At 40.8% G+C, this 115,343-nt stretch carries 96 protein-coding genes, 2 tRNA genes and 1 CRISPR repeat array (2 of these 99 cut by a window edge); of the genes, 60 read left to right on the top strand and 38 right to left on the bottom strand.

Going from position 1 to position 115,343, the window contains the following annotated elements:
- The 3 genes from metG to lptC all read left to right on the top strand — a co-directional run.
- Window positions 1–357, top strand: partial view of a methionine--tRNA ligase gene (gene metG, locus AACU33_RS31375; protein WP_096594195.1) — the 3' portion only. It extends 1,245 nt beyond the left edge of the window; 357 of the gene's 1,602 nt are visible here — the last part of the coding sequence; its start codon lies off the left edge, out of view; its stop codon occupies window positions 355–357.
- Between the two features lie 166 nt (window positions 358–523).
- The gene (locus AACU33_RS31370; RefSeq protein WP_096594194.1) at window positions 524–1,153 is read left to right on the top strand and encodes a LabA-like NYN domain-containing protein; all 630 of its coding nucleotides are present in this window, start codon (window positions 524–526) and stop codon (window positions 1,151–1,153) included.
- On the top strand, window positions 1,153–2,415 hold the full coding sequence (gene lptC, locus AACU33_RS31365; protein ID WP_096594193.1) for an LPS export ABC transporter periplasmic protein LptC: 1,263 nt from the start codon (window positions 1,153–1,155) through the stop codon (window positions 2,413–2,415). Before AACU33_RS31370 ends, lptC begins: the two co-directional genes overlap by 1 nt.
- Before the next feature lie 273 nt (window positions 2,416–2,688).
- Here the strand turns inward: lptC and AACU33_RS31360 are convergent, their stop codons facing one another.
- The 12 genes from AACU33_RS31360 to AACU33_RS31305 all read right to left on the bottom strand — a co-directional run bounded on the left by AACU33_RS31360 (window position 2,689) and on the right by AACU33_RS31305 (window position 14,960).
- Complete coding sequence (locus AACU33_RS31360) at window positions 2,689–4,011, bottom strand: D-alanyl-D-alanine carboxypeptidase (RefSeq protein WP_096594192.1); 1,323 nt, start codon at window positions 4,009–4,011, stop codon at window positions 2,689–2,691.
- 603 nt (window positions 4,012–4,614) lie between these two features.
- Window positions 4,615–5,835 (bottom strand): sensor histidine kinase, encoded by a 1,221-nt coding sequence (locus tag AACU33_RS31355; protein WP_096594191.1) that lies wholly within the window; start codon window positions 5,833–5,835, stop codon window positions 4,615–4,617.
- A 200-nt stretch (window positions 5,836–6,035) separates the two neighbouring features.
- Entirely contained in the window at window positions 6,036–7,571 is a 1,536-nt protein-coding gene (locus AACU33_RS31350) for a peptidoglycan-binding domain-containing protein (protein WP_096594190.1), read from the bottom strand.
- Window positions 7,572–7,938: 367 nt separating this feature from the next.
- On the bottom strand, window positions 7,939–8,487 hold the full coding sequence (locus tag AACU33_RS31345; protein ID WP_096594188.1) for an SH3 domain-containing protein: 549 nt from the start codon (window positions 8,485–8,487) through the stop codon (window positions 7,939–7,941).
- A 159-nt stretch (window positions 8,488–8,646) separates the two neighbouring features.
- Window positions 8,647–10,158 carry an AAA family ATPase gene (locus AACU33_RS31340; RefSeq protein ID WP_096594187.1) on the bottom strand — a complete coding sequence of 504 codons (1,512 nt, stop codon included), beginning with the start codon at window positions 10,156–10,158 and terminating at the stop codon, window positions 8,647–8,649.
- A 631-nt stretch (window positions 10,159–10,789) separates the two neighbouring features.
- On the bottom strand, window positions 10,790–11,296 hold the full coding sequence (locus tag AACU33_RS31335) for a YceD family protein (RefSeq protein ID WP_096594186.1): 507 nt from the start codon (window positions 11,294–11,296) through the stop codon (window positions 10,790–10,792).
- Window positions 11,297–11,425: 129 nt separating this feature from the next.
- The gene (locus tag AACU33_RS31330) at window positions 11,426–11,941 is read right to left on the bottom strand and encodes a R3H domain-containing nucleic acid-binding protein (RefSeq protein ID WP_096594185.1); all 516 of its coding nucleotides are present in this window, start codon (window positions 11,939–11,941) and stop codon (window positions 11,426–11,428) included.
- Window positions 11,942–11,943: 2 nt separating this feature from the next.
- Window positions 11,944–13,089: a membrane protein insertase YidC gene (yidC, locus tag AACU33_RS31325; RefSeq protein WP_096594184.1), complete on the bottom strand. Its 1,146-nt coding sequence runs from the start codon at window positions 13,087–13,089 to the stop codon at window positions 11,944–11,946.
- A 235-nt stretch (window positions 13,090–13,324) separates the two neighbouring features.
- The gene (locus tag AACU33_RS31320; RefSeq protein WP_096594183.1) at window positions 13,325–13,714 is read right to left on the bottom strand and encodes a PH domain-containing protein; all 390 of its coding nucleotides are present in this window, start codon (window positions 13,712–13,714) and stop codon (window positions 13,325–13,327) included.
- Entirely contained in the window at window positions 13,701–14,123 is a 423-nt protein-coding gene (rnpA, locus tag AACU33_RS31315; RefSeq protein ID WP_096594182.1) for a ribonuclease P protein component, read from the bottom strand. Before rnpA ends, AACU33_RS31320 begins: the two co-directional genes overlap by 14 nt.
- 25 nt (window positions 14,124–14,148) lie before the next feature.
- The gene (rpmH, locus tag AACU33_RS31310; protein ID WP_015139827.1) at window positions 14,149–14,283 is read right to left on the bottom strand and encodes a 50S ribosomal protein L34; all 135 of its coding nucleotides are present in this window, start codon (window positions 14,281–14,283) and stop codon (window positions 14,149–14,151) included.
- 164 nt (window positions 14,284–14,447) lie between these two features.
- On the bottom strand, window positions 14,448–14,960 hold the full coding sequence (locus AACU33_RS31305; protein ID WP_096594181.1) for a DUF2808 domain-containing protein: 513 nt from the start codon (window positions 14,958–14,960) through the stop codon (window positions 14,448–14,450).
- Window positions 14,961–15,796: 836 nt separating this feature from the next.
- Between AACU33_RS31305 and AACU33_RS31300 the strand changes: the two genes are divergently transcribed.
- The 5 genes from AACU33_RS31300 to AACU33_RS37670 all read left to right on the top strand — a co-directional run bounded on the left by AACU33_RS31300 (window position 15,797) and on the right by AACU33_RS37670 (window position 19,464).
- The gene (locus AACU33_RS31300; RefSeq protein WP_096594179.1) at window positions 15,797–16,969 is read left to right on the top strand and encodes a Re/Si-specific NAD(P)(+) transhydrogenase subunit alpha; all 1,173 of its coding nucleotides are present in this window, start codon (window positions 15,797–15,799) and stop codon (window positions 16,967–16,969) included.
- 88 nt (window positions 16,970–17,057) lie between these two features.
- Window positions 17,058–17,351 carry an NAD(P) transhydrogenase subunit alpha gene (locus tag AACU33_RS31295; RefSeq protein WP_096594178.1) on the top strand — a complete coding sequence of 98 codons (294 nt, stop codon included), beginning with the start codon at window positions 17,058–17,060 and terminating at the stop codon, window positions 17,349–17,351.
- Entirely contained in the window at window positions 17,348–18,751 is a 1,404-nt protein-coding gene (locus tag AACU33_RS31290; protein ID WP_096594177.1) for an NAD(P)(+) transhydrogenase (Re/Si-specific) subunit beta, read from the top strand. Before AACU33_RS31295 ends, AACU33_RS31290 begins: the two co-directional genes overlap by 4 nt.
- A gap of 224 nt (window positions 18,752–18,975) precedes the next feature.
- Window positions 18,976–19,200 carry a hypothetical protein gene (locus AACU33_RS31285; protein ID WP_096594176.1) on the top strand — a complete coding sequence of 75 codons (225 nt, stop codon included), beginning with the start codon at window positions 18,976–18,978 and terminating at the stop codon, window positions 19,198–19,200.
- Between the two features lie 27 nt (window positions 19,201–19,227).
- Window positions 19,228–19,464, top strand: a complete 237-nt coding sequence (locus AACU33_RS37670; protein ID WP_445291775.1) for a DUF4351 domain-containing protein — start codon at window positions 19,228–19,230, stop codon at window positions 19,462–19,464.
- A 27-nt stretch (window positions 19,465–19,491) separates the two neighbouring features.
- Here AACU33_RS37670 and AACU33_RS31275 read toward each other — a convergent pair whose 3' ends face one another.
- From AACU33_RS31275 to petN, 3 genes are all read right to left on the bottom strand, one after another.
- Window positions 19,492–22,641 carry a GAF domain-containing sensor histidine kinase gene (locus tag AACU33_RS31275; RefSeq protein ID WP_096594175.1) on the bottom strand — a complete coding sequence of 1,050 codons (3,150 nt, stop codon included), beginning with the start codon at window positions 22,639–22,641 and terminating at the stop codon, window positions 19,492–19,494.
- Between the two features lie 269 nt (window positions 22,642–22,910).
- Entirely contained in the window at window positions 22,911–23,072 is a 162-nt protein-coding gene (locus AACU33_RS31270) for a hypothetical protein (protein ID WP_096594174.1), read from the bottom strand.
- Between the two features lie 7 nt (window positions 23,073–23,079).
- Window positions 23,080–23,169: a cytochrome b6-f complex subunit PetN gene (gene petN / locus AACU33_RS31265; RefSeq protein WP_010998401.1), complete on the bottom strand. Its 90-nt coding sequence runs from the start codon at window positions 23,167–23,169 to the stop codon at window positions 23,080–23,082.
- A 259-nt stretch (window positions 23,170–23,428) separates the two neighbouring features.
- On the opposite strand from petN, the gene AACU33_RS31260 reads away from it, so the two are divergent.
- The gene (locus tag AACU33_RS31260; RefSeq protein WP_096594173.1) at window positions 23,429–24,085 is read left to right on the top strand and encodes a YqiA/YcfP family alpha/beta fold hydrolase; all 657 of its coding nucleotides are present in this window, start codon (window positions 23,429–23,431) and stop codon (window positions 24,083–24,085) included.
- 91 nt (window positions 24,086–24,176) lie between these two features.
- Window positions 24,177–25,325 (top strand): histidinol-phosphate transaminase, encoded by a 1,149-nt coding sequence (locus AACU33_RS31255; RefSeq protein WP_096594172.1) that lies wholly within the window; start codon window positions 24,177–24,179, stop codon window positions 25,323–25,325.
- A 12-nt stretch (window positions 25,326–25,337) separates the two neighbouring features.
- On the opposite strand, the gene AACU33_RS31250 is transcribed toward AACU33_RS31255, so the two are convergent.
- Window positions 25,338–25,892, bottom strand: coding sequence for a hypothetical protein (locus AACU33_RS31250; protein WP_096594171.1), 555 nt, complete (start codon window positions 25,890–25,892; stop codon window positions 25,338–25,340).
- 1,045 nt (window positions 25,893–26,937) lie between these two features.
- On the bottom strand, window positions 26,938–27,552 hold the full coding sequence (locus AACU33_RS31245; protein WP_096595449.1) for a GNAT family N-acetyltransferase: 615 nt from the start codon (window positions 27,550–27,552) through the stop codon (window positions 26,938–26,940).
- Between the two features lie 1,200 nt (window positions 27,553–28,752).
- Here AACU33_RS31245 and AACU33_RS31240 point away from each other — a divergent pair.
- The 7 genes from AACU33_RS31240 (at window position 28,753) to AACU33_RS31210 (ending at window position 40,452) form a co-directional block, all read left to right on the top strand.
- Window positions 28,753–32,286 (top strand): response regulator, encoded by a 3,534-nt coding sequence (locus tag AACU33_RS31240; RefSeq protein WP_096594170.1) that lies wholly within the window; start codon window positions 28,753–28,755, stop codon window positions 32,284–32,286.
- Between the two features lie 74 nt (window positions 32,287–32,360).
- Entirely contained in the window at window positions 32,361–33,398 is a 1,038-nt protein-coding gene (locus tag AACU33_RS31235; protein ID WP_096594169.1) for a hypothetical protein, read from the top strand.
- 57 nt (window positions 33,399–33,455) lie between these two features.
- Window positions 33,456–33,526: transfer RNA gene (locus AACU33_RS31230), tRNA-Gly, on the top strand.
- A gap of 164 nt (window positions 33,527–33,690) precedes the next feature.
- Window positions 33,691–34,896, top strand: a complete 1,206-nt coding sequence (locus AACU33_RS31225; protein ID WP_339376398.1) for an Arm DNA-binding domain-containing protein — start codon at window positions 33,691–33,693, stop codon at window positions 34,894–34,896.
- A gap of 274 nt (window positions 34,897–35,170) precedes the next feature.
- Window positions 35,171–35,848, top strand: a complete 678-nt coding sequence (locus AACU33_RS31220; protein WP_339376397.1) for a hypothetical protein — start codon at window positions 35,171–35,173, stop codon at window positions 35,846–35,848.
- A 565-nt stretch (window positions 35,849–36,413) separates the two neighbouring features.
- Window positions 36,414–38,924: an AAA family ATPase gene (locus tag AACU33_RS31215; RefSeq protein ID WP_096594167.1), complete on the top strand. Its 2,511-nt coding sequence runs from the start codon at window positions 36,414–36,416 to the stop codon at window positions 38,922–38,924.
- Between the two features lie 457 nt (window positions 38,925–39,381).
- A complete protein-coding gene (locus tag AACU33_RS31210) occupies window positions 39,382–40,452 on the top strand; it encodes a hypothetical protein (protein ID WP_339376396.1) in 1,071 nt (356 codons plus the stop codon).
- A 120-nt stretch (window positions 40,453–40,572) separates the two neighbouring features.
- Here the strand turns inward: AACU33_RS31210 and AACU33_RS31205 are convergent, their stop codons facing one another.
- Window positions 40,573–41,769, bottom strand: coding sequence for a helix-turn-helix transcriptional regulator (locus AACU33_RS31205; RefSeq protein WP_096594165.1), 1,197 nt, complete (start codon window positions 41,767–41,769; stop codon window positions 40,573–40,575).
- A gap of 219 nt (window positions 41,770–41,988) precedes the next feature.
- Between AACU33_RS31205 and csx18 the strand changes: the two genes are divergently transcribed.
- The 12 genes from csx18 (at window position 41,989) to AACU33_RS31145 (ending at window position 66,544) form a co-directional block, all read left to right on the top strand.
- Window positions 41,989–42,273 carry a CRISPR-associated protein Csx18 gene (gene csx18 / locus AACU33_RS31200; RefSeq protein WP_096594164.1) on the top strand — a complete coding sequence of 95 codons (285 nt, stop codon included), beginning with the start codon at window positions 41,989–41,991 and terminating at the stop codon, window positions 42,271–42,273.
- A 5-nt stretch (window positions 42,274–42,278) separates the two neighbouring features.
- Window positions 42,279–43,271: a CRISPR-associated endonuclease Cas1 gene (gene cas1, locus AACU33_RS31195; protein ID WP_096594163.1), complete on the top strand. Its 993-nt coding sequence runs from the start codon at window positions 42,279–42,281 to the stop codon at window positions 43,269–43,271.
- A 5-nt stretch (window positions 43,272–43,276) separates the two neighbouring features.
- Window positions 43,277–43,555: a CRISPR-associated endonuclease Cas2 gene (gene cas2 / locus AACU33_RS31190; RefSeq protein ID WP_096594162.1), complete on the top strand. Its 279-nt coding sequence runs from the start codon at window positions 43,277–43,279 to the stop codon at window positions 43,553–43,555.
- A 185-nt stretch (window positions 43,556–43,740) separates the two neighbouring features.
- Window positions 43,741–45,338: direct repeats of the CRISPR family, unit length 36 nt; unit sequence GTCTCTACTCGCTAGAGAAATTAATTGAATGGAAAC.
- 275 nt (window positions 45,339–45,613) lie between these two features.
- The gene (gene cas10 / locus AACU33_RS31185) at window positions 45,614–48,613 is read left to right on the top strand and encodes a type III-B CRISPR-associated protein Cas10/Cmr2 (RefSeq protein ID WP_339376395.1); all 3,000 of its coding nucleotides are present in this window, start codon (window positions 45,614–45,616) and stop codon (window positions 48,611–48,613) included.
- 13 nt (window positions 48,614–48,626) lie between these two features.
- Window positions 48,627–49,766 (top strand): type III-B CRISPR module-associated Cmr3 family protein, encoded by a 1,140-nt coding sequence (locus AACU33_RS31180; protein ID WP_096594160.1) that lies wholly within the window; start codon window positions 48,627–48,629, stop codon window positions 49,764–49,766.
- A gap of 55 nt (window positions 49,767–49,821) precedes the next feature.
- Window positions 49,822–50,703: a type III-B CRISPR module RAMP protein Cmr4 gene (gene cmr4 / locus AACU33_RS31175; protein ID WP_096594159.1), complete on the top strand. Its 882-nt coding sequence runs from the start codon at window positions 49,822–49,824 to the stop codon at window positions 50,701–50,703.
- A gap of 11 nt (window positions 50,704–50,714) precedes the next feature.
- Window positions 50,715–51,212: a hypothetical protein gene (locus AACU33_RS31170; protein WP_096594158.1), complete on the top strand. Its 498-nt coding sequence runs from the start codon at window positions 50,715–50,717 to the stop codon at window positions 51,210–51,212.
- Entirely contained in the window at window positions 51,212–52,921 is a 1,710-nt protein-coding gene (locus AACU33_RS31165; RefSeq protein WP_096594157.1) for an RAMP superfamily CRISPR-associated protein, read from the top strand. Before AACU33_RS31170 ends, AACU33_RS31165 begins: the two co-directional genes overlap by 1 nt.
- Before the next feature lie 75 nt (window positions 52,922–52,996).
- Complete coding sequence (locus AACU33_RS31160) at window positions 52,997–54,550, top strand: hypothetical protein (protein WP_096594156.1); 1,554 nt, start codon at window positions 52,997–52,999, stop codon at window positions 54,548–54,550.
- Window positions 54,551–55,173: 623 nt separating this feature from the next.
- Window positions 55,174–59,301: a chromosome partitioning protein ParA gene (locus AACU33_RS31155; protein WP_339376394.1), complete on the top strand. Its 4,128-nt coding sequence runs from the start codon at window positions 55,174–55,176 to the stop codon at window positions 59,299–59,301.
- A 110-nt stretch (window positions 59,302–59,411) separates the two neighbouring features.
- Window positions 59,412–60,227: a hypothetical protein gene (locus AACU33_RS31150; protein ID WP_339376393.1), complete on the top strand. Its 816-nt coding sequence runs from the start codon at window positions 59,412–59,414 to the stop codon at window positions 60,225–60,227.
- Complete coding sequence (locus AACU33_RS31145) at window positions 60,224–66,544, top strand: DEAD/DEAH box helicase (RefSeq protein WP_096594154.1); 6,321 nt, start codon at window positions 60,224–60,226, stop codon at window positions 66,542–66,544. The genes AACU33_RS31150 and AACU33_RS31145 overlap by 4 nt, the downstream gene beginning before the upstream one ends.
- A gap of 19 nt (window positions 66,545–66,563) precedes the next feature.
- On the opposite strand, the gene AACU33_RS31140 is transcribed toward AACU33_RS31145, so the two are convergent.
- The 5 genes from AACU33_RS31140 to AACU33_RS31120 all read right to left on the bottom strand — a co-directional run bounded on the left by AACU33_RS31140 (window position 66,564) and on the right by AACU33_RS31120 (window position 68,858).
- Window positions 66,564–66,980 (bottom strand): HNH endonuclease, encoded by a 417-nt coding sequence (locus tag AACU33_RS31140; RefSeq protein WP_096594153.1) that lies wholly within the window; start codon window positions 66,978–66,980, stop codon window positions 66,564–66,566.
- Window positions 66,981–67,063: 83 nt separating this feature from the next.
- The gene (locus tag AACU33_RS31135; protein ID WP_096594152.1) at window positions 67,064–67,684 is read right to left on the bottom strand and encodes a hypothetical protein; all 621 of its coding nucleotides are present in this window, start codon (window positions 67,682–67,684) and stop codon (window positions 67,064–67,066) included.
- Between the two features lie 44 nt (window positions 67,685–67,728).
- Window positions 67,729–67,929, bottom strand: coding sequence for a hypothetical protein (locus tag AACU33_RS31130; RefSeq protein ID WP_096594151.1), 201 nt, complete (start codon window positions 67,927–67,929; stop codon window positions 67,729–67,731).
- 105 nt (window positions 67,930–68,034) lie between these two features.
- Entirely contained in the window at window positions 68,035–68,343 is a 309-nt protein-coding gene (locus AACU33_RS31125; RefSeq protein WP_096594150.1) for a hypothetical protein, read from the bottom strand.
- Window positions 68,340–68,858 carry a hypothetical protein gene (locus tag AACU33_RS31120; RefSeq protein ID WP_096594149.1) on the bottom strand — a complete coding sequence of 173 codons (519 nt, stop codon included), beginning with the start codon at window positions 68,856–68,858 and terminating at the stop codon, window positions 68,340–68,342. Before AACU33_RS31120 ends, AACU33_RS31125 begins: the two co-directional genes overlap by 4 nt.
- A gap of 172 nt (window positions 68,859–69,030) precedes the next feature.
- Between AACU33_RS31120 and AACU33_RS31115 the strand changes: the two genes are divergently transcribed.
- The 7 genes from AACU33_RS31115 to AACU33_RS31085 all read left to right on the top strand — a co-directional run bounded on the left by AACU33_RS31115 (window position 69,031) and on the right by AACU33_RS31085 (window position 78,144).
- Window positions 69,031–69,207, top strand: a complete 177-nt coding sequence (locus AACU33_RS31115; RefSeq protein WP_096594148.1) for a ribbon-helix-helix domain-containing protein — start codon at window positions 69,031–69,033, stop codon at window positions 69,205–69,207.
- Between the two features lie 720 nt (window positions 69,208–69,927).
- Window positions 69,928–71,088, top strand: coding sequence for a trypsin-like serine peptidase (locus AACU33_RS31110; RefSeq protein ID WP_096594147.1), 1,161 nt, complete (start codon window positions 69,928–69,930; stop codon window positions 71,086–71,088).
- Between the two features lie 88 nt (window positions 71,089–71,176).
- The gene (locus tag AACU33_RS31105; protein WP_096594146.1) at window positions 71,177–71,581 is read left to right on the top strand and encodes a hypothetical protein; all 405 of its coding nucleotides are present in this window, start codon (window positions 71,177–71,179) and stop codon (window positions 71,579–71,581) included.
- Window positions 71,582–71,585: 4 nt separating this feature from the next.
- Window positions 71,586–73,472: a VMAP-C domain-containing protein gene (locus AACU33_RS31100; protein WP_096594145.1), complete on the top strand. Its 1,887-nt coding sequence runs from the start codon at window positions 71,586–71,588 to the stop codon at window positions 73,470–73,472.
- Between the two features lie 14 nt (window positions 73,473–73,486).
- Window positions 73,487–74,593 carry a MoxR family ATPase gene (locus tag AACU33_RS31095; RefSeq protein ID WP_096594144.1) on the top strand — a complete coding sequence of 369 codons (1,107 nt, stop codon included), beginning with the start codon at window positions 73,487–73,489 and terminating at the stop codon, window positions 74,591–74,593.
- 12 nt (window positions 74,594–74,605) lie between these two features.
- Window positions 74,606–74,728, top strand: a complete 123-nt coding sequence (locus AACU33_RS31090; RefSeq protein ID WP_339376392.1) for a hypothetical protein — start codon at window positions 74,606–74,608, stop codon at window positions 74,726–74,728.
- The gene (locus AACU33_RS31085; RefSeq protein WP_339376391.1) at window positions 74,725–78,144 is read left to right on the top strand and encodes an SAV_2336 N-terminal domain-related protein; all 3,420 of its coding nucleotides are present in this window, start codon (window positions 74,725–74,727) and stop codon (window positions 78,142–78,144) included. The genes AACU33_RS31090 and AACU33_RS31085 overlap by 4 nt, the downstream gene beginning before the upstream one ends.
- A gap of 969 nt (window positions 78,145–79,113) precedes the next feature.
- Here AACU33_RS31085 and AACU33_RS31080 read toward each other — a convergent pair.
- The 3 genes from AACU33_RS31080 to AACU33_RS31070 all read right to left on the bottom strand — a co-directional run bounded on the left by AACU33_RS31080 (window position 79,114) and on the right by AACU33_RS31070 (window position 83,442).
- Window positions 79,114–80,442, bottom strand: coding sequence for an ATP-binding protein (locus tag AACU33_RS31080; RefSeq protein WP_096594143.1), 1,329 nt, complete (start codon window positions 80,440–80,442; stop codon window positions 79,114–79,116).
- A 214-nt stretch (window positions 80,443–80,656) separates the two neighbouring features.
- Window positions 80,657–81,976 carry a tellurite resistance TerB C-terminal domain-containing protein gene (locus AACU33_RS31075; RefSeq protein WP_339376390.1) on the bottom strand — a complete coding sequence of 440 codons (1,320 nt, stop codon included), beginning with the start codon at window positions 81,974–81,976 and terminating at the stop codon, window positions 80,657–80,659.
- A gap of 101 nt (window positions 81,977–82,077) precedes the next feature.
- A complete protein-coding gene (locus AACU33_RS31070; protein WP_096594141.1) occupies window positions 82,078–83,442 on the bottom strand; it encodes a DUF815 domain-containing protein in 1,365 nt (454 codons plus the stop codon).
- 87 nt (window positions 83,443–83,529) lie between these two features.
- Between AACU33_RS31070 and AACU33_RS31065 the strand changes: the two genes are divergently transcribed.
- From AACU33_RS31065 to AACU33_RS31030, 8 genes are all read left to right on the top strand, one after another.
- On the top strand, window positions 83,530–83,850 hold the full coding sequence (locus AACU33_RS31065) for a TMEM14 family protein (protein ID WP_096594140.1): 321 nt from the start codon (window positions 83,530–83,532) through the stop codon (window positions 83,848–83,850).
- 618 nt (window positions 83,851–84,468) lie between these two features.
- Window positions 84,469–85,608, top strand: a complete 1,140-nt coding sequence (gene gshA, locus AACU33_RS31060) for a glutamate--cysteine ligase (protein ID WP_096594139.1) — start codon at window positions 84,469–84,471, stop codon at window positions 85,606–85,608.
- A 469-nt stretch (window positions 85,609–86,077) separates the two neighbouring features.
- The gene (locus tag AACU33_RS31055) at window positions 86,078–86,539 is read left to right on the top strand and encodes a tRNA (cytidine(34)-2'-O)-methyltransferase (protein ID WP_096594138.1); all 462 of its coding nucleotides are present in this window, start codon (window positions 86,078–86,080) and stop codon (window positions 86,537–86,539) included.
- A gap of 809 nt (window positions 86,540–87,348) precedes the next feature.
- Window positions 87,349–89,634 (top strand): peptidoglycan DD-metalloendopeptidase family protein, encoded by a 2,286-nt coding sequence (locus AACU33_RS31050; protein ID WP_096594137.1) that lies wholly within the window; start codon window positions 87,349–87,351, stop codon window positions 89,632–89,634.
- Between the two features lie 168 nt (window positions 89,635–89,802).
- Window positions 89,803–89,876 (top strand) — tRNA-Met (locus AACU33_RS31045).
- Window positions 89,877–90,049: 173 nt separating this feature from the next.
- Window positions 90,050–90,493 carry a D-aminoacyl-tRNA deacylase gene (gene dtd, locus AACU33_RS31040; protein WP_096594136.1) on the top strand — a complete coding sequence of 148 codons (444 nt, stop codon included), beginning with the start codon at window positions 90,050–90,052 and terminating at the stop codon, window positions 90,491–90,493.
- Window positions 90,494–90,608: 115 nt separating this feature from the next.
- The gene (psb28, locus tag AACU33_RS31035; RefSeq protein ID WP_096594135.1) at window positions 90,609–90,944 is read left to right on the top strand and encodes a photosystem II reaction center protein Psb28; all 336 of its coding nucleotides are present in this window, start codon (window positions 90,609–90,611) and stop codon (window positions 90,942–90,944) included.
- 67 nt (window positions 90,945–91,011) lie between these two features.
- Window positions 91,012–91,515 carry a MogA/MoaB family molybdenum cofactor biosynthesis protein gene (locus AACU33_RS31030; protein WP_096594134.1) on the top strand — a complete coding sequence of 168 codons (504 nt, stop codon included), beginning with the start codon at window positions 91,012–91,014 and terminating at the stop codon, window positions 91,513–91,515.
- 125 nt (window positions 91,516–91,640) lie between these two features.
- Here AACU33_RS31030 and mraY read toward each other — a convergent pair whose 3' ends face one another.
- Window positions 91,641–92,738, bottom strand: a complete 1,098-nt coding sequence (mraY, locus tag AACU33_RS31025) for a phospho-N-acetylmuramoyl-pentapeptide-transferase (protein WP_096594133.1) — start codon at window positions 92,736–92,738, stop codon at window positions 91,641–91,643.
- A gap of 80 nt (window positions 92,739–92,818) precedes the next feature.
- Window positions 92,819–93,058, bottom strand: a complete 240-nt coding sequence (locus AACU33_RS31020) for a DUF3134 domain-containing protein (RefSeq protein ID WP_096594132.1) — start codon at window positions 93,056–93,058, stop codon at window positions 92,819–92,821.
- A 243-nt stretch (window positions 93,059–93,301) separates the two neighbouring features.
- Between AACU33_RS31020 and AACU33_RS31015 the strand changes: the two genes are divergently transcribed.
- The 5 genes from AACU33_RS31015 to mdh all read left to right on the top strand — a co-directional run bounded on the left by AACU33_RS31015 (window position 93,302) and on the right by mdh (window position 96,905).
- On the top strand, window positions 93,302–93,886 hold the full coding sequence (locus AACU33_RS31015; RefSeq protein ID WP_096594131.1) for a PAP/fibrillin family protein: 585 nt from the start codon (window positions 93,302–93,304) through the stop codon (window positions 93,884–93,886).
- Between the two features lie 323 nt (window positions 93,887–94,209).
- Window positions 94,210–94,422: a photosystem I reaction center subunit IV gene (locus AACU33_RS31010; RefSeq protein ID WP_096594130.1), complete on the top strand. Its 213-nt coding sequence runs from the start codon at window positions 94,210–94,212 to the stop codon at window positions 94,420–94,422.
- Between the two features lie 153 nt (window positions 94,423–94,575).
- Window positions 94,576–95,418 carry a DNA-formamidopyrimidine glycosylase gene (locus tag AACU33_RS31005; RefSeq protein ID WP_096594129.1) on the top strand — a complete coding sequence of 281 codons (843 nt, stop codon included), beginning with the start codon at window positions 94,576–94,578 and terminating at the stop codon, window positions 95,416–95,418.
- A gap of 110 nt (window positions 95,419–95,528) precedes the next feature.
- Window positions 95,529–95,744, top strand: coding sequence for an NAD(P)H-quinone oxidoreductase subunit O (locus AACU33_RS31000; protein WP_096594128.1), 216 nt, complete (start codon window positions 95,529–95,531; stop codon window positions 95,742–95,744).
- 180 nt (window positions 95,745–95,924) lie between these two features.
- Window positions 95,925–96,905 (top strand): malate dehydrogenase, encoded by a 981-nt coding sequence (gene mdh, locus AACU33_RS30995; RefSeq protein ID WP_096594127.1) that lies wholly within the window; start codon window positions 95,925–95,927, stop codon window positions 96,903–96,905.
- 190 nt (window positions 96,906–97,095) lie between these two features.
- Here the strand turns inward: mdh and AACU33_RS30990 are convergent, their stop codons facing one another.
- The gene (locus AACU33_RS30990) at window positions 97,096–97,479 is read right to left on the bottom strand and encodes a translation initiation factor (RefSeq protein ID WP_096594126.1); all 384 of its coding nucleotides are present in this window, start codon (window positions 97,477–97,479) and stop codon (window positions 97,096–97,098) included.
- Window positions 97,480–97,572: 93 nt separating this feature from the next.
- A complete protein-coding gene (locus AACU33_RS30985; RefSeq protein ID WP_096594125.1) occupies window positions 97,573–98,064 on the bottom strand; it encodes a hypothetical protein in 492 nt (163 codons plus the stop codon).
- Window positions 98,065–98,522: 458 nt separating this feature from the next.
- Between AACU33_RS30985 and AACU33_RS30980 the strand changes: the two genes are divergently transcribed.
- From AACU33_RS30980 to AACU33_RS30960, 5 genes are all read left to right on the top strand, one after another.
- Window positions 98,523–99,200: a hypothetical protein gene (locus tag AACU33_RS30980; protein WP_096594124.1), complete on the top strand. Its 678-nt coding sequence runs from the start codon at window positions 98,523–98,525 to the stop codon at window positions 99,198–99,200.
- A 64-nt stretch (window positions 99,201–99,264) separates the two neighbouring features.
- Window positions 99,265–101,130, top strand: coding sequence for a P-loop NTPase fold protein (locus AACU33_RS30975; protein WP_096594123.1), 1,866 nt, complete (start codon window positions 99,265–99,267; stop codon window positions 101,128–101,130).
- Window positions 101,130–102,650, top strand: a complete 1,521-nt coding sequence (locus AACU33_RS30970) for a DUF1802 family protein (protein WP_096594122.1) — start codon at window positions 101,130–101,132, stop codon at window positions 102,648–102,650. The genes AACU33_RS30975 and AACU33_RS30970 overlap by 1 nt, the downstream gene beginning before the upstream one ends.
- Before the next feature lie 31 nt (window positions 102,651–102,681).
- A complete protein-coding gene (locus tag AACU33_RS30965) occupies window positions 102,682–102,825 on the top strand; it encodes a hypothetical protein (RefSeq protein ID WP_339376389.1) in 144 nt (47 codons plus the stop codon).
- A 195-nt stretch (window positions 102,826–103,020) separates the two neighbouring features.
- The gene (locus tag AACU33_RS30960) at window positions 103,021–103,836 is read left to right on the top strand and encodes a hypothetical protein (RefSeq protein WP_096594121.1); all 816 of its coding nucleotides are present in this window, start codon (window positions 103,021–103,023) and stop codon (window positions 103,834–103,836) included.
- Window positions 103,837–104,056: 220 nt separating this feature from the next.
- Here the strand turns inward: AACU33_RS30960 and AACU33_RS30955 are convergent, their stop codons facing one another.
- The 3 genes from AACU33_RS30955 to AACU33_RS30945 all read right to left on the bottom strand — a co-directional run bounded on the left by AACU33_RS30955 (window position 104,057) and on the right by AACU33_RS30945 (window position 106,214).
- Window positions 104,057–105,643, bottom strand: a complete 1,587-nt coding sequence (locus tag AACU33_RS30955) for a glucose-6-phosphate isomerase (protein ID WP_096594120.1) — start codon at window positions 105,641–105,643, stop codon at window positions 104,057–104,059.
- A 105-nt stretch (window positions 105,644–105,748) separates the two neighbouring features.
- Window positions 105,749–106,006 (bottom strand): cytotoxic translational repressor of toxin-antitoxin stability system, encoded by a 258-nt coding sequence (locus tag AACU33_RS30950; protein WP_096594119.1) that lies wholly within the window; start codon window positions 106,004–106,006, stop codon window positions 105,749–105,751.
- A gap of 10 nt (window positions 106,007–106,016) precedes the next feature.
- The gene (locus tag AACU33_RS30945) at window positions 106,017–106,214 is read right to left on the bottom strand and encodes a hypothetical protein (protein WP_096594118.1); all 198 of its coding nucleotides are present in this window, start codon (window positions 106,212–106,214) and stop codon (window positions 106,017–106,019) included.
- Between the two features lie 299 nt (window positions 106,215–106,513).
- On the opposite strand from AACU33_RS30945, the gene AACU33_RS30940 reads away from it, so the two are divergent.
- Window positions 106,514–107,650, top strand: coding sequence for a branched-chain amino acid ABC transporter permease (locus AACU33_RS30940; protein ID WP_096594117.1), 1,137 nt, complete (start codon window positions 106,514–106,516; stop codon window positions 107,648–107,650).
- Window positions 107,640–108,422, top strand: a complete 783-nt coding sequence (locus AACU33_RS30935) for an ABC transporter ATP-binding protein (protein ID WP_096594116.1) — start codon at window positions 107,640–107,642, stop codon at window positions 108,420–108,422. The genes AACU33_RS30940 and AACU33_RS30935 overlap by 11 nt, the downstream gene beginning before the upstream one ends.
- A 95-nt stretch (window positions 108,423–108,517) precedes the next feature.
- Here the strand turns inward: AACU33_RS30935 and AACU33_RS30930 are convergent, their stop codons facing one another.
- The 3 genes from AACU33_RS30930 to AACU33_RS30920 all read right to left on the bottom strand — a co-directional run bounded on the left by AACU33_RS30930 (window position 108,518) and on the right by AACU33_RS30920 (window position 109,935).
- Entirely contained in the window at window positions 108,518–108,697 is a 180-nt protein-coding gene (locus tag AACU33_RS30930) for a hypothetical protein (protein WP_096594115.1), read from the bottom strand.
- The gene (locus tag AACU33_RS30925; RefSeq protein ID WP_096594114.1) at window positions 108,675–109,244 is read right to left on the bottom strand and encodes a DUF2087 domain-containing protein; all 570 of its coding nucleotides are present in this window, start codon (window positions 109,242–109,244) and stop codon (window positions 108,675–108,677) included. Before AACU33_RS30925 ends, AACU33_RS30930 begins: the two co-directional genes overlap by 23 nt.
- Window positions 109,245–109,329: 85 nt before the next feature.
- A complete protein-coding gene (locus tag AACU33_RS30920) occupies window positions 109,330–109,935 on the bottom strand; it encodes a DUF2087 domain-containing protein (RefSeq protein WP_096594113.1) in 606 nt (201 codons plus the stop codon).
- A 173-nt stretch (window positions 109,936–110,108) separates the two neighbouring features.
- On the opposite strand from AACU33_RS30920, the gene AACU33_RS30915 reads away from it, so the two are divergent.
- Window positions 110,109–110,327 (top strand): helix-turn-helix domain-containing protein, encoded by a 219-nt coding sequence (locus AACU33_RS30915; RefSeq protein ID WP_096594112.1) that lies wholly within the window; start codon window positions 110,109–110,111, stop codon window positions 110,325–110,327.
- Window positions 110,328–110,832: 505 nt separating this feature from the next.
- Here the strand turns inward: AACU33_RS30915 and AACU33_RS30910 are convergent.
- Window positions 110,833–112,119: a glutamyl-tRNA reductase gene (locus AACU33_RS30910; protein WP_096594111.1), complete on the bottom strand. Its 1,287-nt coding sequence runs from the start codon at window positions 112,117–112,119 to the stop codon at window positions 110,833–110,835.
- 357 nt (window positions 112,120–112,476) lie between these two features.
- Window positions 112,477–113,514: a class II fructose-bisphosphatase gene (glpX, locus tag AACU33_RS30905; protein WP_096594110.1), complete on the bottom strand. Its 1,038-nt coding sequence runs from the start codon at window positions 113,512–113,514 to the stop codon at window positions 112,477–112,479.
- A 380-nt stretch (window positions 113,515–113,894) separates the two neighbouring features.
- On the opposite strand from glpX, the gene AACU33_RS30900 reads away from it, so the two are divergent.
- The 3 genes from AACU33_RS30900 to tadA form a co-directional block, all read left to right on the top strand.
- Window positions 113,895–114,467, top strand: coding sequence for a DUF981 family protein (locus AACU33_RS30900; RefSeq protein ID WP_096594109.1), 573 nt, complete (start codon window positions 113,895–113,897; stop codon window positions 114,465–114,467).
- A 37-nt stretch (window positions 114,468–114,504) separates the two neighbouring features.
- Window positions 114,505–114,819 carry a glutaredoxin 3 gene (gene grxC / locus AACU33_RS30895; protein WP_096594108.1) on the top strand — a complete coding sequence of 105 codons (315 nt, stop codon included), beginning with the start codon at window positions 114,505–114,507 and terminating at the stop codon, window positions 114,817–114,819.
- 91 nt (window positions 114,820–114,910) lie between these two features.
- Window positions 114,911–115,343, top strand: the 5' portion of a protein-coding gene (gene tadA / locus AACU33_RS30890) for a tRNA adenosine(34) deaminase TadA (RefSeq protein ID WP_096594107.1). It continues 53 nt past the right edge of the window; the window shows 433 of its 486 coding nt (coding positions 1–433); its start codon is at window positions 114,911–114,913; its stop codon lies off the right edge, out of view.

Genomic DNA, 115,343 nt, shown 5'->3' with positions numbered 1-115,343 from the left:
TTTAATCGAGCCTGCGAGGCTATCCTGTTGCTGGCGCAAGCTTGCAATAAGTTTATTGATGAACAAGCCCCTTGGTCATTATATAAGCAAGGACAGCAAGAAGCATTGGAAAAAGTGCTGTATGCAGTTCTAGAATCAGTTAGACTAGCAGCTTATCTGCTATCCCCAGTGATTCCGAATATCAGTAGCGATATTTATCAGCAATTGGGCTTCGGAATTGACTTTAACGATCCTATAGAAAGCGCAATTGCTGCACCTTTCGATATTCATGCAACCTGGGGGATACTATCCGATAAACAAAAGTTGGGTACACCCCAACCAATTTTTAAGCGTATAGAACCCCCAAAAAACGACTAGACTAGTACTTTCAATTTTTGATTTTGCTTAATTTCTAATTCTGTCAAAACAAAGATCGGGGCTGTATTGATTAGCCCCGGTAGATTTTCATAAAACGCTCTAATGCATGAAAAAAGTAAAAATTTGTATCAGATATTACAAGGATAAAAACTGAGGTATGACATCAATGTTAAACAATTTAGAAAATGATTCGATATTTACGCCGGAACAAGTTTTAGAGAATCGGGGTCGTGTAGCTATATTTATTGATGGCTCAAATCTATTTTATGCCGCACTGCAACTAGGAATCGAAATTGATTACACTAAGTTATTGTGTCGATTAACTGGCGGATCTAGACTATTACGCGCTTTTTTCTACACTGGTGTAGATCGGACAAACGAAAAACAACAAGGATTCTTGCTGTGGATGCGTCGCAATGGCTACAGAGTTATTGCTAAAGATTTAGTCCAGCTACCAGATGGTTCAAAAAAAGCGAATCTGGATGTAGAAATAGCAGTAGATATGATGGCTTTAGTAGATTCCTATGATACAGCAGTTTTAGTGAGTGGCGATGGGGATTTAGCTTACGCAGTCAACTCAGTTAGCTATCGCGGTGTGCGGGTAGAAGTAGTGAGTTTACGTTCAATGACTAGCGATAGCTTAATTAATGTAAGCGATCGCTATATTGATTTAGAAGCCATTAAAGAAGATATCCAAAAAACCCCTCGCCAAAGCTATCCCTACCGTCCTTTATCCGGTATGGGCTTTTTGGACGACCCCAGAGATACTGATGGACATCTAGAAATTCAAGATTAATGAAGCAGGACGCAGACAAGAATCAAGGTAGAAGAGGTTCAAGAAATCTGGGGGGAAATAAAAAATATTCCCCCCAATTCTTTTTATGGCAATTTATTAGCGTTTCACCAATTAAGATAAATTGGTTTTGCCTACCTCTAACATTTTTTTTATTAGTTGGATTAGTTGCTTGTAACGGTAAATCGCCTAACGATCGCGCCAGTAATTCAGGTCAATCTGGACAAAATACAGATAGCAATCTGACTTTTTATGGTGTGGCTTTTGAACAGTTTGATGAAGTAGGGCGACCGATTTGGAAAGTTAATGCCAAAGAGGCAAAATATACCAAAGAAAAACAAATCGGTCAGGCTGAAAACCCTTATGGTGAATTATATCAAGATGGACAAGTAGTCTACCAAGTTAAGGCAGAACGAGCAGATATTGAAGAGAATGGCAAGCAGCTATTTCTCAAAGGTAAGATAGTTGCTACCGATCCTCGTAATGGCACTGTATTGCGAGGTAATGAATTAGAATGGCGTCCCAAAGAAGATTTATTGATTGTTCGTAACCAGTTAAACGGAACTCATAAACAACTACAAGCAGTGGCGCAAGAAGCGCGAGTTAAAACCAGAGAACAGCGCATAGACTTTTCTGGAGGAGTAGTAGCAAATTCTCAAGATCCACAATTACAAATGCGAACCGAGCATTTAATTTGGCATATTAAAGAAGAAAAATTAATTGGCGATCGCCCCGTACAAATTGACCGCTATAAAAATAATCAAATTACCGATCGTGGTCGAGGAAATACTACGGAAGTTAATCTGAAAACTAAGATTGCTACTGTCACAAAAAATGCCCAGCTAGAATTATTAGATCCGCCTATGCAGATAACTAGTAACTCTATGACCTGGAACATGAATGCAGAAACTGTCACGACAAATTCACCGGTGCGTGTCTTGCATAAGGCTGAAAATGTGACAGTAACTGCTAATCAAGGTGAAATGAAGATACCGCAAAAAACAGTTTATTTAACAGGCAATGTCAATGCTATTGGTCAACGTCGCCAATCTCTCAAATCGCGAACATTAACTTGGTATTTAGACAATAAATTAGTGGAAGCACAGGGTAATGTAGTGTATCGGCAAGTCGATCCACCATTAAATTTTACTGGGGAAACAGCCGTTGGTAATCTGCAAACAGAAAATATTGTCGTCAAAGGTGGCAATACTGGCGGTAGGGTAGTTACAGAGATTATTCCTCAGGAAAAAGTCAAGGGTCAATAGTCACGTCGCTTATCCTGCAAAGACGCTACGCGAACCCTCCGAATTCAAAATTCGTTTTGAAAAGTTGAGCCAGTGCGTTGGACGGGTTTCCCGGCTTAAAGCAACTGGCGTTGCTCAACGGGGGGAACCCCCGCACACAACTTTTCGCAAAATTCAAAATTAAACATCCCCATAAGTAAATTTAGGCAAATCAATCCTTTTGTTTTTCAGTCATTGGGTATTGGGTATTCGGCATTGCTTATGAGTTTCCTACCAATGACAAATGACAAACAACTAACTTTGGAACATAACTTGATTACGATTGGCTGCACCTAGTTCAGGTAATGTATTGATTGTAGAGTGGGGTGTCAGAGCAGCAGGAACCTCCGGAGCTAATTGCAACTTTTGTACCAGACGTTGCAACAGTTGGTCTTGTCCAGCACGGAAGCCTGAGACATTTGGGCCGCGGTTAATGATCGCAAACCAGACCAAACCGCGATCGCGTGTTGGCATAACACCAGCTAAAGCACTAACATCCCTAAGAGTGCCAGTTTTCATCACAGTACCAACAGGTATATGTCTGGAGTGCAGTGTCCCCCGGTGATCGAACCCAGACATGGGAAACAGATCGGCTAAAGTCAGACTGTGAGCACCTGCTTCCTGTTGCATTGCCATAAACATCGCACAAACAGCTCTAGGAGAAATGCGATTTTCTGGGCCCAGTCCAGAACCATTAATTAACTGAATTTCTGCATCTGGAACTCTTGCCAACTTAGCAGCAGTTGATTGGACTACAGTATATCCCCCTACTGATTCTGCCAACATTTCTGCGATGTCGTTATTGCTATAAACATTCATCTCTTTGATGATTTGTTTCAAAGGCAAAGACAAGTGACGAATTAGCACGGCTCTTTGAGGATTTGCCTGCGCTTCAACTTTCACAGCACCTGCGATCGCTACTTTCGGCTTGGGCGTGCCCTTAGGCATAATCGAGTATATGTAATTCTCCGAACGAGTCCAAAGAGCAGAATTCAAAGATTGCTTAAATAACTGACCTGCCATCAGCGGATTACGTTGGAAATTCATGGCAAAAGAGCCAGTAATTACCAAATTGCCTTTGACTTGCTTGATCCCCATGCGGTTGAGAGTATTACCAAGCGTAATTGCTTCCTCCCAAACCATCATCGGATCGCCACCACCAGTAATCACCAAATCGCCTTGCAATACACCATTCACTATTGGCCCTGTGGCGCTAATCAAAGTCTCAAATTGATGATCTGGGCCCCAAGTTTTGAAAGCAACTAGTGAAGTAGCCACTTTAGTTAAAGAAGCAGCTGGTAGAGGCGTTGTTCCTTGGTGATTAGCCATCAGCATAGGCCCGGACTGCATCCAAATTCCCTGGCTATCTGTCAAATTTTGGGCGATCAGTTTCGATTGTATTAGCCCCTTGAGATAGTCTTGGACTGTATTAGCGCTAGCTGGATTAGGATCAGGGGCAATAACCAAGCCAGGGCTACTTTGCCAAGCCAATGCGTCTAAGGCATCTAACGGCTTGATCTGTAACCCAGCCATTTCCAGCCAAAGCGTCACCAAACCTGAACTCAATAATTCCAGCATTCTTGATTCCTCTATTAGGTTGTATGAAGTTGTTTACTGTGGCTAATATACAAGCTTTTTTATGCCGATCAGCACGGAGCCATAATAACTGGTGTTTTTCCCATGTGGAAGTAGGCTAGATAACATACATAATGTGTATCTTTTTAATCAGTCAGTAAAGTAGCAAATTGTAGAAGCGATTGTCTAGATCGAGTTTTTCCAAAAGCAACAGGGTAATGTATATATGATTTGAGACTATAAGCAGATTCAGCAAAAAGTATAGCTTTCAAAGTAGACAAAGTTTCAATGTCTATAGTATATATAAATAAATTTTTAGGATATCAATCTGTAATAACTATTTTTCAAATAGGTATGGCCTGAAGTGGCACAATAATAGGATTTTTACTTAGGTGCATCCCAATTATCATAAATGCCTATAGGCTCTCAGTTTTCAAATTACTATAACTAGAAATTTAAATATTATTATTAGTTAGATAAATTTTGGTATGATTGATTATTTACAAAAGGTATAATCTTCTATTTTTTAATTCCTTGTGACTTTTTAGAGATAAAATTTCATAGATATGCATAATTAATTGTCAAGAGCTTGTTTGTTATTGAACCTTAGCTTGTGATATCTGCTTTATCATCTTCATAAGCGATCGCATCTAATGGCAAAATTACTGTAAATGTCGAGCCTTGTCCTGGTTGTGAAACTAATTTGATTTCACCTCGCATTAACTCGACTAAACGAGACACAATTGCTAATCCCAATCCTGTACCATCAGCACCAGGCGATCGATCGCTAACTGCACGAACATAAGGTTTAAAAATTTCTGTTTGAGCATCTAAAGGAATGCCAATACCACTATCCTGAACCGAGATAGCCCATAGCTGTTGAGATATTTGCCAACACTTTAAATTAATGCTGCCAGATTCCGTATAGCGAATCGCATTGCTGAGTAGATTAGTAATAATTTGCTGAACTCGAAGCGGATCGATAATCGCTCGATCGGGAGCGCGTTCGCAATCTACACTTAAAGTTAACTCTTTAGCACGCGCTAAAGGTTCAACAATTTCCAAAACTGAGTTAATTAACCCACGGATATCAGATAAAGTGGGCTGTAATTTCATCTTGCCAGCATCGTAACGGGAAATTTCTAGAGTATCGTTAATTAACCGCAGAATCAGCCTCCCACTTCTCAGAACTCGTTCGATAGATTCGAGATTTGCTGGTGAATCCTTGAGTTCCGATTCTTGTTGACGATGCTGGCGTAGAAATAAATCTGCGTAACCAATGATTGAAGTTAAAGGCGTTTTCAGTTCATGCGCTAACTGAGACATACTATCTTTACTAGCGCGAATTAAACGAGTTAGCTCTTGGTTAGTCAACCGCAATTGATTTTGGAGTTGTTTAAGCTCTTGTAACCGTCCATAAGTATAGCTGCTAAAGCAACGGGCGATCGCTTCATCAATTACTGTATCAATCAAACGTACAGCCCGCAGCATCTCTACAGGTGATGCCTGGATTGGATCGTTTTCTAAAAGAGAAAAAATTACAAATCGTAGTAAACGATATTCTCGCGCAATCTCTGCTGGCTCAAATCCTTGCTCTGCACGAATCCTACCATGTTCTAGACTGGCATCAACTACAGTTTGCAAATCACTGGTTGCTGATTCAGAAAGTACTGTCGCTAATGCTTTTAAAACCTGGGGTAGACTATCTCTAACAGCTTTAAAAGTCAGCTCGTTAGTAGCTTCAATTTGTGGATCTTGGTAAACCGCTTCTACCCAGCGATCGATAATAGCATCATTTTTTTCAATCAGAGTTTGGCTAAAATCCATCTTTTCTCAACCAAAAATAGTAAGTGCGAAGCTGCTTCGGCTAGAGGTAGCTTAATGTGTTCTACTTTAGCTTCGCACCTGACGAAAGATGGAAGTGAGAGAAGAGAGCGAGTGATGAGGGAGACAGGGCGGACAAGGAGGACAGGGAAGACAAGGGAGCAGGCGAGGAAATAACTATTATTCTATTGATTCATACGGAATTAAAAATACTCTACCCGTGCATCTAAACCATAGGAGCGTAAAAGTTTAGTCAGATTTTCAGCCTCGGCTCGATTGGCAAATCTTCCAGCATTGACATAATCCCCTAAACTTGATTTCTCAACAACAGGATTAGCTATGTACTGTCGTACTTTGTTGAGAGTGTCAGCATTATGAATTGGGACTACTACTACATAGCGATTCTGATTAGTATTAGTAGTATTTTCTCCAGTAGAGTTATTCAACCCTAACGCTTGCCAAGTTTGTGCATCTACATTTCCTGTAGGATTGAGTCGCGAATATTGCTGGAAGGCGTACACATACGCTCTAGTATTTTCACCGTAATAGCCATCAGGATTGCCGTTAAAAAAGCCTAATTGCAACAAACGCGCTTGCACTGCTTTCACATTCTCGCCACTATCACCAACAGTAAGATAGTTTCTTGTTGGTTGATTGGCAGCCATAGCTCGATTTTGCCAGACTCCACGTACTGTTTCTAAGGACTGTGTATCTGCTATGCCATCAGCAGCTAGTTGGTAATCTCGCTGGAATCGAATCAGAGCATCCCTACTCATAGAGCCAAAATTGCCAGTTGGATTAGCATTCAAGTACCCCAAATCTCGTAACTGCTCTTGCAGTTCTCGCACTTGCTGAACGGAAAGACTTGTTGTGTCTTGCACAGTACCCGGAGAATAACTTAACAGTCTGTTCCACGTTTGTTGATTTGTAATGCCATTGGCAGTTAAACCCGAATTGCGCTGGAATGCAATTAAAGCATCTCTAGTTAGAGGGCCAAAATTACCAGTCGGATTAGTATTTAAATAACCTAGCTGTTGCAGCCGTTGTTGCAACCTAATTACCTCCTGACCTTGACTACCTTGAGACAGAACAGGGTAACTACCTCCTTGGCTGGGTCTGTTCAGTGTCGCTTGCGGGACTCTGCGAGGAACAGTAGCATTAGCACTACTTCTAGTCGGTTGCTGGGAACGGATTAACGCCTGCTGAGTTTGCGGGCCAAAATAGCCTGTAATTGGGCCTTGAAAATAGCCTAAGCGCTGCAAACGCTGTTGTAGCTTTACTACTTCTGGGCCTCTGCTACCTAGTCGCAAATTAGTATTAACATTCCTATTCCTATTAACAGTTCTACCTTGGCAGGCTTGTTGTAGTGCTTGTTGAGTGCTTAGGCCAACAACTCCATCAGCAGGTAGTTTTTTAGCTTGCTGGAAAGCGATGACAGCCTGCTGGGTTATCGAACCAAAGTTACCGTTAACTGGTCCGCGAAAGTAACCTAATCTTTTCAAACAACTCTGGGTATTTGCCACGTCAGAGCCATTACTGCCTATTTTTTGAAGTGCTAAAGTTTGCCCAGCTATACTGAGAATTGCCAAGGTTATTGCTACAGATAAAAAACGCATTGCAACTGTGCTAGACAGTGTCGTCCAATTCCAGAATCTAAAATTTCTTTGGGCAGGAACAATCTCAAGGCTTTGGGATACTTCGGAGACTGAGGTGATATGTAGATAACCAATGGTTTTCATAAATATAGAGGTTTAGATACTAATAGGGGAAAAATAGGAAAGAAAACAAACAATTCAAACTTCAAAATATTATGCTCCTTGACTCTTGGCTCGGCATTTCGCCAAGGTGGCGGGCGGCAAATAGTATAAGTAAAAATTTTTATACTCTGTTGTGCGATCGCATCATCTAAGTATTTGAGTTGATAAATATCACAACAATAGAGTTGCTTGCTAGTAAGTTTCTCAGAAATTTTGGCTACCAGTATACTATAGGATCGCCAGAACTTGGAAGAATTAATACCTACAAAAAAAGTAACCTGGCAAGCAAGGCTTCCCCAGGTTAATTGAATCAAACACATATTTAATTAAGTTACAGGGCTTTAGCTTTCTATCGGTCTTGTTCTGGTTTTTCTGGCTGTTGTACCTCCTCATTTTCCTCAATTTTCTGAGTATTACCTGCTTTGACCCAACCTTCTTGATTGGTATCTTCCTGGCGAATTTTCTGCCATAATTTATCGCTGCTTTCTTCTAAAATCACAACTTTTTGATTAAAACCAACGCCACCAACACGTTCAGCATCTTGTTTTGGTTCGGCTCGCAAACTCAAGCCTTGAGACCAAGTAACTGTTCCTCGGTAAGCTCCTGGTGGTAATGGTTTTGGTGATTCCTGCGTCTTGGGAGTCTCAGTAGGAGTAGGAGTAGGGGAGGGGGTTGAGTTGGAAGCTGTTCCCGGAGTGGGGCTAGCTTTTGCGGCTACTTTTTCAGTGGCTTTGACATTTTGGGTTCTCTGGGTGGGGCGATCGTTGGAAAAAATTGGTTTCGTCGGAGGTATTGCGGTTCTATTCATGAAATAAAGCGCTGTAGCAACACCTGTACCAATTAAAATAGCGATCGCTAAGAAAAACCCAAGTATAAATTTTAGTAAGTTAGAAAACATAGAAGGTATCAAAGGTCAAGGTTGAATAGTCAATGGTCAGCGATCAATGGTCAGCGGTCAATGAGCAATAGTCAATAGACTATGGACTGTTGACTATGGACTATGGACTATTGACTCTTGACTTTTGACTACCTATTATTGCATCTGCTGTTCATGACGTTAGCGTAGCTTACCAAAGGTATCGCTTAACGGACTCTGTTTCGATGCTAGCCTTGCTCGCCCAGCCGCAGCCCATTCTTGGAGTTGTTGAATTTGCTCTACAGCAGTTCTTGCTAAGGGAATGATTTGACTAGCAGCTTCTAAAATGTCGTCGTTGGTAAAGTCACGATTTTGGCTAAATCCAATATGCATCGCTTCAATTAAAGTTTGCTCAATCTCTGCTCCTGAAAAATCGGGTGTCTCGTATGCTAGCCGATCGATGTCATAACTTTTCAAGTTATGGGCGCGCAGTCGGGATAAATGAACGTTAAAAATTGCTTTTCTCTCTTCTTGAGTGGGTAAACCTACGAAGAAAATTTCATCAAATCGCCCTTTGCGGAGCATTTCTGGTGGTAAGGCTTGGATGTCGTTAGCGGTGGCGACAACAAACACAGGTGAAGTTTTTTCGGCTAACCAAGTAATAAACGTACCAAATACGCGGCTAGTTGTTCCCGCATCTCCTTTACTACCAAGTCCAGAAAAAGCTTTATCTATTTCATCAATCCACAAAACACAAGGTGCTAAAGCTTCAGCCACTTGAATCATTTGGCGAGTCCGCGATTCTGATTCCCCTACCAAACCACCAAATAACCGTCCTACATCTAAGCGTAGTAAAGGTAAATGCCAATGATGAGCGATCGCTTTTGCGGTTAAAGATTTTCCCGTACCTTGAATCCCCACCAACATTAAACCACGGGGGTGCGGTAATCCGTACTGTCGCGCTCGTTCGGTAAACGAGCCACCCCTGCGCAGCAACCAATCTTTGAGGTTATCCAATCCGCCAATATCAGAAATTTGCTCGGTGGCGGGGTAAAAATCTAGAATTTGCGTTTGACGGATGGTTTGGCGCTTTTCTTCCAAAACCAGATCCACATCTTCTGGTTGTAGTTCGCCGTGAGTGGCGATCGCTTTTGCCAAAACCCGACGAATTCTTTCCATTGATAGCCCTTGACAAGAGCGTACCAAGTCGTCTGTAACTTTACCAGAAAGAGAGTTGCCAGTTACTTGCAGCAAGCGTTCTACCTCGGTTTTAATTTCGGCGGCGGCTGGTAAAGGAAATTCAACCACCGTCAGCACTTCAGTTAAATCGTCAGGAATCGCAATCCGGGGTGACAAAATCACAATATTTTTCGGTTGCGATTTCAGGAGTCTAGCTAAGTTACGGAGTTTGCGCGCGATCGCCACATCTTCTAAAAACCGATGATAATCTCGCAGAATCAAGACCGCTGGTGCTGAGGCTGGCAATTTTTCGATAAATTCCAAAGCTTGCAGGGGGTTGCGCCGTCCAAAACCCGCATCATTGGGATTCCCCTGGTAGCCATCAACAAAATCCCAAGTATATACTGGGCGATTACCTTGATTTGCTGCTTCTTCCCGGATCGCTGCTTCTACCCGTTCCTCTTCGTATGTAGGAATATAAATCAAAGGATAGCGGGCACGTAGCAGCAATTTAAACTCATCACGGAAGGTCATAAGTAGCTGTTAATTGGGTTTTTATCAGTTCTTATTTCATTGTTAAGGGTTGTACCGTCTCTCACAACCAAAAACATCGATCGTTCCCAAAATATGCTCAAGCTTATATCCCCGAAATCATCTCTTATCTTGTCTGAACGGCGCTATGAATAATAGAACAGGGATTTATCCCATTTAGCCAGAAACATCAAACAGAATTAGAACTTTGTTTTCCATTTGGCTTGCACCACAATACTGTTCAGTTAATTGGGCTTAGACACAAAATAAGGATTAAATATCTTGATTTATCGGCAAAGCAGTTGCTAACCTGCGGGAACCCACCCAATGCACTGCCTCGTTTATCGGCGGTTAATGATTCTTATCTGAACTGTCTTGGCTTATAACATAACTCTCAAATCTGGTGATACATCGATACTGTAAGCCATCGCGTCCCGATCGGTTGCTTCCTTGAAAGTATGGGTGTTAATTAATGTTCTGTTACTGCACAGCTACAAATAAAATTTAGTCAATGACATCAAAATCGTGATTATTATTGCCTACTGCTATCACTATATTCATGATTACAAATATTTTTGATGAGCGCTTAAGCGCTCAAATTTCGCACTAAAGTACTGACTCAGAATTTAATTGACTAGCCCGGAAGCTTCTTTTTCAATGCTTCTAAAGAAGCCCAACGGTTATCAACTGGTTTTTCAGCACTTTCAGCAGCACTACTCAAAATACCTGGGCAATTGAGATCGCATAGCTGGCGCTGAGGTAACTCTAAACACATCTGTTCGTACAACCATTCGCTGGGATGAAAATAGCCATCAGGTGGTAGAGTTTCTATCAAATCTTCCACTGCTACTTCTCTTTCTAATGGCAAGTCTTGTGGTTGATTAGCTGTTGCATCTAACCAGATGATTTCCTTGGTATCAACTACCAAACGTTGATTGTATTGTTGTAAGCAGCGGTTGCAAGTACAAGTAATAATGGCTTCTGCTTGACCGGATACTTCTAAATAATTACCCTGATGCTGCACGCGAATAACACCACGAACAGGGGTCAAAGTTTCCAAACCAGGCAGAAATTCTTTAACTTGAATTTCCTCTGTCCGCTCCGGGGCTTTGGTGAGCTGCGGAATAAAAATTGCGTCCATAGGATTTGTGAGATATCCTCACCAAACGAAACTTAGTTTAATTACCAGCAATTTTGCCGATCTTAGATCTTTATTTTAGCTTTTCGAGGCAGCGCTCAAGAGTCATTTCTCCGTGTTCCCTGGTCTTGCCTAAGGTGCGATCGCGGGACGAACTACAAGATGTCGATGTGGTTCTTTACCACGGCTAAAGGTTTCTAGATCGGAAAATTCCTTTAAAAATGTATGAATTTGCCGTCTTTCCGCCGAACTTAGGGATTTTATTTCTACTTCTCTCCCTGTAGTTCGCACTTCTTCCGATGCAGCTTCAGCCAATGCGCGAATTTCCGCTTCTCGTTTGACGCGGTAGCCATTCAACTCGATGGTATAAGAAGCTTGCTCTTCTAGTGGTTGGTTGATGTTCAGTACTGAATTGGCTAGATACTGAATTGCATCTAGTACTGAACCATCAGTCCCGATCAAAATTCTGATTTGATCGGGATTTAGTTGTGTTTCATCAATTGTTAACCAGTAGTTATCTGGTTCTTCGGAGTCGCCGCTCTGAGGTTGAGCGGGTTCTAAATTACCCTCAACCTCAGCAGATACCCCAGTAAGTAGCAGCAGTGTTTTTAACCACTGTTGCCCTCGCTGCATGGGACTGTTGCTCATGATTAATTTGTAGCCTTCTTCTTAGAACTTTTTGGCTCAAACGGCAATGCTTTTTGATCTGCCGTTGCTGCTTCTTTTTCCTGGGTTGCTACAATTTTTTGTAGTTCTTCCGGTAAGGGTTCGCGGGAGAGAATAAAGGTTTGTAGGGTCTGGAAAATATTTCCAATCACCATGTACATCAAAACCCCAGCAGGCAATGGGAAGAACAAAAACATCCCTGAAAAGATCACAGGGGTGATTTTGTTAACTGTATCCTGCTGTGGGTTGCCCCCACTGGAATTTTGCCCGGAAAGAATTTGGCTAACGTAGAGACTAATCCCAAAGAAAATTACCATAGCGACAATATCCCAGTGGATTGTGCCATCGGGATCGGTTGCGCCTACTCTACCTAAGGCATCAATAAACAGAAATCCTTTATCTGCTGCCAGTCCGGGAATAGTACCTTGAATGGTGACATCTCCTGGCTGTAAGGCTTCTATATTACCCTCAGCGTCAATTTTGATTCTGTCTTCCCCTTTGGTGACTTTCCATTCGGGTGTCAGCTTATTTTCTGGGTGTTCTGCCAAAAGCACCTGAAATGGTTTGCCTTCAACAGTCTGGTATTGAATCTTGGTTCTTTCTCCTACCGCTAATTTATTACCTCCGGGGAGGATAGCAGTGACACGGCTGTGTTCCCCATCAGCAATGTAGATATTTTGAGGAGGAGTTGCAAAGGCTTGGGGTTGAATTCGTTCGATTTGTTCGGAGGGAAAGACTTGCAGGTTAACGCTGTAGTTAACCCCAGCAAAGGGCGAACCCCGCAAAGTGGCAAACAGCGCTAACAACACTGGCATTTGCAACAGCAGTGGCAAACAACCAGCTAGAGGGTTGCCAAATTCCTTTTGGACATTGACCATTTCCTCTTGCTGTTTTTGCGGATCGTCTTTATAACGCTCTTTGATTTCTGCCATCCGCTTTTGCATCAGAGGTTGGACAATCCGCATCCGCCGCATATTCCGAATGGAACCAGCACTCAGGGGATAGAGCGCAAAGCGGATTATCAATGTTAAGGCAACGATCGCCAATCCATAACTAGGCACAATGCTATAGAAAAAATCTATGATTGGCAGCATCACGTTGTTCGAGAGAAACCCGATACCAAAATCCATTATTCTGAATTCAACCTGAGGTACTGTAAACTAACTGAATCTAATTTATCTAAATCACGATTTGTCTGCGACTATCATCCACTACGGATAGCCGCCCACGATCTGAAAAAATGAATGCTAAAATCAATCCGCCAAAATTCCTCAGAAGCCAGCTGCATAGGTAGGTTTAACCACTTGCACAGACTGGCACTGATGAGTCAAGGAAGGTGTTTGGCTTCGTACTGATGGCACTTGATTACTTGGCAGCTGTACTATATTCAGAATTTTTGGCAGCTACTCTTTCATTGATGTAGTCATAGACTGCTCTAAAATTCGGAACAGCCCGCATTTCTAAACGACTGCCATTTCTCAGGGTTAGTACCATATCTCCCCAAAAACCAAGACCGCGAGGAACTTTCACAATTTTGACAATTTCTGAATAAATTACGTCAGTGCGATCGCGTCCCATCCAACCACCCATCACAGAAATGCGGCGATCGGTGATCCGGAAGCGTAGCCACAAAGCCCTGACAATCGCCCCAACTGTTAATGGTATCCCGATAACAGTTAACCCAATCAAAATATTGAGAATCAAATCCCCAATATGAGGGCCGCCTTCATAATAAATTTCTTCACGAATGCCCATCTAGTACCTCGGCTTGTGCTAACAACTGCTCTAATTCTTGCAGATATTGTTGGCTTACGCACTCTTGTTCTGCTGCTGTTGGTTTCACAACTATTACTAACCGCCATCCAGGTGACAATCTGGGCAATAACTGATACAAAGCTACCGTTATTTGCCGTTTAATCCGGTTGCGAACTACTGCACGTTTGCTAACTTTTGTGCTAACGGCAATGCCAAATTTTGTGCTATCCAGATGTGCTGTATCAGTTGACCGTATATTTTCAGGGGCAGTATCCAAAGAAGAGTGTTTGGAAACCGACGGTTTCAGGGCCCTTAACGTGAAATAGGAACCATGACGCCGAATTCCCTCTCGGAAAACTGCCTGGAAATCTTTTCGGGATTTTAGCCGATTTGCTTTGGGCAAAGCCACAGATGCTATTTTCGCCTAATTTACCCTAAACGCTCAAACGATGACGACCCTTTTTTCTTCTGGCGCGAATCACGTTTCTCCCATCTGGGGTACGCATTCTAGCGCGAAAACCAGAAGTTCTCTTTCTCTTACGGTTGGTGCCGCCCAGGGTTCTTTGCATACTGTGCTCCTCTTAGGTGATTTTTATAAAAAGTCACAATCTCTTATTTTATCACTATTACAAGCAAAAGATAGAGATTCCGGTTAACAGCCAAGGGGCAAGGATGAATAGACTATAGCTATTCTGCTCTGTTTTTCCTTGTCCCTTAACAAACGATCGATATCTTAATTGATGCTCAAGATCCAAGTTCCCATATAACGCAATAGCGGTACGTCACCTGGAGAGAGAATTTGGCAGTTGAAATAATAAGTTCCACCAAAGGTTGGGTTTTTCACATTAGATAACACCAGTTCTACCTTACTACCCGCTGGCACTGGCTCTTGGGGGTAAATTTGAATCACGCGGCCTTCTTTATCCCACTTCACTTCAGAAAGGGGAACAGCTTTGTCTTTGACTTTGACCTCAATATTTTTGGGATCGAATTTTCCTTTGTAATAATCAGGGTATGTAATCGCAAATTGCGCTACTGCCAATTTCATTCTTTTAGCGGGAATTCTTAGGATATAACGATCCCAGCCATCTGCTTGCCCACCAAAATCTAAGCGGAATGGCAGTTGGTTTTCGCTTTTGACACCGCTAAATAGAGTCAATCCTGGTAAACCTTGTGCCCAGCTTACAGCTTGAAACCCAGTCAGCAAACAGCTAGTCACGGCTAAAGTCGAAAGTAAACGTCGCATAGTTAAGCTCCTCTATCAGATAGTATGCTTGGTTATCTAAATAACTAAAAGTTTAGTATTCGTAACTAAACTTTACTGCTGAATTTCTCAAAATAGACGCCAAATAGTTTTTTAAAGTGCCATCTGTCTGAGATCTTCGAGCCAGAGAGCTTTTAGTGATATTTTTAACACTGTTTTTCTTTACCTCACTACCTTTACGGACTAACGATTTGCTGGTTGGCTGATTAATTCTTAGCAAGTACTTTAGGCTTTGCAAAGCGATTGATTCACTGTATACCAGCTTGTAACTTACTTTGAACTGCTTTTTAACGCTAGATAGAAACACAGTCATAATGAGATTGTGTTTCTGAATATGTACAAGTGTATCTAAATTGTAAGAGTTTTGTTATAAAAATTGAGCCATACAATCAGCGATCGCCTGTTAAGTTGGGCTAAATTGATAAAAACGAGCGTGAATCGAAGTAGCAATCATCAAATTTTACTTTGGGAATAATCAAGATTTTGCTAAGTGGATGCATATTGCATTATGTAATAGACGAATACAAAATTTTTCAATCCCTAAAATAAGCTGAAGACACAGATGCAAAATTTGGGAATCAACATAGGATGTGCAGTATGTAAGCCTATTAAAATTGTCTGCAAGTGTGACATCTGTGAATGGCAAACTGAAGCTTGGCCTAGGGAATTGTCAGTGAAACAGGAAACGGTCAAGGTTCAATCTACAAAATAGAAGCAATGGCTGAGATCCCCAGCCTATGCAGCATGAGAACGGGGAATAACTCAGCGAAAAAATTACACAGTTGGCAGAGATTAGGTATTTATCTCCAGGAGATTTCATGAGAATAGCAGTAGCTAAAGAAATAGAAGTTGGTGAGCGTCGTGTGGCATTAATTCCTGACATCGTTGCCCGATTGGTAAAGCAAGGTTTAGAAATTTGGGTAGAAACAGGTGCAGGAGAGCGATCGTTTTTTAGTGATTCTGCTTATGAAGCAGCAGGAGCTAAAATTATTGCTGACCCCGCTACATTATGGGGAGAAGCTGATATTTTATTGAAAGTCAGTCCGCCACAAGAACGTGAAGATGGACGCTCCGAAATTGATTTTCTGAAAGCAGGATCTGTATTGATTAGCTTCCTCAATCCTTTGGGCAATCCTTTGGTGGTGCAGCAGTTAGCAAATCGCCAAGTCACAGCTTTGAGTATGGAAATGATCCCCCGTACTACTAGAGCGCAAAGCATGGATGCATTGTCTTCGCAAGCATCTTTAGCAGGTTATAAATCTGTATTAATTGCCGCCGCAGCATTACCGAAATATTTCCCCATGCTGACCACCGCCGCAGGTACGATCGCCCCAGCTAAAGTATTTATCATGGGAGCAGGCGTGGCAGGATTGCAAGCGATCGCCACCGCAAGACGCTTGGGAGCAGTGGTAGAAGCTTTTGATATCCGTCCTGCTGTTAAAGAGGAAGTCCAAAGCTTAGGGGCGAAATTTGTTGAAGTTAAACTCGAAGAAGAAACTGTTGCGGCTGGTGGATACGCCAAAGAAATTTCTGAAGCTAGCAAACAACGCACTCAAGAAGTTGTTGCCGAACACATCAAAAATGCCGATGTAGTGATTACCACAGCCCAAGTTCCAGGTAAAAAAGCACCTCTGTTAGTCACCGAAGAAATGGTGAAACAGATGAAGCCTGGTTCAGTAATTGTAGACTTAGCCGCCGAGCAAGGTGGTAACTGCGCTTGCACCGATCCCGGTAAAGACATCGTTTGGAACGGTATTACTATCATCGGGCCGATTAATCTTCCATCATCAATGCCAGTCCACGCCAGCCAGTTGTATGCTAAGAACCTGACATCATTGATGCAATTACTGATTAATAAAGACAAAGCTTTGCAGGTGGACTTTGCCGATGACATTATTGATGCGGCTTGTGTCAGCCACGCAGGTGAAATTCGCAATCAACGAGTGCAAGAAGCATTACAAGCATTAAGTACTCAAATAGGAAAACATTAATTTACCGAAGGAAGGCAGATAGTAGATTCTCGCTACTAAAAGGATTATTAGCTGCCTAAATTTGGTTGCAAACAGGAGTTTTTATTTCATGACAGAGGCATTACTTGCTGCTTTGTTTGTATTTGTGCTGGCATCTTTTACCGGCTTTGAAATCATCAACAAAGTGCCACCTACCTTGCATACACCATTAATGTCAGGCTCAAATGCGATTTCTGGCATTGCAGTGATTGGGGCAATTGTGGCTGCTGGCGAGAGAAACACTAATCTATCTGTGATTTTAGGTTTAGTTGCGGTGGTACTAGCAACTGTCAACGTCGTCGGCGGTTTCCTAGTCACAGACAGAATGTTGCAAATGTTTAAGAAAAAGGAGATTAAGGCGTGAGCGATTTTCTACCAACTGGGATTCAGCTGACGTACTTAGTCGCTGCATCTTTATTTATTCTGGGTTTAAAAAAGCTAGGTTCACCTGCGACAGCAAGGAACGGTAATGTTGTAGCAGCTGTAGGGATGCTGCTGGCAATTGTCGCCACCATGCTAGATCAGCATGTGTTGAACTACGAGATGATTTTGTTAGGCTTGGCAATTGGATCTGCTATTGGTGCGATCGCAGCCTACAAAGTCCAAATGACAGAAATGCCTCAAATGGTGGGTTTACTCAACGGTTTGGGTGGTGCAGCTTCTGCATTAGTTGCTGTTGCAGAATTCTGGCGGTTATTGGATTCTGGCGCGCCCGTACCCCTTGATGTCAACATTTCCATGCTACTGGATGTGTTAATCGGTGGTGTCACATTCACAGGTAGTTTTCTCGCCTTTGCCAAATTGCAGGGCTTAATTAGCGGTTCCCCGATTACATTTCCCTTCCAGCAACCATTTAACCTCTTACTTCTGGGTGCTTATGTAGTAGGTAGTGCCTACTTGATCGTTACACCAGATAGCTTACCCATCTTCTTAGCAGTAGTTGCTGTTTCTCTAATATTGGGTGTGATGTTCGTCATCCCCATTGGTGGCGGCGATATGCCGGTGGTAATTTCGCTGTTGAACTCTCTGTCAGGGATAGCCGCAGCCGCAGCCGGATTTGTGGTGATGAACAATATGTTAATCATCGCTGGTGCATTGGTGGGAGCCTCCGGGATTATCCTCACTGAGATTATGTGTAAAGCAATGAACCGTTCCCTATTTAGCGTGCTGTTCAGCGCTTTTGGTACAGGTGGCACGGCTGGTGGTGTAGCTAGCGGTGGTGCAACCGATCAAACCGTCCGCAGTATCGATCCTGAAGAAGGCGCGATGATGTTGGGTTATGCCCGTTCTGTAGTAATTGTGCCTGGTTATGGAATGGCAGTTGCTCAAGCACAACATAGCGTTCGGGAATTAACAGATCAACTAGAACGGATGGGCGTTGATGTTAAGTATGCCATTCACCCCGTTGCAGGAAGAATGCCAGGACACATGAATGTGTTACTAGCTGAGGCAAATGTGCCTTATACCCAGCTGTATGACATGGATGATATTAATCCCCAATTTGAGCAAGCAGATGTAGCTTTAGTAATTGGGGCAAATGATGTAGTGAATCCAGCAGCGCGTACTGATGTTAATAGCCCAATTTATGGAATGCCAATTTTGGAAGTAGATCGGGCGAAGCAGACAATTGTGATTAAGCGCGGGATGAGTACAGGTTTTGCTGGTGTAGATAATGAGTTGTTCTACAAGGATAAAACTACAATGCTCTTTGGTAGCGCGAAGGATATGGTGGCGAAGTTGGTTTCGGAAGTGAAGCAGTTGTAGAAGACTGCGAGAATCCCGACTTATTGAAAAAGTCGGGATTCTAATTTAGGAAATAGTTTAATTAATTTCAATATTCCACTTTTGACCCAGCTAATACTATGTATTAGCTGGCTTTTAAATTTGGGAATAATAAAAAATAGGTTTTGATTTATATATTTGCTCGTGCCATAAATAACGGGTGAATTTGTCTTCAGAAGTTTTGTAATTCGAGATGTGCATTAATTATGCTCGGAACAACACAGTTGCAGAAACTAGGGGTTATTGATTTTCTACATATGATTTATGGCGGACACCCCGAATATTCGCTGTTTGCTGTCAAAGCGCCAATTGATGAAGTTGTGCCAGTGTGGATGGAATTACGCGAAGGTTTATCCAAGCGCGATAGACACGATTATCGGACAATAATGATATATAGGAATCCACTTTTATTTCTAAAATTATTTGCGTAGGGAGGGAATAGGGAAGAAGAAATAACAGTGTACTTAGTTTTTTCACAAATCAAATATGAGTCCTATAAATCTAATCACGATGGCCTATTTAAAGAATTGCTAACCACCTTCTTCTGGGAATTCATCGAGTTATTTTTCCCAGAGATTACCGTTTATCTGGAAAGAGACAGCATATCCTTAACTCAATTAAAGGATTTAGCAGAAGTTTTACTAAATTTCTCCTCTGAAGCCGATCTAGTGGCTTGGCTGCAACAGTCACAATAAGATAAAAAAGCGATCGCACAGGCTTCTTTAACTAACCGAACGTTTGATTGGTATTTGTATTCTAAACTCAGCACCTTTACCAGGTTCAGAAAAACAATCGATTTGACCGCCGTGTTTTTCTACAACAATCTGATAACTAATGTATAATCCTAACCCAGTTCCCTTACCAGGTTCTTTTGTCGTGAAGAAAGGGTCAAAAATACGCGATCGCACATTTTCGGGAATACCACAACCATTATCAGTAATACGAATCAAAATTGAGTTTTCATCTACAACTTCTGTACAAATCTTAATTTGAGGATTTTCTAAATTTTTTTCTACTATTATTGTCTGTTCTAAAGCATCAATTGCATTGCTGAGAACATTCATCAATACCTGATTTATTTGAGCAGCATAGCATTGAACTTTGGGTAATTCGCCATAAACTTTTACTACCTCAATAGCAATAATATCTGCCTGTGGTTTTAGACGATGTTGTAAAATTAATAAGGTACTCTCAATACCTTCATGGATGTTAACTGGCTTCATTTCCGCTTCATCCAGACGTGAAAAAGTACGTAAAGAAAGTACTAGTTCACTGATACGTTCTGCCCCAACAGTCATTGAATTGAGAATTTTAGGCAAGTCTTTAGCAATAAAATCTAAATCCAAGGCTGATGCTTGCTTTTGAACTTCTGCTTTGGGATTAGGATAATTTTTTTGATAAAGATGTAGCAATTTTAGTAAATCTTCAGCGTACTCAGTAACATGGGTAATGTTGCCATAGATGAAATTAATCGGATTATTAATTTCATGTGCTACTCCAGCCACTAATTGTCCTAATCCAGCCATTTTTTCACTTTGAATCAACTGGCTTTGGGTTTGCTGTAATTCTTGAAGAGTTTCTTTAAGTTCTTCTTTTTGATGTTGAGTCTGTTCCAGTAATTCTGCTTGCTGGATTCCTACGCCTAATTGATTGCCAATATGCACTAACAAATCAATCTCATCTTGTTGCCAATCGCGGGGTTTCGTATTTTGGTATGCTGCCAGCAATCCCCAGATTTTTTCACCTTGAAAAATCGGTACAATCATATATGCTCTAGCTATGATTGGTTTGAGCAGAGCAATCTGAGTTGTATAATCTTCAGTGTTATAAATATCTTTAATAACTAAAATTTTGCTGTTAGCGTAATCTCTTCCTTGAGTTTGCTGTAAGTAATCCTTAATAATTAAAGGTACAACTTCCGGATTTGGTTTCCAATTATGGACTAATGACTCAGCCACAAATTCAACTTTCCAATCAGCCCGAAAGCGATAAATTGTAGCTCGATCTATTTCTAATAATCGTCTGACTTCTTGAGTACTAATGGCAAATATGGTATCAAGATCGAGAGATTGGCGAATTTTTTCTACAGTTGCAGCTAATGCCTTTTCTCTTTCAGTAGCTTTGCGTTCTCGTTCAGCAGCCTCCCGTTCTCGTTCAGCCGCTTGAGCAAGTTGCTGTGCTTGTATCTGTACCTGCTTTAAGGTTTCTGCTTGCTGTATTGCTACTCCCAATTGCACGCCAACTTGTGCCAATAAATTAATTTCCTCATTTTGCCAATAACGTACTTGGGAGTTTTGATAAGCTACTAACAATCCCCAAAGTTTCTCACCTTGAGAAATTGGTACAAACACTTCATGACGGGCATGTTTGTCTGCTGATGTTTCTGGCAAAAGAACCTGTTCTATTTCAGACTGCATCTTAGCCCTTGCTAGCCAGCCATCCGCAACAGAATCAGCAACAAATTCCCCACTCCAGTCAGGATTAAAGCGATAAATTGACACTCGTTCAACTTTTAACAGCCCCCGCACTTCTTGAGTAGTAGCTTTAAAGATGGTGTCAAGATCCAAAGACTGGCGAATTTTTTCCACAGTATTCGCCAGCGCCCTTTGCCTTTCGGCGGCTTTGGCCAGTTCTGCTGCTTGATTCTGCAATTGTTGTAAGAATTCGGCTTGCTGTAAAGCTACACCTAGTTGCGTACTAACTTGGGTGAGCAAATAGACCTCATCTTGTTGCCAATCGCGGCTGCTGTTGTTTTGGTAAACTGCCAGTAAACCCCAGAGTTTTTGACCGTGGTAAATAGCAATGATTACATAAGCTTTTGCCTGATAGCTCTCTAAAACTTTAATGTAACAGTCGCTAAAACCAGCATTATAAATATCATTACAAACTCGGTATACTTCGCCTCTAGTAAAGCGACCACCATCTGTATCTTGTAAATAAGTATCCACGACAGGGACTTCAGCTAAATCCTTAGCACTACAGTCGCTAACATTTTCACCCAACTCGGGCCGCCGCAACTGTTCTTCCATGAGAGAAGTCCAGCCTGCTACTACAGATTCAAAGACAAATTCACCACTCCAATCTGGATTGAAACGGTAGATAGCAACACGGTCAGCATTTAGCAGTTTTCTCAGTTCTTCTGTACTAGCGCGGAAAATACTTTCCAAATCGAGAAACTGGCGAATTTTCTCAACAGTTATGGCTATAGTTTTCTGCCATTCTGCTACTTTTGCTCTTGCTGTTGCTTGTGCTAATTGTGCTGATTGTAATTTCGCTTTTTCTAAATAATCTGCTTGCTGTAGGGCTACTCCCAAATGTTCGCCTATAAGTTGGACAAATTCAACTTCTGAGGCTTCCCATTGTCGAGGTTGACTACACTGATGAATACACAACAATCCCCATAAATCTTTACCTTTCATGAGGGGAGCAACAATGTTGGCACGTACTTGAAATCTTTCTAGAATCTGGATATGGCAATTACTAATCATGGCTTGATAAATATCATCCATGACTTTAATTCGTCCTTGCTGATAAAGTCCTGCAAAATCCTCAGCAAAGCAGTGGTCACGCAATTTAGCTGTTAGTGCTGAACTCCATTGTTCGTCTACGTCCTCGTAAATAAATTCTCCTTCCCAATCTAATTGAGGATAGAAACGAAACACTCCAACGCGATCGGTGTTCAGCAGATGACGTACCTCAGTGACTGTAACTTTGAAAATAATGTCTATATCGAGTGACTCGCGAATTCTAGCAATTACTCTAGATAAAGCTTTATGTTTCTCACCTTGGTAGAGAGGTATTAACTGTTCTGTCAAATGTTCTTGTGGCGCTGAATTCAGTGGTGTAGTTGGTAGCGTAGAGGAGTTTTCCATGCCAAATAGGACTTTAAATATTGAAAGTCTTCTATCTTCAGAATTCCCTGAACCAATCTAAAGGTAACAGGTATCTAAATATATATGTCTTAAGTAATAAATTTAACTTTGGAAAATTATACTTAATATTTATTGGTGATATAAATAACAAATCTTTATTAAGTAATTGATGCGATCTGTATAAAAAAACAAGATAGGGACAACGATCGCATCGTGTCCCTAAAAATTGTTAACCTTAGATTAAGTAGGTGTATTACTTCACCAAAGAATCATCGCCGCTTCGGAGTAGTGCGCCGGGTTTCGCGTTTTTCATTTTCTTGACGACGGCGATCGCGCCAATCTGCCAAGGTTAAATAACCAACGCCTCCAGTAACTGCGACTAGCAGCAGTAAGGCAAGCAATGCCAAAATACTCAGGAATGGGTTTTCCACAATTCCTCTATAGTCCGTTACGGCCCCAAACTACCATTGCAATTGACCAAGTGAATACGACCAAGAGTGATACCCAACCCAGTGTCAAAATCGCCATAGTTCCACTTTTAAAATAATTACAAAACGTTTCTAATATTCATCATACTGGGAAAGGGGAGTTGATTCAGTAGTTAGTAGGCATTGGACAGCAGTAGAGTTAGGGATTTCTTAGCAATACACGATCCCAACAAGCCTAGGGACGTAGCTCCTAGCGTCAAAGTCTCTATAACAGGCACAAAGAAGAAATAGAAAGGATCTTGGTGCCAGTTTTGGGATATTTTTTGCATTAAAGACCCTTAAAATACTGACTCAGTTGAATTTTGAATTACTATATCTACTTACACGGCTTTGCTTCTAGCCCTAATTCAGCCAAAGCGCGAGATATCAGCGATCGCTTTGCCCAAAATCACACAAAGCTGAAAATTCCCGATCTAAATGCTGGCGATTTTTCTCACCTAACGATCGCTCGTCAGATAACTCAAGTTGTGGCAGAATTTCCCCTTGATTCAGTACCAGTCACCCTAATTGGCTCAAGTTTAGGCGGGTTAACCGCAGCTCACATAGGGCAAAAATATCCACAAGTACAACGTCTAGTCTTGCTAGCACCAGCTTTTGGGTTTTTATCCCACTGGTTCCCTAAGTTAGGAAATGAACAAGTACAGCGTTGGCAACAAGAAAAATATCTCCAGGTTTACCACTATGGGGAAGGGCGAGAACTTCCTTTAAGTTACGATTTCGTTACAGATGCTACTCAATTTCAAGAAAATTTATTGCAACGCTCTATTCCAACTCTAATTTTGCATGGAACGAAAGATGAAGTTATTCCTATTACAGCTAGTCGTGAGTTTGCGCGATCGCGTCCTTGGGTGAATTTAGTAGAACTCGAAAGCGATCACAGCTTGGGAAATGTCATGGAAGAAATATGGCAAGCAATTCACCTCTTCTGCCAGTTACCCGGAAGCAGTAAAATATGAACTTCTTAGTCCCAAGTGTCCTTAGTCATTCGTCTTTATATTTATTACCAATGACTAATGACAAATGACCAATGACAAATGACAAAAAATTATGCTTCCATTCATCCGGTCAGATTTAGCTCAATTCACAGCTTACAAACCTCATCCTAGTAGTGATACCACCGACTCTGTGCTGACGCAATTCGATCGGCTAGATACGAATGAAAGCCCCTATGATTTGCCAGCAGAGCTAAAAGAAAAGTTAGCTTGGACATATCAGCAAGTAATTGAAACAAATCGTTACCCAGATGGAGGGCACGAAGCACTCAAAGAAGCGATCGCTGAGTATGTTAATGAGTCAGCGTCTCTCTCATCATCGAGCGTTACTGCTGCTAATATTTCTGTGGGCAATGGTTCAGATGAACTGATTCGTTCTTTATTAATCGCCACCTGTCTAGGAAGAGAAGGCTCAATTTTAGTTGCTAATCCCACTTTCTCTATGTATGGGATTTTGGCAAAAACTTTGGGTATTCCCGTAGTAGAAGTGGGTAGAAGTGAAGCAAATTTTGAAATTGATTTACAAGCTGCACAATCTGCGATCGAACAAACACAAAATCCCCCAATTCGGGTTGTTTTTGTAGTGCATCCCAATTCTCCCACAGCTAATTGCTTAACTGCGGCAGAATTAGCTTGGTTAAAAAATCTGAGCGAAGAAATTTTGGTAGTAATTGATGAAGCTTACTTTGAATTTAGCCAGAATACTTTAGTTGGAGAATTACTACAGCGGTCAAACTGGATAATATTACGCACTTTTTCTAAAGCTTTCCGGTTAGCAGCGATGCGGGTTGGCTATTGCGTTGCGCATCCAGAAGCGATCGCCATCTTAGAAAAAGTCCGCTTACCCTATAATCTCCCTAGTTTCTCTATCGCCGCAGCATTAGTTGCTTTACAAAACCGCAAGCTCTTACTTGCATCAATTTCTCCCACATTTAATGAACGTGACAAACTCATCAGTGCTTTGTCACAATACCCAGCTTTACAAGTTACAGCCAGCGCAGCTAACTTTATTTACCTGCGTGTCACGCCAAATAACCACATCCCTCAAGACACAGCTTTAAACAATCTTCATCAACAACTCAGACATTCTGGTACACTTGTACGACTTCTGAAAGGTGGATTACGAATTACTATAGGAACAAAAGAAGAAAACGCCCGTACCCTAAATCGGCTACAGGCTGCTGTGGCAAATCTTTCATTTTAAGTATCAACTCACTTAGTAATTAAATCTACCTTCCACTCCACTGCCCAAACGGCGTACCGTTCTCACCGTTTGTGGCAAAACACCTACTAACAAGGCAAAGGCAACATCTGGTAGATTAGCTACCGTTTCTAGGGGAAAGTATTGTTCAAATTGATCGAGAATCTTCTGGACTCGTTGCTGAGGCACTGGGTTTTCTGTAATTTGTTTGATCAAACGAATCCATTGTCGCCTAATTAAATAAGCTTTTTGACGCTCCTCATAAGATTCAGGAGTTAATAAAGAAAGATTACCTATAGGTAATGCTCTTTGGCAATCACAATCATATTCCCCGCCCACAACAGCCCCAGGCCCGGCAAACTCCGCATGGTAGCGTTTAAAGAGAATTAAACCATTCCGTTTGCGACTATTGACGATGAATACCTTTCCAGTATGTAGCAGTGTAAGGATATCCGAGCCTTGCGATTGCTCAGTTCCATCCGGCATGACACGATTGTCAAAGAAACTGGTTTCTGGATAATAAGTTGATACCATAGCAATCTGATAGCGTCGGCGTTGTTCGCTATCCATGTTTTCTCAGATTTGCGAATAATTGAGTAGTAGTATGCACTAAAAGCTGTAACTTGCTGTTAAATCAAATTAGACTTTTGATTTTTCTTATTATTAAGAACTTTATAGTCGACTTGACTAAGATATGAATAAATTAGGTCTGCCTGAACAATTGATTACTCATATTTTATGAAATTTAACTGGGTTTGTCTTCTATTCGAGTGATTTTTTTTTAAAGTTTTAATAAAGATCAATATCTTCAATACAAAGTTATGATGAGGGATTAATAAATCCCTAGATGTGAATTTATGCTTTATATATTCATATTGATTTATATATCTTTAAAAATATTTCTTTTCAGATTATATCAAACAAGCTTAACATAACTTATAAATTAAGTTTATATTAAGGAGAAATACATTTTTCCTTATATAAATTATCTATAATAAATAACCAATACCACAGTTAATCAAATGTGAATCATATAATAAAGATTGGTATTTGAGTTTTTGAATTGTAAGCAATTTCCTAGAAAACCTAAATATACTGGGTGGGCATTTTCAATCGAGTCAGAAACTTCAAGTAGACGCAGTTTTTGTAAAACTGACATCGAATTTTTATATATTATGGTTCTTCATTACTTGTTATGCTAAAAATTCCTATAAAATAGCCTGGATTCCTTGTTGGACAAGAAAGATAGCTTTTAATCTTGACTTTTGAAGCTTTGAGAAAAAATCAAGGTTATAAATGCCTGAAAGCCTTGCTTTTAAAGCCAAATATCTAATTTTAGTTGAAAATTCAGCATAACACCTACGGAAGAGCCTATATTATTAATGATAGATGATATCGTTTGTCAATCGATATGTAGTAGAAATTAAGGTAAAAAAGTCCTTAGTATTTAGACACTTACTCTGGCGTAGAAGCAACCGATGGTAAACGTTGCCACCTCCTAATTTAAAGTAAAAGATGAATAAAACTGCGTGCTTTATTGACGCTGTGCTGTAATCATTAGGTCATCAATTCAATAATGTAATATCTTCAGTTAGGAAGATCTCTAAAATCACTTTCAAGTGGTTGAATTATTCCTTAAATGTTTATGCAGTAATATCTGACTTGAGTGTTTAGGGAAAAATATATTCCAATGAGATTCGACTTTATGTACTCGATATCCCAACTTGAAATACAGCTGCCGTGCCTGGTAGTTATTTTCCAAAACATGCAGATATAAGTCCTGAAATCCCCATTCTTTGCAAACTTTCTCGCAGTTTTGCAGTAACCCTGATGCCACGCCATGCCTACGGTATTGTGGGCGAACGGCTAAATTAGACAAGTAGGGAAAACTTCTACCGACTTGTGTCCATGAATTACTAAAACGTACACCTAGTTCTACAGTTCCTACTAAATTCTCAGCACCTTTAGTAGTATCAGCAGCAACTAAACAAATGTGATGAGGTGCAGGTAATGCCAGACGGTGCCTCAAGTCTTCATGGATACCTAAACGCAGTATTGGAAAAGCCCATCCCCAGATCCCCTTTTGGGAGTGAAAGCTTTCAGTAATGATTTGCGCAACCTCATTGAGATCGGCAGGTGTTGCAGCACGGATTTGGAATTGGCGCTCAGTCAGATCGGCGGCAACTGCGATCGGCTCTTGGTGGTATGGGTGAAAAAACCAGGGTGTCAAGGCTAGTTTAGTATTAATTACATTTAACAAAAATTTTCTCAAAAATCCTCAAATACCATATAAATTTGACGAAAATTCTTAGCGGACGAGAGCTTTGAATTTCTAGCAATCATGCCAATTTTCTTATGGTCTTTGAGCAAACAAAGTACGAAGCCTTTTTGTCTCCAACAGACAATGCATTTCGCAACTTTAATAATATTGTTATACACCTTGGTATAGAGGATATGGATGACTTAGGTCATTTTTTCCAGGTGATAACATACTCTGCACCCCTTTGGGTAATCTATTGATAGATTAGTAAATATTGGTGGTTCAGAACCATAGAAAAAAATTATTATTGCCTAAATACAATGATATATCAGCTAAAGTACAAGCTTTAAACCTGAGAGATAGCTATCTCGATCAAAAGTCAAGCTTGTATAATTTGTGACAATTCTATTGATTATGTGATTGGTCATTTTAAATTTTTTACTTACTAGGCTTGAACCTAGCTGCCTCACAAGTGTAGCTTTTTCATCAAGCGGCAAGTTAGAACTCTCATTCTTTTGTTTCTAAAGTTCTGTTCGTTGGCTTCTAGCGCTTAGGTTTTTCTCCTAATTGCGTTTTTTTGAGTGACGCTCGTTTTCATCTACCACTACGCTAACGCAGTGACGCCATACTAAGCATACTAAGAGTTGTCTCTCACCTTCGTTTCCGGAGTTTTCTCGTCTTACTGATAGTTCTGGTTGCTAACTTAAAACTCAGTGTTTGTCTAATTGTATACTTGGATGTTACATCTTATTCTTGTAATATTGCTGACTTTAGCAGGTGTATCATAAATAAAATTTCCTGGCAAATGTTAGTGTAACCTCTGCAAGGGGAAAACTTAATATGCAGCTACAGATGGATTTTTCAGCCAGCTTTGAGTGCTGTATGTGTATTGTGTTTTGAGAGTTCTCGCCGGAGGTGAGGGAAGATTTGGCAAGTATCAACTTTGTAAGACTAAAACTGAATATGAAAGCAACTGCCCTACTTTAGAGCGAATGGCAATTATTACAAGCCATTGAGGCGAATTCCTGTGAGTAAATGCTTTTACACTCAGCACTCATATAGCCATACAGCCTTATTCGTCAAAATGCTCTGCTCTTACCTGAATCAGAAATATCCCAGTCTGATCAGATTATTCTTTATCCAACTGCCGTTGCAGCAGGAAAGCGGTGCATGAAATCCCAACAAGCAAACAGTAAGCCTAAAATTTTGGTTGTCGATGATGAGCCAGATAACCTTGACTTGCTTTACCGCACCTTTTACCGTGATTACAAGGTGCTAAGGGCAACTTCTGGTCCTGCGGCACTGGATCTGCTCTCCCAAGAGGGGGAAGTCTCAGTGATCATCTCAGATCAGCGGATGCCGATTATGAGTGGTACAGAATTTTTGAGCCTGACAGCGACTCAATATCCAGATATTATCCGGATTATCTTAACTGGTTACACCGATGTTGAAGATTTAGTGGAAGCCATTAACGCTGGTAAAGTCTTCAAATATGTCACCAAGCCTTGGGAAGCTGAAGAACTTAAAGCAGTAGTACGTCAGGCCCTTGATACTCATAATGTTCTCAAAGCTCGTACCCGTGAATTGACACGCACACTGCGTCAGGAATCACTGCTGAATACAGTTACTAATACAATTCGTAGTGCTTTAGACTATCGACAAATTTTACAAGCAATTGTCGATACAGTGGGTCATATGTTGGAAGTAGATGTCTGTCTTTTACGTCCCTTTCAAGATGGGCAATTGGTCGATGAAGGATTTATTTACCAGAAGGCTCCTCAAGAAGTAGCACCAGAGCAGGCAGATAATTTTTCAGCTTCATCAGTCGGTTCCTTGATTTCTCAAGCTTTATTGGCTGAGACAGTGTGGGAAACCCGCGAAGTACAAGTAATTCATAACGTTGCAGATGATGAACGTCTCCAAGGCGATACTCCACAACTGCAACAACGTAGTGCAGCTTTTATTGCTGCTAATATCAACTCCAGTTTGGTTGTACCGCTGATTTGCCAACAAGAACTGATGGCTGTGCTGGCGCTACACCAATGCTCTCAATCTCGCATTTGGCGAGAAGACGAAGTGCAGTTGGTACTGATGGTAGCAGATCAGGCAGCACTTGCTTTATCTCAAGCCTATACTTACGAGCAGGTGCGCGCTCTTGCCAAGCGGGAAGCTCTGATTAATACAATTACTACAGCAATTCGCTCTAGCCTCGATCCTCAAGATATCTTCGCGGCTATTACCGAACAACTGGGACAAGCTTTACAAGTTAATGGTTGTGTTCTGTCTTTATGGACAGAAGAAGATGAGTTTGTTGAGTGTGTGGGACTGTATGATAGTTCTCAAAATTTAGAAAACACTATTAAATCAGAACAAGAAAAGGTATTAACTAACAATCATCACTACTTGTCACCAGAATTACCCCACTCTCAGGCCCCAATTAAAGACAATCCAATTCTGCAAGAAATTTTGCGGACACAAGAGCCAGTTGTAATTGCTGATATGACCGATTGTCCTCTGGAAATTCGAGGATTCGATCTACCTTTGAAAATGCCAGCGCGATCGCTAATGGTTGTTCCTTTATTGGCTGATGGTAAATGTATCGGTAGTATTACGCTACGTGAAGGTAGCAAATCGCGTCGATGGTTAAGTTCGGAAATTGAACTAGCTAAAGCAGTAGCAGCTCAAGCCGCGATCGCTGTGCAACAATCACGTCTTTATCAAACAACTCGCGATCAAGCCGAGCGCTTGTTGCAATTAGATAAACAAAAAACCGAATTTTTTCAAAATATTTCCCATGAGTTCCGCACTCCGATTACCTTAATTCAAGGGCCTTTAGAGTCAGCCGTCAGTAGTGGTGAGGGTTTGTCTTACGCGCAAAGTGCGATCGCCTTGCGTAACTCCCGCAGATTACTCAGACTGGTAAATCAACTACTAGATTTACAACGCTTGGATGCTGGGAGGATGCAGCCTAGTTTCCGTCCCTGTGATTTAGATGAATTTGTCGGTCAAATTGTAGAATCTTTTCGCCCCTACTGCGAGAAAAAGGGACTGCATCTGCTCACAGATTTAGATAAATGCCCCCAAGTGTACTTGGATATGGAAAAATTCGACAAGGTAATTTACAACCTGCTGTCGAATGCCATGAAATTTACTCCTGAAGGTGGCAAGATCGGTGTCAGACTAATGTCTCAAGGGGATAGTTGTATATTACAAGTGCAAGATACAGGGATTGGCATTGTTCAAGAACAAATTCCTTACTTATTTGAGCGATTCCGCCAAGCTGAAGGCTCAGAAAACCGTTCCTATGAAGGTAGCGGTTTGGGTTTGGCTTTAGTCAAAGAATTGGTAGAACTGCACGGCGGTAAAATAACTGTAGAATCAGTTTACGGTGAAGGTACTAGCTTTACACTATGGCTGCTGGCTGGCAATACTCACCTACCCATACATCAAGTACAGGAAACCCCTTGTGAACTGAACACGAGCCGCGCCAGTGTGGAATTGGCTGATTTAGAATTAGTAGAGCCAACCCTAGAAAACATAGATAGTTTTCCACAAGTCATATCAGCTAATTTCGAGACTCAGGAATCTCAAGCTAACAATAATGGCAGCCTCTTGAAGGCTGGCCATTCAATTTTAGTCGTAGATGATAATCCAGACTTGCGAACCTATGTATCTGAGATCGTTCGCAAAAATGGCTATCAAGTGCATACGGCGCGTAATGGTGCAGAAGGATTGCAGATAGCTCAGAAAGTTTTACCGAGTTTGATTATCACTGATTTAATGATGCCCTTGGTGACAGGGCTAGAAATGATTCGGATGATCCGCAGTGAGGAAAATTTGAAAGGAACACCAATCATTTTGCTCACAGCCAAAGTTGATGAAGAAACCCGGATTGAAAGTACGGAACATGGCGCTGATGCTTATTTAGCCAAACCATTTAACGATCGCGAACTTCTGGCAGAAGTTAGAAATCTTTTAGCATTAAAAGAAAACGAACGACGAGTCATAGAATTAAATACTTATTTGACAGAATCGGTACTAAAACGCTTTTTACCGCCAGTATTGGTCAAAAAAGCCGCAGCAGGAGATTTGACCCTAGATTTACGACCAGAACCGCGCTTGATTACAGTTTTGTTTAGCGACATAGTTGGTTTTACTCAACTAGCAAATACTCTCAGATCGCGACGAGTCGCAGAGTTACTGAATGAGTATTTAGAAGGTATGACAAAGACGGTTTTTGATAATGGCGGCACTGTAGATAAATTTATGGGAGATGCCATCTTAGCCCTGTATGGAGCACCAGAAGAATTAACTCCGAATGAGCAGGTGCGACGTGCCATTAATACGGCAAGGGCTATGCATCGCTCGCTAGATCAGTTAAATCAGCGTTGGCGAAACCAAGGTATATTTGACTCTCACGAACATAGTGGTGTGAAGTTCCGTTGTGGAATCCACCAAGGTACGGCAGTTGTGGGGATGTTTGGCAGTGCCGAACGTGCTGATTACACTGCTATTGGCCCCAGTGTCAATATTGCTGCTAGGTTACAAGCTGCGGCTGTTCCCGGTACTATTCTAGTTTCTGCTGCTGTAGCAGATTATTTACAGGATGAAGAAATTACTAAAGTCAGTCCCTTAGAGCTTAAAGGAGTAGATGAAACAGTTTTGACCTTTGCTGTTACACAAGAGATTATCGTTAATCGCTGAGAGTAGACTGGATTTTAAAGCGTTAGTTTAGTAGAGAGTAATAGCGCAAAATTAGATCCAGTTAGAAATTTAATATGACACAGTCGGTTGCAGATAAAACTTCAATTCCAGTCAAAGACTGGAGACGACATACAGATCCACCTAGTTTTTGGATTGCTGTAGTCATAGGCTCAGTTACACTGCACTTATTGGTGTTTTGGCTGTTACGCTCATATCAGTCAAGTTTATTATGGCGGCAGCAAAGCAAAAGTAGTATTCCGATTGAGGTTGTAGAAATTTCTTCTCCAACGAAATCAAGAAAACCCGATGCTTCTAAACCAAAATCAGTATCATCAAAACCTTTATCCACAAAATTAGAATCAAAAAATTTATCTAAACCTGTAGTTCCAGCAGATCAATCAATAACAAAACCAAACCCTACTATTCAAGATAACAATGCTGTAGCTTTTGCCGAGCAACGCCAACGCCAATTGGCAGCACAACAGCAGCGCCAACTGGCTGAGTACCGCCAACGCCAATTGGCCGTACAACAGCAACGCGAATTAGCCGAACAGCGCCAACGCCAATTGGCAGAGCAACAGCAGCGCCAACTGACTGAGTACCGCCAACGCCAACTAGCCGCACAACAGCAACGCGAATTAGCCGAACAGCGCCAACGCGAACTGGCAGAGCAACAGCAACGCGAGAATGCAGCTCAGACTAATAATCAAGAATCTCCTTCTCAACCTTCTGATGCGTCAGGTGGCAGCCTGATAGCGAGTTTAGTAGGACAACCTCAACAAGGCGATCGCGATAGACATACTCACTCAGCTAAAATCAAACCAAGCAACCAGCCGTTTAGTAAGGGTCTTGAGTATGTAAAGTACATAGAAAAAGATTCTGGTCAGCCTGTAGAATTCACTGTAGTATTAACAATTTCGGAAAAAGGTAAACTTGAACATCTTGCTGTTGTAGATGAAAACATTTCCGAGAAAGAAAAAAGCTACTACGAAGACTTTGTAGCCAATCAAGTTTTCAATAGCTGGGAGTTTGAACCTGCATATGACAACGATCCAAACGATCCAAAGCCTAGTAATCTCATAGTACGTATCCGAATACAGCCTCTCCCTTGATAATTAGCTACTTGAATTTCAACTACAACTGTGTTATACTTTTGAAGTTGGAAATTTGCGGGCGTAGTTTAGTGGTAAAACTATAGCCTTCCAAGCTATTAATGCGGGTTCGATTCCCGCCGCCCGCTTAATCAAGAAAGCCCCTGACAGCTAACACTTTCAGGGGTTTTTCGTTTTTCTACATAGGTTAGAAATTAGTAATTACGTACTAGTAAAATAGAAAAATTTGGGGTAGCTTAGGGTAGTTTGGGCGTAAATTGGGCGTAAATTGGGTGTAAACTAATAAGAACAGATGTACTATAAAGCTATGTACGACAAACCATCTCAAGGTAAGACCCCTAAGGGAAGCGTCGCTATTGTTGTTTCTCATGGTCGGTTACAACTACGATTTCGTCATGCTGGGAAAAGACATAATCTATCGATTGGATTGCCCGACACTAAAGTAAACCGCAAAGCAGCAGAGGGGAAAAAGGCTCAGATTGAGTTGGACATTGCTTCAGGAAATTTTGATCCAACTTTGAAAAAATACAAACCTGAATCAGCACTTACTCTCTTAACGCCTGAAATTACACCTCAAATTGGGCCGCCGAAAATTACTGAAATTTGGCAGGGTTACATTGCTTACAAGTCATCAAGTTTGAAGGAAACAACTAAGGGTTATCACAATAGCTTTACTAAATTGTTTGAGCTATTGGGCGACATACAATTACTGGATGCTGTGAAAGTTAAAGCCAGTTTAGAGAAAATTACTACGGTACACCAAACTAAGCGAGCATTAATTCAACTCAATGCGGCTTGTAAGTGGGGTGTAAAGCATGGATTGATTGGTACTAACCCCTATGTAGGAATGGCTAATGAAATGCCGAAGTATCGTTATCAATTGGAACCGAAGCCAAATGCTTTTACGGAAGAAGAAAGAGAACAAATTATCGAGGCTTTTAAGAATCATCGGGGAAACTGGAATGGAAGAGGCTATACAGGTATCAGTTATGCTCACTATGCTTCATTCGTTGAATTTTTATTTCTAACAGGCTGTCGCCCATCAGAAGCAATCGGGCTTCAATGGAAGCACATCTCAGAAGATTGTGGTTTTATCCGCTTTGAAGGGTCGGTAACAACATCTGGAAATGGTATTCCCACAAGAGTGGAGGGGTCTAAAAATAATAAAAAGCGACAATTCTCCTGTTCTGAAAGATTACGAAAATTACTGGTATCTATCAAACCTGAGAACCCTAATCCAGAGTCTTTAGTTTTTCCCAGTCCACAAGGTAAAGTAATCACTTACAACAATTTTTGTAATAATGCCTGGGATCGTATTGTTGACCCAATTAAGCCAGACACTACACCTTATAGCTGTAGAGATACCTTTATCACTCTTCAAATTATTAAAGGTATTCCTGAGTCAGTAATTGCTGGATGGTGCGATACCAGCGTAGAAATGATTGAAAAGCACTATGCAGATTCCTTGAAAATGTTGAGCTTACGCCCAATCGACTAATTATTACTTATCTAGTAAGAAATGTAGGGGTAATTCATGAATTGTCTCTACATTAAATCAATGCAGCCTTACTTGCTAACATTCTTGTCTGAATCTAGCATTTTGTCGAAAGTCTTGCCTTTCTGCGACAGCGATCACCGATTATCATCACTAAAAATCTAAGAGTCGTATGAGCGAAAATCTATTATTTGTGCCCAATCCATACGTATTAGTGCCTAGCCCCTATTTAATAGCTCCCTCAGCATTTCAGATAAATAATCCCTTAGTGATTCTTGTGGCAGTTTTTGAGGAAATTACATCTGAGGAGCAAAACCAAGATTTGATACAGACAGTTACAGGAAGACAGCTACTGCAATATCATAAGGCAGTTGTAGGGGAATTTTATCGGCAAAATATTGATGCTAAATTTCCGCATTGGAAGCTCAAAAGAAACGAGAGAGCCATAATCAAACCAGAAGTTGAAATATGGAAAGCTGTTCTCACAATGCTTGAACAGATCCACTTGTTAAAACCTTTGACCCGTTATCCTGCACTAATGCTCCGTGACTTAATACTAGAAAGGAACCTTATGGTTCTAAATTTTGCTTGTCTTGATGGTCAAGTGCCAGTAAAGAATTACCTGGCTCGTCTGCAACAGCAAAACCGTAAACTTCGGGGATCTGAAAATCCTTTTGCTCGGGAAGAAAGCCCCTATGCCTGGGAAATTATAACTCAAGCAATTACCTTTGCAAAGCGCGATCATCAATTCAGACTGAAATTCTATACGCCTGTGGTGCGTGCTAGAGAGACTTTTGTGGCGTTGATGAAGAGTGAAAAATACCGGATTTTTAATCAAGGAAAAATACAAAGGCAAGGTAGAAAAGAAGATGAGGATTCTCAGGACGGAAAAAGACAAAGGCGAGATAGAAGAAAAAAGAAGCAAGTCACTTTTATGAATGAAACTACAGACTAAACTATAGTAAGCAATTAATAAAAATTGCCTTGATATGTTGATATCTTAAGGTGGCTACTAGAGCTTTTCTCCTCATACGCAAAGTAAGATACGTCAAAAAAAACTTATTTCTAGAATGCTTGCTACGTAAGGATTTAGCACGAAAAGTCGCTTTCAGTTTTCTTAAACTAAAATTGTTCATATTAGAGTAGTTAATGACAAATTACTCTAATATGAACAATTTTGTCACAAAAAAACAACTATCTAACCAGATAGGATTGTCTTCTGAAACATTTAAGCGATATCGGCTCCAAGGAATTTGGCAGGAGAGCATTCACTGGCAAAAGATTAATTCTAGAACCACACTGTATAATCTTCCGCTAATACTTGATTGGATCGCTAATCGAGATAATCCTCAAGCTCACCAAAGAGCAATAGAAGCTTACCTTCACTCTCTTCCCTCAAATCAACCCCTGAAACGCGGAAGGAAGGTCAGCTAAATGGCATCTCAAAATTACAACTGTAAAAAGTTAGGGTTACTCCAAGAGAAAATTTTATATCTGATTGTGGAAACAGGAGGTGAGCAATGTTAATGGAGACAACCTCTATCCACAATAATTTTCTCAGCGATCGCAACACAGCTATTGAGTGGCTTAGCCAACACGGATATCCAGCACTACCAGTCGCGCCGAAACAAGACCCATTTAAGTATCCCAAGAGAGATAAAAATGGAAATATTGAGTATGAGGAGGATGGAAAAACTCCTAAACCTAAGTTTACAGGCAAAAATCCTAGTTACTTAGATGAAAATAATGAACCTCATCTAGTGTTTCACTCTAACTATCAAAATTCATTACCTACGCAGAGTGAGCGTGATAAATGGTTCGCCAATACTCTTAATGGAGTAGGCACTCTCGGCGGTTGGAATAAGACTGTTTGGATTGATTTTGATGTCAAAAATTTCGATTCACAGCAAGAATGCGATCGCCTAGTCTCAGATTGGCTAAATCGTTACTCAGTTTTAAAGGAGACATTTATTGAACTTACTCATTCAGGAGGTTGGCGAATTGGTATTCGAGTCAGAAAGATGCCTGAGTTCACCAACTTTACACTATCCCCAGGAGGTAAACACGTGGGGGAATGCTTGGGTAAGGGTCGGTTTACGGTTCTGAGTCCGACAATTGGCCCATCTGGAAATCAATACCAATCAATAAATAGAGCTAAATTAGTTGAGGTGGAAGATTTAGAATCAATCGGTCTTTATTCAACCAAAAAACAAGCCAGCACAAAGCTTCAATCATCATTAATTCAATTAGACTTAGCTCCTCATGCAATACCTCTAGAAGAATTCTTCTCGGAAAAACCAAAAGATATCTTAAATGGTACTAATCCCAATGGCGATCGCAGTGAGGCACTAACTACACTAGCTAAGGAAGCATTTGGTTGGCAGAATTGGTGCTTTGATAATGGGATATCAACTAGTGGCGATGCTGAAAATATTGTTGAGTTAGCGGGTAAGAAATTAAGGATTGATAGCGATCGCATACAACGCATTCTCAAAACTATAGATTCATCATCTTGCCAACCATCTGCACAATATTTGGGTGGTGAGGAAAGCTGCTGGCTGAAAATTCGTAGATTGGACAAAGGAACATTTGAAGCTAAATGTCCTGCTGCTATTAAGTTAGAGATTGAAAATAATCTCACTACTGATGTTATTAACACATCCAAAAGCAGCAACAACAATAAAAATGTTCAACACAAGATATCTAGGGATGAAGCGATAAAACGTGCCAGGAAGGTCATCAATGCTGGTCTTGATGAATTAGAAGAGAATCTCCAGCTTGAGGAAATTCGTGAACAAGCAGGTCTTAGCTCTTATTTTTGGGAGCGTAAAGTTATTACAAATTTACGCCGAGAGTCACTACCAACTAGACTTACCTTAGAAATAGAAGCTTTCTTGTGTGAGACAAATCCTCAAAAACAGATTATAGAGCGTAGCAGAATTCTTAGCCGATATCAAATCAGTGCTAAAGAATTTGAGCAACAATGTCAAGCTATCCAATATGCTGAAAAGCAAACACAGAAAAAACCACGTCTTTTGGCACTTAGCGAAGTATTTGCTAGCGAAGGTAAAGCATTCCAGTGGCAAGTAGAAGGAATTATACCTAAAGGCGTGAGCGGAATGCTCTCTGGTTTACCAGGTGCTAGTAAAACTCTGTTAACTGTTGACTTAGCTTATTGTATTGTCACTGGTACTCCGTTTCTCGGAGAAAAAGTCAAGCCAGGTAAAGTGCTGATTATCAACAGCGATCAGCCACTGAATGTAACTGCTAACTACCTTTCAAGCCGAGGTTTCGACGATAACGATGCCAACATTAAAGTTATAGGTGAACTCCATGAGATGGCAGCTTGGACTATTAACGATTTAGTCCTTCTCGAATCCTACTTACAAGAGTTCCAACCTGACTTAGTTATTATCGATAGTATCCGAGCAACTATTATCAATCCCTTAGGAATTGAAGAGAAGTCAGAGTTAATTGGTTACTGGCTCAAAAAAGTTGAACGCCTAGTTATCAAATACAGCGCTACTCTACTTTGGGTTCACCACGATAATAAGCAAAAAGACTATACAGGAGTTAGTCGAGCATCAGGGTCAACAGCGATCGCCGGAAGTGTGAGTTTCCACTATCGAATCGAAAAAGTAAGTAAAGACCAGTCCGATCCTCATCGGATTTTGTCAATGGCGAAAACTAGAGGCTACGAGCCAGTCACTTTAAAGCTCATGTATGACTCTACCACAGGTATTTTTCAAAATATGGGTCACGAAGGAGAATCTCCAGAAACCGCCCGAGAGCGCCAATCTTTGAGGCAACGCATTATGGAATTCTTGGAACGCAATCCCGGACAGAAATACGAACTAGAAGAAATTCAAGCCGCAGTAGGTGGAGAAAACGTTGGTGTTGAATTATCCAAGATGTCCCGCAGAGGAATGATCGCTAATGAAAAATCATTAAAGAACCCACGCAAGAAAGTCTACTTTGTAGAATCCACACAACCCCCCCCTTCTCAAGTTACTCCTACATCTGGGAGTTAAAACTCTAAAATCCTTACATGATATGAATTATAGACTTTTAACTCTAGTTTTAACTCACATTTAATTAACGAATGTAACAAAGAACTGTTAAAAGTCAAAAATCCAGATTATGTAAGGATTTAACCAGTTTTAACTGGCATTTTTAACTACCCCTAGGGGTGTGTGAAAAATGGCAATTCAGCTAGTAGTTGAACGCTTGGTTCGCTTCACAAGGGAGAGCAAGATAGCTGTGGTGAAATTTCTAAATATGGGATTTTCCCAATTTACTTAACCAAGAGTGTCTTCAATCTGCTCTTGGGCGAGTATGAGTACAAAGGATGGAATATGACCAATACCCCAGTTATCATGCGATCGCCCAAATCAAAGCATTAATAATCATTCTTTATCCATACATACTCCACCCCCTAATGTGGATAGCTGAGATTTTGTAACTATTAGTTAATCAATAATGTATCTTATGGTTTGTTCCCCAGAAATTAGTCGAGCCAATGGTCGAAAAAGTAACGGCCCCAAGACTTTAAAAGGTAAACAAGTGGCTCGATTAAATGCGAGCCAACATGGACTGCTGGCAACGAAAGTACCTATTATCGGTGAAGATGCTTTTAAGTTTCAGCAATTTATGGAGGAGTTAATCGGCGAGTTTCAACCGGAGTCACCTACCGAAATTACGCTATTGGAGCAAGTAGCAATAGCGAGGATGCGACTTTATCGCCTGTGGATGACAGAATCAGCGTTGGCATCTCATGCTTTAACGCCTGCTCCTCCCCTAGAACCGCCAACTGTAGCTAAATACCCTTACTACGAAAAAGATGACTATGAACTAAAGAATAAAACACTGTTTCACCCAGATAATAGAGCGCTTGAGCGAGAATTGACCCTAGCATTAGTAGAGATATTAAAAATTTATCGTGACCTAGATAAAGATGTGAGGAAGAAATATTTTAATTCAATCTGGTCAGAGTGGCTAGGTGACGCAGAGAAGGGCATCACAAAGTTTTTATATCAGCATCCATACAAGAGCATTACTGTTAATCCTCTGTGTTATTCAAATGCGGTGGAATATGCTAATGCTTGCCAAGAATTTGTAACAGAGCAGAAGAAAAAGCAAACCCTTTATGGTGAGGTCAGTCAGCTTCAAGTCTTAATAAGGATAGCTCAACAAGACCTAACTGATAATCAATACCCTAAAACTAAAAATCAGTTACGTTGCTCTATAGTTAAGTTCCAGATTGATAAGGTTGAGAAGAAATGTAGAGAAAGGCTCAACGAACTTGAGAAAATTGAAAAAGAGATAATTCAGGTGGAGAGAGAACACCAAAAAGCGATTGCGGATTATCAGGAATTAACTAGGCGATCGCAACTCATCCCACCCCAAATTGAGTTACTCAGCCGTTATGAGCGTCACATAGTACGCATGATGAATGACGCATTAGATCGCTTGCAATCTATGCGTCAACAACGGCAGCAAGCCAATTCTATGGGTTCGTTTCGCAATTGTGAAGTGCAAGCAACTATACCAGCGCTGTAAATGCCTTGATTCTGGCTCATCTGTTATCTGGGTGGCGATCGCCAATCATTCTTAAACCAATTTTTAGGATTCCAAAAAGACCGCTGCTGGCTGGGAGCAAAACTGATGTGTTCTCGCCAGCTATTCTATTTCTACTGAATTGTAGTGAGACAGTAAAGCCTGGGCAGCTTGATAGTGCTTCTTTACCAGTTGAGTAGGGGAAATAACTCGTGCTTTATCCATGTAACGACAAACCCAGAAACTAAACTCATCCAACGAGCGAGGTGGTAGCGAGACTACATAATCTACATAGCTAGGCTTACCAGTTGTGGCATTTTTGGGGCCTAAGACGATTTTTTGCTTAGGATGCCGTCGTTCTCCTTCTTGAATAAAAGTTGCTACTGGCGGAAAGAAACGCACTTTTGCTGTGACTAACTCTAGCTTTCCTTGTAGTTCTAATTGTTGCTCTGGTGGTTCTCCTAAAGACAAGCCCCAGCCATTTTCTAGTAGTTGGTGAGCTTTAGCAAGACTATTTCTCTGGGCTTCTAGACCTCGGCCTGACTCATGCAAAACTTGGCAGTAATTTTTAAACCGATTCAAGCGCCCAATTACTAAATGCCCATTTTCACAATGTTCATGAAGCAAATACCAGGCAATATCTTGATAAATTAACTGTAGCGGTATTATTCGTTGAGGCCCAATGCGGCTATTACCGTAGGGGTCACTACCACGGGAGATTTCGATGGTCTGCCCTTGGCTAATTGCTTTTTCTACAACTGCCAACTGATGAAATAAAGTATCTCTATTTTGCCCTAAGGCTGCCATTTCTTCTGGGTCTGTGTAGACAATGGCGCGATTGAGATGCTGTCTAACTGGATAAGAAAATTCGCCTTTGAGTTCTAAATCCAATCCCCGCAATCTTTTACTGAGAGTTTGGTAAATACGCCGCAAAATCCCATCACCTTGGTATTTTGCTTGAGATGCCAAAGCATTGAAAGCTACTTTCAATTCTTCTTGTGACATGGCACCAGTACCTAAATAGTATCCCCAGCGATACATCCGGTCTTCGAGAATACCATAGCGGCGCAGTGTTTCTATATCTTTACGCAGTGTGGGAATCGAAGGATATCCTTTAGGTAACTCTACTCCGTAGGAAGCTGCTAGTTTTTGTAAGCAAAGTTGGACTTGCTTGAGGGAATTGTGCTGTTCTTTGTCGCTTGACTCGATAAAATCTGGACTACCTACACCTGGATGCTTTAGTAAAGTCGCAATTAGCAGCATCAACCGTTCAAAGGCTTTGGCATCACCGTAGGCATGGGAAGTAGGTTTTTTCGGCATAGGTAGATGCGATGCTTTTCCAGCTTACGAGATGTAGAACTTGGGTGTCCAAAAGGAAAAAATATTATCTTTTCAATTTCTGTATCAATCTAACACCCTGTAGAAAAGCTTTTATGCGATTTTGAACCAAAAATAAAATTATTGGCTTTTACAAGCTTTATTTTTGCTCATCCCATAACTTAGTAATTATCAGTTTGTATAAATTAACTATTTATCAATATGTATATTTCGCCTCGTGCTTCTAGAGTACGTAACATTTTAGTATCTGTATCTACTGGTAGTATTACCCTTGTTATTTTACTGATCGCCCCTTTGGGATTAGCAGCCGTACTCATCAATACATTATTAGTGACTTTTGCTACTTATATTGTCTCCAGTGTGGCAGATCGAGTAATTGCTTGGTTGGAACCAGCAGCAGATGCTGATTTAATTTCTGATTCTGGCGGTCAAAAGCAGAATCTCGCTCGTCAGCAGCGGCAATCTACTTTCCAGCGCTGGAGGTAGGGATAATGAGAACTCTCTATGTCTCTCAGCAAAACTGTTATGTTTCACTGCAAAAAGAAACATTAATTGTCAAACAGGGGGAGATAGTTCAGGGTCAGGTGCAGCTGCCACTATTGGAACAGATTCTGATTTTTGGCAAGTCCCAAGTTAGCACGCAAGCGATTCGGGCTTGCTTATGGAGAGAGATTCCAATTGTCTACCTGTCGCGCATGGGATACTGTTATGGGCGGATTTTACCGATTGGGCGGGGGTATCGGCAATTGTGCCGCTATCAGCAACAACTGACACAGGTAGAAAGGTTGATTACTGCCAGAGCGATCGTACAGGCAAAGTTAAAAAATAGTCGAGTTCTGTTGCGGCGACAGCGACGGCGGCAAGAGTCTGAGTTGCTAGAAAAAGTCCTACAAAATCTAGATCGCCTAGTTTCCCAAGCGGCGACTGCTGATAACTGGGATCGGCTGATGGGTTTTGAAGGCGCAGGTGCAGCACAATATTTTTCTGTATTTGGCGAATGCTTGACAAATCCTGAATTTGTGTTTATGGGACGTAGCCGTCGTCCTCCCGGAAATGCTGTAAATGCCATATTAAGTTTTGGCTATCAGGTACTTTGGAATCATTTGCTGGCATTAATTGAACTTCAGGGACTCGATCCTTATTACGCTTGTTTGCACGAAGGTTCAGAACGTCATGCTGCTCTTGCTTCTGATTTAATTGAGGAGTTTCGTGCGCCAATTGTCGATTCTCTGGTGCTATGGCTGGTGAATAAAAATGTCATGGATGCTCAGAATGATTTTGAATACCGGGATGGAGGTTGTTATCTCAATGATTTAGGAAGAAAAAAATATTTAAAAGCTTTTTTACAGCGCATGGAGGAGGAAGTACAAATAGATGATGGCGAGAAGCAACCGCGATGGCATCTGCTGACGACTCAGGTAAAGGCTTATAAGCAGTTCGTCTACAATCCAGCACAGATTTATCAGCCTTATCTGATTCGCTAATTCTTATGCTTTTGTATGTGGTTGCTTATGATATTCCTTGCGATAAGCGGCGTAAAAAAGTCTCAGATTTGTTGGAAGGCTATGGAATTCGAGTACAGTACAGTGTTTTTGAATGTGTGTTAACTACTTCACAATATAATGAGTTGCATCAGCGATTGCGGAAGAAAGTAAAGTTATCGGAGGATAAAATACGTTTTTATCCTTTATCAGGTCATACTTTAAATCAAATTCAAGTTTGGGGTGGGCCTCCAGTCACAGAAATACCTGGTTCAACCATTATTTAGCTGTTGCTGCGGCCGATCGCCAAAATCGCTGAAATCACGCAAATTCGTAGAATCGGCCGTTGCCTTGCTCTGTCAGGGTTTCAAGCATTTTTTGTTCTAATTTGCTGGCATTTATGGGTAGCAAAATCGGATCGGCCGCAAAGTGTCTGTGGACTCCTTACTGGGTAGGGGTTTAGGATGGAGGGGTCTCTACTCGCTAGAGAAATTAATTGAATGGAAACAAGAGCCGCAGCGAAACCATCAAGCAAGTTCGGATTGCCATGTGGGTCTCTACTCGCTAGAGAAATTAATTGAATGGAAACACATCATCTGATAAGACATGACAACTAGCTCTATGCTGTCTCTACTCGCTAGAGAAATTAATTGAATGGAAACGGAATTGAAACGTTAGTCTTAACTTTGACTAACTTGTCTCTACTCGCTAGAGAAATTAATTGAATGGAAACTGCAATCTTTGATAGACTTACTCCCTTCTCTTTGAGGGTCTCTACTCGCTAGAGAAATTAATTGAATGGAAACCTTTTTCAACTTCTGCTAAGTTTGATTGACACCTAGAAAGGTCTCTACTCGCTAGAGAAATTAATTGAATGGAAACAATGTCGAAAAACCTTTGTGCGCCGTATTGACTAAAGTCTCTACTCGCTAGAGAAATTAATTGAATGGAAACTTCAATAGGAATATGCATTTTGGCATGGAAAATAAACAGAGAAGTCTCTACTCGCTAGAGAAATTAATTGAATGGAAACTCCTGCCCACAGTGCGATCGTGCTCAGTGTGGAAGCGATGTCTCTACTCGCTAGAGAAATTAATTGAATGGAAACCAAAAGTAGCCGAACCTTGGCGCAAGTTATTCCCCAGGTCTCTACTCGCTAGAGAAATTAATTGAATGGAAACGCGTTTTGTAGGGCGATCGGGTCTACTCTGTAACGTCTCTACTCGCTAGAGAAATTAATTGAATGGAAACACATTTGGAACGAGATTAAACGCGCGAATAACAAGTCTCTACTCGCTAGAGAAATTAATTGAATGGAAACAACTTGCCGAGCTTCAGCGAGATCTGGCCCGAGCCACAGGTCGGGTCTCTACTCGCTAGAGAAACTAATTGAATGGAAACCAGTTAGCCAGGATAATGTCATAATGCGCTCCTAGTCGTGTCTCTACTCGCTAGAGAAACTTATTGAATGGAAACCTAGTAAATACTGCTTTTATCCTCAAGTGGGATGATATCGAAGTCTCTACTCGCTAGAGAAACTTATTGAATGGAAACGTTACCATGTACGGCGATCGCAACTCATAGATTGTCCATTGAGTCTCTACTCGCTAGAAAAACTAATTGAATGGAAACTTATCGCTAAAAGTTACAACGGCATACTCTGTAATTAAGTCTCTACTCGCTAGAGAAACTAATTGAATGGAAACTAGTTATTTCAGTTAGTGACCAGTTATTCCAACAAGTCTCTACCCGCTAGAGAAACTAATTGAATGGAAACTCCCCATAATTTGCTGGATCAAAAATCCAAAGGGAATGGCGTCTCTACTCGCTAGAGAAACTAATTGAATGGAAACTTCATTATTATGGAATCCTTTGAAAACTGGTTTCAACAGTCTCTACTCGCTAGAGAAACTAATTGAATGGAAACTTGTGCGGTTATCAATTCACCGAGATTATTCATGAGTCTCTACTCGCTAGAGAAACTAATTGAATGGAAATTGGAAGTGATAGGTTCCATCAACTAACTGTAATCTGGTCTCTACTCGCTAGAGAAATTAATCGGTTGGAAACCAATCCCGATCGCTGATCTTCTCATCCCTGGCGTCGCCCCTTCGCACTTGCTGCGGAAATTAATTGATTGCTTTGTTACATTAGCCCTCAGAAGAGGGCTTTTTGCTGAGGAAACATAATTAATCAAAAATGTCAATTAATAATAAAATATTTATCCAAACTTCATCGACTTCGCTTAAAGCCTTACCACGAAGGAATCTGAATCAATCCTAGCAATCATTTAAGAATATCTACTGTTATTCGACAAATAAGAATAGCAATTTATACAATAGCCTTTGGATGCACTACAAGGAACTTCACCTGTGTCGGAAGCATACTGGCAAGCTAAAATCTGGGGATTACTCCACGATCCTGTACTGAAAGCTTTACATAATAACACTGGGCGCGGTTGCAATAGTTTCTGGCAAGAACTAGAAGTAATGCAGAACTGGGTAAGCAATGGCTGGAACCCAGAAGAGTCTCACCGTAAAATTTTGGAACATATCAAGCTGGCAGATTATATCTCTTCAGCAAGCGACAGAGGAGCGATTGGTAGTGTAAGTGCGAGTATTGATTATGCTCATGGTAATTCAGAACAAGGGTTAGAAATATCTCACTTGTTATCTGGGGCGAAACGTAATTTTAAAATTAAGCAGCATTCACAAATGCTGACAGCAAATCGTAAAAATTACCTAGATTCTCAAGAACAGAAACTACGAGAAGCAATCCCCGTAGAAGTGAGAACAGATATTAAAGGCGTGTTTTGGTGGCTGTGGCGTTGTTTACCAGCCGCGACGTGTCAGGAATTTGCTGATGAATCTTTAATACTGATGCCTGCTGAAACCCGCTTACCAGATAGTTCTATTTGGAGTCATGCCAGTATTACGGCTGCTTTGGCTGGCGCTTTAGCTGGTTATGACTTGACAGCACCAGAGATTCAACATTGGCCTGCTAATAAAACTTTATCTCATCCTTATCTAGCCACTTTTACATTTACGCCTGTACAAGAACTAATTAAAGCCAGTCGCAAAATGCGAGATTTTTGGGCAGGTTCTTGGCTGCTACACTATCTTTCAGCCAAAATCTGTTGGGAACTTGCCCAAAAATACGGACCTGACTGCTTTCTTTATCCCAGCCTTTACCAACAGCCATTAATTGACCATTGGTTATTACAAGAATTTCCTAAATTTGACCAATGGATAAAAAAACCTGATGCTAATCAATTATTAACGGCAGGTTTTCCTAACGTGTTGGTGTTAGTACTACCAAAAGATAAAGTAAAAGCTGCCATGCAAATGGCTAAACAAAAACTTTTACAAGAGTGGACGCGAATTGGTAATTTAGTTTTTGAAGAATTACACAATAAACGCTATTGGATGCCAGATTTAGGAGAAGATAGCAAAACTTGGCAAGGTTGGTTAGAGTCTCAATGGCAGTTTTATTGGACAGCTTTACCCATAGGTAAAGAAGGAAAAAAATTAAAAAATGCGGCGATTCCAAAAGAAAGAGAAACAGAATTTTTAGAATGGCTAGATATTCAAAATCAAGCTTATGTAATTAATCAAAAATACAATTTATTTCAAAATGAAGAAATAGACTTTCTACGGGAAGCATATCAACAGCGTTGGGAAAAGCAAAAACGAAAATTTAGCGTCAATGTAGGTTCTTGGTGGGCATCTATTTTTGATACGAATCGCTATGCTTTAGCAGCGGTTAAAAATGCTCGAAATTGGGAATTACCAACAGCTTTCGGCCTTCGTTCTACCATTTCTGGTATTGGCCCAGTGGTACATCCTGGTGGTGATTGGATTAAAGAAGGGGAAACAAAAAAATATTGGGAACATCACGCAGGTTTATTTGATGGTAGAGAACAGTTAAATGCTACTGAAACGGTGAAACGGGTTTTAGAAAAAGTTTTGGATAAGTTATTGGATATTAAAAATGAAGATGTTGTAGCAGCGTCTTATCCAGATTTAACCGCAGGTGTAGCAGGATATCTCAAAGTTAATGAAAAAGATATTAACCATGAATCGCGATTTGAGGATACTTGTCAAGCAATTATCGCTAAAAATCCTTGGGCTAAGGGTGTCATTCAAGAAATGAAAAACAAATGGGGTATTCCTTGGATAGATAAAGATAATTTACCCCAAAGATTTCATCCTCGTTTACTTAATGCTGGTTGGTTAGTAGAAGATGCTGAAACACCAGAATTGAGGGTATTACAAGAAAAAATTAAAACAGCAAATGAACAGGATCAAGAAGTAATCCGCCGAGAAATTTCGGATCTAAAAAAGAATTACCGTCAAGAGATTCAAAAGATTATTGATAGCTTTTATCCCGGTAATAATCCTGCTGACTGGTACGTATTAGCTGCGGGTGATGGCGATGATATGAGTGAATGGTTGCAGGGTAAAAAATTAGAGAAATATGGAGATTATATTCCCTCACAATTATCAGTATCGCTGGCAAGTTTCCAGAAATTTTTAGCAGTCAAAAAACGCATGGGGCCATCAACACATAATGCTCTCAGTCGTGCATTGTTAGATTTTTCTAATCAATTAGTACCTTATTTGACTCAACAACGTTATGCTGGACGCTTGATTTATGCAGGTGGTGATGATGTTTTAGCTTATACCAATCTCTGGGAATGGGATAACTGGTTATGGGATATCCGCCAGTGTTTTCGAGGAGATGAAGACCCCCAAGGAGAATTTGACAGTGGAGATGATTATTGGACTGCTAAAGCTATGCTGTCGCAGCAAGTAGCCACAAGACCATTATTCACAATGGGGAGGAATGCAACTATTAGCTTTGGGATGATTATTGCACATCATTCTGTACCATTAGCGATCGCCCTAGAGAATCTCTGGGACGCTGAAAAAAAGGCGAAGGAACACAAAACGCCTGATGGTACAAAAAAAGATGCTGTACAAGTGCGGGTGTTATACAGCAATGGCAACATCTTGCAAGCAACAACAAAGTTTCCAACCTTCGATGGGTGGCGAAAACTCATTTGTGCCAATGTAGGAGACACTGCCATATTTGAACAAGCCGCGAGTTTGTGGAGTCAACACCCAGCACCGAATCTAGAAGCGATTTTACCTTGGACAAAAGCATTTTGCGATCGCCGCGACCAATTCCCAGGAGATGAAACTGCAAAAACCCAGTTTCAAAGAAATTTAGCTAATTTTCTTGAAGGTTTAGTTCTCACTACCAAAGAAAAAGACCTAGACAATGAAATTCAAAATTGGTTAAAACTTGCAGCTTTTATCAAACGCAACCGCGATATCAAATAGGAGTTGATCTTTAATGTATTGGTATAAACTCACCCCATTAGATATTTTAATGCTCAGAGATGCTAAACCATTTTCGCCGCAAGAAAGGGCTTGGGCAGGTAGTACATTTCCTCCTAATGGTTATACTATTGTTGGGGCATTACGGGAATTATTAGGAGAGAAAAAAGACTTTAATATTATTGGCCCGTTTCTCTGTTTTGAAAACAAAGGTAATAGCTTATATTTTCCCCGTCCATTAGGATTCGTAAAATCTACACCTCTAGTTCCTTTAGTATGGGAAACTAAATCTCCTTTACATAATGTTATTTTCCGTGATGAAACTCAACCTTTTCCTTTAGTTAAACCTGTTAACTCACCAACAGAAGATGAGGAAGAGGATTCAATAAAATGTGAGGGTTCAGAAGCAAAATTTAGACAATATCTGCCATACTCAGTAGTCAAAACCTATCTAGAAACAGGAAAGATAGAAAAAGATGATTGGCAAGTAACTTCTGGTAGTTATGAAGACCAACCTTGGACGATCGAAACGCGATCGCACAATAGTATTGAACCGGGAACAAGGCAAGTCAAAGATGCTGAGGGTTACTTTGTGGAAAATGCTATTCGCCTTAATACTGGCTGGAGTTTAGCAATTAGCGTAGACACAAACATCGACACTCCAACAACTTTACGGTTAGGCGGAGAAGGACACCGAGCTATTTTCCAACGTTGTGATGAATTAGGCGAACAGTGGGCAAATCTGCAACAAATTTCGCAAGCAAATTTTAAATCTCAAAGCAAGTCTATCGCTTATTTAATCACCCCCGGAGTTTTTGAACGCAACCACAAAACCACAATTAATAATTCCCGCTGTCGAGCTTATCCGTGGGAATGGAAATTAGCCCATACTGTGAATAAAAATCAAACACCAGGAGATTTAGTGAGTGTGGCGACCGAAAAACCAATACCGATTAGTTGCCGCTTTCGTGACAAAGATGAAATCCATAAAAGCATCTCAGCACCACAAGTTTTTGCTGCACCTCCTGGGAGTTTGTATTACTTAAATCAGCCGCGATCGCTATTTCAAGATAACAAACAAACCAAGTTAAATAATTGGCGAAAACTCGGCTATTCAGAATTACTATGGATAAATTATGAATTAGAAATAGTTTAATAGATTTGATTTAGGAATTTTGGAATTAAATTATTTAAGTTAAGTGAGCAGAATTATGCCTGATTTTAGAGTTGGTTATATATACAGCCTTGCCCCTATTCATTGTGGTGGTGAAGGCGATTTAGGCAACATTTTAGAAATTGCCCGTGAAGTGCATACAAATTTTCCTTATGTTCCTGGTTCATCTCTTAGAGGAACTCTTAGAGAAGAAGTCAATTTACAAGATGAAACAGCAGTCGATATTTTATTTGGTAAAGAGTTAGATAAGCAAGGTCAAATGGGAGTGCATCAGGTATGGTTTGGAGATGCACGCTTGCTATGGGTTCCTATGCGAACTATGTCAATGAATGGTGGTAGAGATGTATTTAGCTGGGTTAGCTGTCATTCTTTGATTCGCGCTCATGCAATTATTACACAGCAAAATTCTGTGATTTTTCCGGATCAAGCTGTAGGTACTTCAGCAGGTACATATTTAGTTGCTGATGCTCAAATTGAGGTTTCTCAGATGTCTAATGAGCAAAAACAAGCAACAACTCTAGCTGGAAATTGGCCTAATTCTCTTAAAAATGCTGTGCAACAGACTTGGGAAAAAAATCGGATTGTTTTACCCGATGCTGATTTTCAAGTATTAATGGAACACTCTTTATGGACTCAAGTTCGTAACAAAATTCAAGATGAAACAACAGGTGCTAATCAAGCAGGTTCGGCTGAAGTATTTTGGACAGATGTGTGCATTCCTAGAGACACAATTTTCTATTTCTCTTGGGGTTACAGCCTCCTCAAAAATAAACCTGTGAAGCCAGAAGAACATGACATATTAATGAGCGTTTTGCAGGGGCTTTTTCAAGTTGGTGGTCAAGCCAATGTGGGGCGCGGTTGGGTGCAAGGTTGGACAAATAATGCTACATCACCTTCTCAAGTAAAAGTTGGAGTATAGAGGAGAAAATTATGCCCGATCAATTAAAGAGACCACAACCACCACAAACAGCAAAAGCTAATTCAATGACGCCACCTACTAAACTAGTTAATGTTGATAGTGGTTTTAGCTCTACTCAAGTATTACCAGAACAGATGAGTTTGGTTGCACACGAGCACATTCAAACTTATTTAAAAAATCAGCGTAAATCAAACTTAGATAAAAATGATCTCACGGCTGTCTTGCGTTTGTCGCAGCATTTACGAGTATTTGGTTTGCTGTCTGCGGTTGGTTATGTGAACCAATCTAACGCTCAAGGTGGTGAAGTACGTGAGCGTACTGTTCCTGTTTGGGAATCGCTGCTAGGTCAGATGATGAATCAAGCCAACCCTCCACAACGAGAACAAATGATGGAACAAGTGGTAGAGATGACCAAAAAACAGCCACAACAGTATATGGCTACTTGGCGTAGGTCTTTGATGTTAGCTAATCATTGGAATTTTTGGGCTAGAGCTTATCAGGAGGATTAATGTACACTGGTTCTCGATTAATTGAATTGTTAGAGTTACAACATCAAAGGCGATCGCAGTCTGGCTTATTCAAAAAAGATACTTTTACCATCCAGTGGCGTGCCAAAGTTGGCTCTTTTCCTCATCCAGATATAGAAACTATCGTCTCAGCTGGTGAACCTTGCGGCGCATGGCGACCTACTCAAGGACGACCGGAAGATAAACGTAATGTTAATGAAAATTGGGAACGTTTACGAATATTACCTCTAAATGGTTATATTCCTGGTGCTTCCATTAGAGGACTGGTGAGAGCCTGGGCAAAACAACGCCCTGATATTTTACCTAGAATGTATGAACTTTTGGGGTATCAAAACAACGATACAATCACTGCTGGTAAGATTGAATTTCTAGATGCTTGGCCTGATGAACCAACCAAACTGACTTTAGATATTGTTAATCCTCAGCAAGAATTTCAAGTTTATCATCAAGGACAAGGTACGCCTTTATCTCTCTACACTCTAGGCGATGGTAAAGATTATATTCCTGTTACAGTAGCCATTCGCGGCATTCCAGGACGAGCTACCGATGCAGAAGTCAGTGAAGTTTGGGGATGGGTGCAGCAAGCATTGAGTCTATATGGTGTTGGTAATCGGACGGCTTCTGGATATGGAACACTAAAGTTTTCTGATTCCCTCAAACCTACTCCCGATCCTGATTGTACAGTTAAGCAATTTGACTTTAGTCTCTACAGTCAAGGTAGTGCGGGGCCAAATATGCAAACAATGGAATTGCGCCCTTCCCATTGGCGTGGCTGGCTGAGGTCTTGGATTTTAAGGTTTTTGCTGGGAGTAATGTCTCAGCAAGATGCTCAAAAAACCGTTGGTGAACTGTTAGGAACCTTAGAACCACAAACCCGCAAAGGTTGTGTGCGTTTGCAGATGTTGAAGAGTTTAACTTGGGGCGATTCTTCCTCTGGTCAACCAAGGTTTTACGCCTGGAAAGGCAAATTACAAATTAGCGCTCCCAAAGATATCTTAAATACAATTATTCTGCCGATTATTAGATTTGCAGTCATGGTAGGCGGTGTAGGACGTGGTTGGCGCAGACCATTGCACATATTCCACATGAACACTGGGAAAGCAGCTGCACGGGGAACGCTTTTGACTTTAACTCACAAATTGAGAAATAGAACCACACAGGAATGGGAAACCAAACCCTACGGTTTACCTTTGGATGCAGCAACATGGGCAAAGGCTTATAGCGATTGGTTAGCAGCAGTACAAAGCCAATGGCCTGATAGAGTCACAGCAGACAACCATAATATTAACGCCGAGGTTTTCTCACCTAACACCTGTGCAATCTACGCTGTTCCTGGCTCAGACACCGAAGCAATACAACGCCAAGAACCTTGCTGGAAACAAGCAGATGACGCAGAAGCAACTCGTGGTGACGGGATGTACTTAATTTATCAACCAACTGCACCACGAAATTACAAGCGCAATCCAGAGATTGGCGGAAATGCAGGTGCAGGTAATGCTTCCTGTTCTTGGGCTAGTATCAAGCGGGTAAATATTCCTAATAAAGAACAAGAAACAGACTGTCAAGAAATTGTCTGTCTATTCATGGGCGGACAAACACCAAATTCTAACCATGTGCGATCGCGTTTTCTTAGGGATTTAGGCAGGATGAGTGGTGCTGTGCATTTATTTGGCGTTCAAGCTTCTAATTAATCCTTAAAAGTGCAATGTCTACGACAAGCTAGGTCTACGCACTCCAAGCCAATACTACGCTCAAATTTTTCCTTTATGACAACCATATCAACTGAAGCTAATCACGTAGATACATTAATTATTACCGTTGGTACTCGCCAAGTTGGTTGGCGTTGTCAAGATGGAGTAATTCGTTCTTTTGGTGCTGATGGTAATATTGGCTATCCATGCCATGTCCAAGAACTTTATCATGAATTAGGAATTGAACGTAATTTTCACCAAGAAAATGATATAAATTCTCCTTGGAGTGCTAGAGATTTAGGTAAACGCTATTACGAATATTGTATAGAATGGCTCGGTGGAGATTTTAGTCAAGTTGAACTACTGTTAGACCAAAAAATTATTGAAATTGCTATTAAAAAGGGTCTCAAGCATATTATCTTATGGGGAACTGACCAACCTGAAACAGTATCTTGGACTTTTCGCAGACTAGATACTCTTTGGTTAGCACAATTAATGGCAGGAAAAATTAAAAGTATTTTCCCTGATGTGAGGGTAGATGTTCACGCACCAGAAATTAATGCAATTGATAGTTATGCTATTCGCCAAGAACTAGAACTTTTAGTATTGCAAGAAGCTTTAAATTATTTTTGTCCTGCTAGTAATGAAGAATTTGTATTATGGATAGAAAATAAAGGTTGTGCGCCTGCCGTCGCATCCAGTGTAGAAATTTGTGCCGCAGCTTTGGTACGCCAATGCCAAGTTTTTAATGCTAGTCCTGATGAACCAGAAGAGTTCTTCCCCAGAATGCCAAATGGTTCTAGAACTGCTGCTCATTCCCAAACCTTTAAACTCATTCCAATGGGAGAGTATTTTTGGTCGCTAGAACGATTGCGGGTAATTTCTGCTTGGGAACGAGGTGATTTTTCAGAAGCCCAACTTTGGTTAAAAGTGCATCAAAGTCGTCATAAGATTTTGTATAAATTAGCTGGAATTTTAGTTAGATATACTAACTGGGAAACAGATCAGTTTATTAAATCTATTGGCAGTTGGTTAAATGATGATGTTACCGAAGTAGTAACCAAGGAGCAAATACAATCTTGGCAAGAACAATTGAATTCCATTAAAGTGGACAAAATTACTAAGGCTTGGGAGTTTACCCTACTCATTGAATTAGCAATTTATCGTAAAAATTACACCACAGCTTTTATTCAATTTGTCCACACTTTAGAAAGATTACTGTATATTCAATTCCAAGAAAAAAATTGGCTGTCTCAAGGTTTTGTAAGTATACCACCAGAAAAAGCATATTTAGGAACTTCCTATCAACCAGGAATGGCAGGTTTAATTGAAGGTTGGCGCAAATCTCAAAATTTAGATAAAAATAATAAATGGTATAGACTATTAGATAGCCTTCGAGAAAAACGCAATCAAGTTATTCATTCAGGTAAATCAGTAACACTAGGACAACTTTGCTCTTTTTGGAATGCAGATAGTTTGTTTCCAGAAAAAATTGTTGAAGATCCAACAGTTGTCAATGATTTGATGATAGAACTGCTTAAACAAGTTAGCACTGCGCCAGAATTAGATAAACTTTTAGTGCGATCGCTTTACAAATGGGCTTTAAAAGTTCTGCAAGAGTCAAGCTAAGAAATCACCGTACCAATATCACTATATTATCTCTGATTTTGCTATTGCTAACCCTGCTAAGTAAGCATTTGTCCAAGCACTTTCGACATTAAAGCCGCCAGTGATACTATCAAGATCCAAAAGTTTTTTAAGACTTTAACTCAAGCCAACACTTTTAATAAACTATATAACCAAGTTTTGCAAGCGATCGCTCAAAAAGAACTTAACTCTTTATCTATCAAGTAGTTTCTCGTTTTTTTACAATTGCCACCTCAATAACTTGAGGTGGATCAGGCAACTTAATTGGCTCGTCACCATCACTACTAAACAATAATTCCGCTGACTCAGGGAGAAGGGAAGTGAGGCGTAAATAGGTAGCAGCTTTTTACCCGCTATCGCCACCTTAGAACTTTGTGTTTTCTACCTATCCACAATCTGAGCAATAATCATTGGTTTGCCCTCAGCTTCTCATGAAAGCAAGATAGGGGTTATGCGCCGTCAACAGATGATGTAGATGTTTTTTTCAATCTTTTCAATAAATTTATATACGTAGAACTTTTAAAGATTATAGTAATAATTAAGACATCAATGTTTCCGAGTTCATGGCTGCTGATTGATGGTTATGGCTGGAGGATTAGAAATCAATGACTAAAAACTGGTTGATTTTAGGTGCAATTGGCTTTGGTGTGGGCTTTAGTATCAGTCTGGCACTTGAAAGAGATATTAAACGGGCTGCTTTAACAGGATTGATTGCAATACCTGCCACATCTGTAGGAGCTTTTGTTACAGATAATCGCCGCAGGAAGCAACTCAATGAATCACTCTTACCTCTACAAACAAGGGTTGCAGAATTTGAGAAACAAGCCGAAAACCTCAAGCAGCAGAAAGTCAGTCTGGAGACAGCCATTGCCACTGGACAGGAAAATAAGCAACAGGTAGAGACGACACTTGGGAACTTACAAATTGAGCTAAGTCAACTACAAAATCTCTTAGTAACTCAGCAAAATAAAAAATCAGCCATAGAGCAGGATTTAGTAGAACTAGAGGCACAAAAGCAGCAGACAACAGAAAAATATAACCGCCTGCACACCAGGAATGAGGAACTAAGACAACAAGAATTAAGACTCAACCTATCTTTAGAGGCGATCGCGGCACAAAAGCAACAACTGGAAATAGATTGTAATTCTCTTCAAATAAAGTTAACTCAGTTACAAAATGAACTTTTATCAGAGCAACAATGCCATAATCGGGAACAAGCTGAACAGATAGCTGAAAAGCATCTTTTAGAGACTGAACTGCCAAGGCTGCGAATTGAAATCAATAATCTCAGGCAACAGGAAACAAGCCTAAATCAATCGCTGGAAAGCCTGATTATTCAAAAGCAGCAGACAAACGAAAATCTAAAGCGACAGATTCAAGAACTTAGCTATCTGCAAAACCAGATTTCGGCGCTAGAAGACTATCGCTCCAAACTCACTCAAAACTTAGCTGATTTAGAACAACAGAAACATCAGTTAGAAATTGATTTATCTAACCTAAAGCTCCAAATCAATACTTTAGAAAATCAGTTAATTTCTTTAAATCAATCCATCCTCAGTCTGACAACGCATCAGCAGGAAGTGCAAACAAATGTTAATACCTTAAAAATCAGCTTGAGTGAATTACAGCTAGATAAAGAGCAGCTACTTCAAGAATTAGAGGTACTAGCTTCACGAAAAGAAGGTTTGAAAACAAATTTACCTCAACCTCAGTTAAATCAACCACCAACTCAAAACAATAGCCAGGAGTTGGTTACTAATACTAAGTCCGAAAGATTACCAAATAAAACCACCCATATAAAAACTCGCATTTATTCACCTCAGAAGAAATCTAGAACCAATGGTGGCACTACCTTTATGAATCAACGATATACAAAAAATTTATGGGAAGACCAAATATTGCCACATTGGTCTCATCGCGATCGCCCAGCAGGACATAGATTTCTTGGTAGCATTCGTATTAAGCGTCAAGCTACTGAGCAATTACTAAATATTGTTGGTCAAAATTTACAAAAGTTTGACAGAGTTACTTATGATTCCCTGCAAGATGAATTTTACGAATTAGAGCAAAACTGGTTAAAGGTCTTGACTGTTGCTCTTTCAGAGTATGCTTACTACTATTCTAGTGACAGATTTTGGCAAAGCTTTTGCGATCGCTTAGATATCAACCATAATCAAGGAGTAGAAAATACATTTCGCAGGGTTGTAGATGAAGGAATAAATCTTTTAGGTTTAGTTCGATCTAAAGGTGGATATAAATACGTTTCTACCTTATGGCTACAAAGTGGGGTTCCTGAACAAAACCTAGAACATTTTGCCCAGTTAGTACAAGAAATAGCTGATGAATATGGCTGGTGGGAATTAGCACACACCCAGCCGGAAGAGCTTTCACAACTACTATTAAATGTTTGTGAAGAGAAACATCCACAATGGGGTACATTAATTAACTTTCTTAAATCTAGTTGCTCTGAAGATGTAGAAACAGAACCAGTTTCAGGACAGTTACTGCAAGGCGTTGCTATAGTGGCGCAAGAATTAGAACGGCAAAAAGCTTCTCCTGTAATTTTAAAAGATGAAGAGCAGCGTGAAGAAATATTAGGTAATTATTATCTGCCACAAAATTTTTTCTTACGAAACTGGGATGCTTTAACTCAAGTTTTAACACCCAGATTTGGCTCTGTTCGCAGTAGAAGCATTGTAACTAGACGTAGTAAACCCCTTTTCTTGAGTTTAGATGTTGAAGACTCATTAAATACACAATTACTAATACCCGAACAAGTGCTATGGAAACCAGAATGGCGAAACCTCAGAGGGACATATTGTCAAATTCCCCAAGCTAACTGGGAAAATACGATTCCCCCTACTGGAGATTTAATTATTCCAGAACTTATAATTGAGGTTAATCAAGCATCGGAGAAGTGGAATTGCCAACTGATAGACCATAACCGCCAGAACTTGATGGAATGGGATTATAAAGGCATTAATAATAATCTTCCATGTTTAATATTTGATGCTTTAACTGGAGAACATTTACCTCTCAATCCATCTAAGCTGGCGATTATGGCGGTGGAAGAAGTGTACTGCTTTACTCCTAAAGATATTCAACCGGAATTTACTAACGGTATTGAGGTTTTAGATAGTTACATCCCTTCTAGTATCCGAGGATGGCGAGGTAGGCACATTAGATTAATAGCTCCAGAGTCTTCTATTGTGTTAACTGTACCCGAAACTCATCAGCCTCAACTGATTAGCTGGAAGCTAGTAAGAGAGGATGAGGTAGTATTGACAGGTTTGAAATTAATAGGTAAAAAATCGATTTATTTAGAGCCTCCTACTTTCTGGCATCCACCTATTAATCAAAACCTCAATATTAATGTATTAGTTGAAGATATTAAAGCACGGAACATCATTGCTCGGACAATTGAAACTTTATCACCTAATAATCAATGGATTCCTATTAAGCTGAGTCAATGGATTACTGCACCTGGATGCTATGAAGCACGCTTCTGGTTTGATGAAAAGCGATGGTCATATCGGTTTGAAGTAAAATCAAAACAACAAATTTCTGCTATTGCAACATTAAATCAGCTAAGAATTACCAGTAATACTGGCTTTTTTGAAACTGATTTACCCATAAAACATAATAATTTAGACAAGTTTTGGTCAGAAGTTATCAAAATTGAGGGACTTTGGCCTCTAGAAGAAATTATCTTATTTTTAGCTAATGAATCTGAAAAGATACAACAGCAAATGCAAGCAGATACGGCAGGGAATTTAACAATTGATTTATCTTCACTGTATGACTTACTTCCTGATTATAACTGCTATGCCTTAGATTACCAGCGTTTGGGGTTAGAGCCACAGCGGTTAGTGGAGATGCAGAGCTTACCTCTAAATATAAGTTTTACTTTGACAAGCCAAGCTATTCATTTGTCAGGTCTTCATCCAAATAAGTTTTATTCTCTATCATGCTGGAATTTACTTCTGCCAGATGGGGAATCAGTGGAAATAAAAATACCATTCATTGATCGAGGTACAACCACTATTGAAGTTCCTCTTAATCTCCCAACTGGGATTTATCATATTCAACTTCTTAGTTCTCAATTATTGCCAAAAGATTTAGGCTGGTGGTGTGGTAGTGGTAAAAATGATTTGCCTGATAATCTTAATGAAGATAGAGAAAACTATTGCTATACTTTGTTGGGTAATAGTGAGTCTAAAGAATCATTCATAGTAGCTGTTAATCAACTTAATTTAGACTTTAATATTCAACAGTTACAAAACAGAATATTGGCGTTAGAGAATAACATTTATTATTTCCCAGAATGGTTGAATAGGGATGCTTTACTTGCTAAACTGAACAGTCTCTTAGAAATTTTGAGATTGCCAGCTACTTCACCACCAGAACCGCCGCAAAATATATCACCGCTACCACCTATAAAACAAAAATTACCAGCACCTGTTAGCAGTAGATGGTATTTACTCAACGTTCGTTCTCACAAGCGGGGCTTGTTTTTGAAGCATTTGCAATTTGCTATTGCTAAAAATAATTTACAGGAAGTTATTTTAGAAATAAAAATTCCACAGGATTCAGTTTATGGAGATATTGTTCTAGTGAATTTAAGCAACTTTAAAATAGCTAACTCTCATCTACAAAAAATTGATTACTTTCAAAGTATTGAACGCCAGCCATTACCGTTGGAACAAGTCAGTCGAATGATAGGGAACCAATAATGTGCTTTGACGAAATTATCTTATTGTTAAGCAATCATCGGCATCCTATTAATCAGGCAATACCGACGACCTTGACTAAACACCAACTTATTACACTAATCCGCTCAAGCTTGTCACCCAATGAATCGCAAGAGCAATTACAAAGTCAGGTTGAAGAGGCTTTGAGTGAGTTGCAAGCACAAGGCGAAATTTACGCTGGGGTGAGGAATCGTTACTGTATCGCTCCTCCAACTTCATTGGCTTTAGATAAAGATAATTTGACTGGGCTGCGATTTAGGGGCGATCGTACTTATCTTCCCCTAGCTCATCAGGTATTAAAAACAGAGCAAAGTCATGATAATTTATCCATTCGTCCCAACATACGCGGCTTTTATCAAATTAAAAACCGCCTCAACCAAGCAGGAATTCGCTTATTGACTGTTGCTGATAGTATTGAACATTTGCCTTATCCTTCCCAACCTAGTAAGGCAGTTTTGCGATCGCGGTGGTCGGAAAATCCATTTTTGGCAAACAATGGGCAAGGTCAAGGCTCAATTCAGCAATACCTACCTAGTTGTGATACTCCTCAAAAAAATCGCTGGATACCCCTGAACTATCATCAATTACAAGACAAATCCTTACTACAACTTCCTACTGGTGAGTATCTTTGGTTTCAAGACCAAGCCTTTTACGAGTTAGAGCCAGATACAGCAATGCTGGCAATGTTTTATCAAGACCAAGAGACGGGATATCCCTTAAAAATTCACTGGGATAAACCTCAGGGTCGGCTTAATCTTCAAGGAACTAGCTTGCCAAGTGCTTATGCTCAATTGCTTTGGCGACTATCTGAACCTGATAGCGAACGATACAGAACTCGTCTCATTCAACCCCTTCATCACCCCCTAGTCGAAACTATATTTCAGCGTTTAGGAAGCCTTCTGGTATGACGAAAAATAGCAACTACCTCGATCCAATTGCCGCAGTTGAGCAACCCCGCCAAGATTTTATTCGCTACTTGCTTACTGCTTACCCCCTACGAGATCCTCATCTGCGCTACGGTTTAAAACAGCAGCTAGAAGTACCAGGAACCGTTTGGCAGCATCCTTATTTGGAAGGTTCTCAACCTTATCGCCCTGCTAATAGTGTTAGCGCACTAATAAATCAAGATCTTTTGCATCCAGAAATGGCAGGGCTATTCACGCCGAATCAACGTCCTCTTTACGAACATCAGGAAACTGCTGTTAAGGCAGTTATTCAACAGCAAGAAAATATTGTTGTTGCTACTGGTACGGGTTCAGGGAAAACAGAGTGTTTCCTCATTCCTATGTTGGATATGCTGCTGAGAGAAGAAGAAAATTTATCTATAGCTGGGGTCAGAGCGTTGATTTTGTACCCCATGAATGCCTTAGTCAATGACCAAGTTAAGCGCTTACGAAAATTACTATGTCGTCAAGAAACGATAAAAATTAGATTTGGGTTTTATACAAGTCGAACTGAAACTGAGGAGCACAAAGCCGAAGAATCATTGGCACAAGAGTTACAAGCTTATGATTCTCAAGAGCTTCAGGACTTATTCACTGAAACAGAACAAGCATCTCTTAATCTCAGTACTCGTGAAAGATTAATTGATCAAGCCATTGCCAAAATTCAAAAAATCCAAGCCATTTCTCGGCGCGAAATTTGGGAGAAGCCGCCTCATATATTAGTGACTAACTACTCCATGCTGGAGCATATGTTGATTCGTCCTATGGAGCGCAACAAAGTTTTTGCTAGTTCAGCATCAACTTTTAAAATGTTAGTCGTAGATGAGGCGCATACATACAACGGCTCTACTGGTAGCGAAGTTTCGATGTTGATAGAGCGGCTAAAAGTCGCTGTTAAGCAAGAAAAACCTGGTCAGATTCGCTGTATTGCTACTAGCGCAAGTTTAGGAGATGTTTCAGTTACTCAGCAAATATTAGAATTTACTACCAAATTTTTTGGGGAATCTTTTAATCAGGTAATTCGTGGCGAGCGCGTAACTGCTATAGAAAGATTAGGTGAAGCTTATGAATTACCTCCTGAATTTACTAATGAAGAAATTTTAGAGTATTTAAGCATAATAGAATTGCCTAAAATTGATGATAATCTGAGCTTTTGGATTGATAGACTTAGCGGTTTTATACCTACCGAGCAACTAAAAGTAGCGGAGTCTAAATCTCAAGGGGATGTTCACAAGTTGCTTTGGTATGCACTTAAGCAACATCCACTAGTACATCGCTTTATTGAGCTTCTGAGGCGTAAACCCCAACCTTGGGAGCAAATTACACAATTGCCAGAAGTTTGGGGAGTTAATTTACCATTCAATCCTGATGGGACTATTAATGATACAGAAACAAAACTTGCCCTCGCTCATTTATTACAATTAGGCGCTCTTGCTCGTGAAAATTCCGATGATTTACCTTTACTACCAGTTAGAATACACCTTTTATTTCGTAGTTTAGAAGGGCTATATGCTTGCATTAATCCTGAATGCCCTGGTGGAGTTTGCGACCCCGACTATTTGAATAAACCTCTGCGATATGGTCGCTTATATCTCAACGACAAAAGTACTTGTGATGATTGTAATTCTCCAGTTTTAGAGTTGGGTAGTTGCTATCAGTGTGGACAAGCTTATGCTTTTACTCAGTTAAATGGAGCATCTAAATTACAACCATTACCTCGCTCAAATCAAGGTCTACGGGAAAATGAAAAAATATACACTCTAACTTCAGGATTATTAGACAGTATTACAGAAGAAGAGGAGACTGGCGAACAAGAACAAGAACAAGAACTTTCATCACCAACTACCCTGATAATTCGTCAGCGTGATGGTTGGATTGGGCTACCTACATTAGAACAAGTTCCTAATAAATCTTCTCATCCAAATGAATTTTCTTTAGTTTGGCATCGCCCCAAAGATGCAAAAGATTTGAATGGATGTTACCTGCCCAAATGTGCTGCTTGTGGAACAAGACCTATCCGTTCTCAAGCGATTAACCGTTTTGTAGCTTATACCGATGAGCCTTTAGAAGCTATGATTGATAGCCTCTTTGAGCTATTACCTGAATCTCCAGAAAATCAAGGTAGTGCATCAAAACGCAAGCTATTAACATTTTCTGATGGTCGTCAGGATGCTGCTTTTTTTGCCTCAGACTACCAGCGCAATCACACAGAAACACTTTATCGCCAAGTAATTTGGCAAGCATTTCAAGAGTTTAAATCTGATGATAATATTGTTTCTATTAATCAACTAATTAATCGAGTAAAACAGTATTTTTTAGAAACATCTATCCCTCATCCAGACCGTGATTCTAGAAAGAATTATCTTAGTTATTATCCTGAAGATGAAGAAAGTTTAGAGAACTTCAGGGATTGCCAAGATAGTGCAGAGGCTCGTGCTAAAGAATTATTATTGCGTGAATTCGCCCTTCCTTTTAACCGCCGCTCTACATTAGAAGCCTATGCTTTATTTGCTTGCCATCTTGAATTGAGAGATGAGCGGTTAATTGAATGGGTAGCTCGTGAATTTGAGATATCAAATGCTGAAGCCGAGATTTTCTTGATAGTTCTTGCAGATATCATTCGCCGCACAGGAATCGTGAGCGTTGAGGGTGCATCGCGTTACTTTCCTGAAACTGGTGGGGTTGAAGGCGTTCGTCCAGAAATGGTAGATGTCCAAGGCAAGTCTAAAAATTATCTATTTTTAAAAAAATCAGGTGATGAAATTAAAAAATTTCAGGATTCACCTTCATTCCTTCCTAAGTTGAAGGAAAAAACAGGCGAAGTTAGCCAAGTTCAAAATAGACTTGGTTGGTATTATTTACAGTTATTTGGTAAAAACCTGCCTACCAACGATAAATTTGTTGCTCTATTTAGGCAACTACAAGATTTACGCTTGCTAGTTCCAGCTAAAAATGGTCATCAATTGAACTGGGCAAAATTAAATATCATTCAAACTCAGCACGATTGGTATCAGTGCGATTGCTGTCAACAAATTATCCATGTTCCGGGACTATCAGATATACAAAAATCCCAAACTAAGCTTAATATTTTTGGATGCCCAGCTTTCAAATGTTCTGGCAAGCTTCAGCCCTATAATGCTGACAAAATAGAACAAGTCACAAACGATCATTATCAGCGGTATATTATCAAAAATCGCTTGCCTTTGCCTTTACGATCGCAAGAACATACAGCACAGCTAGGAGTAGGTGAATTAGAAAAACGCGAAAATCGTTTTCGTCGTGGTCAAATTAATCTTCTTAGTTGTTCTACAACCCTAGAAATGGGTGTAGATATTGGCGAACTGCAAGCTGTGGTTTTACGTAACTTTCCACCTCATGTTAGTAACTACCAACAAAGAGCAGGACGCGCGGGACGGCGCACCGATGGAGTTGCTATTACTTTAATGTATGGTCAGCGTCGCCCCCACGATCGATTTTATTTCGAGCAACCTGAACAATTAATTGCTGGCAATAATCAAATTCCTAAGCTTGATGCTGATAACTTCCAAATTCAGCAGCGTCATATTCGCGCTGAATTACTAGCTGAGTTTCTAAAGGCAAAGGATAAAGGAGCAGAGAAAGTCACAATCGCTGAATTTTTCAGTTTACCTCTGCATAATTTTAGTTCTACCCTTAATTTCTCTCCGCCACCTACCTCAATTTTTTGTGAATTACAAGAGTGGCTGCATAGCGATGATGCTCATTCTGTTGCCCAAGTATGGATAAATAAGCTAAAAATTTCTTATTCTGCTACCGATATCTTAAATGATTTTTTTGCAGCACTTTTAATATTCCAGCAACAAGAACTGGCAGATTGGAATGATTTGGTACCACTACTGAAGGATATTCAAAAAAGTATTGCTACCGAAGCTGACCGCACAAAACGTAAGGGATTGGAGAAGCGGCGCGATAGTATTGAAGCAGAGTTAGAAAAGATTGGTAAGCGCCGACTTCACGATGAATTAGTTCAGGCAAGTGTATTACCCATTTATGGCTTTCCCATTGATGTTGTGCGCTTACTTACAGGGGATAGTAATGAATTTAAATCATCTCAAGGGAAGCATAGACTAGAACGCGATCGCCGGCTTGCTCTTGGTGAATATGCGCCTAGTCAAGATATTGTAGTTGATGACCGAGTTTATCAAAGTGTGGGCATTCTTAGACCCAGTGATTTAGAGAAAAAATACTATTGGGTTTGCAAGAATTGTAATCACTTTGAAGTATCAATCACAGAAAACATAATTGAAGAATGTTCTGTCTGTGGGTGGGAGGCGACTCCTGCTTCTGCTGCTAAAATGAAGCTTTACAAAGTTCCTAAAGCCTTTACTACAGACTGGTCAGTTACACCAAAAGTTACACCTTATACTAAACCACAACGTCAACCAACATCACAGGTATTTTTAGCCAAGCCTGGAGAAAACCAAGAACAATTAGAATCTCAATTTTATAAACTCACAGTTAGTAAAGGTGGAACTCTATTTCTCGCAAATCAAGGAAGTTTAGGGCATGGTAAAGGCTTCAGTAAAGAAGGTTTTGCCATTTGTCAAAGCTGTGGCAGAGACCTAAGTGAATTGGTACAAAAACAGCGTGAAGCAAATAACACCAAAGGTGGCAGTAAAAAACAGGCAGCTAGTTTTAAAGCTTCATCAACTGCTCATAAACACCCGAATACAGCTAGAGATTGTTCAGGTAGTGGATACCCGCTTATTCATTTAGGACATGAATTTCGCAGTGATTTGCTAAAAATTGAATTTCAAGCAGCAAAAAATCTTATCCCTCTATTTGGTGAAGTTGTTCATTATGGAGACGGTGGAACAGTTTCATCTGTAACAGAACAAACCAATCAAAGTACTGATGGCATGGGATTTTGGCGATCGCTAACTTATGCACTAATAGCCGCCGCAGCAGAAGTAATTGATGTGCCTCGTGCAGAATTGGATGGTTTGTTTAGACCATTACAAAATCAACTAGCAGAAATCATTATCTATGACAATGTTCCAGGGGGAGCGGGTTATAGCAGGCGTATTGCCGATCACTTTTTTGAAGTTTTAGAAAAAGCTTTAGAAATTGTTGCATCTTGTAGTTGTGATACCAGCTGCTATGACTGCTTAAGAACCTATTCTAATCAAGCATTTCATGCAGAGATAAATCGAAAAATAGTTGCAGATTTTATCAAATATTTGGTTATGAAACCAGACCCAGAACTGCAAGATTTCGCCCCCAATGCTAATCGAGCCAAATTATCGCAAATGGCAGTTCGCTTGCCTGGACTCTGCCGCATGGCTGGTAAGGTAAGTATGATTTATCTACCAAGTTTGATAGATGGGTTTAATTTGAATAATGGTTCACTACTGTCTTGGATAAAGCTGATAAAAGATGTAGTTTCCTCAATGGAACGTAGTGAAATTCCGTTGGAATTAATTTTAAATCAATTGCCGCAACCAAATACTGCTGCTTCTGATTCAGTAAGAAGAAATTTACAATTATTGCAAAAACATTTGCAACAGTGGGTAGACAAAGGAGCGCTCAAGCTTTATCAAACATCTGTGAATGATGTGCCAATTTTATGTTTGAGTACTCAGCAACAACATCGTATTGCTTTACAACTGCACACAAAATCAGAAGATGGAATGTTGGAATGGTTTGAAACTAGGAGTTCTGAAGGTGTAGAGACTGTTTTTCAACGTCTAGAAAAGTGGCGATCGCAAGCTCGACTTGTCGAAGCCAAGGAACTAGAAGATGTTAATACTACAGTTATCTTTCCAGATAGAAGCTGGAGTAATTTAACAATATCTCAACTACGGCAAAGACTCGGAATAGACCGTGTGTTGTCCGGTAGCGGAGGGGTGAACATAGTTTATAGCGATCGCTACCTGAATGAGAAAGGAGCCAAAATTATTGCTGACCTCTTAAAAGCTGATGGACTCAATGCGAATTCCTCTATCAGTATTCGGGTTTTAGAAGAATTCCAGGGGGATTCAGTCTCCCAGCGAAAAGCTAATTTGGAAGCGGCACTCGCTGAAATTAAAAGCATGGGAGTTTCTATAAAGGTGAGTGTTCAACCCTGGCAACAGCAACAACGCTCCCACTTCCCTCATGCACGCATGATGGAAGTTCAGACAGTAAATGGTCAGCGATACAAAATTATTTTTGATAAAGGAATTGATTTTTTGGAGCTAAAAACAACTGGAGTTTATTCGGTAACAGAACCGACTTATATCGTAATTAATAAGCAAGTTTGATAGGTATACTGAAACGATGTCATGAATCAGGCTGGCGATCGCCGACAATTTCATCCCAAACAAACTGTTTCCAATTAACAGGGATTAAACCTTTCTTGACCAGGCCATTTCTCATACCGTCATGCTTTCGATCAAGACGTAGCGCATGGCATACAGGGCAAAGGGTTCTTAAATTAGATGCATGATTGCTACCACCAGAAGATAAAGGACGAATGTGATCAATGTGAGCAACCCTAAGTTTGACTTCACCCATGCATAAGCCTTGAATTTTCGGAGGTGTATCTGTTGGACTTTGACAAATACCGCGATCGCGCTGGTAAATACGTTGTCTTGTCAGTTCCCACTGCTCTAGTGGTTGTCGCCGCCACCAATAAACTGGAAGGTTGGGATGCTGACGACGTTGCTTAATTTGCAGGTAGAGTGTGATTGATGACATGACGTGACACAACCTAACTGAAGATGACGTAACTCAACATGACTAGACGCTACTGGACTGGACACAACAGAAGACGACATGTATTAAACAATGGCAAAATTAGTCAGTTCAAAACGCCCATAACCAATGCTTTGCCTACCATCACCAATACCTACTAAAGTGCCAGCATTGATAATAGCTGTCTCTAAGGACTTTCTATCAACCACGACTGAATCCCAAAGAATAGTAAATGAACAGTGCCATCCAGGTTTCACAGCAACGCGGTAACGGATATTCCTAGCTTTAGTTGATGGGTTACGCACGCCAATGACTTCAACGTAGCTAGCAGGCAATTTCTCATTTTTGATAGTCCCTGCCTCAATGACTTGCGGTGGATCGGGCAACTTAATTGGCCCATCACTATTACAGATGTAAATCTGGTCGTCCATCACTTGTAACGTGCTGGCAATGTCTGCCAGTAAGTTACTTTTACCCCTTTTTACAGTTTTACCCCCATACTTGATACAACCGAAAAAGTATGTCGGAAGTAGAAATAACTGGCGTTCTTCATCCATGAGGACTGTCTTTTTCCACTCATTGGGGCTATTGCCAGCAACACCATCTTTCTCAGTCGCTTCTAGTGGTAAAGCATCAATGCCAAAATGGTGTATGGCAAGTGTTCTAGTTCCGACAATGGTGACTTTGGCTTGAAGAATGTTTGCCATGTTTCAAATGAACGGCGTAAATTTGACGTGCTGTATTGCTGAAGTTAATTGGAAGCAAACTGCTCTTGTTGCTCTACTACCGGATTGAAAATGATTGTTAAAACCACATTTGGAATTAGCCGCTTGAGTACTTGTAAATGGGCTTCTGCATCACTGCGGCGGCGAAAACGCCCAAGCATTTGATGCTGCATATTCGGAAAATGGCGAACTATACACCAAGGGCTTAATCGTTCAATGTAGGTCATAATAACCTCCGACAAATACTTAATTTCATAGATAAAAGCCACCCTACAGCGAGAGTGGCTTGTAAAAAAATGTCATCCTGATATTGAAATTTGTTGACTTTTCAATTACTGCTGACTTCTTTTAGAGACACAAAGCATCTCCAGAAATTCTTGAGGAATCTCCTCGAAGTTTTCTAGCAGCAAGTCCATCAGGGCGAGATGGCGTAAATCAGTAGGTGTTGGTCGGCGGTAATTGCGTCCCTTGGAAAACCAACGCCGGACAGTTGATATTGAGCGAGAGCAAATACGGGCGATCGCCTCGTGATTGACATCCCACTTGCCATAAAATTTCTTGGGTGTCATACCTAGCTGACAGTGGCTGTAGAAGTCAATTAGATTTTGCTCTCGCGCCTGTAAAGGGCGGGGATTATTCATAGCACCTGCGACCCTTCTATTGGTTCTAAATCTTCTTCCCAGGCAATGTCGGCAGATGTCCAAGCGGCACTAGGGCTATCTTTGCTCAACCAAATTAGGTAACACCAATTCCAGCGGCAGAGATGGGGTGCAAAGCTGTAAAATCTGCCGATCGCAGTTCCCCAGTCAGTGTCAGAACCGAGCCAGCGCAGTCGATCCCCGTACAAAAAGCGCGGTGTCTTTGCTGTCTCAGGAAAATCAATTGGTAAGTCAACAGCATCTGGAGAGAATTTCTGATGGAGTAATGCTGCTAGTGAATACTGCTGGCTTTGAGCAATCGCACTCACATAATTAGCAATCAATTCAGAATCAAGACTCTGAGCTAGTTGAGAAATCAGCACTGCTGCTAAGGTTTCTTTTTCTAGCGGCTCACAGTAATCGCTGAGTTTTGCCAATAGTTCAGTTATCGCGAAGTCATCTAAAGCTTGTAGATAACCTCTGTATTCATCTGTTTTATTGCCAACAGGCTTTAACATGGAATATGTCTCCTGTATGAGGGAGCCGAAAGCCAGCGTGTAACTTTCCTAGGGTCAACGCTGGCTTTTGACGTTATAAGTAATTATACGCAATTATTGTGTTTTTAAATGTGAATTTATGTGTTATAAGGCTTAAGGCATAAAAGTACACAAGAAAGCTTATGATAGTCACATGGGAAAAGTAACTGTAACTATTTACATGGAAGAACAAGACAAAGAAGCTCTACAGCAACTAGCGGATGCAGAAGAGCGCTCTTTGTCTCAAATGGCAGTGTTAATTCTGAAACGAGCAATTAAAAAGGCACGGGAGGAAGGAACTATTCGGCCAACTCAAGGAGAAGGAAAATGAAGCTTAGGTAGATCAGGAGCAGTTTGTCACTAGCGATCCTATTGCCAGAGGCACCAATAGCTAGCATTGAAATACTGTTGCAATCGCTAACTTAATCTCACAGCATAAACTTCATACAGTGGCGATCGCAGAACTAGCATAACAAGAAGATTGACTGGCAACTAATTACGGAACCGAAGCCAGGGAAATTAGAGGCTTAAATCACTTATTTATTGCTGATAGGTAAACTAGTCCCTATATATGCTGGTGAGAGTCCTGCGATCTCACCAGTAATTACATAATGCGGATCGCTCGGATCAGCGGATACGGATCATCTTAATTAATCCAACAGCAGACATACCTTTAACACCGTTCTGGACTGATACAGCTAATTCTGTGCATTAGTGAGGATAAAATAAACCGCAGATGTACGCCAATAAAGGCCGATAAGATGGATTTTCTTAATGCATCATTTTAAGCGTGTCAGTCCATTTCTCTGCGATAACTTCCTTGTTTAAGGTGGTACAGTAAAACTCTCTTCTTCTTGGATGCTCTAACGAGATGTTTGAACACCTCGTCAGGCTTTGTAACTGTTATCAATTCTCCGGAAACAAAACTGACAGTGTTGAAGTTACGTGTTGTTAGCTGCAATCTGGTATATATCTATAAGCTGTTAGAAAAATCGTGGATTTTAGTCTCCATCATTTTCGGAATCCTTCACCATAAAGGGCTAGAACAATTATGCAGGAGCAACTACAAGAGAAGGATATAAAACTTCTTGTGGAGGTTATGGCTGACTTAGCATACAACTCACAAGATAGCCATCCTGTAGTGTTTAAGGATTTACTACAGCGAGCGAATATACCAAAAAAATGGATTCAAGCTTTTGGACAATGGCCGTCGGATATTGGGGCGGCAGCTCGTACTCTAATTAACAATTGTTACAGTAGAGGTATCAATAATAATGATCCAAAATTCAATACACTAGGTAGCATTTTACAAATTTTGCTATCTGAGGAATTGGGACTCGACAAAGCTAGCATAATCGCTGCTGTGATAGTCCGGTATAAACTTATTCGAGATGATCAATTATTAAATGAGCTAATTGTCCAATATCAGGTTCCTATATCGCTCAAAGATAGTTCATTCCCTAAACATTATGGTCCAGAGATTGACTGGCAGGAACCGATTGAGAAATTACAACTCCAAAGTTGGTTCCACTCTGAACCTGAATTTTTCGATGTCGGATTTTTAATGCGAGGGATTCAACAGGCAGTTTCTGTATGCCGGATCGAAACATTAACCGGGAAAGCTTTAGGTACTGGCTTTCTTATTAAGAAAAAAGAGAAAAATTTACTGCTGACAAATTACCATGTACTTCCAAGAGAAAGCCCTTCTCCTGAGAGTATAAATGAAGATGCTAAAAAGATTCTTTTACGCTTTGGGTATTTCACAGCAAAAACAGGTAAGGCAACTGATGGTCAGACATTTCGTTTAGACCAGGAAAAGCCTATCTTCAACTATAGCCCTACTGAGAAGCTTGATTATGCTTTGCTTCAAGTTGAAGAAAAAATTAGCAAGGCAAGCGAAATTAAAGCGGCGGAATGTGATTTTGAGAGTTCCCCTAGCAAAGGCATGGGTTTAACGATCCTACAACATCCTGAAGGGGAATCTATGAAGTTGGCAGTCAGCTGGGATGGTATTACAAGCATTCACCAACAAAGTGGTCTGGTGCAATATGCAACAAAAACAGCAGGTGGTTCCAGTGGATCGCCTTGTTTTAATGAGGACTGGAAAGTTGTAGCCTTACATCATGCAGAGCGATCAAGATCATTTGGATCGATTCGGGAAGGTATTTTACTTAGCTCGATTTACCAAGAAATTAAATCTCTTCTGAAGTAAAGCGTAATTGCAAGAAGTTGCGTTCTCCAGATAAGTTAGTCAGATAGCGGATTTACTGTGGTGTTGAAAATCTAAGAGATAAAGCGCGATGGGTCGTCGAATTGTAACTACAAGTTATCAGTCTACAGGCGGATCAGTTGATACTTATTTCGATAAGGTGATTAAGTATATTCCAGCCGATATTGTAGGTGGCTGGGTAGCTGTCACTGGATTAATTAGTAGTGGAGATGAGGTGCCAACCAGCCTCTTGCTCTGGATTGCTTTTGTAGCTGGCACTATTTTAACGGCTCTTTGGACGCTTAAACAAACATCCGTTCCTGATAAGAAACCAGCAAGAACGCAGGTTCTAGTTTCAACAGGCTCATTTATAGTTTGGGTTTTTGCCCTCGGTGGTCCATTTGCTACGCTAGGATTCTATCGTCCACTTTATGGATCATTACTATTAATTTTCTATACCCTGGCTATTGGATTAGTAACTCCCCCCGAAAATTAAAGTCATGCTGGCTACACAAATGGAACTAAAGGATATTGAATTACTTGTAGATATTTTGGCTGATCTAGCACAAACCCAAAAAGATTATTTCAAAAATCTTGCTGCAAGGGCTGACTTACCAAAAAAGTGGCAACAGGAAATTGTCTGGGATGGGGCATCTAGACTAGACGCAAAGATATTAATTGATCAAGCTTTGGCAAGAGGTCTCAATACTAAAAACACCAAATTTTCTAGTTTAGGAAGTATTCTACACATAGTATGGAAGGAGGATTTAGGTACCGATAAGGGCATTGAGCTTGCTATTTTGATCGTTAAGTATAACCTTTATAATGATGAAGAATTGCTTAGAGAATTAAAAGAAGATAAGCAATTACTTAAAGAATTAAATCAGAGAGGGATTCAAGATTTTAATTATTTTGTTCAAAACTCCCTTTTCAGTAATATTCCTTCGATTACTTTAGAAGCATGGGAAAAGCTTAAAAACATTCTTGAGAAACTAATTGATTCTGAAGAAGAAGCAGATAAGTTTTTTGCTATTCAAGACGCTTGTCGAAAAACTCTACCAAGATCTGAACGGCATTACGCACTAACGATAAAGGCAGTTGATCAGGTTCTAAAGCGTCTTGATAAATACAATCCCCGGTATGGTATACCTAGGATTGCAGAATTTGCTTTTCACTTAACTAAAGATGAATATGTTGATAAAGCAATTAATGGAGAAATCAAAACTTGGCTTGAAACATATCGTTTCAAACAGCCTCCTATCTCCACTTCAGAGAGCCAATCCCTGCTTGAACCGCGGCTCTTCATTTGGATTGAAGAAACCTATAAAGAGAATCGATTTTCAGTACAAGCTTGGCTTGTGCCTGATTCTCCTTGGCTGATTTACGATACAGAAGTTACTAAAAAAAACTATCAATTAGGAGAGTTTTATAAAATAAATTTTTCATATATTTTCTCAATATTTAATTTAGATTATCTTTTGAATGGGAAAAATGTTTCTGAGAACGAAGATTTGGAATTAACACGTAAATGTCTTCTAAATTATGTATCGCTAAACTTATTACAAAGGATTAACCAGTCGATGACCCAAGGGTTTGTAAATACAAATGAAATTGATTTATCTATGGATGAATTAAAAGAAATTTTTAGTCTCATCATAGGCGAAACACTATTTCTATTACTTAAGGATAAAAAAGACTTCTATAGTGACAATTTAGATACTAATAATTTGGCAATTGAAGTTTTTCTGGAAGAAAAGCTCTTGGATACGAATAATATAGATCAGTGGATTGTTTTTGATTTGTCAAAAAAGAGTGAGCAGCGCATATATCCAATTGGTACGTCTTTCAGAGTTATCTTGCGATCTTTAGATAGATCAACTAAACGCGCTAAGAAAAAAATGAACCGACGTGAAGCCGAAACAGCGCAGCTCTTTCAAGTAGCTGAAGAGCAGGCCTTAAGACTTAAATGGAAGTCAGCGATAAACAAACTGAATTCAATTCCAGATAAGGATGATTTTGAATTTATTCATCAAATAGATGAATGGGATGCTGAACATTTGCGAATCCAGTTGAAAAAGAGAATCGGAGCTATGTTGGGTTGTTGTTCGGAGAAAAATAAGATCCTGAAGATGATCATCAACGATGAAGGAATTCCAATTGTCCTCTGGACTCGGTGTAATGATCTGACGATAGAGCAACTGAATGAGTTGGATGAGTTGATTTATAGTGGTTGCTTGCTTTCTCTACCAGAACGAGTTCTGAATAAGCGTTCTGAAACTCGTTCTAAGAGTTGTCCAAATAGCCATCTAGGATTTCATTTGGTAATCCTATGGAATGACCCGAACCGTTTTCCGCCTTCGCATGAAAAGCTTAAGTTTTTAGCATAGCTTAGGAGCAACCAGTGAGTAGGAATCAAGAGCAGGCAACACAGGATTGGAAAATTTTTAAGGGTAATTCTCAGCCACATGATGACATTAAACGGTTACCTGAGCCTCCTGGATGGCGAAGCTTTGGCCGAACTCACAAAGTTGAACAAATAAAATTTGCTGAAGTAAGCCAGGATGAAGCAGAAAAAAACCAACTGCGGGGAGCAACTTTTCGCTTACCTCAAGATAAGGATGGTCAAGACCTCCTTAATCTAGTCAACGCAGCGCTTTATTTGCGGCGTCCTTTGCTAATAACGGGTAAACCGGGTACTGGGAAAACTTTGCTCGCTTATGCGATCGCTTACGAACTCAATCTTGGGCCTGTATTAGTTTGGCCTATTACTGCTCGTTCTACACTACGGGAAGGGCTTTACCAGTATGATGCGATCGCCCGCCTGCAAGATGCTCAAGCCTTACAAATCAGGAAAGAAGCAGCGAGTAGAGGTAACAACCCAACCAATATAGATGCAACAGAAATTGATAATATCTCGATTGGTAATTACTTTACCTTGGGTCCCCTTGGTACTGCTTTCCTTCCTTATAAGCAACCCCGTGTTTTACTGATTGATGAGGTAGACAAGAGTGATATCAATCTACCCAATGATTTACTGAACTTGTTTGAGGAAGGAGAATATAAAATCCCAGAATTGGCTCGCCTCGCCAAACCAAATTCTACTGAATCTAAAGAATCTCAGCAGCCTGATGTTTTTGTTAAAGTGCGAACTCATGATAGCAGTTCTGCTTGGGTCAAAGAAGGGCGTGTGTGCTGCTATGAATTTCCCATCATCATCTTGACAAGTAATGGTGAACGTGATTTTCCTCCTGCATTTCTGAGAAGATGTTTGCGGATTACCATGCCTGATCCTAATGAAAAAGCCTTGACTGAAATTGTCAAAGCTCATCTTAAAGATACTGATTCAAGCAAGATTAAGCAATTAGTTGATGAGTTTCTTAAGCGGAAAAGCGGTGTTTTAGCTCCTGACCAATTGCTGAATGTAGTTTACTTACTAACCCGGCAATTTAGTCCTAATGAGACTGATGAAAAGACGTTGATTGAACAGTTATTACTGTATCTTGAATAACTTGGAGCCACCATGAGCGATCTCCAACATTTCTCACGAGCAGCTATCAACCATCCTCGATTACTGTCAGCCTTCAGTGGTGCAGGCAATAAAGTAAAAGCTATTAAAGGAAAAGCCACTACCATAATTGAATGAATCAACCTAAATATTCCATCGAATTCATGAGTGAGGCTGACTGGCAAAAAATGCCAGAGAGCGGCAAACGACTGATTGAGATGCTGGTGGCACGAATTGAGCAACTGGAGAGCAAGTATGCGGAACTTAAGGATGAGGATGGACAGTTACTGCTTGCTAAGTTCATTGCGACTTTTGGTGAGCTTGGGCTAATCGGAGAGGAGATTGCTGATATTATCTGGTTGACTTCGGAAATTCAGCAATATGAGCAGCTATTTTCACCAACAAAGGATTCTTCAGGGGAATCAAAAGCTAAGAAATCTGACAAGTTATTAGGCAGCCCAATAGATTCAAACATACCCATCGCTCCCTCTGCCCCGTCAGCTACCTCGTCTACCTCGTCACTATTAGATTCTCCCAAGCAATCAGCTACCTCGCCTACCCGATCATCATCAGATTCACCTAGACAAGTTGAGATTCACGCATCTGAAGAACAACCAAGTAAAAAATCAGCTCATGCTAGTCGAGATTTGGCGATAAGACTGCCAGATGCTCGTTCATTGCAGGAACCCTTGACCTTAGCTCGTGCCCTTCACCCTCTGTTGCGACGAGTACCAAGTGCGAATATGGTACTGGATGAAGCAGCTACTATTGAGCGGATTGCTGAAGAACAACTTTGGACGCTAGTTCTCAAACCGGATCTCGAACCTTGGCTAGACCTAGCTTTGGTTGTGGATGAAAGTAAATCAATGCTGCTTTGGCAACCAACTATTCGGGAACTCCAGCGGTTACTAGAGCGCTATGGAATTTTCCGTGATGTGCGAATCTGGGGCATGGTTATCGATCAAGTAATTGATAAGAATGGGCAAGTTCAGAGGCAAGTTCGTATTCGTCCAGGATTTGGGAAAGCTGCCCGTACCCAACGAACTCATAGTCCAGGAGAACTGATCGATCCGCAGGGTCGTCGGTTAGTTTTGATTGCGACCGATTGTGTTGCTTCTCATTGGCATGACGGCACGGTGCTATCAACGCTAAAAACCTGGTCACAGAGTTGTTCAACAGCAATTATTCAAATGCTGCCAGAATGGCTTTGGTCCAGAACCGCCTTGGGGCTTGCGGCTCCGGTGCGGTTTCAAGCACTATTACCGGGACTTCCTAGTCAGCATTTGAAAGCGAAGCCGCTCTCAGCCTGGGACGAAATCGATTTTGAAACTGGAATCCAGGTGCCGATCGTAACATTGGAGCCAGAAATCTTCACGGTCTGGTCGCAATTAGTTGCGGGTAAAGGTGGCGTACGGGCACCTGGCTTTGTATTTGAGCCAGAATTGTTTGAACCTGATGAAGAGGAAGAGAACAGTTCTGATAATGATCTCTCTGCCGAACAGCGGGTCAGGCGGTTTTATAATTCGGCTTCTCCAATGGCGTGGAAGTTGGCTTGTCTGTTAGCAGCAGCGCCTATCATTAATCTGCCAGTTGTACGGATCATCCAAGACCAGTTGTTGCACAACAAGTCTAAACAGGTTCACGTGGCTGAGGTGTTTCTAGGAGGTTTACTGAGACCCTTACAATCTCAATCCGAGATTACTCCAGATACCAATCCAGATACAATTCGCTATGACTTTGTGGAAGGTGTGCGAGCAGCGTTGCTGGAATCTTCTCTTCGGAGTGATTCTGTAGATGTATTGAAGGTGGTTTCACAATTTGTCGATAGCCGAATAGGGCGATCAATAGCAGATTTTGTAGCTTATTTAAGAGATCCTGACCAGATTAGAGATGGCGAAATCCAGTCAAGTCCTATCGCTACAGTGACAACCCAAATTCTAAAACAATTGGGAGGCGAGTATGCTCGGTATGCTGAGCAGTTAGAAAGCGTAGATGAATCTACCTCAGACGTGGGAGATTATCCGACCGACCAGCAACAGTCTGTTGGGGATGTAACAGTTTCTGGGAATGAGAATGCAACGGCATTTGTGAATGAAGCAGGCAATGCTGCCACCATCACAATAACTAACTACTACTACAGGGAAGACGTAAGAGTAGCACCTATTGATTCATCCATCGCTGCTGATAAAGATATTCCTTGTCCTTATCGGGGGTTGTTTCATTTTGGCCCCAATGATGCGGATGTGTTCTTTGGGCGGGAAATATTTATACAAGAACTTTATAGTGCAACTAAAACCCATAATTTTATTCCCGTACTAGGTGCATCAGGAAGCGGTAAATCTTCGGTGGTATTAGCTGGATTAGTCCCAAAGTTACAAAAAGAAGGTCATTGGCAGTTTACTCACTTTCGTCCTGGTTCCAATCCTTTCTATGCTCTAGCTGAAGCTCTTGTTCCACTTTATACGCCTGGGTTAAATGAAACCGACAAATTGGCCCTAGCCTACAGGATAGCTGGTTACTTGCAAGATGGCTCTTTGCTTCTCTCGGATGTTTTTGTGACAATTCGGCAAAATCACCCAGATTATCGCGTGCTACTGATTGCTGACCAATTTGAAGAAATTTATACTCTCTGTAACAATCAAGAAATTCGCCGTCAGTTTCTCGATTGCTTATTAGCTAGTCTAGAAACTCCGACTTCTCTGTCTTCATCGGCTACAGTGTTGGTAGCAACGATGCGGGCAGATTTTTTAGGAAACGCTCTCTCCTATCGTCCCTTTGCGGATGTTTTGCAAAATGCGGATGTGAAGCTAGGGCCGATGAATCGGGAGGAACTCACACAAGTCATTGAAAAACCTGCTCAAAAATTAGGGGTGACATTTGAAAGCGGACTGGTAGAACGCATTCTGGAAGATGTGGAAAACCAACCGGGAAATTTACCTCTGCTAGAGTTTGCATTAACAGAGTTGTGGAACAAGCGCACAGGGAAACAATTAACTCACAAAATTTATGAAGAAATTAGTCAAGTAGAAGGTGCGTTAGCTCGCCATGCTGATAAGAAATATGGCAACTTGACAGAGGAGGAGAAGGAAAAAGTCCGGCGCATTTTTCTTCAATTGGTGCGTCCGGGTGAGGGATCAGAAGATACAAAACGTATAGTGACAAAAGCAGAATTGGGGGAGCAAAGCTGGGATTTGGTCAAACGATTAGCTGATTATCGGTTGGTGGTAACAAGTCTCAATTCTGAGAGTGGTCAAGAAACGGTGGAGATAGCCCATGAAGCTCTGATTCGTAATTGGAGAAAACTGCGAGAATGGATGGATACAAACCGCGTTTTTAGAGTTTGGCAAGAGCGACTGCGGGTGGCAATGGAGCAATGGCAGGTATATAACAAGGATGAGGGATCATTGTTGCGCGGGGCGGCGTTGGAGCAGGCCAAGGAAATGCTAAAAGAACGGCGGGAGGATCTGAGTCTGGCAGAGCAAGAGTTCATTCATGCGAGTTTGACGTTACAAGAGCGGCAAAAAAAGAAAGGGTTCGGAAGTTGGTTTTCTTGAGTAACACCGAAAAGCTCATACTAACTACGAAATAGGAACCCTAGTTTCTCGCGTGCCATTTTAGCTTGAACCATAAGCGAAAAAGTGGTCTAAACTAACTCTTAAGCATAAAGGCCTTAGCTGTTTGTCTATAACTATCTCCAGCAGCATGAGTAGTAAAAGCACCCACCACTTTCTCTGGTAGCTAATCCAAGAGGCCGACAATAAAAGGAAGCATAAAATTTATTCCCTATTGTTCTGGAGGTAGATAAGACATTTGAAAATCAACAAGCAATTTACTATCTGCTGATGTTAATCCTAGAGATTTAGCGATAGTTACTGATTACAGATATCGTCTCATTGCTCCTTCGATACGGTTAAATCAGGTGATTTTTAATCTCTTTATTAACTAATTTGGGTCTCAGACAAAAACTTGAGATTTTGCGTGTGTTCATAAATAAGTTCATTTTCAAGCCCCTCCAACTGTACCGTCAACTACGGTATCTTCAAGTAATGGCTCACTCCAGGTAGGATTTCAGTAGATTTAGCGGTGAGTGCTTAATTTAGTCCCGCTTAGTTGAAAACAAGTGTTCTTTCTGTTTGAGTCCAAAATATAAATAAAAGTCAGGAAACCTTAACATTTACCTATTTGGGTGTAAATTGGGTGTAAAAATTATTTTATTAAGCTGAAACCCTTGTAAATAAAGGATTTTAAATAGCCTTCCAAGCTATTAATGCGGGTTCGATTCCCGCCGCCCGCTTAATCAGTAAAACCTCTGAAAAAGTTACTTTTCAGGGGTTTTAGTTTTGATAGAGTTATCTAAAATTCAAGTGTGATTTTCGTGATCAATCATGGGGCGATCGCAATCTTCCGCAAGCAATACATTCACAAGCAAAATAGATATAGTTTTTAGCTGGTTAACCCTTTAAATCCACACCTAAGACTAACCTGTTAAACAAACAGACACAAAAACAAATCACAAACTCAAATCACAAACTAAATTCTGCTGCATTATCCTCATCAAAGTTTGTATCTTTACCAGCAGCAGTAGGTTTAAATTGAGAGCCATGAATTAATTCAGATAAGGCTATTTTTGGGTTTTGGTGGAGAATATTTAACACACTGATAAAGTCTCGGACAATCTCCCCTGGTGTTAGCAATGCTTCTGCACCTAAGCGATTGACAATTTCTTGTACAAATTCATTTAACTGTCGATTTGCCAATGTTTTTTCATAGCCAAAATTGAGAGCATGAATTTCACTTATACGTTGCAGAAGTGTGAGAATCTCTTCTTGGCTTAAAGGGTTGAGTCGAATTACTGGGCCTGAATATTCTTGAACACCAGCTTGGGTCACAAAGCGGCTTTCTTTAGTACGTCTGCGCCAAGCTGGATCGGCAAATAATCCTCGATTTGGGTCTTCTAAAAACTTTGTAGTACCACCAATCAAAATACCCAGATGTTCGGCTTTGCACTGCATAGTGTCGTTAAACATTGCTAGCAGTCTATTATAATTTTTTTCTCGTGTAACTGTAGTTGATATTTGATAGAGATGCACAGATTCATCCATTAAGATTAACAGCCCTTTATAGCCAATTTCTGCAACAAATCTAGCCCATAGCTTGATGTAGTCATACCAACTATCATCATCAATAATGACACGCACACCTAAAGCAGCTTTTGCTTCAATTTTAGTGGTAAATTCTCCACGCAACCAACGCATAGCAGCATTTTTTAAACCATCATCATCTAATCTATAACCACGCCAATATGCGATAATGACGGTGCCAAAATCAAATCCGTGAACTAAATCTTCAATATACTGAACAACTTCTCTAATTTTTGCTTCTACTTGGTCATCGAAACCTTCATCATTCGGGCGTAGTCCCGATTCTTTCACTACTTCTTGTTGGATTTTATTAATCCATCCTTCCAAAATTGAAACTAAAGCACCACCATCAGGACGAGTTTTTGTAGCTAGGCGGCTCATTAATTCTCGATAGCTTGCTAAACCTTCATTGTTGCTTCCTGCTAGGCGGCGCTCTGAGGATAAATCAGCATCAGCAACTACAAAACCTTGCTCCATAGCACGGCTACGAATCAGTTGCAGCAAGAAGCTTTTACCGGAACCGTAGTTGCCAATTATAAAGCGAAATGCCGATACACCTTCTGCAATATCGTCGAGATTCTGTAACAGGCTTTTTAGTTCTAGTTCTCTACCAACTGCTATATGTTCAACTCCCATCCTTGGTACTACTCCTGCACCCAAAGAATTAATTAAAGCAGTGGTTATTTTTTTTGAGATTTTGAGCTTTGCCATGTAGTTGATCTCACCTGATTTTGAACGCAGAGGCTCACAGCCCGCAAGTTAAGTCAGGTATATGCTATACCTATTCAGTAATTTTACAACGGCATGAATAAATTAATTAACTATAGCCATTCTATTTGAGTTGAGAGAATTAACTTTTTAAAGGCTAAGAACTCCAAGGACACCAAGGGAAGACAGATATAATTCGCTACATCATTTGGAACTTTTATGAAGAATGTTGATATATGGCTAGCATTTTTTTGACGTTATTTGTATGCTCGTGATAAATTTCTGGATTTTCTACTCTCGGATCGATGATTAATTCACCCAAAGTAGCATCTGCTTTATCATTAATTGAATCAATTAGGAGGTTAGGCATAGTAATATTTGCTTCTGCTATCTGTTTAATAACATCGCGGGAATTTTCTTGCTCTAATATAGCTTTTAGTACTTGAATTTCATAATCTGGTAGCTGATGCAAAAAATTGTTCCATTCTTCTGGTAAGTTCTCAGAGACATCAGTTTCTATATTGAATATTTCTATAGGTTGAATTAATTCTTCAAAAGGGAAAATTTCTTGAATATCTTCGGAGACTTTTTCTGGGAAAATTTCGGGATTAAGGGTTTCTATTTGTTGCAGTAAATCCCAAACTTGGCTCTGTAATAGATCGCGTTCTGATTGCAATAATGAAACTTGCTCTTCTAACTGGTGCAATTCGGCTTGTTTTTCTATTGTTTTGGTTTGTAAATCATTCAGTCTAGATTCTATATTTTCTCTATTGTTTGTTGTATTACTCAGTAATTGATTTTTCTGATTAACCTCAAGTTCTAGATCTTGTAGTTGAATTCGCAGTTCGTAGAGTTTTTCTTCTACTTGAGGTTTAAGTCTCCCTAACAGAGTTAAATTACTTTCAAGCTCTTGCTTTGCTTGCTGGAGTTCGGAAATTTGATTCTGCAACTGATTAATTTCAGAGCGAGAAACATTACAATTCAATTCAAGTCGGCGTTTTTCTGATGTAAGAACCGAGAAAGAATTATTCAGTTCAGCTTTATTCTTATCTAAACTATGAACTTCTGCTTTCAGCACACTAAGTTCATTTTCTAACTGTTTTTTTTGTCCAGCAAAAGTGCTGAGTTCTCTATGGAGACTATCCCTTTGATTGCGGCATTCTGTGACTTTATTTTGAAGTTGTTTAGATTCTGCGTATAATGAACTGCGATGTTCTTCAATTTGGTCAATTTCTCGAACTATCCGCGACTTTAATTCCTCAAGTTCTCGAATTCGTTTGCGCAAAGAATTTAAAACAAGCATTTCATGGTTTTTACGCCGTTTATCTACACAAAATGCTGCTGCATAGGTAGCAAATAAAGTAATGATACCTGTGACAAAGGCTTTAGTATAATCCCAGTTAGGGACAAGACTAAGACCAAAACTTACACTAAAGGCAACTATTCCAAGAAACAAACGATTACTTACTGTTGCTGAGTGCATATTACTTATTTTTAGCCTAGTCAAGTTGACAAAATCAGTAGTTATGATGGACATTGCTCCTCACTTTCTTTCGCAGAAATCTGCGGCGACCGATATTTGCAAATAGCATTTTTTGTAAGTCCCTAAAGATTGAAATTCCCAAGCATTGAATTAATCTATTCTTGAGTATCTGTATTATTTTTTTCACTAAAAAGTGCTAAATCAGCTTTCAAGAAATCAACAAACTGACGTGCTGTGCGTCCAGAACGACCATTATGGCGAGTAGCCCATTGTAATGCTTGATACTCCAAATCTTCTGGGCTAATATTAATTCCTGCTTGTGCTGCTAAATGCCGGACAATTTTTAAATAAGTTTTTTGATCTGCCCCCTCAAAGGTCAAGGTTAGTCCAAAGCGATCGCTAAAAGAAAGCTTTTCCTGCATCGTATCCCATACATGGATTTCTTCTCGATCCTTGGGAGCAGGCCTATCTGTATAAAATTCTCGAATCAAGTGGCGGCGATTGGAAGTTGCATAGACAACTACGTTTTGCGGTCGTGCGGTTAAATTACCTTCTAAAACTACCTTGAGTGCTTTAAAGGCATCGTCATCTTCTTCAAAGGAAAGGTCGTCCACAAAGATAATAAATTTCTGTGGTACTCCTCGCAATTGTTCCACAATGATTGGTAAGTCTTGTAATTCAGATTTTGTCACTTCCACTAAACGCAGGTTACGCTGACTATACTCATTCACCAAAGCTTTTACTAAGGACGATTTTCCCGAACCGCGACTACCATAAAGTAAAACGTGTAGTGCAGGTTCACCTGCTAATAAAAACTCTGTATTTTTTAACAAAGCGTCCCGTTGTGACTCGTAACCTGCTAGTATGCCAAGTTTGACAGGATCGGGATGCTGAATGCCCACAAACTTGCCAGCTTGCCAGCGCAAAGCCCGGTATTCGGCAAATAACCCTGTACCAAATTGGCGATAATAAGCGGCTAAATCTTCGATAGTATCAGCCCAGTTATCTGAATGATGCAAAGAGGCGATCGCCTTAGCTTCCAAACGGGTTTCTACTTCTGTCTTATCTTGTTCTGTGTACCATACAATTGGTGACACAGGTAGATGAGCTACAGTTTGTACCCACTCGCTCAAAAAAGCGCTGCTACATTCATATAAACTCTGCAACACGTGTAAATCTTGCTGTGCGGCTGCGACTAATGCTGTGGGAAGATTTGCAAATTCTTGTTTTTGAGCCAGTTTGGTAAATGGATTCTCCGCAATCAGAATTTGATTTATTAAGTAGTCTTCCCAAGTTTGATTTTTAGCAGCTAAGGCGTGAAAGTAACTGCCGTAGGCTTGAAGACAACCCCGCCCATCGGCATCGGTGTAGCGTATAGCTTGCAACAGTTCTAGAAATGCTATCCCCACTTCGCTTTGAAGAACAGATTGGTAAAGTAAGAGTGATGCTGCTTGACGCTGGAGGTACTGAATTTTGGCATAGGATGAAGTGCTTCCCGTAGACATCGCTTGATTATCCATCAATCAATTGGGTGATGAGCTTCAACAGCTATGGTAAATTGTCTGCCGACCCTTGCTGCAAAGTCAAAATCTACATAGGTTTTAACAATGGAAACAGGTATAATTGCCGCTTTTGTCTATGGCATTTTGGCGTTGATTGGTGGCATTATGGGCTACATTCAGGCTAGTAGTAGAATTTCGCTAATAAGTGGTGTTATCAGCGGTTTATTACTAATTTTCGCCTCTTTTCTCCAATTACAAGGACAACCCTGGGGTTTATTGGTAGCAACTTTGGTTACTGCTGTTTTAGTGGTTTTCTTTTGCTTGCGGTTAGCAAAAACACGCAAGTTTATGCCTTCAGGATTAATGGCTATTTTGGGTATGGTGACATTAGTGCTGATGTTAAATCAAATTGTTGCTATCAAGTAGGGTAAACTTCGATCGCCTTAGGCGCGTCTAAGCAATGTTGGCGAGAGGATAACACTGTCAATAATCATTGGTCATTTGTCAATACAAATGACCAATAACATGAATGGGATGTAATTTTGATATGGATAATTCTCCCTGTTCTGAGTAATTATTTATAGTACATTTATATTACTGCAAAGTTGCACTTTTGAGTTTAAAAGCAACTATGTTGTTCCACAAACTAGTACTAAGTTTATGGGAATATACAAAATAGGAGGACTATATTGCCTCTAGACAAATTTGGTACTGATTTTGTGTAGGCGATCGCCTGGCAATAATAGGCTTAACTAATGCTGGTGTTTTCTGCCGGGAAATTGGCAGCATTCTCGATTGCATAAGGCTGCTAGTAATGTCTATCGCTCTGAGGAATCAGTGAAGAATTGCTAATTATGGATCGCTAATACTAAGGACATAAATTATTTATACCTTTAGTATTCCTGAGTTATAAAAAACAGGCAGAATGCTTGTGTTTATTAGTTCGCAGTTAAAAAATTCTGAATTTGACTTGGCATCAACGTTGATGCAGAAAATCGTCTCGTTCGATACAATTTAGAGGCTAAGAGAGCCGAGGAGAATGAAGTGAGCTTATCGAAAGGCTTTGAAATTGAGATGTATACGGGCACACCTCAAGGTGAAATCGTCGGACTCTCTGACAAAATTGTTGAGGCTTTAGACGGATTTGTACGAGAGCCAGATAGCCGCAACGTAGAATACATAACTAAGCCATTACACAGTTACGAGCAGTTATTGTGTGCCCTGCTGCGTCCTCGTCACGAACTACGAAAATATCTCAAACAATTGGGTAACTATACCTTAATTCCAGGTAGTACCTTATCTTTGGGTGGAAGCGATCGCTTTTTCCGTTCCGATCCAGCTAACCCTTACCACGACTATATTGAGCGCACTTATGGCACAAAAGTAGTCACAGCTAGCGTACATATCAATATAGGTATCAGCGATCCAGAACTATTAATGCGGGCGTGTCGGGTAGTGCGAGTAGAAGCACCTTTATTCCTCGCCCTCAGCGCTTCATCACCATTTTTAGAAGGTAAAGCTACTGGTTATCACTCTACTCGGTGGGGGCTATTTCCCCATACACCAGCTCGTGTGCCTTTATTTGAAAGCCACGCTCACCACATTCAATGGGTGGAAGAACAGCTAGCAGCTGGCACAATGCAAAATGTGCGGCATTTGTGGGCATCAGTCCGCCCCAATGGCGATCGCCGTCCTTATGAATTGAATCGCTTAGAACTGCGAATTTGCGATTTAGTTACAGATCCAATCGCCTTACTCGCAATTACTGCGTTGCTAGAAGCTCGTTTGTTGCAGGTAATCGAAAATCCTGACATCGATCCGTTAACACAAAGTAGCTTCACACCAGAAGAACTGATCGGCTTAACTGCTAGCAACGAAGCTGCTGCTGCCACTACAAGTTTGGATGCTCCGCTTCAGCACTGGCAAGATGGTAGAACCATTATCGCCAGAGACTGGATAGAGCAAATGTACCAAGAAGTTTGGCCGATCGCTAAACAACAAGGGTTTAGTTGTTTTCTTTCTCCTTTGCACAAAATTCTCCGCGAAGGTAATGAAGCTAAACAATGGTTACAACTGCACGCAGTTGGGTTTGATTCCCAGCGAGTCATCTCCCAAGCAATTGTCGCTACCCAAGAACGGGAAATCGAATTAGAGGATAAATTGTGTTCCCCCTCAATGGCGTAACACCACACCCCTCTGTCTTCTTACAAATGGTAGATTTTTTAGGAAGCGGAGAAAAATTGGTATAGGGCATCGGGCATTGGAGAGCCAGTCGGGTGGATGGGTCTCCTAACTTGAGCTAACTGGCGTTATTGGGGAATGGAGAACAGTCAAGAATCCAGGGTCAATGGTCAAAACGTAATAGGCAATAGCTAAGGCTCATTGTTCCTCTCCCCCTTGTTCGATCTCTCCCTGCTCCTTGCTCCCTTAACTTTCGGCTATAGCAGTTTCAACACAAAAATTTAAAAATTCTTGTTCTTAGCGATAAATACTCTCAGATACTCCTCTGAGAGTTAATTTGCTATGTTTTAAAAATCTAATCGATAGGCAGAGCTTGATAATTATTAACAAAACCTATAGATAGTGCCCAACCCTTGGTAGAATGTGCCGAGTCGATACATTGTTTTTTACACTACATTCTTGCCACTGAACAATGCCGCAGGTAGTTTTAGTTAACCCTCAAATTCCCCCGAATACAGGCAATATTGCGCGTACTTGTGCTGCTACAGGTACAGAATTACATTTGGTAGGGCCTTTAGGATTTGAAATTAGCGATCGCTACCTTAAAAGAGCTGGTTTAGATTACTGGCCTTATGTCAAGCTCAACTATCATGAATCCCTAGAAGCCTTTAAAAACATCCATCAGGAACGTGGTGGTAGATGGTTAGGTTTCAGCGTTAGTGGCAGTTCTAATTATGCCCAATTTAATTTTCAAACAGATGACTGGCTGCTGTTTGGTAGCGAAACTACTGGCTTACCGCCAACAGTTCTATCAGCTTGTGATGCAACACTATATATTCCTATGGCTCAACCTAAAGTTCGCAGCTTGAATCTTTCTGTAAGTGTTGCAGTAGGATTATTTGAGGCGCGCCGTCAATTGGGTTATTTACAATAGAATCTTTGGCAATATTTATAAGTAAAAACACCTAAGCGATTCTGAGATATCTTGAGATATCATTTGCCCAAGTAGTTGATTTCAGCAAATATATCTATTGTTACAGCCAAAACGATGTGAATGGTTATACTTGATTCTGTAGGCTCTTCTAAATAGTTGAGTAAAAATTACTTAAAAAATTAGGAGAGCTTATATAAGAAATTTATATCGAAAATTTGCGTCGATTCGGAATTTGAATGATAGATTTTGATGAATTTCAATTATCTTAAACATTGGGAACAAAAGCGATAAAACCCAGTCTTATGGGGCATTTAATCATTTTTGGCTCAAGCGGTAATTGAAAGAAGCGCAAAATTAGCTGCGAGATAATACGGTTGTTTTTTAGGGAATAATCAACGTAAAGTCTCGTGTTGGGTAGACGGATTGGATAGAAATCTCTTGAAGATATCTACAGCAGGGAGATTTGCTTTTCGAGAAGTCGAAGCTAATCAATTGCAAAGAGCAAAGTGGACTTGGCAAAGGATTTATTTTTGTCCATTCCCAGCTACTTCAGCAATACAGGCGCAGACAACTGCAAAAGGCAAAACATCCTAAGGTGTGAGGAACGAGCGGACAAGTCAGCACAGCAATTTTAAGTTTTGCTAAAAGGTGTGAACTTGTCTAAATCAGAGAAGCAGGTTAATCTTGCGTAAGTATCTCTGGTGGGTGTGATCTTGATCAATCATTTGATGTGATCTAAATCATTGACTAGTATCAGACTGAAAAAAATCGAGGTCAGTTAAGCGCTAGTGATCAATAGGAGGTCGTCTTTGAAACGAGCATTGAAAAAGAGAGTAAAGGCTGTGCTGAAAAATACCCCCAGCAGTGAAGGTGCCCCGGTAGAACAGTCAAACATGAGCAATTCTGTGAGCAACCACAGGGCGGGAACAAAAGCCGCCATGATTGGCTTGGCAATCTCAATGGGAGCAACCAGCCTCTTGGTAACTCGACAAAGCGATCAAGCTCAAGCAGCGGCTCCTGTAGGCAGCCAAAAGGCAGCCTCAACGATTCCTGCTGCTCCTAACACCGAGATGAAATTTGCTCCCACAAAGCTGGAAAACCAAACCGTCTCCTTAGTGAGCGTGCCGGAAAATCCTGTCATAGTGGAACCAACAGCAATTTCACAGGTGCCTGGGCTTGAAGCTAAATTGCAAGTTGCGGCAAGTGGAATGTCTGTGCCAGTTCCGGTTTCAGAAACAACCGCCAAAACTACAGCAACCTATAAGAGTTCTTTTTATCAGCAACCCCAAGTTTTACAGGGTTTGCAAGCAGCTAACAAGCTAAAAGAAGTACAAAAACTTTCTATTGCCAATAGTGTAGTTAATTCGCCAACTACATCACTGACAGCAGTAGCAACAGACAATGCAACTGCTAACAGTGAAGTTACTGCTCAATTAAAGGCGCAGCAAGAGTTTGCGCTGAATAGGTTACAAGAAAAATCGAACCGTTTAAAACAAAGTCTGGCGGAGTTGCGGTCTGAGGAGAGTAAGAATTTATCACAAGTTAACGTGGGGTTGTCTCAGCCAACAGCTGTAGTTGAGAAAGCGCCACAACTCAACGCAAGCACCATTACAACAGAGCAGCTACCAATTACCAATGATGCTAGCAAAGCCAGCCTGATATCTAGACTAAAACAGGCAAAAGCGGCATCTACTCCCCTAACAACTCCTTTACCAACAGCAACTCCTGTACCAACTACACTCAAAGCTGCTGTACCATCGACTGCTGTTGCTTACGAAGTTAAGCCCGGTGATACTCTAGCAGCGATCGCTAATCATTATGGTACTTCCGTCTCAGAATTGGCTAAGGCAAATCATCTGAGCAATCCAAATCAACTGCAAATCAGTCAAAAACTGGTTATTCCATCTGCTAGCCCATCCAAGTTAGCAATTAATCCGACTGTAGAGCAGGCTGATGTTACTTCCAAAGTAGCTCTATCCCCAGCGAACACAGCTATTGCTAACCCAACTTTACCTGTGACATCACAGTTACCAGTTGTTGCTAACAACAGCAGTGTTACCGTACCAACACCAGTAGCTACTAGCAACCCAATTCCAGCAAATACGGTGGCTTCTGAAATAGTCCCCGTTCCTACTAATGCTTATGGAGTTGGTGGTGATGCTCCGGTGCCAAAAGTTTTTGTAGAAATGCAGGAAAATCAAAAACCGCAAAAACTAGCAAGCACCAAAAGTAATGAGCGTCTTCAAAGCTTACAAGCAGAAATTCAGAGATTGCGTGAGAAATATCGCGCTCAACAAGCTGGTGTAGTTACCCCTGCCGTTAGCGAAAATAATAATGCTGCGGTTGCAGTGCCAGTTGGTAATCCAAATAATTTTGCGGTATCCAGCCCCACTTTGCCACGGAGCGCTGTACAGATTCCTGTGCCTTCACCCATTGGGACGACTAATTATAGCGTTCCACAAATGAAGCCCCTTTACCGGGCACCTCAACCAACTAACGAGCCAGTAAATCCAGAGTTCTTTTCTAACCAAAACCCTGGACGCAAGACACCTGCTCCTAGAATCGCAACTCCGCCTCGCGGAATCAATGCTTCTGACTCCCTAGGAAAGATGCGAGGAACGACAGTTTCTCCAGGTTTACCGCCTTTGTCAGCAGTAGATCAATATCTACCTAAACCAATTGACGAAACTATACCTCCTCCATCTTCATCATCTGTAGCTTACATTTGGCCAGCAAAAGGCGTGCTGACCTCTGGCTATGGCTGGCGCTGGGGCAGAATGCATAAAGGAATTGATGTTGCAAACTCAACTGGTACGCCAGTTTACGCCTCAGCTGATGGTGTGATTGAGAAGGCAGGCTGGAACAACGGTGGTTACGGCAATCTTGTTGATATTCGCCATCCTGATGGCAGTATGACTCGCTATGGCCATAACAGCAAGATTTTAGTGCAGCCAGGTCAGCAAGTGCATCAAGGAGAAACAATTGCTCTTATGGGTAGCACTGGTTTTAGTACTGGCCCGCACAGCCATTTTGAAATTCATCCAGCAGGTAAGGGTGCAGTTAACCCAATCACTTATCTGGCGAATCGGATCTAGTTTCTGGCTGTCTAGAATTCAATCATTACATTTTTCATAGAGGGAGTTTAACTCCCTCTTTTGCTAGGCATAGCCATCCTCTTTAAACCCCAAGCAAAAATTAATTGCCAGTTAGACTAGAAATGAACAAACTTTTCTGCTATATTTAGAAATCATGTGAAAAAACACGGCTCAGTAGCTCAGTTGGTTAGAGCACGGGACTCATAAGCCTGGGGTCGTTGGTTCAAATCCGACCTGAGCCATTTAAAAAAACTAATAATTGTTAGGGTTTTATTAAATAGCCAAGGAATTGGGGCTAGCTGATGTTAGTTATCTTTGACTATGACTATAAAACTATGTATGATGCTGCTATTTTAATACTTACTAACTTCTCTATCTGACTTGGAGTAAATTTTTAATAATAGTCAAGTGGTTCATGCGCGTTATCATCCAGCGAGTTCAATCATCTCAAGTTACTGTTAATGGTGAAATTGTCGGCAAAATAGGTCGGGGACTCAACTTACTTGTGGGGATTGCTGATACTGATACCGATGCCGATCTCGATTGGATGGCGCGTAAGTGCTTGGAATTGCGATTGTTTCCTGATGAACAAGGAGGCGACCGTTGGCAGAAATCTGTGCAAGAAATTGGTGGTGAGTTGCTGGTAGTGAGCCAGTTCACCCTTTATGGTGATTGTCGCAAAGGTCGCCGTCCCTCCTTTGACCGTTCAGCTACTCCTCTATTAGCTCAAGATTTGTATGAACGATTTGTTACCAAATTACGTATCAGTGGTTTAAAAGTGGAAACTGGTGAGTTTGGTGCAATGATGCAAGTTGCCATTGAAAATGATGGGCCTGTCACTTTGTTACTGGAACGGTAAGCTAATTAAGTATTGAGTCGTAATTAACGAATCTCAGTAATAGCGAAGATTGCTTAGTTCTAAAATGATGAGAGAATAATATATTAATCATTACAAAACTTTAAGTTCACTCATCATGGCAAAAATCCAATTTTCTAGAGGTATAGACGAAGATGTAGTACCTGATGTCCGCCTAACGCGATCGCGTACTGGTGAAAGTGGCACTGCAACATTTATTTTTGTCAATCCTAAAGCTTTGGCGCAAACCACTACCGAAGATATCACCGGGATGTACATGATTGACCAAGAAGGGGAAATCATCACCCGCGAAGTCAAGGCTAGATTTGTCAACGGCCGACCAGAAGCACTAGAAGCAGTTTACCTGATCAAATCTGCCGAAGAATGGGATCGCTTTATTCGCTTCATGCAACGGTACGCTGAAGAAAACGGTTTAGAATTTAGCAAATCTTAAGAAGTCAAGAGTCATTAGTCATTAGCTAAAGGCTAAGGACTAATAACTCTATTGAAATAACTTACCTATGACGCAACAACCTCACCCAGATTCGCCGATAATCACAGTCAATTGTGCTGTTGTCACTGTTAGCGATACACGTTCCCTGGAAACAGATAAAAGCGGTCAGCTCATTAAGGAATTACTTTTAGCTGCTAATCATCGTGTATTAGCTCATCAAATTATCAAAGATGAGCCAAAACAGATTCAAGAACAGATAAAACTGCTAGGTGAGGCTACAGATCTAGATGTGGTAATTTTCAATGGTGGCACAGGTATTGCACCAAGAGATACTACCTATGATGCGATTGAAAAATTGCTGGAGAAGACATTACCAGGATTTGGAGAATTGTTTCGTTTTTTGAGTTATCAAGAAATTGGTTCGCGGGCGATCGCCTCACGTGCTGTTGCTGGTATTTATCAAAATCAATTAATCTTCTCTCTTCCTGGTTCAAGTAATGCTGTGCGGCTAGGAATGGAAAAATTAATATTGCCAGAACTAGTTCATTTAGTCAGTCAAATGCGTAAGTAATCTGACAATTTTCTATTCATCGCCATATGGTTTTATAAACATAAAAAACAACCCCCAAACTTGTGGGGGTTGACAATCGAGATTTAACTATTTTTTCAAAATGCTTTTTTTCAAATCGTAGAGAATTAACTGATTGCCATACAAATGGTTGCCAAAATTGCAGCGATTATATAAAACACGGAAACCACTTGCAATTCAGACCAACCAGTAAGTTCTAGGTGATGGTGTAAGGGTGCCATTTTCAACAAGCGCTTACCTTTACCATCGGGGCCTTTGGTGGCTTTGTAATAACTTACTTGCGCCATCACAGATAGGGTTTCTACGAAGAAGATACCGCTGAGAATGAACAGGATTACTAAACTGTTAGTTAGCAGCGCTACAGCCGCTAGAGCGCCCCCCAGAGCCAAGGAACCAGTGTCTCCCATGAAAACACGCGCTGGGTTGCGATTGTGGGCTAAGAAACCTAAACAAGCGCCACTTAAAGCAGCACAGAAAATCATCAATCCTACTGAGGTGGGTGCAACTACAGCACCAAGGGCTAAAAGAGCGATCGCTACGGTTCCCCCTGCCAAACCGTCAATACCATCAGTCAGATTAGTTGCATTACTCTCCGCGACTAGGGCAAAGCCAGCTAGAGGCCAGAAGAGAAATCCTAAGGGAATGGAAGTACCTAGCAAAGGTAAAGCAATACTTGTGATGCCAGCAGGTTGATTAAACATCAGCCACAGACAAAATATTGCTGCAAAACCAATTTGCAAAGCTAGTTTTGTGCGGGGCGATATACCCTTATTTGACTTACGACGGAGAATTTGCCAATCGTCTAACCAGCCAATAAAGCCATAACTTAGTGTCAATGCGGAAACTGCTAGTACTTCTTTGGCAAAATTAGACAATATGCAGGCAAGTATCACAGCTACTGGTATAAAAAATATACCGCCCATAGTAGGTGTACCTGCTTTTTTCAGATGGGCTTGGGGGCCATCTTCGCGGATTATTTGCCCAGTTTTGAGTGCCTGTAGCAGCGGAATCGCCCAGAAACCTAGGGCCGCTGAACTTAGCGCAGACAACAATAGTGGCAGGGTCAGAGACATACCCTGCCAAGGCAACCTATTACTGATAGAATCCAAAACCAATGCAGCCCCGCCTAGCCCGATAGCCAAACACGAAGCAATACCGATTCCAGAAAAGTTTAACCCTTGGTCAGGAGATAATTTAGCGTCCACGGAATTTTCCCTTCACTCCACACTTACAAAACTGAACATATAGTGACGATATATGCCACAACGTTCCCAGCCATAACAGGCTAATCTTCGGCAATAGCTATATCATCGTCGTCATCAAGGTCATAATCACCGATACCATCATCTCCACCAAGAAACTCTGATATTTCTTCTTCGTCTTCAAGAAAATCAGGTTCGTGAAAGTCACGCGCAATAATTCTACCGCTAGTTTGTAACCAATCTAAAACAGAAGTCTCTTGTTTTAAGGGAATAACACCAGCTCGCTGGTTGCGGGGTTCTTCACGTAATGGAGAATTCAACATATCGGTCAAGAAACGAGGAAGTTCAAGTAACTAGACAATAAGAGTCTATCACTGGATATGAGTTAATTTAGTTATTAATTCAACTCAATAGTTGAACAATCCGCAATCTGACAAAAGACATTTATTTAATTACCTTATGGCAGATGCCAGGATATTATTAATGTTCTAGTTAGGCTCTATACATTTGACATTTATATATGTTTGATGCTGATTTCATCCTGATGATTTTTGAGGTGATAGGCGATGATTGGAAAAGCGGCTCTCTTAGATGCGATCGCCGGAACTAATCGCGGTTTACTGGCTAACGAGCAACAGAAACAAGCTATATTAGCAGCGATCGCCACTTTAGAAGACCTCAACCCCACACCACTTCCTGTAGAGGCTCCTGATTTGCTTAATGGTAATTGGCGATTAATATATACCACAAGCAAAGCTCTATTAAATCTGGATCGATTACCTTTTTGCAAACTGGGACAAATTTATCAGTATATTCGCGTAGAAAATACTAGCGTTTACAATATAGCCGAGATATATGGCTTACCTTATTTAGAAGGATTGGTCAGTGTTGCTGCCAAATTTGAGCCAGTCTCAGGTCGTCGTGTCCTAGTCAAATTTAATCGAAGTATCATCGGTTGGCAACGGTTATTAGGTTACAATTCTCCAGAAAATTTGATCCAACAAATTGAGGCTGGTGACAAATTAATGGCAATTGATACTGCGATTAACAGTGATAGACAACCAGGATGGTTAGATATCACTTATTTAGATAACGATCTCAGGATTGGTAGAGGGAACGAGGGTAGTGTGTTTGTACTGAATAAAGTATGAGGTTTTCTTGAAGTGTTATCTGCGAACGACACGAAATTAAACGATCGCCAGACTTTTGTCAAGAAGGTTTACATACTATTTTAAGTTGTGAACATTTAGCTGGGAAGTGGGAGTGCGGGGATCGCTGGATTGGTGCATGGGACAGGGAGAATTGATCGTTGGTGCATGGAGGATAAGAAGACGCAAAGAAATGACTACAGACTCTTGACCCTCGAAAACCTAGAAAAATAACTTAACAAAGCTTCTGGCTGCGTCCTTCAGGTTGTAGAGTGAAATCAATTAGCCGTATATATTGGCAATTGATAACTAAAAGGGAAAAAATCATGGTTCAACGTGGTTCTAAAGTACGTATTCTCCGCCCGGAATCCTACTGGTATCAAGATGTAGGAACCGTGGCTTCTATTGACCAAAGCGGTATCAAGTATTCAGTGATTGTCCGGTTTGATAAGGTAAATTACTCAGGCATCAACACCAACAACTTTGCCGAATCAGAATTACAAGAGATTTCAGCTCCAGCAGCGAAAGCTAAAAAGTAAGCAAGTAAGCTATAAGGGGCTTTTTTAATGGGATGATAGAGAGGAGTTTCCAAGTCACAAGCCAATCATTGGAACTTTGGAGGAAATTTACTACCTCCTAACTCTCTAATCCTCTATCCCCAAAACAGCAAATTGCTTGCTTAATCAGCTTAAATGCCTGAACTGCCTGAAGTTGAAACAGTCCGCAGGGGTCTCAATCAGTTGACCCTAAATCAAGAAATTACGGGTGGAGATGTTTTGCTCGATCGCACCATCGCCTACCCGTTTTCTGTTGGCGAATTTATTCATGGAATTAAAGGAAGCGCGATCGCCACTTGGTATCGTCGTGGTAAGTATCTCCTAGCTGAATTATCTCCCTCTCCCACCGCTGGCTATTTGGGAGTGCATCTACGAATGACAGGTCAACTCTTGTGGCTGCATAAAGACGAACCACTACACAAACACACGCGGGTCAGATTATTCTTTGGGGAGCAACAGGAATTGCGCTTCGTCGATCAGCGTACATTTGGTCAAATGTGGTGGGTTCCCTCAAATGTTGCTGTCGAAAGTGTCATCACTGGTTTGGCAAAACTCGCAGTCGATCCGTTTTCACCAGAATTTACAGTTGAGTATTTAGCGCAAAAGCTACAAAATCGTCGCCGTCCGATCAAGACTGCTTTACTAGATCAATCAGTCGTGGCAGGATTGGGTAATATTTATGCTGATGAAGCACTTTTTAAGAGTGGAATATTACCAGAAACCCTATGTACAGATTTGCAGCGAGAGCAAATCAAGCTTTTACGGTCTGCCATCATTCAAGTATTAGAAGCCAGTATTGAGGTTGGTGGTACAACTTTTAGTAATTTCCTCAATGTAAAAGGTATTAATGGTAACTATGGTGGTGTAGCATTAGTATACAATCGTGCAGGTGAACCCTGCCGAGTTTGTGGTAATTTGATACAACGTACTAGGTTAGCGGGGCGTTCGAGTCACTTTTGCCCTGAATGTCAACATTAGTTAAGTTAAGCGTTGACATAAAAATATACCAATGCCAGCTATAGGCCTTTATGTATTGGCGCGAGCTAAGATCCTGTATAAAAGGATCTGCAAAATAGAGAGGGAAACTCATGCCAGTCAAAAGAGGTGATATGGTTCGCGCTGTCCGCGAAAAGTTGGAAAACAGCTTAGAAGCAAAAGCTAGCGATTCTCGCTTTCCTGGGTACTTGTTTGATAGCAAAGGCGAAATTGTTGATGTCAAAGGTGATTACGCCCTAGTGAAGTTTGGCAAAGTACCCACACCTAACATTTGGTTACGTCTAGATCAACTAGAAGAATTTAAATAATTCAACGCCCTCAGACTAAAGTGCAGTCTGGGGCAAGAGAAACCTAGTAGTCAGGACTTGAGTCCTTTGTTTTAAAGCACTAAAGTGCTTACTACCAAATAATTTATCAAACAAACCACTAACCTATCGTTTAGGTAGGTAGTGGAATACTATCTCCGACTATATTAGTCGCACCTATATATGTCTTCTTATCCTGAATCTCCGGCTCTATGCCATTTACCCCGTGTCACTGTTATTGGTGCAGGTAGAGTTGGTAGTACCCTAGCTCAACGAATTGCTGAGAAAAACCTAGCAGATGTAGTTTTATTAGATATTGTCCAGGGAATGCCTCAAGGCTTGGCACTGGATTTGATGGAAGCCAGAGGAATTGAAATACATAATCGTCAGATTATTGGCACTAACGACTATGTTGATACTTCGGGTTCGGAAATTGTGGTGATTACCGCAGGAATTCCTCGCAAACCAGGGATGAGTAGAGATGATTTACTCAAAACCAATGCCAAGATTGTAGTGGAAGCCGCCAAAAATGCGATCGCTCATTCTCCAAATGCGATTTTGATTGTCGTCACCAATCCCTTGGATGTGATGACTTATTTGGCTTGGCAAGCAACTGGTTTACCACGCGATCGCGTCATGGGTATGGCTGGTGTTTTAGACTCAGCCCGCTTTGAAACCTTCATCGCTCTGGAATTAGGAGTTTTACCCGCCGATGTTAAGGCGATGGTGTTGGGTAGTCACGGCGATTTAATGGTTCCCTTGCCTCGTTATGCTAACGTCAACGGCATTCCGATTACAGAATTATTGGATGCAGCCACCATTGAACGCTTAGTAGAAAGAACCCGTAACGGTGGTGCCGAAATTGTAGAATTGATGCAAACGGGTGGTGCTTTTTTTGCCCCCGCCTCCGCTACCTGCATGATGGTAGAATCGATTCTGCTCAATCAATCGCGTTTATTGCCTGTAGCGGCTTATCTTCAAGGTGAATACGGTTTAAACGATATCTTCATCGGCGTTCCCTGTCGGTTGAGTTGTGGCGGAATTGAGAGTGTATTGGAATTAAATATCACTGATGAAGAAAGGGCAGCTTTGCATACTTCTGCTCAATCAGTGCGTCGAAATATTGATAGAGCGCAGGAAATCCTGTCTACTGTCACGGTTTAATTTTGTTTTTTGTAGAGTCAAACACTTCCGTGCGGAGTTCCCTCCGTTGAGGAAAGTGTCCGTAGCGCAAAGAAGAAAAATTAAAGCACTCAAAGTAAAAGGCAGTAGGATTGAATGCTACTGCCTTGAGTACTATCTACCAAGTTATTCTTTTGTCACCAATTACCAACGCAGCAAAATCTAGTTTGCTTTAGCGGCGGTATTCGTCATCAGCGGGATCGCCGTAGGGGTCTTCGCTAGCTGGGCGGATATCACCAAATTCCTGGTCGGCTGGGTCGCCATAAGGGTCTTGGCTGGCGGGGATGGCGTTACCGTAAAAGCCTTGGTCGGCTGGGTCGCCGTAAGGGTCTTGACTGGCGGGAATGGCGTTACCGTAAAAGCCTTGGTCTGCTGGGTCGCCGTAAGGGTCTTGGCTGGCGGGGATGGCATTACCGTAAACATCCTGGTCGGCTGGATCGCCGTAAGGGTCTTCGCTAGCTGGACGTACATCGCGATCGCGGTATTCTTCGTTAACTCGATCGTCGTTCCTTCCTAAGAACAAATCCTTCGCCTTGCGGAAAAAATCATCTACCATGATCTATCTCCTTTGTGAATATTGTGGTTTCACGTGCGCGACAGGCGTTATCCTCTGGGAAGTCGCTTTGATTGACACACACGTTTGACTTATCTAAAGTGCTGGGGCTTCAGTTGCAGAGATGCCACTTAGATCCCTACCTGTAGAGCGCCCGTTATAGCCTTGATAGTCGCGGTATCTTTGCGCTTCAGATTCAGGAACTCGAATTCCCTCTGATGGTGGAGTTACCCAATGAGCGCGGTGTTGAGCATCGCGGTAGTATACACGCCCGTTTTTAGAAAGGTAGTACTTGCCCTGCGCACCTTCTTGTGGAGCATTCTTGTGCTGGTTGTAGAGATAGTAAAGTGCTGCGGCTCCTGCCAAAATCGCTACTTTCTGCCCACCACTCAATCCTTTCTTAGCTTGGGGTTGGTTTGTGGCGTTGCGATCGCTTACTGTTCTACCAACTGTGTCATCAACTGGTGGTGGTACATTAGCAGTTCGGGAACCTCCACAGCTAGTCAGCACGGGTACTATTAGCAAGGCTGACAGACAAACCGCCAGCAACCGCGAAACCCATTTACGCTCTCCGTATGTTGTGTTCATCGTTTTTTATTACCTGCATTTGCTAAAAGCCGTGCTGTTGCAAAAGCAGAATTTGAATTGCAAGTATTTTTCCTAACTTTGAAAAAATCTTGGTAGCTCATTCACAACAGCACAAGTAAAGCGTTTCACTGTAATAGTGATGCAGTTTCGCAAGTATTCCATCCCGCCTTTGAAAGAAACTGTATTCATCCCTAGGAAATATGTTGTGAATTAAGCAAGTACTTTTGTCTTGTTTTTGGCAGGTTATAGCGATCGCTATTCTTTCGTTCACAGAGATGCATTACTTTGTTTATTTTAAAACTAAGTATTGTTACTTAATAAAAATGAAGTACCCCTTTATAGTTAAAAAATACAGAGATTGTTGGGAATTTTTAAGGAAATTTTTGATACTTTCTCAGTAGGCAATGTAAAAAACATAAACCTATGATAGTGAGAAGAAGTTAAATAGGCTACATAAAATGGGTGTAAAACAGAATAATTTACAGGCTGCGAATCAAACTAAAACTCGTCTGCTATTGGCTCTGTGGGATTTGGGAGGAACGCAGCAAGAAGTAACAAAAGGGCTACTGGCTAAGAGAATTGTACCTAAGGGCAAGAAAGTAGCAGATTATCAAATCATATTTGAGGAATTGCAGAAGCAAGGAGCGATCGCAATCTCCAAGAAGGGATACTCTTTAGCCTCTCCTAAGGGTTTAGAGGTATTGGGTGAAGGTTTGAAAGATAGCGATTTTAAGTTTGAAGGGACGATTGTTGGTACTTGGGCGGCTAATGCTTTGGTGCGGTGGATTAATCAGATAGATGTTGCAGTAGCTAGTACATCTGCATTAGTTAATGGGAAGAGTGCAAAGAATGCGATCGCATCTTACGAAGAGTTCAAGCCAGTAGCGTTGGAAGTCTACGACAAGCTGAACCGAGACTACAACTTAGATGATCTGGTGCCAATTTACAGAATAAGGAGAGAAATAGGAGATCGTGTCAGCCGTACAGAATTTAGTCAGTGGTTATTGGAAATGCAGGAGAAGGATATTTTACAGCTTCAAGGTGGGAGTTTGCCAGATAACGACCCAGTAAAACTTGAAGACTCCGTAACTACTGAAGTCAGTGGGCTGCGTTGCTATGCCAAACGTTTAAACTAGTCCAACAATTTTTGTAATTTTAGCTAATTCTCTACTAGCCCTCATACACAACTAGTTCAAATCTATGTCTAACGATTTAATTAACGCCATCAAGAACCATAATCCATTTAATGGACGCTTAGTAGTTAAAGATCATAATGTTTGGGGGCAAAGTTTTCCAGATGAACCATCTTTAAATGCTCATGCTTCTGATGCTGTTTATGAGGCAATTGAGGAAGTTCGTAGTGGAAAACCAAAAGTCATTGGTATTACGATGACGGCAGAAAGAGGGTTAGGTAAAAGCCATGTTATCAGCCGAATTCGCCATCGCCTACAAGTTGATGGTAGCGCTTTATTCGTTTATATGAGTCAATGCAATAACTTAAATCGGATTAAAGCAGAATTCTTAACAACTCTAGCAAATAGTCTTAAGCAGATAGGTAGTCAAAATGTTAGTCAGTGGCAAGAATTAGCAACAGCTTTAATTAATGAAGCTTTCAAGAAAAACTATACACCTCAACAGCTAGTCAATCAATTCCCTGGTGCATTAGCTAAAAATCCCAAGGTAGTTGAAGTTTTGCGAGATAAAGTGCTTGGTATTAAGTCTGATATTCAAAATCCAGATATTATCACGGCCATTTTGTGGACACTTTCTCCTGATCCAGCTTACGAACTATTTGCTATTCGATGGCTTGCTGGTGGTAATCTGCCACAGACAAAAGCTGATGCAATGGGTTTAGCTAATGTGAGTGCAGATGACCAAGAAGCTGAATCTTTCAATACAGTACGTCAAATTCTTGACCTCATTAGTGATTATAAACCGATAGTGGTTTGTTTTGATGAAATGGAAAGCGACCACTGTAATGAAATAGGATACACTGCAAGACAAGTTACAGCTATCTTAGCCAAAGACTTATCTGACAAGATTAAACGAGGTGTTTTGTTAACATCTATATTTCCAGATCATTGGATTTATGAGGTTAAAAAACTATCAAACGCTGATTCAGTTGTAGATAGAATAGCTGAACAATTAATTGAATTAAAATATCTTCATTCAGATGATATTGTTACGTTAGTATCTCGTTGGTTGGAAGAATTTTACCAAGAAAATAGAGTAACCCCACCTTATCCAACTTATCCATTCCCTGAAGATCAGCTTAAAGCATTGGGCAAGGAAAAACCAATTGTCAGGAAAGTTTTAAAATGGTGTGCCGAAAATTTTAAATCTGGCTCTGTAAAACCAGATGAACATCCAGTAGAACTTGCTTATAATCAACAATTAGCTGTTTTAGAAACTACTATCCAAGATTACATGGAGGATAAAGCGACTCTTGCTCAAGCACTACGATTAGGATTTAGTACTCTCAAAGGAGAAGTTATAGAAAATGTACAAATTTTAGATATAGTTGATGTTCAAGTGAAAGCTGTCGATAGAGGCTACCTTGATTTTAAAATTCTTGGCAAAGAAAAAGGTAAAGATGTCAAAATTGTCGTAGCTGTTCTGCAAGAGTCTGGAGGCTTGTTTGTGCAAGCTACATTAAAAAGACTAATCGAATATCAAAAGTTTGATTGTACTCGTGGGTGCTTAGTTCGCTCCAAGCAAATTAATAAAGGTGCTGCTAAAGCGCAAGAATATTTAACTAAACTATTATCTCAAGATCTAGGTGGAGAATGGGTCTTATTAAAAGCAGAAGATATTAAGCCACTTTTAGCAGTTCATTTTGTCATGAAAAGTCGTGAAAATGATGAGCTAAGTGAAGAGCAAATAATCGATTTTATTCGCAAAAAGCGGATAGCAATAGATAACTATCTCATTCGCGAAATTCTGAGCGATCCCTCAGGACAATTTCCTCAAGATGCGATTAATGAAGAAGTGGAAAGCAGCAATGTAGCTCTAACAGTTGTTGAAAATGCTGTAAGTGTTAGTACAGATGAATTATTTCAGGGATAATGATTAATACTGCTTTACGTTTGCCAGCATCAGAAATTGAGGCATTGTTGCAAGGTAGAATAATTGCAGCAATGCCAAATAAATTTATTACTCCAGGACGAGAATTTGCCCTTTATCCAGCAGATGCGTCAATTAATGTACTACCCGTTGAGCATTACTATTGCTCAAGTTTTTTACCTATTGCTCAAAGTGCATTTACAGAGCTAAATAGCCAGGGTGTTTTAATACAGCCTCAGCAAATGAGCTTACTTCCTGATAAGGAACAGTTGCATTTACCTCTGATAGCTTATGAGACAGTATTAATTAAAACCTGGGCTAGATGTGAACTTTGCCAAATCTTAGATAAACCTGAATTATTACCTTCTATATCGCAACTAACAATTTGGACAACCGAAGCTTTACAAGAAATACTCAGACAAAGGAAAAATATTTTTCTAGCATATCTGCGAGTATATAGATTATCTAATCCAATTGAAATACCAATAAAATCAAACAACCACTTTGTTGCATTAGCACAGCCTATTAATATTACTGAATCATCACCAGTATTAAGCGATCGCATCTTCGCCCAACGCAAACGTAAGTTAGAAAAATTAGAACCACCACTGCATCCTGAATTGGAAGAATTGCAGAGTCAGCTAACACAACTATGTAACATCAACCTATCTGCCCAACAACTAAATTATGACATTAGTAAATTTCTAGGTTGGAGTAGCGACAATACAGCAATTCTCATAGATTCAGACTTAGTTTGGATTGAGAAAATTGCGGAAATTGGAAATTCTAGCGACGGTCATCAATTTGAAAAACTAGTACGTCGAGGATTACTAAAATTGGGTTTTACGGGTTCAGGACTTAACCCAAACTCAACAGGTGGAGCCGGAGGTATGGATTTTTATGCTGAAGCACCTTACCCAATAGTTGGAGAATGTAAAGCAACTAAAACTGAAAAAGTATCTGATGGTACACCTGCACAGTTACTAAAAATAGGTATGAACCATCTAGGTAAAACTCAGTACGATAACTCTCTTAAATTAATTGTAGCGGCTGGAGAACTTAATTTTTACGCTTTGAGAACAGCTACGGAGAATCAAATGAATGTAATTAGTCCCGAAACTCTACAAAATCTAGTTGAACTACAAGCACAATATAAAAATTCTATCGACTTGTTAGACTTGAAGAAGTGTTTACAACAAGCTCCTTTCGGTTTAGCTGATGATAAAGTTACCAACTATATAGAAAAAATTAAAAATAATATTAATTTGCGATCGCAGATCATCAAAACAGTAAAAGAACTTTCTGAGCAAGATAACGAAAGTTCACAAGCTACGCATCAGTGTTTTACAGTGACAGAAATTCGCACTCATTACAATGCAAAGCACAACCCGAAGCACACTGATGAGACAGTAAGAGAGTTAGTTATTGAACTTTCTTCTCCATTAACAGGCTATCTAGGACGGGAAAGGGGAAGTGATTGGAAAAGCGATCGCTTCTACTACCTACGCGACTTACCCCTTTAATTCTCTTCCCTTCGCACCCTTCGTGTACTTCGTGGTTCGTTTCAAAAGTGCGATCGCTTTTACTACCCAACTTACCCTTTGTCTATTCTTACCTTGGCGTACTTGGCGGTTCGTTTTAAAAATGCGATCGCTTTTATCTCAATGTCAATATCTCAACCTGATAATTCACTACTAAATTTATTTCCAGACATATAGATATGAAAACAAGTTTTCATGCCAAAGAAGTGCGATCGCTTTTACTACTTATCTAACTTTCCTTTGTGTTCTCTACACCTAGTTTAAAAAATGCGATCGCCCCATTACCCCGCATCCTGTATTGCCATAAGTCCTGATAAACTAACCAGACTCACACCACTTCAACAATTCACTTATGGCTAAAAAATTAGCATTTCTCACCATACACGGTATGGGAGAAACAGATAAAGAGTATTACCAAATACTCAAACAATCTCTTGAAAAACCTTTAGGTAAAGATATTTGGGCTAAAGTTCACTTTGAGCCAATTTCCTATCAATCAGATCTGCAAGAGTACCAATATAGCGTTTGGGAAAAAATGCGTCAAAATGCCCCTTTATCCTGGCAAGATTTGCGAAAATTTATGTTGTTTGGTTTTAGCGATGCATCTGCATTAGAACACCGTGCAACAGATGATGGTAGTGTTTACAAAAAAATTCAAAAATCTATTATTTGTTCTTTAAAAATTGCTAGAGCAGAATTTTCAAATAATGATGTACCTATCATCATTTTAGCTCATTCTTTAGGTTGCCAAGTTATCTCAAATTATCTTTGGGATACTCAAAAAAATAAAGGTATTTGGCAGGTGGGTAGTCCAGATTATCCAGAATTCCAGCCAGAACAAGAAGATTTTCTGAAATTAAAATCTCTACGATATATCTTTACTACTGGCTGTAATATTCCCTTATTTGTAGCAGGATTTGCAGAAATTGTTGCAATCCCTAAGCCTAATCCGCATTTTAAATGGTTTAACTACTACGACAAAGATGATGTTTTAGGATGGCCATTAAAACCTTTATCACCTTCTTATGACTTAGTAGTAGAGAAAGATATAGAAATTGATTCAGGTAATCTTTGGCAATCGTGGAATCCTCAAAGCCATGATGGTTATTGGGCTGATGAAGACTTTATTGCACATTTATCTGAGATAATTAAGAGTTTCAATGTATAGCTAATTCCGTTGAGGAAATTCAATTTTTTTATCGCGCAGAGCCGCAGAGTCGCAAAGAAGAATAGGAAAGTTTGCTTAAAAATATGGAAACTGCTGCACAAGAGTTAAGCATCCAAAAAATAGAAGTTTGAGCTTCAATTCTGAGGATGCTTAATCATAAAAAATTGTTGCATTGGCAACAATATGGATAGGATTCCGATTGATGTTGTAGATGTATCCGTCAGCCGACAGAAACTTTTAAACTGCTAGGTTGTCCAAGATTACCATGCAACACCACACCTCGCTGATTGGCGTAAAGGTGACGCAGAATTATGTAAATTGCTTCTATTTGTTCGGTTGCGCCTGCTTTCTCGGCAATTTCTTCTAAAGAAAGGGGAGATTTTTCCTTTTGCAGTACTTCTAGAACGCGTTTTTGTAAGTCCAGAATAGCGGCGGCGGCTTTTTTACCAGCTTCTACCCCTGGTTGATGGTAAGCGTTAATGTTGACCAAGCTAGCATACAAGCCAACAGCACGCTCATATAAAGCAATTAACGCCCCGACAGTACGAGAATTAACTTGGGGAATAGTGACTGTAATTGAATCGCGGTGATTTTCGTAAAGTGCTTGGCGAGTTCCTTGGAGAAAACCAGAGAGATAATCGCCTGATGTTACGCCAGGATCGATTTCTGGAGATGGACTTTTACGATCTTCTAAAACTTCGATTAAGGTAGCAAAGAAATTGGGTACACCTTCGCGCAACTGTTGTACGTAGGCGTGTTGATCTGTTGAGCCTTTGTTACCGTAAACGGCGATACCTTGGTAAACGGTGTTACCATCTAAATCTTTTTCTTTGCCCAAGGATTCCATTACCAGCTGTTGCAAATAGCGGCTGAACAAAAGCAGGCTGTCCTTGTAGGGAAGCACAACCATGTCTTTTTCACCCTTGCCATTGCCAGAATAGTACCAAGATAAGGCAAGTAGCGCTGCTGGGTTATTTTTTATGTCAGCAATACGGGTGGCGTCATCCATTTCTTTGGCACCCTCTAGCATGGCACGAATATCAATGCCTTGTAGTGCCGCAGGTACTAAGCCAACAGCAGACATTTCTGAGGTGCGTCCCCCAACCCAGTCATACATGGGGAACCTCGCCAGCCAACCTTCAGCCTTTGCCACTTTATCTAGATTGCTATCCACGCTAGTAATAGCTACCGCATATTGGGCAAATTCCAAATTTTGCCCAGCGTAGGCTTTTTTGACTTCAATCATGCCATTGCGCGGTTCAGGTGTGCCCCCAGATTTCGAGATTACCAAAACTAAAGTGCTGGCAAGGCTATTTCGCAATTGCGTGAGAATGCGATCTATCCCCGTCGGATCGGTATTGTCGATAAAGTGAATTTTTAGAGGTGGGAAATCAGGGGAGAGGGCTTCAGCGACAAATTCGGGGCCGAGGGCAGAACCACCAATACCAATAGAGATTATATCGGTGAAGCGATTGGCTCTGGGAGGATGAATCGCACCTGTTTGAATTTTCTCCGCAAAGGCTTCGATTTGTTCTAAAGTTTGGACAATTTCTTGCGTGAGTTCTGGAGTAGGTGCTAAATCAGGGTTTCGCAGCCAGTAATGTCCAACCATGCGATTTTCGTCCGGATTGGCGATCGCACCTTTTTCGAGTGCTACCATATCCGCAAACGCCTTATCAAACTTCGGCCGCAACGACTCCACAAAGGTATCGTCAAACCGCATTCGACTTACATCTAAGTACAGTCCCAATCCCTCGTGGAAATATAACCAATCTTGGTATCGTTGCCAAAGTGCCCTAGCATCCATAGGGAAATCTCAAGTAAAGTGTTTTTCAAAAACCAGTTTAATGTAAGGTTATAGCGATCCCTGCTTTGCCTTATACAGTTTTAAGTGTTGATATAACTTATGTCTTTAGGCATCTGGCATAGGTATGACACGTAAAAATTTCACAATTTCGCCCCTGACTTCTATGCCAATTAAATAATTATCGATAGTGAACCGATGAAATATGCCCTCATCATCAAGTTGCCGCAGTTCTGGGACAGAACGCATCTGCCAGTGGTGCGGGAACTCGCTAAAGACGAAATCATACACCTGTTCATAAGCAGATGGTTCTAAATTCTTCAGGTCTAATAAAAAAGACCTGGCATAGCGCACTTCTACAATCACTAGGTGTCACTCAGAAAAACATTAAAAGTCGAATTGCTTCTTCTTGGGTTAAGATGTCCCACGGTTGTTGCGATCGCTTGACCTGTTCTATAGCCTTTAGCATATAAAAGTCACAATGCAGGTTATGGAGAACATCCCAAGTGCTTTGCAAATCCTCATCGTCTAACTGCTCGATTAAGTGATGGATTCTCGTTCGTAGTAAATTCATATAGCACTCCTATTTGATTGTGAACTTACTCGCAAAGGCAAGGAACAGGGAACAGATAATAGGGCACAGGAAATCAGGCAGGTAAAGGTGTACGGTATTTTTTCACAAATCAAACCGGATTCCAATATATTCAGTTATTACCCCTAACCCAAGCATAGTATGCCCATAAATTTGCCAATGGTTAACCTGAAAATGGCACGATACTTTACACTACAATCTATTCACTGAGCATGGATAACAAGGAAGACAAGGGAGAAATAATTAATGACTCTTGACTCTTGACTCTTGACTAAACTTATATGTTTGAATATTTAATCTTCTTAGCAATTTCTACAGCCACTTTTGCCCTGTTCGGTTTGGGGCTGAACTTGCAGTGGGGCTTTACGGGTTTAATTAACTTTGGTCATATTGCTTTTATGACCTTGGGAGCATACACAACAGTATTATTAAGCTTTAAAGGCGTTCCTTTACTAGTATCGGCAATTATTGGGGCAATTGTCGCTGCTTTGTTGGGTTTGGTAATTGGTTTTGCAACTCTGCGCTTGCGCGAAGATTATCTGGGAATTGTCACTATCGGGGTGGGAGAACTGATTCGGTTGGTGGTGAATAACCAGGATTTACCTGTGGGTAACACTTGGATATCTGGGGCGTTTGGTGTCCAAAGTTACTCAATACCTCTGTCCACAACCCCTAATTTGTTTTTTAGATTCCTGATGATCGGGCTGCTGACGCTGCTTTTAGCTGTTACTTTGTTTTCGTTATGGCGCTGGATTAGCACTACTAGAGTATCTGGTGGCGGTACTGAGACATTAACGAGAAAAACCAGCAAACAGGAATTCGCATCCCGTTTGGGAGTGGGGATTGTTTTGGGGTTATTGGCAATTATCATTTATATTTCTGGGATTGTTACCCTGTATAACTACATACCCAAGGCAGGTTTAATGCTGATATCGGTGTTAGTATTAGCATTGGTATTTTGGCGCTTGGAAATGTTAGTGCGATCGCCTTGGGGTAGAGTGCTTAAAGCTATCCGCGAAGATGAAGAAATACCCAAAGCGCTGGGAAAAAATGTGTTTTGGTATAAATTACAATCGCTAATGTTAGGTGGTGCGATCGCTGGAATTGCTGGTGCATTCTTTGCTTGGCAACTCAGCGCCATTTACCCCGATAATTTCCAACCACAGTTAACTTTTGACGCTTGGATCATGGTGATTCTCGGTGGTTCTGGGAATAACGTCGGCACAATATTGGGCGCTGTAATTTACTTTGCTTATGATGCTTTGACTCGTGAATTCCTGCCTAAAATCATTCCCCTTGACGAAGCACGTCTGGGTGCATTTCGCATCATGGTTATCGGTTTAATTTTGATGGTGCTGATGATTTGGCGTCCGCAAGGTATCTTAGGGAAAAAGGAGGAACTTACTCTTGGTAAATAACCAGTCACCCCAACTTTCCCTGCTATCAGCCACTGGACTTTCTAAAAGCTTTGGTGGGATTAAAGCCGTCAGTGATGCCAATATAGAAGTAGCTAAAGGCAGCATCACAGGATTGATTGGCCCTAACGGTGCTGGCAAAACTACCTTTTTCAACTTACTATCTAATTTCATCCGCCCAGATAAGGGACGAGTCATTTTTGATGGCGAACCAATTCATCACCTGCAACCGTACCAAATCGCCCAGCAAGGGATAGTTCGCACCTTTCAAGTAGCCCGGACTCTTTCGCGGTTGTCGGTGTTAGAAAATATGCTTCTGGCGGCGCAAAAACAAACTGGTGAGAATTTTTGGCAGGTGCAATTACAACCCCACGTTGTAGCGAAGGAAGAAAAGCAATTAAAAGAACAAGCGATGTACTTGTTAGAGTCAGTAGGATTGGCACAAAAAGCCCATGATTACGCTGGTGGTTTGTCTGGTGGACAACGCAAGCTGCTAGAAATGGGACGGGCGTTGATGACTAATCCCAAATTGATTTTGCTCGATGAACCCGCAGCTGGTGTTAATCCCAGATTGATTGATGATATTTGCGATCGCATTCTCAACTGGAACCGCAAAGATGGCATGACTTTTCTGATTATCGAACACAATATGGATGTGATTATGTCCTTGTGCGATCGGGTTTGGGTGCTGGCTGAAGGCAAAAATCTCGCCGATGGTACACCAGCAGAAATTCAAACTAATCCCCAAGTTCTAGAAGCGTATTTAGGAAAATAAGAGGGCAAAAGTCAATAGTCAGGTTTGTAGTTGCGCTTTAGCGCTAAAGCAGGTTTGTAGTTGCGCTTTAGCGCTAAAGCACCGCTGAAGCGCAACTACGAGCCAAGTTTAATAATTAAATATCCCAACACAAGAACGAGAACTAAAGAATGTTCCACAATCCAATAATTGTCTTCGTAAATCGCTCCACCAAGAGCTTTCACTTTTCCAGCAAAGACATCACAAGCAAGACATCTATCTGCTAACACGCTCTCATAATCTCCAATAGACCCCATTTTCTCGCTGCATTAATTGATTATCAATTAACTCTCGCCGCAAGGTAGCATAATCGGGATGATAGCGCTTGAGAATTTCATTGACTGAGCGTTCAGAATACTGAATCTGCTCTTCAAATTTACTTACCAACCACTTGAGAATAACTAAACGCTTTTTCCGGCTAGCAGGAATTTCTTTGAGGCGTTGGATAGGTTCTTCTCCCTCTATATAGTTTTGCGATACTCTGTTAGCCCACACATCACTGTCAAAATTCTCAATTGAAGATGCTATTTTCTCAGGTGTAAAAACTTTCTTACTCAGGTTTTGCAATGTTTCGCTCTCTAATCGATAGAAGTGAGTATTACCTTGTGGGCACATACTCACCAAATCTAATTCTTTTAGTTTCATCAGATGGTGGGATATCGTCGGTTCTTTGAGTTCTAGTAGCACCGCCAATTCCTCAACGCTGCAATCTTGATTAGCCAAAACCCCGATAATTTTTAATCGACTCTCGTCTGCCAAAGCTTTGAAGAAGTGTAGCAAGAGTTGGAACTGCTCGTTATACATAACTTCTAATTAGATAAGCATCTAATTAGAAGTATATCTAATAATTTCTACATCTACTCTGGCAGCACTATTTTAGGGAAAGGTATTACAGGCTGGTTCTCACATCTGTGTTATCCCGCCAATAAACCCCATTTTCTCGCCGCATTAATTGGTAGCCAATTAACTCCCGCCGCAAGGTAGCGTAGTCAGGATGATAGCGCTTGAGTGTTTCATTCACCGTTCGTTCTGGGTACTGAACTCCTTCCTCAAATTTACTCGCCAGCCACTTGAGAATAACTAAGCGCTTTTTGCGGCTAGCAGGAATTTCTTTGAGGCGTTGTACTTCCTCTATGTTGTTGGTAACACTCTCTAGATAGTTGCTCAAGACTTTGCTTTCCCAAGCTTCAGTATCTACATCCTCAATTAAGGATGCTATTTTCTCAGGGGTAAAAATTTCTTTGCTGATATTTTGTAAAGCTTCGCTATCCAATTGGTAGAAGCGGCTATTACCTTCTGGGCGCATCGTCACCAAATTCAGTTCCTTCAGTTTTGATAAATGATGGGAGACTGTCGGTTCCTTAAGTTGTAATAGCACAGCTAATTCTTCAACACTGCACTCTTGGTTTGCTAAAATACCCACAATTTTTAATCGGCTCTCATCCGCTAAGGCTTTAAAAAATTGCAGTAGAGTCTGAAACTGTTCTTTCCTCATAATTTGTTATAATCAAATTCGATTGCGATCTAATTAGAAAGGAATCGAATTAGCTACGTAGTTCCCCCCTGCACAGGCAGAGGACATTTTTTGCTTTGTTGTGAATTATTGTTAATTTTGCGATTTGTTCTGTCAGAAGTTGAGATTTCTTAAGTTGTTCTTTACATTTCGCTATGTGGAAACCATTCACAAGTCAGAAGAGAAGGAAAGGAAATATACCCAAGCGGGGTACTTCCTTAGTACAAGCAGCTAGATTTTTAGGTATAGACCAAAGTACTTTGTATATGGCTCTGCAAAAAGGCCAAATTCCCACTAGCAGAAGAAATGGGCGAACGGTTATCAGTCAAGGCGCTTTAATGGACTATAAGGTCAGAACTCGACCTGTTCTATAAGCAAGTCGCTCATTCACGTGTTAGCAATTCTGTTACAAATCTAATCTGCCCAATATCTAAATTGTTCTTTAATGGTAATAGGGTAATAGGAAAACTTTTTACGAGAATTCCTTTTACCTGACACCATTAATTTTCATGTTTGCTAGTAACTCAAAATATAGTTAGCAAAGTTCTACTATCAAAAAGGCTTAAATATACTAACACAGGTTTTGCTGGGGTCTTTCGTTGACGATATTGATTTTGCTATTTTCCAGATTTAGTTGGGTACAGATCGCAAATCGACTTTGAAGTACCTACTGTAGCCATATATAAACAAACTGAAAATAGTTAGTCATATTAATTATTAGCAATATAATAATATTGCTATTTAGTATAATAGTTAATATTAAAGTTAGTATGCAATAAGCTAACAATTCCGCAGCTTAAAATCTCTCAAGCTGTGCATTATTAGTACGTTAAAAGTCACCCTAACGCACCAATAATGCTAAGTCTAGATTTAGCTAAATTAACTAAACTGCTCTTCTGCGTCTAGGTTAAATAACATTTGCAAAGTCTGCATACATCGCCGTCTGGCTTCCACATCCTGCTGCGCTCGCAATTGCACCATCGGATCGTGTAAAATTTTGTTAACGATTCCTCTTGTTAAAGCTTCGATCACCTCTTGATGCTTTTCTGCAAATTCCGAACCCAAGCGCGACAATGCTTTTTCCAGTTCTTGTTCGCGGATGGTTTCGACTTTATTACGCAGACAGCTAATAGTGGAGACAGTTTCTAGACTGCGCCACCAAACATCAAAAGCTTCTACTTCTTCATCTAATATTTTCTCAGCTTCTTGAGCCATTTTCCGACGGCTTTCGTAGTTTTGCGCTACAACGGCCTTCAAATCATCCACATTGAACGCTTGCACGTTGGCTAGTTCATTCACGTCTGCATGGACGTTGCGGGGCACGGAAATGTCAAATAGCATCAAAGACTGCTGAGGCTCTAAAACCATTTCTATTTTGGCACGATCTAGGATAGGGTCTGTAGCAGATGTACTAGTAAATACTAAATCGCTACGAGATATTACTGCCATCATTTCTGATAGCGGTTGAATTTCCAGAGTTTGATCGGGAAACTGTTTGGCTAATTCTAGAGCGCGATCGCGAGAGCGATTTAAAATACTAATTTGCCCAGCACCTTTAGAAATTAAATGCTGAACCAGCAAGCGCGACATTTTACCAGCGCCGAGAATTGCCACCCGGCAAGCAGCTAAATTTGCCACTTTCATCTGCGCTAACTCTACCGCCGCCGAACTGATGGAGACTGCGCCAGTACCAATGCTAGTTTCTGTACGAACTCGCTTGCCTGCTGTTAAAGCTTGTTTAAATAATCGATTCAAAATTGTTTTTATACCGTTATATTGCTGCCCCAGTTTGTGAGTATTCTTCACCTGAGCCAGAATTTGCCCTTCACCAAGGACTAAACTATCTAAACCAGCTGCTACGCGCATCATATGCATCACAGCGTCGTCATGCAGCAACATAAACAGGTGTTGCCGTAAAGATGTTACAGGTAATTTACTGTATTCTGCTAAAAATTGAGTTACTTCCCGGATACCGTGTTCGGTTTCACCTGTGACGATATAAATTTCCAGGCGGTTACAAGTACTCAGGATGGCAACTTCATCAATATGAGGATAGCTGGTAAGTTGAGCGATCGCACTTTCTGTTTGCGGTTCTGGAATACTCAACTTTTCCCGGATTTCTACTGGGGCTGTTTTATGGCTTAACCCCACCACTGCTATATTCATCTGCTAATTGGTAATTGCTAAATAGTAAATGGTAAGTGGTGAATGGTGAGTAAAGGAGTTAGGAAGAAAGTTCATAACTTGAATGAAGGGGATAAGGAAGATGAGGAGGGTAAGGGGGAATTTAGCCCTACTCTGCTGAGTTTACGATCTTTACTTATATCCCGGATCTTCATGCCATTCTTGATTAATCCTAACTCCTTACTGTTTATCGCTTATCAAAGGCGACGGTGTACCTACTTCTTTAAGGGGTAGGAGGGATAGTCGCCCCGTCGTCCTTTATTGTCAGTCAATAGTCAGTTGACGATTGACTACTGACCACGGACGCGAAATCTCGCCCGTTCAATAGGCGGGATGAGCTTAATGCAATTGTACGGTCTTAGGCGAGTCAAACATGTGAATAGTATCCACAAACCTAGCAGTGTTTGACTGGTTAGAAATAACTAGGCTTTGCGTTCTAGCACCACCTTTGAAGAAGCGGACACCTTGGATCAGATTTCCAGTGGTAATACCGCTTGCAGCAAATAGCACGGTCTCACCAGATGCCAGTTCATGAGCATCGTAGACCTTATCGGGGTCATTGATATTCATCGACTTAAGACGATCTAGGTTAGCTTCTTTGCTTTCGCCAATTAAGCCTGTTTTGACGATTGCTGGGTCATAGATCAGCTGACCTTGGAAATGTCCACCTAAAGCACGCATAGCGGCTGCGGAAATCACACCTTCAGGCGCAGCACCGATACCCATTAGGGCGTGGATGTTAGTACCAGCAAAACCACAAGATAAAGCTGCGCCGACATCACCATCGGAAATCAACTGCACTCTCGCCCCAGCATCGCGAATTTCTTTAATCAAATCGTTGTGGCGTTCGCGCTTCATCACGACTACCACAAGTTCTTCAATAGCGCGGTCTAGACACTCGGAGAGAATTTTGAGGTTTTCTGTTGCTGACTTGTTAATGTCCACCTTGCCCTTAGCTGCTGGAGGTGCTGCTAACTTCTTCATGTAGAAGTCAGGAGCTGCAAATAAGCCACCTTTTTCGGAAATTGCCAATACAGCCATCGAACCAGGTTGTCCGTATGCTACCAAGTTCGTACCTTCACAAGGGTCAACAGCGATGTCAATTTCAATCAGTTCATCTGGGTTACAGAAATCCTTAGCATCTGGACGGGAGCAGATACCCACCTCTTCCCCAATATATAACATAGGGGCGTCATCGCGTTCGCCTTCACCAATCACAATGCGACCGCGCATATAAATTTTGTTCATGCGTTCGCGCATTGCTTCCACTGCTACTTGGTCAGCAGTGTTCTTTTCGCCCTTACCCATCCACTTGGCGGATGCGATCGCGGCTTGCTCTACTACCTCAATAATCTCTAATCCAAGTGTATTTTCCACAGAGTCGCCCTCTCAACTGCTTGACTTAGCGTTGTTTTATCTAGCTGTTCCAGTCTTCAAGTCTACCAAAGGGCGGATACCCGTGGAAAATAGTCTTGCTAGGCCTGTATGTTAAGTTTTACTGCTATAAATTTGCTAAAGTGTCTATTTTGACTCTTTCTTACAATAAGCAAATAAGAATCTATCTCAATTACTAGTATATTCTGGAAAAGAAACATTCATTTATTTAGATGCTAAACATCGACTATTTAGATTCTTGTGAAACCTGACAAGAATCACCCAAATTCCAGCATCGGCAAATGAACCACAGATTAATATCAACGTTTATTTGTAGTTCCGACACAGCATTTTCAAGCCAAATAGCCATTTAGAGGTAAATCATGTTTATCGACTACATCACACTCATGTTGATCAATATGGTAGCTGGGTTATTTTTACTAGCAGACTACGTATATCGCGGGATAGATAGCGATAATCAAAAACGCTGGATTCCTGGCTTTGGAGTTACAGGTGCGATCGCATTGACAACTGGGTTACACATGACCTTTACTTGGCCGATTAGAGGTAGTTTTAATATCGCTTTCGGAGAAACGACTATCCTATTCGGAATCTTGTTTATTGCAGCTGCGATCGCACTTTCCTTAAGTTGGGATTTACTGACAATAGCAATTTACGCTTTCTTCGCAGGTTTAGCTGCAATTGTTATCGGTCTGCGCATCATCAATTTGGGTATTACACAGCAACCATTGATGTCAGGTATAGGCTTTATTCTCACCGGCTTAAGTGGCGTTTGTGCTGCACCAACTCTCTATTGGAAAACAAACCGAACTTGGCGGTTAATTGGTGTAGCGGTGTTAATTGTAGCAGCGTTAATTTGGGCATTAACTGGTTATTTAGCTTACTGGAATCATTTAGAAGGTTTCCAAAAATGGGTTCCAACCCCAATGCGATAGGCTAGAGACAATTAACATAAATCGATAAGATGCAAATATGCTGGATTTTCTCAATCCCCTATTAAATCGCCATCCAGAGCGAGTTAAAGCCAATGTCGAAATCTACACCTGGCAAACTTGTCCTTACTGTATCCGCGCTAAAATGCTGCTGTGGTGGAAAGGCGTGCAATTTCAAGAATACAAAATCGATGGTGACGAAGCCGCCAGAGCAAAAATGGCAGAACGAGCTAATGGACGCCGTACAGTACCGCAGATTTTCATTAACGATCGGCATGTTGGTGGCTGTGATGACCTTTATCAATTAGATACACAAGGTCAACTCGACCCTCTCTTAGCCCAAGCAGCCATTTAATTAGAAGCTATTTACGGAATAAATTAAAAACCTAATTTGCCCGCCAAAGCGGGCTTTATATTGTCTATTTACAACTATTTGCAATAATCCTATGATAATTGAACACCCAGAGTATATTGTCCACCGACAATGGATGACTCGCGCCTTAGAATTGGCAAAAACAGCAGGTAATGCCGGAGAAGTCCCTGTAGGGGCACTGATCGTTGATGACTCAGGTAATTTACTGGCAGAGGGCGAAAATAGGAAAGAACGCGACCAAGATCCCACAGCTCACGCAGAAATTATTGCTCTGAGGGCAGCTGCTAAAAGTTTACAAAATTGGCGTCTCAATCAATGCACTCTCTATGTAACCTTAGAACCTTGCCCAATGTGTGCCGGTGCTATTATACACGCCCGTATAGGATTGCTGGTATATGGAGTAGACGATACCAAAACTGGTGCAATACGTACTGTTACCAACATACCCGATAGTGCAGCGTCTAATCACCGCCTACAAGTCCTTGGAGGCATTTTAGAGTCTGCCT

Origin of the sequence: Calothrix sp. NIES-2098 (assembly GCF_963875125.1) — a bacterium.
GTDB lineage: Bacteria > Cyanobacteriota > Cyanobacteriia > Cyanobacteriales > Nostocaceae > Aulosira.
This window is presented reverse-complemented; position numbering and strand designations above follow the sequence as displayed.

Coding starts and splice junctions, on each gene's coding strand:
- AACU33_RS30920 (WP_096594113.1), bottom strand. CDS start 109,935: ATGAGGAAAGAACAGTTTCAGACTCTACTGCAATTTTTTAAAGCCTTA.
- AACU33_RS31145 (WP_096594154.1), top strand. CDS start 60,224: ATGACGAAAAATAGCAACTACCTCGATCCAATTGCCGCAGTTGAGCAA.
- csx18 (WP_096594164.1), top strand. CDS start 41,989: ATGTATATTTCGCCTCGTGCTTCTAGAGTACGTAACATTTTAGTATCT.
- AACU33_RS31105 (WP_096594146.1), top strand. CDS start 71,177: ATGGGTCGTCGAATTGTAACTACAAGTTATCAGTCTACAGGCGGATCA.
- AACU33_RS31350 (WP_096594190.1), bottom strand. CDS start 7,571: ATGAAAACCATTGGTTATCTACATATCACCTCAGTCTCCGAAGTATCC.
- AACU33_RS31155 (WP_339376394.1), top strand. CDS start 55,174: ATGACTAAAAACTGGTTGATTTTAGGTGCAATTGGCTTTGGTGTGGGC.
- AACU33_RS31255 (WP_096594172.1), top strand. CDS start 24,177: ATGCTTCCATTCATCCGGTCAGATTTAGCTCAATTCACAGCTTACAAA.
- AACU33_RS31300 (WP_096594179.1), top strand. CDS start 15,797: ATGAGAATAGCAGTAGCTAAAGAAATAGAAGTTGGTGAGCGTCGTGTG.
- AACU33_RS31355 (WP_096594191.1), bottom strand. CDS start 5,835: ATGGATTTTAGCCAAACTCTGATTGAAAAAAATGATGCTATTATCGAT.
- AACU33_RS31285 (WP_096594176.1), top strand. CDS start 18,976: ATGCTCGGAACAACACAGTTGCAGAAACTAGGGGTTATTGATTTTCTA.
- AACU33_RS31065 (WP_096594140.1), top strand. CDS start 83,530: ATGGAAACAGGTATAATTGCCGCTTTTGTCTATGGCATTTTGGCGTTG.
- AACU33_RS31165 (WP_096594157.1), top strand. CDS start 51,212: ATGTACACTGGTTCTCGATTAATTGAATTGTTAGAGTTACAACATCAA.
- AACU33_RS30940 (WP_096594117.1), top strand. CDS start 106,514: ATGTTTGAATATTTAATCTTCTTAGCAATTTCTACAGCCACTTTTGCC.
- AACU33_RS31130 (WP_096594151.1), bottom strand. CDS start 67,929: ATGACCTACATTGAACGATTAAGCCCTTGGTGTATAGTTCGCCATTTT.
- AACU33_RS30985 (WP_096594125.1), bottom strand. CDS start 98,064: ATGAACACAACATACGGAGAGCGTAAATGGGTTTCGCGGTTGCTGGCG.
- AACU33_RS31085 (WP_339376391.1), top strand. CDS start 74,725: ATGAATCAACCTAAATATTCCATCGAATTCATGAGTGAGGCTGACTGG.
- AACU33_RS31000 (WP_096594128.1), top strand. CDS start 95,529: ATGCCAGTCAAAAGAGGTGATATGGTTCGCGCTGTCCGCGAAAAGTTG.
- AACU33_RS31225 (WP_339376398.1), top strand. CDS start 33,691: ATGTACTATAAAGCTATGTACGACAAACCATCTCAAGGTAAGACCCCT.
- AACU33_RS30910 (WP_096594111.1), bottom strand. CDS start 112,119: ATGAATATAGCAGTGGTGGGGTTAAGCCATAAAACAGCCCCAGTAGAA.
- AACU33_RS31115 (WP_096594148.1), top strand. CDS start 69,031: ATGGGAAAAGTAACTGTAACTATTTACATGGAAGAACAAGACAAAGAA.
- AACU33_RS31100 (WP_096594145.1), top strand. CDS start 71,586: ATGCTGGCTACACAAATGGAACTAAAGGATATTGAATTACTTGTAGAT.
- AACU33_RS31125 (WP_096594150.1), bottom strand. CDS start 68,343: ATGAATAATCCCCGCCCTTTACAGGCGCGAGAGCAAAATCTAATTGAC.
- AACU33_RS31140 (WP_096594153.1), bottom strand. CDS start 66,980: ATGTCATCAATCACACTCTACCTGCAAATTAAGCAACGTCGTCAGCAT.
- AACU33_RS31080 (WP_096594143.1), bottom strand. CDS start 80,442: ATGGCAAAGCTCAAAATCTCAAAAAAAATAACCACTGCTTTAATTAAT.
- AACU33_RS31090 (WP_339376392.1), top strand. CDS start 74,606: ATGAGCGATCTCCAACATTTCTCACGAGCAGCTATCAACCATCCTCGA.
- AACU33_RS30975 (WP_096594123.1), top strand. CDS start 99,265: ATGTCTAACGATTTAATTAACGCCATCAAGAACCATAATCCATTTAAT.
- AACU33_RS31075 (WP_339376390.1), bottom strand. CDS start 81,976: ATGTCCATCATAACTACTGATTTTGTCAACTTGACTAGGCTAAAAATA.
- AACU33_RS31205 (WP_096594165.1), bottom strand. CDS start 41,769: ATGCCGAAAAAACCTACTTCCCATGCCTACGGTGATGCCAAAGCCTTT.
- AACU33_RS31360 (WP_096594192.1), bottom strand. CDS start 4,011: ATGCTGGAATTATTGAGTTCAGGTTTGGTGACGCTTTGGCTGGAAATG.
- AACU33_RS31055 (WP_096594138.1), top strand. CDS start 86,078: ATGCCGCAGGTAGTTTTAGTTAACCCTCAAATTCCCCCGAATACAGGC.
- AACU33_RS30925 (WP_096594114.1), bottom strand. CDS start 109,244: ATGTATAACGAGCAGTTCCAACTCTTGCTACACTTCTTCAAAGCTTTG.
- AACU33_RS30930 (WP_096594115.1), bottom strand. CDS start 108,697: ATGGGGTCTATTGGAGATTATGAGAGCGTGTTAGCAGATAGATGTCTT.
- AACU33_RS31340 (WP_096594187.1), bottom strand. CDS start 10,158: ATGACCTTCCGTGATGAGTTTAAATTGCTGCTACGTGCCCGCTATCCT.
- AACU33_RS31110 (WP_096594147.1), top strand. CDS start 69,928: ATGCAGGAGCAACTACAAGAGAAGGATATAAAACTTCTTGTGGAGGTT.
- cas2 (WP_096594162.1), top strand. CDS start 43,277: ATGCTTTTGTATGTGGTTGCTTATGATATTCCTTGCGATAAGCGGCGT.
- AACU33_RS31295 (WP_096594178.1), top strand. CDS start 17,058: ATGACAGAGGCATTACTTGCTGCTTTGTTTGTATTTGTGCTGGCATCT.
- grxC (WP_096594108.1), top strand. CDS start 114,505: ATGCTGGATTTTCTCAATCCCCTATTAAATCGCCATCCAGAGCGAGTT.
- AACU33_RS31330 (WP_096594185.1), bottom strand. CDS start 11,941: ATGAGCAACAGTCCCATGCAGCGAGGGCAACAGTGGTTAAAAACACTG.
- AACU33_RS31250 (WP_096594171.1), bottom strand. CDS start 25,892: ATGGATAGCGAACAACGCCGACGCTATCAGATTGCTATGGTATCAACT.
- AACU33_RS31305 (WP_096594181.1), bottom strand. CDS start 14,960: ATGCGACGTTTACTTTCGACTTTAGCCGTGACTAGCTGTTTGCTGACT.
- AACU33_RS31070 (WP_096594141.1), bottom strand. CDS start 83,442: ATGGATAATCAAGCGATGTCTACGGGAAGCACTTCATCCTATGCCAAA.
- AACU33_RS31345 (WP_096594188.1), bottom strand. CDS start 8,487: ATGTTTTCTAACTTACTAAAATTTATACTTGGGTTTTTCTTAGCGATC.
- AACU33_RS31160 (WP_096594156.1), top strand. CDS start 52,997: ATGACAACCATATCAACTGAAGCTAATCACGTAGATACATTAATTATT.
- AACU33_RS31170 (WP_096594158.1), top strand. CDS start 50,715: ATGCCCGATCAATTAAAGAGACCACAACCACCACAAACAGCAAAAGCT.
- dtd (WP_096594136.1), top strand. CDS start 90,050: ATGCGCGTTATCATCCAGCGAGTTCAATCATCTCAAGTTACTGTTAAT.
- AACU33_RS30960 (WP_096594121.1), top strand. CDS start 103,021: ATGGCTAAAAAATTAGCATTTCTCACCATACACGGTATGGGAGAAACA.
- AACU33_RS30970 (WP_096594122.1), top strand. CDS start 101,130: ATGATTAATACTGCTTTACGTTTGCCAGCATCAGAAATTGAGGCATTG.
- AACU33_RS31010 (WP_096594130.1), top strand. CDS start 94,210: ATGGTTCAACGTGGTTCTAAAGTACGTATTCTCCGCCCGGAATCCTAC.
- AACU33_RS30980 (WP_096594124.1), top strand. CDS start 98,523: ATGGGTGTAAAACAGAATAATTTACAGGCTGCGAATCAAACTAAAACT.
- AACU33_RS31235 (WP_096594169.1), top strand. CDS start 32,361: ATGACACAGTCGGTTGCAGATAAAACTTCAATTCCAGTCAAAGACTGG.
- AACU33_RS31120 (WP_096594149.1), bottom strand. CDS start 68,858: ATGTTAAAGCCTGTTGGCAATAAAACAGATGAATACAGAGGTTATCTA.
- cmr4 (WP_096594159.1), top strand. CDS start 49,822: ATGCCTGATTTTAGAGTTGGTTATATATACAGCCTTGCCCCTATTCAT.
- AACU33_RS31275 (WP_096594175.1), bottom strand. CDS start 22,641: ATGGAAAACTCCTCTACGCTACCAACTACACCACTGAATTCAGCGCCA.
- AACU33_RS31180 (WP_096594160.1), top strand. CDS start 48,627: ATGTATTGGTATAAACTCACCCCATTAGATATTTTAATGCTCAGAGAT.
- petN (WP_010998401.1), bottom strand. CDS start 23,169: ATGGCGATTTTGACACTGGGTTGGGTATCACTCTTGGTCGTATTCACT.
- mdh (WP_096594127.1), top strand. CDS start 95,925: ATGTCTTCTTATCCTGAATCTCCGGCTCTATGCCATTTACCCCGTGTC.
- AACU33_RS31135 (WP_096594152.1), bottom strand. CDS start 67,684: ATGGCAAACATTCTTCAAGCCAAAGTCACCATTGTCGGAACTAGAACA.
- rpmH (WP_015139827.1), bottom strand. CDS start 14,283: ATGCAAAGAACCCTGGGCGGCACCAACCGTAAGAGAAAGAGAACTTCT.
- lptC (WP_096594193.1), top strand. CDS start 1,153: ATGAAGCAGGACGCAGACAAGAATCAAGGTAGAAGAGGTTCAAGAAAT.
- yidC (WP_096594184.1), bottom strand. CDS start 13,089: ATGGATTTTGGTATCGGGTTTCTCTCGAACAACGTGATGCTGCCAATC.
- AACU33_RS31020 (WP_096594132.1), bottom strand. CDS start 93,058: ATGTTGAATTCTCCATTACGTGAAGAACCCCGCAACCAGCGAGCTGGT.
- psb28 (WP_096594135.1), top strand. CDS start 90,609: ATGGCAAAAATCCAATTTTCTAGAGGTATAGACGAAGATGTAGTACCT.
- AACU33_RS31030 (WP_096594134.1), top strand. CDS start 91,012: ATGACGCAACAACCTCACCCAGATTCGCCGATAATCACAGTCAATTGT.
- AACU33_RS31240 (WP_096594170.1), top strand. CDS start 28,753: ATGAAATCCCAACAAGCAAACAGTAAGCCTAAAATTTTGGTTGTCGAT.
- AACU33_RS30955 (WP_096594120.1), bottom strand. CDS start 105,643: ATGGATGCTAGGGCACTTTGGCAACGATACCAAGATTGGTTATATTTC.
- AACU33_RS31015 (WP_096594131.1), top strand. CDS start 93,302: ATGATTGGAAAAGCGGCTCTCTTAGATGCGATCGCCGGAACTAATCGC.
- AACU33_RS31320 (WP_096594183.1), bottom strand. CDS start 13,714: ATGGGCATTCGTGAAGAAATTTATTATGAAGGCGGCCCTCATATTGGG.
- AACU33_RS30945 (WP_096594118.1), bottom strand. CDS start 106,214: ATGAATTTACTACGAACGAGAATCCATCACTTAATCGAGCAGTTAGAC.
- AACU33_RS31215 (WP_096594167.1), top strand. CDS start 36,414: ATGTTAATGGAGACAACCTCTATCCACAATAATTTTCTCAGCGATCGC.
- AACU33_RS30900 (WP_096594109.1), top strand. CDS start 113,895: ATGTTTATCGACTACATCACACTCATGTTGATCAATATGGTAGCTGGG.
- AACU33_RS31335 (WP_096594186.1), bottom strand. CDS start 11,296: ATGGACGCAATTTTTATTCCGCAGCTCACCAAAGCCCCGGAGCGGACA.
- AACU33_RS31210 (WP_339376396.1), top strand. CDS start 39,382: ATGGTTTGTTCCCCAGAAATTAGTCGAGCCAATGGTCGAAAAAGTAAC.
- AACU33_RS30990 (WP_096594126.1), bottom strand. CDS start 97,479: ATGGTAGATGATTTTTTCCGCAAGGCGAAGGATTTGTTCTTAGGAAGG.
- AACU33_RS31370 (WP_096594194.1), top strand. CDS start 524: ATGTTAAACAATTTAGAAAATGATTCGATATTTACGCCGGAACAAGTT.
- AACU33_RS30915 (WP_096594112.1), top strand. CDS start 110,109: ATGTGGAAACCATTCACAAGTCAGAAGAGAAGGAAAGGAAATATACCC.
- AACU33_RS31005 (WP_096594129.1), top strand. CDS start 94,576: ATGCCTGAACTGCCTGAAGTTGAAACAGTCCGCAGGGGTCTCAATCAG.
- cas1 (WP_096594163.1), top strand. CDS start 42,279: ATGAGAACTCTCTATGTCTCTCAGCAAAACTGTTATGTTTCACTGCAA.